The sequence below is a fragment of the Herbaspirillum sp. AP02 genome, from assembly GCF_015767275.1.
Classification (GTDB): Bacteria; Pseudomonadota; Gammaproteobacteria; order Burkholderiales; family Burkholderiaceae_D; genus Herbaspirillum.
This window is the reverse complement of sequence record NZ_JADWMY010000001.1, coordinates 230687-346029: the sequence shown is the minus strand read 5'-3', so window position 1 is coordinate 346029 and position 115343 is coordinate 230687. Positions and strand designations below refer to the sequence as shown.

Here is a 115343-nt window from a genome sequence, read left to right as displayed (position 1 = left end):
TATTCGGCCACGCCAAAGAGCACGGCGCCTGCGGAACGGAACTGCACGTTCGATTTCTTCAGCACACCGGCGTGTCGCCACGCATCACAAGACAGATACATGGCCTTTTGTGGGGCGCCGGCGCATTTGATGGGCATGGGTGGCTGGGTGAAAACCGCATCCCCTCCCTTGAAACGTTCCACCAGCTCCCAGGTGTAGGGCGCCAGATCATAACGATAATTGGACGTCACGCCATTGCGACCCAGGGTATCGGTGAGGCCTTCGATGCCGTCCCAGTTCAGTTTCAGGCCGGGACAGACCACCAGTTGCTCGTACTTCACCACGCGGCATCCTTCCAGCAGCACCGCATTGCGCTCGGGCTCGAAACCTGCCACGGCCGATTTGATCCAGCGTACCCCGCGCGGGATGAGCGATCCCATCACCCGGGCCGTCTGCGCCGACTTGAATACACCGCCGCCAACCAGGGTCCAGCCGGGCTGGTAATAGTGGACATCAGCCGGGTCGATGATGGCGATATCCAGTCCAGGCTGGCGCGCCAGCAGGCTCGACGCTACCGAGATCCCGGCAGCGCCGCCACCAACGATGACCACCTTGTGCGTCGAGTCGGCCACATCGAATGGAGTGGCATTGCTCTGGTTGATTCTGCGTACCAGCGCGCTCAGGTCGTAACCCGCCTGTTCGGCGCGGGTCAATATCTCGCCCGTGGACATGCGGCCGGCGCGCGAAAGCCCCCACAGCGTGGTACTGCGCATGCCACTGCGGCAATAGGCCAGCACGGGCTTGGGCAGATCTTCGAGGAGACGATCGAATTCGTCAGCCTGGGCATTGGCCACCTGACCAGGAATCACCGGCAGATAGCGGGCCTCGATGCCCGCAGCCTGTGCTTGTTGTTCGACCTCTCTGAAACTGGGCTGGTCGCCGGCTTCCCCGTCCGGACGATTGCAGATGATGGATTTGAAGCCGGCCGCAACGATCTCCGCCATATCGGTAGGCATGACCTGGGCCGAGACGGACAAATTGGCCGTCAGTTGCTTGATGTTCATGGAATGTCTCCTTGATTGATGTACCCCTGGCGGCGACGCCCCGGCGTCGGCCAGCAAGGGGAGGGGATCAGCGATCCCGGGCAGCGCAGCTGCTGATACCCAGCAGCGGATACAGCGGACAGAAGCGGAACAAGCCGGTTCCTATCGGGATCAGGCCCAGCCAGCCCCACCATCCCACGGTGCCGGTCGCCGCAAGGATGACCAGGACGACGCCAATGACGATTCTCAAGATGCGGTCGATACCGCCTACATTGCATTTCATGATGACTCCTCAGGGTGGGTGATCAGACTGCGTCCAGCGGGATCTTCAGATAGCGCATGCCGTTGGCCTCGGCCGGTGGCAACTGACCCGCACGCATGTTGACTTGCACCGACGGCAGCAGCAGCACCGGCATGGCGAGGGTGGCGTCACGGGCACTGCGCATGGCCACGAATTCCTCTTCGCTGATGCCATCGCGGACGTGGATGTTATTGCTACGCTCTTCAGCCACGGTGGTGACGAACTGAACCTGCCGGCCGTTGGGCTGGTAGTCGTGACACAGGTAGATACGGGTATGCGGCGGCAGGCTCAGTACCTTGTTGATCGAATGGAAGAGGGTGCGGGCGTTCCCGCCGGGGAAATCGCAGCGTGCGGTCCCGTAGTCGGGCATGAACAGGGTGTCGCCGACGAAGGCTGCGATCTGGTCACCTTCCTCCACGACATAGGTGATACAGGCAGGTGTATGGCCGGGAGTGTGCATGACACGCGCTTGCAAAGCGCCGATCTGGAAGTGTTCGCCATCGGCGAAGAGATGATCGAACTGGCTGCCATCGTGGGTAAATTCACTGCCGGCATTGAAAAGCGTTCCAAAGACGTCTTGTACCTGGCGGATGTGCTCACCGATGGCGATGCGTCCACCCAGCTTGCGCTTGAGATAAGGAGCTGCCGACAGATGGTCGGCATGGGCATGGGTTTCCAGAATCCATTGCACTGAAGCATCAAGCTCCTGCACGCGCTGAATCAAGTGATCAGCGCTGCTGGTGGAGGTGCGGCCGGATTTGGGATCGTAGTCCAGTACACTGTCTAGCAGTGCGCATTGCCGGGTGGCGCGATCCAGTACGAGATAGCTCACGGTACTGGTGGCAGGATCGAAGTGGCCTTCAATATGCAAGTTGTCCATGGTGTCGTCCTCTGATTGTCAGTTGCTTTCTCTGTATCAAAACCTGTGCCAGCTCCACCAATTTATTCAAGTCATTGATTTATAAGAAAAACCCCCTGATCGCACTGATGATCTCCGCCAATCGACTGCCAGTGACACTGCCAATTGGCAGTGTCATACTGTCACTTGGCAGCACCCGCAGCCGATACGGATGGAGTGACATCTCCAGTTCAGCGTGCTCGGTGAAGGCCATTCAGTCCTTCCCGCAAGCAGGGGGCGCTACTTGCCTGAATTTGTCTTGAAGAAAGTGAGAGATTCCATGGAGTCGCTACCCGATGTTTTGCAGTCGTTCCAGGTACAGGCGCTGATTTCCTATCTGGACCATGAGCCCACGCCGATGATCGTGATGAATACGGATTACGAGATTCTGGCTGCCAATACAGCCTACAAGCGCCAGTTCGCCACGGCAGGCAGCGTGCCCATCGGCCGCAAGTGCTACGCCATGTCCCACCATTACGAGGTTCCCTGTGACCAGGCCGGAGAGCATTGTCCTTTGCAACGCGCACTGCTTACCAAGGGACCGGATCGGGTGCTGCACATTCATCACACGCCGCGTGGACCCGAGCATGTGGATGTAGAGCTGCGGCCCATCATCGATCATCAGCATCGTGTGGTGGGATTCGTCGAGCGCTTGCAGACTGTGCGCCATGCCTCGGTGCAGGCCAGTCGTCAGGGGCTGGTTGGCAAGTCACCAGCCTTCAATCGTGCGCTGGGCGAGTTGCAACGGGTGGCGATGTCGGATCTGCCGGTATTGCTGCTTGGTGAGTCAGGCAGTGGCAAGGAACTGTTTGCGCGCGCGGTGCATGAGGCCAGTCCTCGGGTGCATGGGCCGTTCGTGGTGGTTGACTGCTCCGGATTGACCGAAACCCTGTTCGAGAGCGAGTTATTTGGATACGAAAAAGGGGCATTTACTGGCGCCCATGTCCGTAAGGCGGGTCTGGTTGAAACCGCCAAGGGTGGCACCTTGTTCCTGGACGAAATCGGCGATGTACCACTGTCGATGCAAGTGAAGCTGCTAAGGCTGATTGAATCGGGCACTTTCCGCCGCGTTGGCGCAGTGGATACGCAGCAGGCCGAATTCCGCCTCGTGGCAGCCACCCATAAGCCGCTGCAGGAGATGGTGGCCAGGGGCGATTTCCGTCAGGATCTTTACTACCGTATCAGCGCCTTCCCGATCCATTTGCCGCCATTGCGCGAGAGGCGCGATGACATAGCATTGCTGGTCGAATCATTGCTTCAGCGGGGGGCAGGAGGAGGAGGTAAGTCGCTGCAAATCTCTACGGAAGCGTTGGCGCAGCTGATGCAACACGACTGGCCTGGAAATATCCGTGAACTTCGCAACGTGATCGAGCGCGCGCGCCTGTTTGCGGATGATGGAGTGATCAAGAAAGAGCATCTGGCGTTGGATCGTTTCTATCCGCCACGAACGCCTGGGTTGGATAAGCGTGCATCTGAAGCAATTGATCTTGTACAGATAGCACGCGAATTTAAGGGCAGCCGCAAGGAGCTGGCAGCAAGCTTGGGTATGAGCGAACGTACGTTGTATAGACGTATGAAAGAGGCAGGCCCTGGTGTTGGCCAAGGTGTTTCTCAGACTGTACACGGAACCGATCGGATTTCCACAGAAGTGCCCGGCAGCGTCTAACCGTTGCATCGTTCCCCGTTTTTACCGGCCGCCATGCGGCGATTCAACAGCCTCCTAAGGCTTGATCTTCCGCTTGCGCCCGGGCTGGCGAACGCTTCCGTTCGGTTCACGACTGCCAGCCGGTGAGATATCGGCCAGTTGTACCGCAATGAAGTCCACGAATGCCCGGATCCGGTTGGACATCTGATGACGTTGGGAGTAGACGGCATAGATATCGGCATTGGGTGACTGCCAGCCAGGCAGTACGCGAACCAGTCGCCCGTCCTCCAGATAGCCCCGCACATCCCATTCCGCGCGTAGCAGGATCCCATGCCCATCCAGGGCCCATTTCACCGCGATCTCACCATCGTTGGTGGTCAGGTTGCCGCGAATCTTCACCGCTTCCGTCTTGGAAGAGGCGCCGTTTCCCGCGGTGAGCCGCCACACCCCATAGGCTTCGTCCCCTTGTCGGATTCCCACGCAGTTGTGCTTGGTGAGGTCGTGGGGCGTGACGGGCATGCCTCGTCGCGCCAGGTATTGGGGCGCGGCACACAGCAGCCTTGCGTTCGGCGCCAGACGCCTGGCCACTACCCGTGTATCAGGCGGCTCGCCGAAGCGGATGCAGACATCGAAGCTGTCGTCGGTCAGCGGCGGGGGCATCACGGATAGCTGCAGCTGCACCGCCACCTGCGGATACTCGGCGACGAATGTCGAGATCACCGGTGCCACATGGCTACGACCGAAACCCAGGGTGGCATTGACACGCAGCAAGCCCTCCGGGCGCCGCTTGGAGCTCCCCAGCAGTTCGGACAGTTCGTCGATTTCATCCAGGATGCGACGGGCGTGTTCCAGATAAAGCTCCCCCTCCGGGGTGAGGGTCATGCGGCGGGTGGTCCGGTTGACCAGCGGCACACCGGCGCGGCTCTCCATCTGGCTCAGGTGCTTGCTCACTGCTGCCGTCGTCAGGCCCAGCTCGCGTGCCGCCGCCGAAAGGCTGCCAGCCATCGCCAGTACCGAGAAGAAGCGTAAATCCGAAGGAAGAACCACGTCTTGCATGGGCAATTATCAACTTGAAGTTAAGGATGCTTTGAGTTTAGCACCGGTTTTTGTAGAACGAACGCCGGTAGAGTGCCACTCACCAAAACATTTGATGAAAGGCTGGAGACATGAAGACTTATCGCATCGCAACCATTCCGGGTGACGGCATCGGCAAGGAAGTGGTGCCCGCGGGCCGCCAGGTCCTGGAAGCGCTGGCCGCCACCAGCAGCACTTTCAAGTTCGACTTCGAGGACTTCGACTGGGGCGGCGACTATTACCGCAAGACCGGCGCCATGATGCCGGCCGACGGGCTGGATGCGCTGCGTGACAAGGATGCCATCCTGTTCGGCTCGGCCGGCGACCCGCACATTGCCGACCACATCACCCTGTGGGGCCTGCGCCTGAAGATCTGCCAGGGCTTCGATCAATACGCCAATGTGCGCCCGACCCGCATCCTGCCGGGTATCGATGCGCCCCTGAAACGCTGCAAGGAAGAGGACCTGAACTGGGTCATCGTCCGCGAAAACTCCGAAGGCGAATATGCCGGCGTGGGCGGCCGTGTCCACCAGGGCCATCCGATCGAGGCGGCCACCGACGTGTCGATGATGACCCGTGCCGGCGTCGAGCGCATCATGCGTTTCGCTTTCAAGCTGGCGCAGTCGCGCCCCCGTAAGCTGCTGACCGTCATCACCAAGAGCAACGCGCAGCGCCATGCGATGGTGATGTGGGACGAGATCGCCGTGCAGATTTCCAAGGAGTTCCCGGATGTGAAGTGGGACAAGGAACTGGTCGATGCGGCCACCGCGCGCATGGTCAACCGTCCCGCCACGCTGGACACCATCGTGGCCACCAACCTGCACGCCGACATCCTGTCCGACCTGGCCGCCGCGCTGGCCGGCAGCCTGGGCATCGCCCCCACCGGCAACATCGATCCGGAGCGCCGCTATCCCTCGATGTTCGAACCCATCCACGGTTCGGCATTCGACATCATGGGCCGCGGCCTGGCCAACCCGGTAGGCACCTTCTGGTCGGTGGTGATGATGCTGGAACACCTGGGCGAGCATGAAGCGGCGGCTCAGGTCATGCAGGCAGTGGAAGCCGTGACCGCCGATCCGTCGCTGCATACCGGCGACCTGGGCGGCAAGGCAACCACGGCGCAGGTCACCGCGGCCGTCTGCGCCTTCGTCAGCAAGGCAGCCCACAACCGGAAGGCGGCGTAAGCCATTCTTCAGCGGTCCGAACGGACCGCCTCTGCCGACAAGAGTGCGCCCTCCCGGCCCCTGTTTCGGGTGCCGGTGGGGCCGCCACGCGCTAAAAAAACAATCGAAGACAGGCACATCAAGCCTGCCATTGCCGGAGACGCAATGCCCACTGCACAACCACTGTCCGAGCGGGCCCGGATCGACGCCTTGTTGAAAGGCATGTTCGAGGCGGCGATTGCCATCGCCCAGCCGGCCGTACGTATCCCCCAATTCCTGCCCGAGGCACCGCGTGGGCGCCTGATCGTCATCGGTGCAGGCAAAGCCTCCGCCGCCATGGCGCGCGCGTTCGAAGATCACTGGCCGGGCAAGCTCGAAGGGCTGGTGGTGACACGCTATGGTTATGCGGTGCCGTGCGAGCGTATCGAGATTGTGCAGGCAGCCCATCCGGTACCCGACGAAAATGGCCTGGCAGCCGCCACGCGCCTCATGGACATGGTCAGCAAGCTCACCGAAGACGATCTGGTGGTCTGCCTCATCTCGGGCGGCGGTTCCGCCTTGCTGCCCTTGCCGATGCCCGGATTGACACTGCTCGACAAGCAACGCATCAACCAGGCGCTGCTGGACTCGGGTGCCTCCATTTCCGAGATGAATTGCGTGCGCCGCCATCTTTCCGCGATCAAGGGCGGGCGGCTTGCCGCTGCCTGCCATCCCGCACGGGTGCTGAACCTGCTCATTTCCGACGTGCCTGCCGACGGCGTGCATGACATTGCCTCCGGCCCCACGGTGGCCGACCCGACGAGCTGTGCCGATGCACTGGCCATCGTTGAGCGCTACGACGTCGATCTGCCGCCGCAGGCACGCGCCGTCCTCTCCAACAGCAGCAATGAGACCCCGAAGCCCGGCGACCCGCGCCTGGCCAGGGTGGAAACGCACCTGATCGCCACCCCGCAGATGGCGCTGGAAGCCGCTGCCGAATTCGCGGCCCGGCATGCTGTGCCGGCCCACATCCTCTCCGACGCCATCGAAGGCGAGGCTCGCGACGTGGGCAAGGTGATGGCGGCCATCGCACGGCAGGTGGCTCGTGGTGACCAGCCGTTCAGCAGTCCCTGCGTCATTCTCTCCGGTGGCGAAACCACCGTGACCGTACGCGGTACCGGACGCGGCGGACGCAATGTCGAATTTCTCCTCTCTCTGGGTATCGCCTTGAACGGCGAGAAGCACGTCTATGCACTGGCCGGCGACACGGACGGTGTCGATGGCAGGGAGGAAATCGCCGGCGCGCTGCTGCGCCCGGACACCCTGGAGCGGGCCCGTCGCGAGGGACGTCCCCCGATGACCTGCCTGGAAAACAACGATGCCCACGGTTTCTTTCAGGTACTTGGAGATTCGGTCATCACCGGTCCGACGATGACCAACGTCAACGACTTCCGCGCCATCTACGTCGGCGCATCGGACAACCCGTCAGCGATGACGAATGACAAATGAAACATGGAGACGCCTATGCACCGTCTGCGCAATGCAAAGATCGTTGCCACGCTGGGACCGTCGCCTACACCACCTCTGGCTACTCGGCGCTGCGCATGGCGCGGGAGCGTCCGGGCATGTCGATTCTCGGCATGACACCCAGCCGCCCATCGCCCGCCGCCTTGCACAAATCGCCTGAGGCGGGCAGGGCACAGGCCCTGGCAGGGAAGAGGAGCAGAACCAGAACAGAAACTGCCTGCCGGTCGCGCTGGAGCGCCAGGCAGTCACACAACAAGGTGTAACAGGAATCACCCTCGAACAACGTAAAGAAGGAGACAAGCATGCAAACCGAAATCGAAAAACGCACCTTGCGGCGCACCACCTGGCGCATCGTGCCATTCATCATGTTGCTGTACTTCATCGCCTACATCGACCGGGTCAACATCGGCTTCGCGGCGCTCACGATGAAGCAGGACCTGGGCTTCAGCGCCTCGGTCCTGGGCTTTGGCGCCGGCATCTTCTTCTGGGGCTACTTCATGTTCGAAGTCCCCTCCAACATCATCCTGCACAAGGTCGGGGCGCGCCTCTGGATTGCCCGGGTGATGGTGACCTGGGGGATGATCTCCGGTGCCATGGCCTTTGTCGATGGCGCGACAAGCTTCTATGTCATGCGCTTCCTGCTTGGCGCGGCCGAGGCCGGTTTCTTCCCAGGCATCATTCTCTACCTGAGCTACTGGTTCCCGGCCCGCCACCGCGCGGGCGTCACGGCGTTCTTCATGGCAGCGGCACCGCTGTCCACGGCGATCGGTTCACCGATCTCGGCGGCGCTGCTGGAGATGGACGGCGTCATGAATCTCCATGGCTGGCAATGGATGTTCATCCTGGAAGCCATTCCGGCGCTACTGCTCGGTGTTGTGGTCCTGGGCTTCATGACCGACAAGCCGGAAAAGGCAAAGTGGCTCAAGGAAGACGAACGCGCCTGGCTCATCAAGACCATGGCCGACGAGCATGCGCAGAAAGACAAGTCGGGCAAGCACGGCATCATCCGTGGTCTGGCGGATCTCCGTGTGCTGGGGCTGGCACTGATCTACTTTGGCACCTCGGCAGGGCTGTACACGCTGGGTATCTGGGCGCCCCAGATCATCAAGGGACTGGGGGTCTCGTCCATGGCGGTGGGCTTCCTCAATGCGATCCCGCCTATCGTGTCGGTGGTGGCCATGGTGCTCTGGTCGCGCCATTCCGACCGGACTGGAGAACGTACCTGGCACGTCATCATCGCCTGCGTCGCCGCGGCGGTGGGCCTGGTGATCGCTGCCGGCGCCAATAGCGTGGTGGGACTGATTGCCGCCTTGACACTGGTGAACGTTGGCATCAGCTGCGCCAAGCCGCCTCTTTGGAGCATGCCGACCATGTTCCTGTCCGGTGCGGCGGCAGCCACCGGCATTGCTACCATCAATTCCATCGGTAACCTTGGCGGCTTCGTGGCGCCCAGCGTCATCGGCTGGATCAAGGACTCGACCGGCAGCTATGCCGGGGGCCTGTATTTCGTGGCGGGACTGCTGGTGTTTTCGGCGGTGCTGACACTGATCATGTCGCGCTTCCAGGGCAGGCCACGGGATACGCATATCTATCAAAAGGTATGAGAAAAAAGGTGCGAAGAAAAGGTGTGAAAAACAGCTGAGACGGGCAAGGTGCGTCAGGCATGCTCGCTGACCGGCACCTTGGCGAGAACTGGCATGCAGATCCGCAGGCTATTCGACGAAGTAGCGCAGCCTGGCTGCCACATCGTCGAATTTCTCCTGGGCGGGGAGAGGGGCGGTCCAATGGAAATGCTGGAATCCGGAAAATGCATTGCCGGCACAGCGGCCATCACTCTTGCTGAACGGCCACCATCACTGCATACGCCTTGAAGACAGCGGTAGCGGTCTGGCCCACGGCCAGCGATAGCGCATCGACAGCGTCATTGGTCAGGCTGGCGGTCATACAGGCGCCGCCAGGCAAGGTCAACACCACCAGCGACGATACCGCGCCACGCTCCACGCGCGAGACCGTGCCTTCGAACTGATTGCGTGCCGAGAGGGCAAAGCCGGAAAAATCGGTGACCAGTACCACTGCCGATGACTTGATCAGTGCAATCGCATTGCCGCCGATCTTGATCTTGAGCCGGTTGGCGGCGGTCGTCGTCATGGTGGCCACGATCTCTTGCGCGCCGGCGATGGTGACGGTGACTTGCGTAGTGACAGGGCCGGTATCGATCGCACTGATGACGCCGGCGAATTGATTACGTGCGCTGGTTTTCATTGCCATTCTCCTGAGCAGGCCAGCCAAGGCTGGCAGTTGATTAAGCCATGCCTCCTGCCGATGCAGGAATTCGAGATTGCGCCGTTGCAGCTCGCGCCACACGGCCAGCAGTTCCACCGCTGCCGGCGTGAGCCGGGTGCCACCGCCCCCTTTGCCGCCGGTAACGGTTTCAATCAATGCGCCATTGACCAGGTTGCCGGCTGACTCCAGCAGCATCCATGCGCCCTTGTAGCTGTAGCCCGCTGTACTGGCCGCGCGATTGATCGAGCCGGTTTGCGCGATGGCGTCGAGCAGGGCAAAGAAGCGCTGGTCCAGGCGATGCACCAGTTTCAGTTCGCTGCTCAACAAGATGGTATCGGTGGCAGGCAAGGGCTTCACGTCCTTGCCGCTGGCGTCAATTCCAGCGCGCTGGCCAGCAAGCTCAGGGCTGCGCGCGCTTGCTGGGGATCATGGCTGGCAGGCTTGAGCAGCAAACGATGCGGCCCTAGTTGTTCTTGCAGCTGGCCAATGCGCGCCGCGCATTGCGCCGGGTCGCCGATGATGGCGTTGGCCAGGATTACCTGATCGGAGGCATCGGCCTGGAACATGGGCGGGGCGCCGCCGGGCGCGAATTGCACCTGCATCATGCGCGGATACGCGCGTACACCTGCCAGGCCGTGGGCAAGCGCCTTGTTCACCTCAGGCTCGCAATGGAAAAAGCGGGCGATGGCAAACGGGAAGTGACCGCGCTGCGCGCGCTGTGCTGCCACCCGCGTACACACCTGCCCAAGATCGGCGGAGGGTGTGGCCATCAATCCGTAATTGTGGCGTGCGGCCAGATCAAGCGAATCTTCGCTCATGCTGGCCAGCCATACCGGAATGGGTCGTTGCAGCGGCTGCGGTTGCAACTGCACTCTGTCATAGTGAAAAAATCGGCCCTCGGTACTGAATGGCATGCCTTGCCATGCGCGCTGGATGACATCCAGCGCCTCAAGCATGCGTGCGCGCGCCTGATCGGCGCCACTCAAGCCGGCATGACGATACTGCTCGGGAAACGGGCCGCCACGTGCCACGCCGAATTCCATCCGGCCGTTGCTGAGCAGGTCCAGCGTGGCGACGTCCTCGGCAACCCGCAAGGGGTCATTGAGTGCGAGCAAAGAAGCCCCCGTACCGAGGCGGATGTGGGAAGTGCGTGCGGCGATCTGGGCTAGCAGCACCATCAAGGCGCTGCCGATGGCGAAGCTGCTGTAATGGTGCTCGGCGACCCAGACATCGTGATAGCCCAGGGCCTCTGCCACGACGGCATGATCGACGGTCTGCAGCAGCGCATCGCGCGCATTGCCGAGGGGATTTTCGACGTTGAGGAAGACACCGTATCGTTGCTGATATTCCGGCATGGCGGGTTCACAGGAAAAAGAGTTGGACATCACTCAGACCGGCCTCATCGAGATGCCAGTGCGGGCTATGCGATGTCCGATGGAGCAGTTCATGGTTCGGACCTTCCCGATGGCCGGATCAGGTCGGCTATCGGCGGCAGCATATCGGTGGCGGGCGAGTGGAACCAGCTACGTACCAGCTCATAGGGGTAGCGCCGTGGGGGGGCGATGCGCGCGTGACGCACCAGCAGATGTATCGACAAGGGTTCGGCCCAGGCCCAGAAGTCAGCGCGCAGCGCGGGAGGAAAACCGATATCGTCAAAGGTATGCCAAAGCTGTACCAGCCACAGTTCGCGCCCCGCTTCATCCAACAGCAACGGCAAGCCGGCGCCCGCTTGCAGATGGGCATGGCGTTGGCTGTAATAGAGCGGACCGCCGCATGACTCCACCACGAAGTCGGCGATCCGCGAGGTGACGCAATCAAAGCAATGGTGCGAACGTGCGAACAGGGGAGAATGACGCAGGCGTCGCATGTGATGGAGCACCAGCTTGCGCAAGCCGGATTCGTCACACAGTGCCAGCAGCCGGTGCGCCGGTTGCGGTAATACTGGCGGCTCGCATATCGCCTGCTGCGGGCCACGCGGCATGGCCGCGCCAGCCACCGGCCAGTTCAGGGTCAGATAGCAGGCCTGAGAGCAGGGCGCCCAGCACGCAAGTGGTGCACCAGGCTCGGGGGTTGAGGGCAGATTCATGATCAGCGATGGTGGATGACTGAGGTTTGTATAGCTCGCTACATAACGCTGGCTGGGCTGCCGGCTTGCGCTGCTCCATCCTTCATGCCAACCGGCGATGGCCATGACCTGCCTCGATAGCCAAAACCGTGCCACACCGGAATTCTCATTTAAATCAACGAGATGGCGAATATTCTCGGCAGTTGTGGCAGTTTCGATGCTTGTCGCAAAACCGACAAAGACGACACGATTGTCATCAACCCGCCAAAGCGACGTGAAGGTAAAACAGTCCTTGTGCGGCATGCTTGGCAAGCTTGATTCGCCCACACGCTTGGGCATGAAGTTTGCTTGCCTGGCACAGTAACTATTCGGTAACTACGCGGCGCTTTTTCTGTCGATTTTCTGGATCTCAACTTCACGGCAGAGGCCGCAGTCGGTTGCAGCGCTTTCAGGCAGCGCATTGGTTCCAGCATTCACCTATGGAGAGTCCGATGGCCACTATTCTTGACGACCGCAGTGTGAATTTGGAACTCGTCACGATTTACGAGATCAGCAAGATCTTGGGTTCGTCGCTGGATCTGTCAAAGACCTTGCGCGAAGTCCTCAACGTCCTCTCTGCCCACCTGGAAACGCGACGGGTCTTGCTGAGCCTGATGCAGGATTCCGGCGAGCTGCAACTGGTCAGCGCCATCGGCTTGAGCTACGAGGAATTCCAGAGCGGCCGATACCGGGTCGGCGAGGGCATTACCGGTACGATCTTCCAGACTGAAACTCCCATCGTCGTACGCGATCTGGCCCAGGAGCCCTTGTTCCTGGCCCGCACCAGCCCGCGTGAATCGCAAGACGGCGGCGTCGTTTCCTTCGTTGGCGTGCCGATCAAGGCCGCCCGCGAAATACTGGGCGTGCTGTGTGTGTTCCGGGAAGGCATGTCGCCCTCGCGCAGCGTTGATCATGAGGTGCGGCTGCTGACCATGGTGGCCAACCTGATCGGACAAACCGTCCGGCTGTATCGCAACGTGGCCGCCGAGCGCCAGCAATTGCAGGAAGAAAAGCGCCAGCTGTCCCGGCAACTCCAGGGCAAGTACAAGCTTGATAACGTGATCGGCATTTCCAAGGCGATGCAGGAAGTGTTCGCCCAGGTACACCAGTCTGCACCCTCGCGCTCGACCATGCTGCTGCGCGGCGAGAGCGGCACCGGCAAGGAAGTCATTGCGCGTGCCATCCACTATCTCAGTCCGCGCAAGGATGGGCCCTTCATCAAGGTCAACTGTGCGGCCTTGTCGGAAACCTTGCTGGAATCCGAATTGTTTGGCCACGAGAAGGGCGCCTTCACCGGGGCCCAGGGCGAACGCAAGGGGCGTTTCGAACTCGCCCATGGCGGCACCTTGTTCCTCGACGAGATCGGCGAGATCTCGCCGGCCTTCCAGGCCAAGCTGCTGCGGGTATTGCAGGAGCGTGAATTCGAACGGGTCGGCGGGTCGCGCTCCATCAAGGTGGACGTGCGTCTGGTCACCGCCACCAACCGCGACCTGGAGAAAGCCGTGGCCAAGGGCGAGTTCCGGGCCGACCTGTATTACCGCATCAATGTGGTCAGCATTTTCATTCCGCCGCTGCGCGAACGGCGTGAGGATATTCCCTACCTGGTGGAACACTTCCTGGAAAAATTCCGTATCGAGAACCAGCGTGCTATGGTGGCCATGTCGCCGCAGGCCATGAAGGTCATGATGAATTGCTACTGGCCGGGCAATGTGCGGGAACTGGAAAATTGTGTCGAGCGCACTGCCACCATGATGCGCGGCGATCTGATCAGCGAGGTTCATTTCTCCTGTCAGCAGAACAAATGCCTGACCAAGGTCTTGCATGAACCCGGTGGGCAGCAAGCAGTCGTGGTCGTGCCGCTGGAGCGTATCGCCACGCATACGGTGCCATCTTCGCCGAGCGGGATGGACAAGGACAAGTCACTGGCCGCTGCGCCCCCGACTTCCGAACGCGAACGCCTGATCTGGGCCATGGAGCAATGTGGCTGGGTGCAGGCCAAGGCAGCCCGTGCGCTCAACATCTCGCCGCGCCAGATGGGCTATGCGCTGCAGAAATTCAATATCGAGGTCAAGAAGTTCTGAAACTCGTCTGCGAGCGTGATGTAAGACGCTGCCAGATCAAAAGTCTTTTTCTCATTACCGTCCTCGTCCGGCGTGCGAGGTCTCTTCGGCGTCGCTCCAGCCGGTTGTTCTGATGGATTCCCCGGCTGGTACGTCCTCGCATTCTCCTTCTCCCCCCCACTGCGTCAGCCCCATTGCGGCTTGGCCGATCCCATGCGCCGGCCTGCGCTGCATTGTCGTGTTCATGACAAGCGCTACCCAAAATGTATCGCCGATTGTCGCTATCCTCACATCGCCACGTGATGAGATTTAACGCTATGCCGTTGAATTTATTGATTATTTTCTCTGGCACGGTTTTGGCTATGTCCTCAGGAGAAGGTCCAGGCATCACTTTCCTGAAAGGGACTATCCATGCAGCCCACACAGTACGTCGGTATCCAGGACATCAAAACGCTAGGCACCTTGCTGGACAAGGTAGCCGAACACAAAGGCTGTGGCACCAGCAGTGAAGGCGGCAAGGCCAGTTGCGGTTCATCCGTTGGTCCCGCCGACATGGCCCCCGAGGTTTGGGAAAAGGTCAAGAACCATCCGTGCTACAGCGAAGAGGCCCACCACCACTATGCCCGTATGCACGTGGCGGTGGCACCGGCCTGTAACATCCAGTGCAACTACTGCAACCGGAAATACGATTGCGCCAACGAGTCACGTCCGGGCGTGGTCAGCGAAAAGCTGACGCCCGAGCAGGCGGCCAAGAAGGTCTTTGCGGTGGCATCGACCATTCCCCAGATGACAGTGCTGGGCATTGCCGGTCCTGGCGACCCGTTGGCCAATCCGGCCAAGACCTTCAAGACCTTCGAACTGATCTCGCAGACTGCGCCCGATATCAAGCTGTGCCTGTCGACCAATGGCCTGGCCTTGCCCGACCACATCGACACCATCGCCGCCTTCAACGTCGACCACGTCACCATCACCATCAATATGGTCGATCCCGAGATCGGGCAGCACATCTATCCCTGGATCTATTACCAGAACAAGCGCTGGACCGGTATCGAGGCGGCCCGCATCCTGCACGAACGGCAGATGCTGGGATTGGAGATGCTCACTGCCCGCGGCATCCTGTGCAAGGTCAACTCGGTGATGATCCCGGGCATCAATGACCAGCATCTGGTGGAAGTCAATCGTGCGGTCAAGTCACGCGGTGCCTTCCTCCACAACATCATGCCGCTCATTTCGGCACCCGAGCATGGCACCGTGTTTGGCCTGAATGGCCAGCGCGGCCCCAGCGCCCAGGAGCTCAAGGCCTTGCAGGATGCCTGTGAAGGCGAGATGAACATGATGCGCCACTGCCGCCAGTGCCGCGCCGATGCGGTCGGCCTGTTGGGTGAAGACCGCAGCGCCGAATTCACCACCGAGAAGATCGAAGCGATGGAAGTGGCCTATGACGGCGCTACCCGCAAGGCCTACCAGGAGCTGGTGGAACAGGAGCGTCAAGCGAAATCGGCCGCCAAGGCCGCTGAGCAGCAGGAGCTGGCGCAGATGGCAGACCAGAGCGGTCTGACCTTGCTGGTGGCGGTGGCGACCAAGGGGCAGGGACGCGTCAACGAGCATTTCGGACACGTCAGCGAATTCCAGATCTATGAAGTCAGCAGCGCCGGCAGCAAGTTCGTCGGACACCGGCGCGTGGACCAGTACTGCCAGGGCGGCTATGGCGAGGAGGATGCGCTGGAGACTGTCATCCGTGCCATCAACGACTGCCATGCGGTGCTGGTGGCCAAGATCGGCGGCTGTCCCAAGGATGATCTGCAAAAGGTGGGCATTGAACCGGTGGACCGGTATGCCCACGAATTCATCGAGCAATCCGTCATCGCCTACTTCATGGATTACCTGGAGCGCGTGCGCAGCGGACAGATCGAGCATCGGCCACGGGGCGACGCCGATATCCGGCAGGGGGCTTACACCTCCGTGCAGTCCACGTCCGCCGCAGCGTAAGCAGCCAATCAGTTTCACGCAAGGAGAAAAAGCATGGCCTACAAGATCGTTGCCTCGCAGTGCACAGGGTGTTCCGCCTGCGAGCCCGAATGCCCGAACGTGGCGATTCGCGAAAAGAACGGGATCTTCGTGATCGATCCCAAGAAATGTACCGAATGTCTGGGACATTTCGATGAACCGCAATGCGTGGCCGTGTGCCCGGTCGATGGCACCTGTGTCATCGACAATGCCCAGCCGCGTTACCAGGCATAGGGAGGGGCGATGAACATCACCATCACCGCCGCCGCCGAAAAATTCATGCGCCGCATGGTGCGCTTCAATGGCGGTTCGGTCCAATCCGGCTTTCGGCTCAAGGTGAGTGCAGGCGGTTGTTCCGGGCTGAGTTCGGAGTTCTCGGTCCAGGCGCAGCCCACGCCAGGCGATGTCAGCCTCGACTGCAACGGTCTGGCCGTCTTCCTGCCTGCCGAAAGCCGGCTGCTGCTGGAGGGCGTGACCATCGATTTTGCCGACACCCTGAGTGAATCCGGGCTGACGTTCCGCAACCCGAATGCGCCGGCTGCCAGCTGCGGGACGCATGGCTCTGCGCCGTCGGCCACGGCTGCAGTGTCGATCTCCAGCATCCGGCGCAAGGCTTGAGCAATTGGATACAGAGCCCTTTGCGGCGACCGATTGGCAGGGACGGGCATTGTCGTGTGTCGACTGCGCGCAGATGGGCCGCCCCTCCACGCGGTGCGAACTGGCCAAGGCCTGCGTGCATGATCGTTATGCTCGGCGCATCGACCGGTTCTTTACGTGGAATCCGGCGCTGGCCAAGGAATTCCTGAGCCATCCCTATTTCGAGGTGAGGGCGGTGGCGGCCAAGCACGTGGAAGTGTTTTACCTGCCACGCATGATCGATGACCCGGATGCCACGGTGCGCTGGAGTGTGGCGCAGCGCTTGCCGCAGCGCCAGCTGCTGATGTTGCGGCAAGATCCGGATCGCGAGGTCCGTATCCAGGTGGCGCGGCGGCTGCACGTCGATCAGCTGCACCAGATGATGGGCGATGGCGATTATGGCGTGCGCCTAATCGTGGCGCAGCGTATCGAACCGCAATGGCTGGTGCGCATGCTGCACGATGAAGATCGCGAGGTGCGCCGCGTAGTGGCAGCAAGGGCGGGATCGGCGCTGCTGGGTGCGATGGCCAGGGATGAAGACGCTGCGGTACGCACGGTGGTGGCGCAACGCCTGGCACCGGCACAACTGGTGGCGTTGTGCCATGACCCGGACTGGCGTGTGCGCTACAGCGTGGCTGAACGCATCGATACGGCGCATCTTGGCTTGCTGTCGGACGATGAAGACGATGCGGTGCGCGCCTTGGCGCGTAATCGCAGCGGTTTGGCCTGAACTACGATGACATAGCAACTGGAGCTGGGACCATGAAGATCAACCGTGATGATGGCCGGGTCGAACTGGACGGGCCGCCGCAATTCAGCTATGGCGAAAAGGTCAGGAGCACCAAGACCATCCGCAACGATGGCACCTTCGCGGGCCGCGAGATCGGCGACATCCTGGTCAAGAAAGGCGATGTCGGCTATGTGACCAGTATCGGTACCTTCCTGCAGCAGTTCTACATCTACGGCATCGAATTCGTCGAACACGGTTACCGGGTCGGCATGAAAGGGCGCGAGCTGCAATCGCTCGACCAGCCCGTCACGTCCGGGCAGGCGGCCTGAATCCAGGGAGCGACAACATGATCGAACCACGCGTGGCCAGATATGCATGGGGACAGCGGGTGCAAGCCAGCATCGACCTGTTCAACGATGGCTCCTACCCGGACTGCGAGGCCGAGGCCCTGCTGGTGGCGCAGGGTACGCCAGGCGAAGTGGTGCAGGTGGGCATGCATGAAGAGTCCACCATCCCGGTGTATCTGGTGGAGTTTCCCGGCAACCGCGTAGTGGGTTGTCTGGAAGAAGAAATCGTCCTGCTGGAGCCGGCATGAACCAGACCATCGCCCAGGCCGATGGGTTGCCCACTGCAGGTGGCATCCGCAGGTGGCATCCCAATGAGCTGGATCTGCGGCGTATCGAACGCATGCTGCAGAAGCGCGCACGCTACCTGTATGTCGTGCCGCGCGTGGAGATGACCGCGAGCGGTTATCTGATCCAGAGTCCCTGTTGTTCGCGCAATATCGATGCCGAGGGCGGCATGGTCGATATCGCGCTGCTGGAATATCACGTCGAGCTGGGCGTATGGAAGCTCTTCCGCAAGGATCACCCGGAAGGCGGCTGGGAATTCTTCATGCTCGAACGCAGCCTGCAGGTCTTGATGGATTGCATCAACCGGGACACCGCAAGGTTGTTCTGGCAATGAGTGCGCCACCCATGGATACCACCATCTATCTCGACAACAACGCCACCACCCGGCCCACACCGGAAGTGCTGGCGGCCATGCAGGCCTGCCAGGATGAAGCCTGGGGCAATCCCTCCAGCAAGCACCGGGTCGGTGACGCTGCACGCCAGCGCATGAACAGTGCCCGCACGGAGGTGGCGGCCCTGCTCGCTGCCTCGGCGGCCGAACTGGTGTTCACCAGTGGCGCCACCGAAGCCAATCACATGGCCATCCTGGGCGCGCTGGCCGTGCAGCCGCAGCGGCGCCATATCGTGAGCAGCCTGGTGGAGCATCCTTCCACCTTGCTGCTGTTGCGGCATCTGCAGGCACAGGGCGTGCGCATCAGCTGGATCGCGGTGGATGAGCATGGCCAACTGCAGCTCGATGAACTGGCGGCGGCCATCACGCCAGATACCGCCCTGGTGAGCCTGATGTGGGCCAACAATGAGACCGGGGTGGTGTTTCCGATTGCCCGGGCGGCCGAACTGGCGCGCCAGCGCGGTGTGCTGTTCCATACCGACGCGGTGCAGGCAGTAAGCCGTGTTCCATGCGACGTGGCGGCCATGGGCGTGGATCTGCTGTCCTTGTCGGCGCACAAGCTGCACGGGCCCAAGGGTATCGGCGCCCTGTACGTGCGCAAGGGGATCAGGTTGCCGCCCTTGCTGTTCGGCCACCAGGAACGTGGCCGGCGCGGTGGTACCGAGGACGTGGCGGGCATCGTCGGGCTGGGCGTGGCAGCGGCCCAGGCGCGTGCGGCGCTGCCACGGATGCTGGCAGTGAGCGCATTGCGTCAGCGCTTCGAGCGCGGCCTGGCACGCCTGCCGCAGGTCAGGATCAATGGTGCGGGCGCAGCGCGTCTGCCCAATACGGTCAGCGTGCGTTTCGGCCAGGTCCATGCCGAACTGGTGCTGGAGCGCCTGGATCGCCTGGGAATTTGCGCCTCCAGCGGGTCGGCCTGTACCGCCAGCGGCGACATGCCCTCCCACGTGCTGATGGCCATGGGCTTGTCCAGCGAGCAGGCCGCGGCGACGCTACGCTTTTCGCTCTCCCGCGATACCCGCGACGACGAGATCGATGCGGTGCTGGCGGCCTTGTTGCAGATCGCGCAGATTGTCCAGCCCTTGCAGGCAAGAGTGGCCTAGGGAGCCTTACCGGACCAACCAATCAGGAGCCCAACATGAAGGTGATGATCCGCAAGAACTCGGCAGGCTTGCTGTCGGCCTATGTCCCCAAGAAAGATCTGGAAGAGCCCATCGTGGCGATGGAAAAGCCCGACATGTGGGGAGGCCACGTCACCCTGGCCAATGGCTGGCAATTGGCATTGCCAGCAATGGATGCGGCCACCGTATTGCCGGTGACCATCGATGCACGCCGTCTGGGCGAATGAGGAGCCGATGCGATGAGCCTGTCGGTCCAGCAATTGGCCGCTGTCCAGGAGGTGCTGCAGGATGCCGCCCATGCCAACGCCCTGGCGGCCCTGCGCAGCGCCTTGCCGCGCCTGGTGTGCAGCCGTTGCGACCAGGAGGACATGCGCGGCGAAACGCCTTACTGGCGCGGGCACAGATATGCCTTGTACCTGGTCGATACCGATGCCCATTGCTGGCGTGTGGTCGATGGCCCCGATGAGGCCAGCGGCGTGGTGATCGTCCGTTTGTCCTGAGTTGAGCCAATACCCGGAGGAGTGCATCACATGGAACAGGAATGGATCAAATTGTCGGACCCCGACGTCAGCACCCGCGAGCTGGAAGCCGTCACGCGGGTGCTGGTGTCGTCGGGCCTGTCCGCCGGCCCGGTGGTCGAGTCCTTCGAAAACGAATTTGCCTCCTACCTCGGCCGTACCTATGGCGTGGCCGCTGCCAGCGGTACGGTGGCGCTGATGCTGGCCTTGCGAGCCATGGGGATCCGTGCCGGTGATGAGGTGATTGCCTCCGCGTACTCCTGGCATCAGATCGTCCATGCCATCACGCTGGTCGGAGCGACGCCGGTGTTTGCCGACATCGACTACTGGAGCGGCAACCTGGCACCGCACAAGGTGGCCGACAAGATCAGCCAGCGCACGCGCGCTATCGTGGTGGGCAATTGCAACGGCCATCCGGCCGCCTGGGCCGAGTTCCGCCAGCTGGCACAGGCGCATGGCCTGCGCCTGATCGAGGATTCCACCGAAGCCATCGGTTCGCGTTACCAGGGTCGCGTGGTGGGCAACTTCGGTGACATTGCCATCTTCGATTTTTCGCAGCCCTCGGCGCTGTGCTGTGGCGAGGGCGCCATGCTGGTCACCGATGACCCGGAGCTGGCCAGTGAATTGCACTATATGCGCAACCGCAATCTGGGCGATCGCCAGTCCATTGCCGTGGCCAGCCGGGTCCCGATGCAGGCGTCGATGAGCGATCTGAGCGCAGCCATCGGCATCGCGCAGTTGGAGCGGCTTGATGAAATCCTGCTGCGGCGCAAGCAGGTCGAGGCCTACTACCTGAAGCACGTGCAGTTTTTCGAGGGCATCAAACCGCCCTATATCGGCCCTGACGTCGACGAGGTGTACTGGATGCTGTACCTGGTCCACCTGGGTACACGCTTCACCCGCACCATGCGCAACCAGATCATCGAAGACCTGGCCAGCCAGGAAGTGGAAGCCGCCGCCTGGTGCCAGCCGCTGCACCAGCAGTTCTACTACAGCTGCTTTGGCTGCAAGCGCGGAGATCTGTTGCTGACCGAGAAGATCGCCGACCGCTGCATTGCCTTGCCCTTGCACGGGCACCTCAATACCGACGAAGTGCACTTCATCGTGCAGGCGGCCAAGGATGCCTCCAGCAATGTCGGTGCCGGGGCGGCGATCTACTGAGCGGGGCGCATGGCTTTTTCCGATTTTTCATCTCCGGTCTCATTGACCTCATTCATTACAAAGGAGTCCTGACCATGCCCGTCGTTACCATCCAACCCTCCGGCAAGACCATCGAGGTGAGCATCGGCACCACGCTGCTGGCCGCCGTCATGAAGGCTGGCGAAGCCATTGCCAACAAGTGCCAGGGCAAGGCCGAGTGCGGCGCTTGCCACATCTTCGTGCTGGAAGGCCGCAAGGGCGTCTCGCGTACCACCCCGACGGAAAACGCCAAACTCGACAGCATCGTGGGTGTCGGTTCCAAGTCGCGCCTGGCCTGCCAGGTGATCGTGGGCGAGGACGACGTCACCCTCGAATTGCTCAATTTCGCCTCCGGGCGCTGAACCTGCCTGAACGCCTGCGCCGAGGAGCCATCGCCATGCCTACCACTGAGGACACCTTGCAAGACCTGTTCGATGCGCTCACCAAGGGGGAGCTCATTCCTTACCTGGGTCCGGGCTTGCTGAGGCAGGTGCCGGATGGCCCGCTGCCCGATTCGCAGGAAAAACTGGCGGCGCTGCTGGCCGCTCAGGTCACGGTGCCGCACAAGATCCGCAATCGGCTCACGGCTACTGCGCAATTCATCGAGAACTTCAAGCATCGCAAGAGCCTGGTGCAATTGATGCAGGGGGCATTCTCCGCCGCTCTGCCGCCGTTGCCACTACAGCAGGCGCTGGCCGGCATGCCGGAGATCCCGATGATCGTCGCGCTCTGGTATGACGATGCCATGCGCAACGCCATGCTCGCCAGCGGCCGCGATGACTGGGGGCAGGTGCAGGGGTTGTCGCAGTCCGAGCATTTCGGCACCTGGTACCAGTATTACGATGGCAGTGGGCAGGCGGTCCAGGAGAGCATCGTGTCGAGCTGGAACACCTTGCTGTATCAGCCCGTTGGCGCGCATGCACCGGCCGCCAACTATCTCGTGTCGGACTCCGATTTCGTCGAAGTGCTCACCGAGATCGACATCCAGACGCCGATTCCAGCGCACGTGCAGGCACTGCGGCAAGGCCGTCATTTCCTGTTCATCGGCTGCCGTTTCAACGATCAGCTGCAGCGCAGTTTTGCGCACCAGATCACCAAGCGCTCATCGGCGCGGCATTGGGCGGTGCTGGCGGAGCCGCCCTCGCGCAATGAACAGCGCTTCCTGGAGGAACATGGTATCGAGGTGCTCCCCATGGAAACGGCGGACTTCTCAGCGCTGCTGTGTGCGCAACTGGGGCTGCCGGTGTGATGGGTCACTTCAGTTTGTTGCGCAATTCCGATGGACGGTAATTGCTGAGGTGTCCCTCGCGGGCGGCTTGCGTCCGGGCGCGCTGCAGGATGCCGGCGCTCTTGCCCGGTGCCCGGGGTGCCGATACCTGCCGGAGTACCGCATGGCTGCCGCAGCCCGGGCAGGCTGGCGTGTCGCCGGTGCGGACCAGTTTCTCAAAATGCGTGTCGCAGGCGGTACAGAGAAAGTCGAAAAGGGGCATGGTCGGCTCGCTGGTGTTGAGGGGGCGTTCGCGCAGGGTGGGGCAGCATTCCTGATGGCTGGCAGCCACCCGACCCTGTGGCGTCATACCGGGCGGTTTTCCTTGATCTTGATCGGCCCCATCAACTCCAGGCCGCGCTGGAAGCTGATCTCTTCGAATTTTCCGTTGAAGCGCAGGGCACCGTCGGCCACCGCCAGGATCTTTTCAGCGGTGTCGAGTTTCTTGAGATCGCCACGCTCGATGTGGAACAATTCCAGCAGCTCGTTATAGACCGTCGATTCGTCCAGCGGCATCACGTAGAACGTGGCACCGCCATAAGGAATCCGGAAACGCAGCGAGATGTCCAGGTTGCAGGCGAAGAAGAAGTACTTGCCATCGGCGGCCAGCTTGTCCCCCAGCACTTCGCACAGCAGCTTGATGTGTTCCAGCGAAGGCGCCATGCCGGCCAGGAAAGGAATGGTGGCGCTGCCCACGTCGGCCACCGTCATCACCTGGTCCAGCTTGATTTCCGGGGGACGCTTTTCGTCGGCCAGGCTGGCCTGGTATTTGAGCGCGATTTCACCACGGAAGGCGACGCGTCCATTGCGTTTGGTCGGGCCCTTGAAGACCGGGCTCAGCAGACGGCCGTCATTGTCGAGATCGGCCAGCGGGGTATTTGCGAGAGTGCTCATGGAGTTTCCTTATTGGTTGCACAGAAAATCGGCAGTCTTGAAAAATGCGGCACCCAGTTGCTGCCGCAACACCTCGTCGGGTACCAGTTCTTGCAGCGCCTGGTTCATGCAGGCCATCCAGGCATCGCGTGCGGCAGGATCGATGGCAAATCCCGCGTGCGCCTGGCGCAGGCGGGGGTGGCCGAACGCCTCGGCATACAGGGGTGGGCCGCCCAGCCAACCGGAGAGGAACATGAACAGGCGCTGCCTGGCCGGCGCCAGGTCGGCCGGATGCATGGCGCGTACCACGGCCGCCTGGGGCAGCTGGTCCATCAGGGCGTAGAAGCGGTCGACCAGTTGCCGCACGACCGGCTCTCCGCCAATCTGCTGGTAATGCGGATTGGCCAGCGCCGGAGGGATCGATGGCCCCGCCATCGGTGCAGCCCGATGCGGCAGCTTCAAGGGGAGGCGGGTCGCGCACATGGTCTTACACCACCGTCACCGCGATGCCCAGGCCCAGGGGCGTGCGTCGGCCCAGTTGGGCATCGACCTTGCGGCGCACGCCCTCCAGCGTGAGCGGACGCAGCAGGGTGGAGTTGGCACCTTGCGCCAGCGCTTGCCGGACATGGCTGTCATCGGCGCTGTCGCAGACCACCACGATCTTCATGGCCGGATGCTGCTGGCGCAACTGCGCCAGTACTTCCATGCCCTCCTTGGCGAGATTGCCCTGACCCAGCAAGAGCAGATCGGGCGGCCAGTCCCGCCCCTTGCGCAAGGCACTCTCCACATCCGCCAGCAGATGCGCCTCGCACTCGTCGGCAAGCATGAACTGCAGCGCCAACCCGCTGACGTCATCACAGTCGACGATGAAGACCCGCTTGTTGTCGACCGCGCGCTGGCTGTCTACACCGATTTGCATGGTTTGCTCCTTGCGTGAGTGATCGCTGACCGGGCCGCCTGGCGCAGCCTTCTTTGCCCTGCAATTCATCCCGATAGCAAACATCGTTCCCGTTATCAGTCAGCAGCTCCTCCTTGCTTTCCACAGGCCGCAACCAGGCCTGTAGCTGCGGGTCGGCGGGCCGACAGGGGACCGCCGGCGTGGTTTGCTACACGTATGTGTTGGGTGCGCGGGCTTGTATCGTTCCCGACAGACTGGGTGCCGTTTGTGCGGTTTGCAACACCAGAAACAAGTGGATTAAGAGCTTGCGAAAAATACCGTTTTCATCAATTAAATCAATGACTTGAGATCATTTTCTGATGGTGGCACGGCATTTGCAGAGAGGGGTGTGCACCGACGATGACTTGCCGAATGCGTGACTTGAGACGAAGACCAATAAAAGTTTCGAAGCGGCGCCCCAACGGCTGCAAGTGTGATGACAAAACTGCTTTGAACGACATCGTAATTTCTTACACCAGAGCTACACCGCTTATTTCTAGGAGAATCAAATGGCCTCACTCAGACAAATCGCCTTCTACGGCAAAGGCGGCATCGGCAAGTCCACCACGTCGCAAAATACCCTGGCCGCGCTGGCCCAGATGGGGCAGCGCATCCTCATCGTCGGCTGCGATCCCAAGGCTGATTCGACCCGCCTGATCCTGCACGCCAAGGCCCAGGACACCATCCTGTCGCTGGCTGCCGATGCCGGTTCGGTGGAGGACCTGGAGCTGGAAGACGTCATGAAGATCGGCTACCAGAACATCCGTTGCGTCGAATCCGGCGGCCCGGAGCCGGGCGTGGGCTGCGCCGGCCGCGGTGTGATCACCTCGATCAACTTCCTCGAAGAGGAGGGCGCCTATGAAAACGCCGACTACGTTTCCTATGACGTGCTGGGCGACGTGGTGTGCGGTGGCTTTGCCATGCCGATCCGTGAAAACAAGGCGCAGGAAATCTACATCGTGATGTCCGGCGAGATGATGGCCATGTACGCCGCCAACAACATCTCCAAGGGCATTTTGAAGTACGCCAACTCCGGTGGCGTGCGTCTGGGCGGTCTGATCTGCAACGAGCGCCAGACCGACAAGGAACTGGAACTGGCCACCGCCCTGGCCGCCAAGCTCAACAGCAAGCTGATCCATTTCGTGCCGCGCGACAACATCGTGCAGCACGCCGAGCTGCGCCGCATGACCGTGCTGGAATACGCGCCCGATTCCAAGCAGGCTGGTGAATACCGCACCCTGGCCAACAAGATCCACGAAAACGCCGGCAACGGCACCATCCCCACCCCGATCACCATGGACGAGCTGGAAGACCTGCTGATGGAGCATGGCTTGATGCCTGTCGTTGATGAATCGATGGTGGGCAAGACGGTCGAAGTAGCGGCCTGAACATCATCTTCTGCCTGCTGTTGATGCTGCAAGGTCCTGGTCGCTCCAGCTTCTGTTTTTCGAAGCGAAGGCGGCCAGGACCGCAAGAAAAAGGGTAGCGCAGGTTTGTTGACCGGACTGGCATACGACCGGGTATGTCTCCCGCGACTAATTTTATCGGAGGGCCCATGAGCCTCACAGTTGAAGAAACCACGGCACGCAATACGGAATTGATCAATGAGGTCCTCAAGGCCTATCCGGACAAGACCGCCAAGCGTCGCGCCAAGCATCTGACCACCCAGGAAGAGGGCAAGTCGGATTGCAACGTCAAATCCAACATCAAGTCGATCCCCGGCGTGATGACCATTCGCGGCTGCGCCTATGCCGGTTCCAAGGGCGTGGTCTGGGGACCGATCAAGGACATGATCCACATCAGCCATGGTCCGGTCGGCTGTGGCCAGTACTCCTGGGGCTCGCGCCGCAACTATTACATCGGCAAGACCGGTATCGATAGTTTCGTGACCATGCAGTTCACGTCCGATTTCCAGGAAAAGGACATCGTCTTCGGCGGTGACAAGAAGCTGGAAAAGATCGTCGACGAGATCCAGGAACTGTTCCCGCTCAACAAGGGAATTTCGGTGCAGTCCGAATGCCCGATCGGCCTGATCGGTGACGACATCGAAGCGGTGTCCAAGAAGAAGTCCAAGCAATATGACGGCCATACCATCGTGCCGGTGCGCTGCGAAGGCTTCCGTGGGGTGTCGCAGTCACTGGGCCACCACGTGGCCAACGACGCCATCAAGGAATGGGTGCTGGACAAGATGGACCCGGAGAAGAACCAATTCGTGGCCACTCCGTATGACGTGGCCATCATCGGTGACTACAACATCGGCGGCGATGCCTGGTCCTCGCGCATCCTGCTGGAGGAAATCGGTCTGCGCGTGATCGCCCAGTGGTCCGGCGACGGCACCCTCGCTGAAATGGAAAACACGCCCAAGGCCAAGCTCAACGTGCTGCACTGCTATCGCTCGATGAACTACATCTCGCGCCATATGGAAGAGAAATTCGGCATTCCCTGGGTCGAGTACAACTTCTTCGGCCCCAGTCAGATCGAGACATCGCTGCGCCAGATTGCCAGTCACTTCGACGACAAGATCAAGGAAGGCGCCGAGCGCGTCATCGCCAAGTACAAGGCCCTCACCGATGCCGTGATCGCCAAGTACCGTCCGCGCCTGGAAGGCAAGACCGTGATGCTGTTCGTCGGTGGCCTGCGTCCGCGTCACGTGATCGATGCCTATGGCGACCTGGGCATGAAGGTGGTGGGCACCGGTTATGAATTCGGCCACAACGACGACTACCAGCGCACCACCCACTATGTGGAAGACGGCACGCTGATCTACGACGACGTGACCGGCTATGAATTCGAGAAGTTCGTCGAGAAGATCGAGCCCGATCTGGTCGGCTCCGGGATCAAGGAGAAATACGTCTTCCAGAAGATGGGCGTGCCGTTCCGCCAGATGCACTCCTGGGATTACTCGGGCCCGTATCACGGCTATGACGGCTTCGCCATCTTCGCCCGCGACATGGACATGGCCATCAATAGCCCGGTGTGGAGCATGGCCAAGGCGCCGTGGAAGGCTTGAGCCGAATCGATTCGGAGATGGATGGACGCAGCACTGTGTCCGCCGCCTGTCGTCCATCCGACCCGAGCCTGGATCATTTGATCAGTTGAATTGAAGGGGTATCATCATGCCGCAAAACGCCGATAGCGTTCTGGACCACGAGAATCTGTTCCGTCAGCCGGAATACCGCGAACTGCTCGCCCGCAAGAAAGACGAGTTCGAGTTCGCCGTTCCGCTGGACAAGGTTCAGGACGTGGCCGAATGGACCAAGACCAAGGAATATCAGCAAAAGAACTTCGCCCGCGAGGCGCTGACCATCAATCCGGCCAAGGCTTGCCAGCCGCTGGGTGCGGTGTATGCCGCCGTCGGCTTCCAGAACACGCTGCCGTTTGTGCATGGATCGCAGGGCTGCGTGGCGTATTACCGTTCGCACTTTTCGCGTCACTTCAAGGAACCGACTTCCTGCGTATCGTCGTCGATGACCGAAGACGCCGCCGTCTTCGGTGGTCTCAACAACATGATCGACGGCCTGGCCAATGCCCTGAGCCTGTACAAGCCGGAGATGATCGCCGTCTCCACCACCTGCATGGCCGAGGTGATCGGTGATGACCTCGACTCCTTCATCAAGAATGCCAAGGACAAAGGCAGCGTGCCGGCGGAATATGACGTGCCGTTCGCCCATACCCCGGCCTTCGTCGGCAGCCACGTGACCGGCTACGACAATGCCTTGAAAGGCATCCTGACCCACTTCTGGGATGGCAAGGCCGGCACCGTGCCGGCGCTGGAAAGAAAACCCAACGATCGCATCAACTTCATCGGCGGTTTCGATGGCTTCGTGGTCGGCAACCTGCCCGAGGTCAAGCGCATCTTCAAGCTGATGGGCGTGGATGGCACCATCGTGTGTGATCCCTCGGAAGTCTGGAATACCCCGACCGACGGCCAGTTCCGCATGTACAGTGGCGGTACCACCAAGCAGGAAGTGATCGAGGCCCTCGACGCCAAGGCCACCGTGGTGTTCCAGGAGTTCAGCACGCTCAAGACTGCCAAGTACATCGCGGAGAAGGGCCAGGAAGTGGTCGCCCTCAACCATCCGATGGGCGTGGCCGGTACGGACCGGTTCCTGATGGAGCTGTCACGCCTGAGCGGCCAGCCCATCCCGGCCGAACTGGAGCTGGAGCGCGGCCGCCTGGTCGATGCCATCGCCGATTCGCAGGCGCACTTGCATGGCAAGAAGTTTGCCTTGTATGGCGACCCCGACATGATGATCGGCATGACCCAGTTCCTGCTGGAGCTGGGCTGCGAGCCGACCCACATCCTGTCCACCAACGGCGACGCCGAATGGGCGGCCAAGGTGCAGGCGCTGCTGGACGGGTCTCCCTTCGGCAAGGACTGCAAGGTCTATCCCAAGCGCGACTTGTGGCACCTGCGCTCCCTGCTGTTCACGGAGCCGGTGGACTTCCTGATCGGCAATACCTACGGCAAGTACCTGGAACGCGATTGCGGCGTGCCGCTGATCCGCCTGGTGTTCCCGGTCTTCGACCGCCATCACTACCATCGCTTCCCCATCTGGGGTTATGCCGGTGCGATGCGCGTGCTGGTGATGATCCTCGACGAATACTTCGAAGCCCTGGATGCCAATACGGTGGTGGCCGGCGAGACCGATTATTCCTACGACATCATCCGCTGAGCGCGCTGGACGTCCCGCCAGTCAGAAGTGCTGCCTGGCGGGATGCGCGACTGGATGCGTAGTGCCCCGGCAGCAACCCAGCTAAGCATGGAGAGCGATCATGACGGCGTTGAAGCTGAAGATCCAGGAAGTCTTCGAAGAACCGGCCTGCGACAAGAACCAGGCCAAAACGGAGAAGCAACGCAAGGCCGGCTGCAGCAAGCAGCTGGCGCCGGGCGCGGCAGCCGGCGGCTGCGCCTTTGATGGCGCCAAGATCGCCTTGCAACCGATCGTGGACGTGGCCCACCTGGTGCATGGCCCCATCGCCTGCGAAGGCAATTCCTGGGATAACCGCCATGCGGCTTCGTCCGGTGTCCAGACCTATCGCACCGGCTTTACCACCGACATCAATGAGATCGACGTCATCTACGGTGGCGAAAAGCGGCTCTACAAGGCGGTCAAGGAAATCATCGAAAAATATGATCCGCCAGCGGTATTCGTCTACCAGACCTGCGTCACTGCGCTGACGGGCGACGATATCGAGGCCGTCTGCAAGGCCGCCAGCGCCAAGTTCGGCAAGCCGGTGATTCCGGTCAATTCGCCCGGCTTTGCCGGGGTCAAGAACCTGGGCAACAAGCTGGCCGGTGAAGCCTTGCTCGATTACGTGATCGGGACGGTCGAACCGGAATTCACCACGCCCTACGACATCAACATCATCGGCGAATACAACCTGTCCGGCGAGTTGTGGCAGATCACGCCCTTGCTCGATGCCATGGGCGTACGGGTGCTTTCCTGCATCAGCGGCGATGGCCGCTATCGCGAGATTGCCTCTTCGCACCGGGCCCGGGCATCAATGATGGTGTGTTCCAAGGCCATGATCAACGTGGCACGCAAGATGGAGGAACGTTACGGGATTCCCTTCTTTGAAGGGTCTTTCTATGGGATCGGCGACGTCTCCGATTCGTTGCGCCAGATCGCGCGCCTGCTGGTGCAGCAGGGTGCACCAGCCGAGTTGACGGACCGCACCGAAGCCTTGATCGCGGTGGAAGAAGCGCGCGCCTGGAGTCGTCTGGCGCATTACAAGACGCGCCTGGCGGGCAAGCGTGTGCTGTTGATTACCGGCGGTGTGAAGTCCTGGTCAGTGGTAGCGGCCTTGCAGGAGGTCGGCATCGAAATCGTCGGCACCAGCGTGAAGAAATCGACCCGCGAGGACAAGGAGCGCATCAAGGAAATCATGGGGGATGAAGCCCACATGATCGACGACATGACGCCGCGCGAAATGTATGCCATGTTGAAAGAGGCGCGCGCCGACATCATGCTCTCGGGCGGACGTTCGCAATTCATCGCGCTCAAGGCCAAGATGCCCTGGCTGGACATCAACCAGGAGCGCCATCATGCCTATGCCGGCTACGAGGGCATGATCACGCTGGTCTCGGAAATCGACCGCGCCCTGTACAACCCGGTGTGGGAGCAGGTGCGCGCACCGGCGCCCTGGGAGTAAGGACATGGCCACCGTCGAGACTTCCTCCAAGGCCGCAGCCGTCAACCCGCTCAAGATGAGCCAGCCGCTGGGGGCGACCTATGCCTTCCTGGGCATGAACCGCTGTATGCCGGTCATGCATGGTTCTCAGGGCTGCACCTCGTTCGGGCTGGTGTTGCTGGCGCGACATTTCCGCGAAGCGATTCCCTTGCAGACCACCGCCATGAACGAGGTATCAAGCATCCTGGGTGGAATGGAGAACATCGAAAAGGCGGTCTTGAACATCCGCCTGCGCGCCAAGCCGGACCTGATCGCCATCTGTTCCACCGGGCTGACCGAAACCAAGGGCGATGACGTCAATGCCTATCTCAAACTGATCCGCCAGAAGCATCCCGATCTCGCCGATACTGCGCTGGCCTATGTCTCCACGCCTGACTACACGGGCGCCTTCCAAGATGGCTGGGCCAAGGCCGTGGAGGCATTGATCCGCGCGCTGGGTGAGCCGGAGCCGGACATCCAGACGCGCGCCAACCAGATCAATCTGCTGGCAGGGTGCCATCTGACACCGGCCGATATCGAGGAATTGCGCGACATCGTGCAATCCTTCGGGCTGGACCCGATCGTGTTGCCGGATGTGTCCGGTTCGCTGGATGGCCATCTGCCAGACAATTTCAGTCCGACCTCGATGGGCGGTACTACCCTGGCCGACATGCGTGCGCTGGGCGCTTCCATCGTCACCATCGCCATCGGCGAACAGATGCGCGCCAGTGCCCAGGCCGTGCAGGCGTTGAGCGGAGTGCCTTATGTGGTGTTCGACCGGCTGACCGGTCTGCAGGCCAATGACCGCTTCCTGGCCTATCTGGAATATGTGTCGGGCCAGCCGATTCCGGCGCGCTATCGGCGTCAGCGAAGCCAGTTGCAGGATGCCATGCTGGATGGCCACTTCTTCTTCGGCGGGGTCAAGGTTGCCATCGGTGCCGAACCGGACCTGTTGCTGGCACTCTCGGCATGGCTGGCCGAGATGGGCTGCGAGATCGGCTGTGCCATGACCACCACGACCTCGCCGGTGCTCGATGGCGTACCGGCAGAACGCGTGGTGATCGGCGACCTGGAGGACCTGGAGCAGGGCGCGCGCCGGGTCAGCGCCGGTCTGCTGGTGACGCATTCGCACGGACGCCAGGCGGCCGAGCGCCTGCATATTCCCTTCCATCGTGCCGGCTTGCCCATGTTCGACCGTCTGGGGGCCGGGCACTGTCTTTCGGTCGGCTATCGCGGTACACGTGGATTGATTTTCGAGATCGGCAACCTGTTGCTGGCCGAAGGCCATGCACATACCCCGGATGACTGGCAGCTGCCGCAGAGCACGCGCGATGCCCTGGCGCTGGCCCCGTCCGTTCAAGGAGAAAGCTCATGAAAGTGGCATTTGCAACCCAAGATCTGCAGCGCGTGGATGCGCATTTCGGCTGGGCCAAGAACCTGGCGGTGTTCGAGGTCTGGCCCAATGGCTACAGTTTCGTGCAGACGCACAGCTTCGACGGCGATCTCAAGGAGGACGGCGACGAAGACAAGCTGGCCCCCAAGATCGAGGCCATCAAGGATTGCGCCATCCTGTACGTGGCCGCCATCGGCGGCTCGGGCGCCGCACGGGTGGTGGCCAACCGCATCCACCCGGTCAAGGTGGCGCAGGCCGAACCTATCCTGGACATCCTCGACAAGCTGCAGGAAGTGCTCAAGGGTACACCGGCACCATGGCTGCGCAAGGCCATGCAAAAGGGCCAGGAACGCGATATCAATTTTGAAGAGGAAGTGTGAACCATGACTGCCATCGCCACTCAAGAGGCCCCGGTCGCCATCGACAGCCCGTTCGTGCAGGAGCTCATCAAGCAATGGCGCGCGCAGGATACCCATGGCGCCTGGGACGGCAAGAGCAACGCAGACCTGCTGGCGCCCTACATCATCACGCGCGAGCAGCGCCGCGAGATTCCCATCATCGGCGACCCCGATCCTGAAACCCTGTGGCGCCTGGAATTGTTCTACAACGCCGTGGGTCTGGCCATCGAGCGCCAGACCGGCAGCATCGCCACGCCCATGATGAAGATGTCGCATGAGGGCTTTGGACGCATGGTGCTCATGGCCGGGCGCCTGGTGGTGGTCAACAAGCACTTGCGGGATATGCATCGCTTCGGCTTCGAGAGCGTGGACAAGCTGGCCGAGGAGGGCGGCAAGATCGTGGCGGCCGGGGTCGAGATGATCCGGCGGTTCCCCGAAGTGGTCAATTACGGCTGAGGGCACTGGCCACAAGGAGAACGGACATGCAGGACAGGGAAGCGCTCAAGGCGCAAGTCAAGAAGCTCAACCAGCAGGCCACGGCCTTGAAGATGGATTTGCACGATCTGTCCGAGGATTTGCCGACCGGCTGGGAAAAGATCCTGGAGGTCGCGCAGAAGGCCTATGACGCCCATGCCGCCCTGGCCGAGGCACGGCGCGCACTTGAGGATGAGAACGAAAGACAGCCATGACGACATTCACGGTCAAGCTTCCCGGCGGTGCCGACTGGACGCCACAGTTCGTCGGCCAGATCAATGAAGACAAATGCATCGGCTGCGGCCGTTGCTTCAAGGTATGCGGCCGCGACGTGCTGGCCCTGGTCGGTATCAATGACGAGGGCCAGCGCATCGCGGTCGATCCTGATGATGACGAGGATGAGGAGTACGAAAGAAAGATCATGACCATCGCCAACCGCGACAATTGCATCGGTTGCGAAGCCTGCTCACGGATTTGCCCCAAGAAGTGCTACACCCATGGGAGCGCGCAGGTCTGATCGTCCATTTTCAGTTGAAGCTTTGTTCATTCTCTGACATCGACCCAGGAGGCCCCAAAATGAGCTACAGCCAGGCAGGTTATGTGGAATTGATGGAAGCAGCGCGCGACCCGGACCATGTGGTGACGCTGGCCTTTGCCGGCTTGATCGCACTGGCTGGTCACCGTCCGGCCCCCTATGACGTGCCCATCGCCGCACTCGATGCCGACTCCCTGACGGCCTTGCGTGAACGCTATTTTCCGGAGTTGACGGCGCCTCTGTATGGCTCCCCCGGTGCATTGTCCGGTGAAGCCTGTGCGCCGCCGCCGATCGACGAATTCGATGACCTGCTGGCCATGCTGATGGATTGCCGCACCTGCGACGACCAGGAAAGTACCTGGCTGGCCCACGCCATCGCCACGGCCTGCATGGGTTCCAACCATCTCTGGCAAGACATGGGCTTGCCCAACCGGACGGCCTTGTCGCGGCTGATCGGGCATTACTTTTCCGTGCTGGCCGAGCGCAACGTCAGCGACATGAAATGGAAGAAGTTCTTCTATCGGCAATTGTGCGAACGCGAAGGGCTGGTGCTGTGCCAGGCCCCTAGCTGCGGCAATTGTTCCGATTACCTCAAGTGTTTCGGTCCGGAAGACGCCAATCCATTGCTCGGCTTGAACTGAGCTGGCGCTGTTGTCTTCATTCGCCTCCCTTTTTCAAGGAACAAGTCCATGTTACGCAAGCTGATGCTGGCATGTACCTGGCTGTGTCTGCTGATGCCAGGTGTCCATGCCGAGGAAGTCCATGTGGCCGTGGCGGCCAATTTCACCCAGCCGTTCAAGCAGATTGCCGCCGCGTTCGAGCAGGCCACCGGTAACACGGTGGTGGCAGCGTTCGGCTCCACCGGCCAGTTCTATGCCCAGATCAACAATGGCGCGCCATTCGAGATCTTGCTGGCGGCGGATGCCAACACCCCGGCCTTGCTGGAAAAGCAGAATACCGCCGTGGCCGGCAGCCGCTTCACTTACGCACGCGGCAAGCTGGTGCTCTGGAGCGCCAGGTCGGGCGTAGTGGACGCGCAGGGCGAGATCTTGAAGAAGGGTGCCTTCGAGCATCTGTCGCTGGCCAATCCCAAGCTGGCGCCGTATGGCCTGGCGGGCGTGCAGACGATGCAGAAGCTCGGGCTTGACGAGACCTTGCGGCCCAAGATCGTGCAGGCGGAAAACATCAACCAGGCCTACCAGTTCATCGCCAGCGGCAATGCCTTGCTCGGCTTCGTGGCCTTATCGCAAGTGGTCAGGAACGGGCAGATCGTCGACGGTTCGGCCTGGATCGTGCCGGCCGAGCTGTATGCACCGATCCTGCAGGACGCGGTTCTTCTGGAAAAAGGCCGTGACCATCCGGCGGCCCTGGCGCTGATGACTTACCTCAAGAGCGAACCGGCGCGCCAGATCATCCGCGCCTACGGCTACGAGCTGGATCGCTAGGCCGGCCATGGGATTGACGGCCGAAGACTGGAGCGCGGTGCGCCTGACGCTGAGCCTGGCCAGCATCGTCACGGTGCTGCTGCTGTTGCTGGGTACTCCGCTGGCCTGGTGGCTGGCGCGCACGCGCTCGGGCTGGCGCCATTGGGTGGCCGCGGTAGTGGCCTTGCCCCTGGTATTGCCGCCGGCCGTGCTGGGCTTCTATCTGTTGGTGCTCATGGGGCCGCAAGGGCCGGTGGGCCAGCTCACCCAGGCATGGGGGCTGGGCTTGCTGCCCTTCAGTTTTGGCGGACTGGTGCTGGCCTCGTTGCTGTATTCGATGCCCTTCGTGGTCCAGCCCTTGCAAAACGCCTTCGAGGCCATCGGTGAACGGCCCATGGAAGTGGCGGCGACCTTGCGTGCCTCGCCGCTGGATGCCTTCTTTACCGTGGCCGTGCCCTTGGCCGGGCCGGGCTTCCTGACGGCGGCGGTGCTTGGTTTTGCCCATACCGTAGGGGAGTTCGGCGTGGTGCTGATGATCGGCGGCAATATCCCCGGCAAGACACGGGTCTTGTCGATGCAGATCTATGACCACGTGGAAGCCTTCGAATACGCCCAGGCGCACCGGCTGGCAGGCGCCATGCTGGTGTTTTCCTTCCTCGTGCTATTGGTGATGATGCGTCTGGGGCGTGCGGGTAAGACCACGCTCAAGGCAGGGAAGAGCGGCCGCGCACCGCAGGAAGCTACGGTGCAATCTGGCGATGCCATTAGGAGGACCACATGAAGCCAGCCAAGGTTGAGCCCAGCATCGCGCAGCCCGGGATCATCGCGAAGATGGCCTATGGCTATGGTGGCGCGGGCGAGTTCCAGCTTGACCTGGATCTGAAATTGCCGGGGCAGGGTGTGAGCGCCTTGAGCGGGCCCTCCGGCTGCGGCAAGACTACCTTCCTGCGCTGCATGGCCGGTCTGCTGCGCCCGAGCCGGGGCTACCTGGAGGTCAACGGCGAGGTCTGGCAGGACTCGCAGCGCCGGTATTTCTTGCCGACTCATCGACGCGCGCTGGGATACGTATTCCAGGAGGCCAGCCTGTTGCCGCATCTGTCGGTGAGCCGCAATCTGGACTATGGTGCGCGCCGCAGCAAGGCCGCTCCCGGCACAACGCCACGCCAGAAGATCATTGAGCTGCTGGGCATCGGTTCGCTGCTGCAGGCCATGCCATCGGCCTTGTCAGGTGGGGAGCGCCAGCGCGTGGCCATCGCTCGCGCCCTGTTCACGGCACCGCGCCTGTTGCTCATGGACGAACCAATGGCCGCCCTGGACAATGACCGCAAGCGCGACATCCTGCCTTACCTGGAACGCCTGCGTGACGAGCTGGCCATTCCCATTCTCTACATCAGCCACCATCCTGAAGAAATCGCGCGTCTGGCCGATACGCTGGTACTGATGCGGCAAGGCCGCTGCCTGGCCAGCGGTCCTCTGACGACGCTGCTGTCACGACTCGATCTGCCCCTGGCCCATGCAGAGGATGCCGGAGCCGTGATCGAGGCCAAGGTTGCTGCCCATGACGAGACGTATCACCTCACCCAGCTGGTGCTGGCCGGTGGTGACATCTTCGTACCGCGACGGGAGTTGCCGGTCGGTCAGCCGGTGCGTTTGCAGATCCATGCGCGCGACGTCAGCCTGGCCTTGAGCCCCGGTCATGACAGCAGCATCCTCAATCGGCTGTCGGCCACGGTGCTCAAGCTGGCACCGGCGCAGCATCCGGCCCACGTGCTGGTCGTGCTGGATGCCGGCGGAGAACAACTGTTGGCGCGTATCACGCGGCGTTCCTGCGATCAACTCGCCCTGGTACCGGGCCAGCCAGTGTGGGCGCAGATCAAGTCGGTGGCCTTGTTGTAGATGTGATGCAGCCGCTTGATGCTTGATCTCAAGGGAAGGGCCGCAGCCGTGTTGGCGATGCGGCCTTCGCATGGGCGCCCTCAGCCGAACTTGAACAGGATGCCATAGCCGCCACGTGGATATTCCCACGCCACGTTGCGGTGTTCGGTGCAGATCACGCGGCAGGTGCCGCATTCCAGGCAGCCATCGGTGGTCAGCAGGATCTGGCCACCGCCTTCGGCCGTGTAGCAACCGGCCGGGCAGCAGGTCAGGCATTGCTGGGTCTTGCATTGATCGGCGCACACCGACTGGTTCTTGATGGCGATATGCGGACGGCCGCTGTCGATCTTGTAGCGGTTCTGGAACAGTTTTTCTTCGACCTTGGACGTGCTCATTCGAAAGCCCTCCACATTTTGTAGGCATCACCCACCAATCCGAACAGGGAGCGCCGCTGGGTGAAGCTGCGCCGGATGTCTCGTTCCTTGGATTTCTTGTCGGTCCCGTCGACCTTGAGCATGTGATGCGCTGCCTGGTTGAGCAGTTCGGGGTAGGTATTCAACAGGTGCGGATTGCGATGGAAGATGCCGGGCAAGGCGCGGTATTTCTTCAGGTCCTTGATGACAAAGCTCTCGTTGAGTGCGGTGCGGTAGCGTGCCAGGTTGCGCTCGGTCAGGGGCAGCCCTTCGGCACGCAGCGCAATCACGGTTTCAGCAGCCAGGCGGCCGCTGGTCATGGCCAGGTTGGAACCTTCACGATGTACCGCATTGACGAACATGCCGGAGTCGCCGACGACCATCCAGCCACTGCCATAGAGGCAGGGAATGGCGTGGTAGCCGCCCTCGGGAATGAGGTGGGCTGCATACTCCTTCATTTCTCCGCCTTCGAGCAAGGGGGCAATGGCCGGATGGGCCTTCATGTCTTCCAGCAGTTGGTAGGGCGAGCATTTCTGCCGTTTGAGGTCGGACAACATGCAGCCCACGCCGATAGTCACCGAGTCGCGGTTGGTATAGAGAAAGCCGGTACCCATCATGCCCTTGGTGATCTTGCCGACCATCTCGATGACCACGCCGGCGTCGCCGCTGACGTTGAAGCGGCTGGCGATGGTTTCCTCCGGCATGAAATGGATTTCCTTGACCGCCAGCGCCACCTCGGCCGGATCGAGTTCGGGGCGAAAGCCGGCTTTGCGGGCCAGCACCGAATTGACGCCATCGGCCAGCACCACGATGTCGGCATAGATCGAGCCACCCACGCGATCGGTCTGCACGCCCACGACGTGCTGGCCATCCATGAGCAGATCGGTCACAGTGGTCTCACAGATCAGCAGGGCACCGGCCTCTTGCACTTTCTGCGAAAACCATTTGTCGAACTGGGCGCGGATGATGGTGTAGCGGTTGTAGGGCGGCTTGTTGAAGTCTTCCGAGCGGTAGTGGCCGCCGATGAAGGATTGATCATCGAGCACCCACATGCGCTGCTCAATGATGTGGCGTTCCAGCGGTGCGTCCTCACGAAAGTCGGGAATGATGCGTTCCAGTGCATCCGCGTAGAGGATGGCGCCTTGCACGTTCTTGGAACCGGGATATTCCCCCCGTTCGATCTGCAACACCTTCAGTCCGGCCTTGGCCATGGTGTAGGCACAGGCATTGCCGGAGGGCCCGGCGCCGACCACGATGGCATCGAATTTCTCAGTCATGCTGTTCTCCCTGTTGTGGTTCAGCTCGCCATGCGCATCGTGGCCAGTTGTTGACGGAAGGCCTCGGTCAAGGCCGGCAGGATGGTCATGGCGTTGCCGACGATACCGTAGCTGGCGAAGTCGAAGATGGGGGCGTTGGGATCACTGTTGATGGCAATGATCACGTCCGAATCGGCCATGCCGACGCGGTGCTGGATGGCACCCGAGATGCCGGCCGCGATATAGAGTTTGGGCCGCACGGTCTTGCCGGATTGCCCGACCTGGCGCTCGGCCTGGATCCAGTTGGCTTGCACCACCGGACGCGTGGCACCCACCTCGGCTCCCAGCACCATGGCCAGATCCCAGATCAGCTGGAAGTTCTCGGCCCGCTTCATGCCGCGTCCACCCGCCACGATGATGTCGGCAAACGGTAGTTGCGGCTTGTCTTGCTGATTGTCGGGGATGTATTCCAGTACCTTGGTGATGATGTCGCTCTCGACCAGGCCCAGCGGGTGCTCGATGATCTGGCCGCTGCGGCTACGGTCGGGCTCCGGCATGGCCATCACGCGCGGCCGCACGGTGGCCATCTGCGGCCGGTAGTTCAGTGTCAGGATGGTACAGAGCAGGCTGCCGCCAAAGGTCGGGCGCGATGCCGCCATGCTGCGGTTTTCCATGTCGATGGTCAGCCCGGTGCAGTCGGCAGTCAGGCCGGTCCTGAGCGTGGTGGCGACACTGCCGGCCAGGTCGCGCCCTTGCGCGGTGGCTCCCAGCAGCAGGATCTCCGGCTGATAGCGGTTGACCAGATCGGTGAGGCCCTTGGTGAACGGCTGGTTGCGGTAGGCCGACAGGGTAGGGTCGGTCATCAGGTAGCAGCTGTCGGCACCATGGTGGAATGCCTGTTCGCAGAACTGCCGGGTCGCCAGGTCGGGCGCGCCCAATACCACGCCCGAGAGCGACACGCCGAGCTGGTCGGCCAGCTTGCGGCCCTCGCCCAGCAGCTCCCAGGAGACCGGGTGGACTTCGCCACGCTCGTGTTCGATGAATACCCACACCCCCTGGTAGGCCTTGAGGCGTTCGTCCAGTTCGTATTTTCCCTTGCCGCCTTTGCGCTCTGGCGCATGCTTGTCGTCGTTCATGCTGTGCCTCATGGAATCGATGTTGGGAAGATCAGGCCACTTTCCTGGCGATGGCGTCGCCCAGTTTGGGGTGTTGCGTGAAGAGCTTGCCGACCAGGGTGACCGCTAGGTCGCGCGCTTCGTCGCCTTCGGCCGTGATGATCTCGGCGCGACGGGCGTTGGCCTTGGGCGCAAACACCTTGCTCACCACCGTGGGCGAGCCCTTCAAGCCGATCTTGCTGACGTCTTCGATGCCGGCGGCCGCACGGTCCCAGGTACGGATCGGATGGCGGGCGGCGCGAAACATGTTTTCCATGGTGGCAAAGCGCATTTCGTTGCTGCCTTCGAGCATGGTGATGAGGCAGGGCAGCCGCGTCTGGAGCACCTGCACCCCGCCTTCGGCACGGCGCTGGATGACGATTTCGCGCGCAATCGGGTCCAGCGACACGATCTTGGAGACATAGGTCAGCAATTGCAGATCAAGCCGCTTGGCGATACCCGGGCCGACCTGGGCCGTGTCGCCGTCGATGGTCTGCTTGCCGGCCAGGACCAGATCGACCGCCTGGTCTTGCGAGATGCGCTGGATGGCAGCCGCCAGCGCATAGGAGGTGGCCAGCGTATCGGCACCGGCAAAGGCGCGGTCGGTCACCAGGATGGCCTCGTCGGCGCCGAAGGAAATGCATTTGCGCAGCGCTGCCTCCGCCTGCGGCGGGCCCATGGTCAGGACCGTCACCCGTCCGCCGACCTGATCCTTGATGCGCAGGGCTTCTTCCAGCGAAAACAGGTCATAAGGGTTGATGATGGCCGGCACGCCCTGGCGCATGATGGTGTTGGTGACCGGATGCACGCGGATCTGCGCGCTGTCGGGCACTTGCTTGATACAGACGACGATATGCATGGTGTTCTCCAAAAGGACAGGCTCAGGCCTTGGCCGGCAAGGACATGCGCAGCATCTCCAGCGATACCGACTTGCCGTGGGCATCCTGGAATACCTTGAAAACCTTTTCCTGTGCCGGTGTGGAATGCACGAAGTCGTCATAGGCGCTGGCCAGCAGGGCACGCAGCTTCTTGAACATCTCCACTTCGTCCAGCGCATCCAGGCCACGTTCCTGGCGCATGTACTGGTAGAAGCGCTTCAAGATGTGCAGGCGATTGACGTTCACGACCGCTTGCTGGTAAGGCACTCCAAAGAAATCGAGGAACTCTTCGGCGGCGGACAGTTGTTTCAGTTTTTCGGCCAGGGTCGGCATGACGGCTCTCTTTCCGGGGTGAGAGGAACACAGGTGCAGCGCGCGGGAACGGGAGAATTCAAGTGCTTACATCTGGCTGGCCGCGCAGGCACCGCTTTCCAGGAAGAATCGTGTAAGTTCATCTTCGCTGGGCGCGGTCTTGGCCACCATGGTGTGGTCACGGATGCGCATGAGCATGGCTTGTGCCTGGCTGTCCGAGAGCAGTATTCCCATCTTGGCGAAGGCATCCTTGACGCCGCGTGAGCCCGAATGCTTGCCCAGCACGATGTGATGGCTGCGACCCAGTTCGGCCGGGCTGAAGTGTTCATAGTTGGCAGGGTTCTTGAGCAGGCCGTCCACGTGGATGCCCGATTCATGCGTAAACACCGCTTCGCCCACGATACTTTTGTTGGGGGCCACCGCCTTGCCGGAGGCCTTGGCCACCAGCCTGGAGATGGCCGGCAGCGAACGGGTATCGACCTGGGTTTCGATGCCATGGAGATGGCGCAAGCCCATGACCACTTCTTCCAGGGGGGCATTGCCGGCCCGCTCACCCAGGCCGTTGACGGTGGTGTTGACGTGGCTGGCACCGGCATTGATGGCAGCCAGAGTGTTGGCAGTGGCCAGCCCCAGATCGTTGTGGGCGTGCATTTCCAGCTCGATGTCGACTTCGTGGCGCAACTGGCGGATCACATCGTATGTCGCAAAGGGATCAAGCAGTCCTAGCGTATCGGCAAAACGGAAGCGCCGGGCGCCAGCAGCCTGGGCCGTCTCAATCACCCGCAACAGGAAGTCCAGGTCGGCCCGGGAGGAATCCTCGCCCCCCAGGCAAACCTCCATGCCCAGGTCCAGTGCCTTGGGAAGGAAATAACGGATCTGCGCCAGCACCCAGTCGCGGTCGCGTTGCAGCTTGTGCTGGATATGGATGTCCGACACCGGCATGGACAGGTTGACGATATCGGCGTTGCAGCGGGCCGCGGCGGCCAGGTCGGCTTCGCACATGCGACCCCATACCATGGTCTTGCTGCGCAGGGGCAGGGCGGCGATGGCCTGGATGACCTCGATTTCGGCCTCGCCCATGATGGGAATGCCGATTTCCATTTCCGGCACGCCGATCTCATCGAGGGCGCGCGCGATGTCGATTTTTTCTTCCGCTGTGAAGGCAACACCGGCAGTCTGTTCGCCGTCGCGCAGGGTAGTGTCATTGATTGTGACCATCTTGGATTCTCCGGCAATGCGATACGAAAAATGTCTTCTGATCCTGGTTTAGCAATTCATGTGCCAATCAGAATGCGAAAATAAATTCCTTAAAAATCAATGTGATAAGCGACTTGCCTGGTGTTTTTTGGTAGCCCTCGACCCTTGTCGCTTTTGTCGTGTTTGTCGTGTCTTGTCAGGCCTTGCCAGGCCTTGCCGACCCGGCGCACTGCGCGGCCCTCAGTCCCGTTCGCGTGCCAGATTGACGGTGTAGCGCGGCAGCTCGATCACCAGGTCCTGCTGCCGGAGCACGACCTGGCAAGCCAGGCGCGACTGCGTGCTCAAGCCCCAGGCGCGGCCCAGTTGGTCTTCCTCATCATCACTGGCCGGCGCTAGAGAGTCGAAGCCTTCATGGACGATCACATGGCAGGTGGAACAGGCACAGGATTTTTCGCAGGCGTGCTCCAGCGCGATCCCGTTCTTGAGCAAGGCATCACACAGGAACTGGCCGCTACGCGCATCGAAGCTGCTGCCTTCGGCGCACAGTACGGGATGGGGACGAACGGTGATGTGCGGCATGGCAGCTCCCGATGAGGCCGGGATGGCCCCGGTCAGGGTTGGAACATCAAGTCATGAGCCCAGGTCGATGGTCTCAAGGCGCTGGCCCGAGAGGGCCAGCGAGACACTGGCATTCATGCGCCGGGCGGCGAATTCCTGGGTGGCCTGGTTCAGGGCATCGCACGCGCGGCCGAGCGCAGCGATGTTGTCGTCATTGGCCTCCCGTGCGGTTTCGATCAGTTCCGTCAGGGCATAGAGCTGCTTGCGGATCTGCGCTTGTTCGGTGGCGCTGAGCAGACTGTGGCCGTCGCGCTTGAGGGCGGCATCGGTGGCATCGGCCACCTGGCGGGCGTTGACCTGGGCTTCACGCAACATGCGCATCTTCATGTCATCGGTGGCGTGCCCAGCGGCTTCGGAGAGCATGCGGGCGATGTTGGCGTCATCCAGTCCATAGGAGGGCTTGACGGTGACGGCCGCTTCCACGCCGGTGCTTTGTTCGCGTGCCGAGACCGACAGCAGTCCGTCGGCATCGATCTGGAAGGTTACGCGGATACGGGCCGCACCCGCCACCATGGGTGGAATGCCACGCAACTCCAGGCGCGCCAGCGAGCGGCAGTCGGCCACCAGTTCCCGTTCGCCTTGCAGCACGTGCACGCTCATGGCGGTCTGACCATCCTTGAAGGTGGTGAACTCCTGCGCCCGTGCCACCGGAATGGTGGAGTTGCGCGGGATGATCTTTTCCACCAGGCCGCCCATGGTTTCCAGCCCCAGCGAGAGCGGACAGACGTCCAGCAGCAGCCAGTCACTTTGCTGCCGATTGCCGGCCAGGACATTGGCCTGCATGGCCGCGCCCAGCGCTACGACCTGATCCGGATCAAGATCAGTCAAGGGCGTCTGGCCGAAGTAATCGGCTACGGCGGCGCGCACCTGCGGCATCCGGGTCGATCCTCCGACCAGGACCACGCCGTCGATCTCGGCCGTGCCCAGTCCCGCGTCTCGCAGTGCCTTGCGAGTGGGCAGCAGGGTACGGGCCAGCAAGTCCTGGCTGATGGCCGCAAATACCTCGCGCGTCAACGACAGCTGCACGGCCTGCCCTGAGGACAGGTTCAGTTCGATGGTCGCGCTGGTCTCCCGGCTCAGGGTTTCCTTGGCCTGCCGCGCAGCAGAGAGCAGGCGGCGGGTATCTTGCGCGCCGAGCTCTGCGGTTGCCAGCCGGCTCTGATCGAGGATCCAGTCATGGATGCAACGATCGAAGTCATCGCCGCCCAGGGCGCCGTCACCATTGGTGGCCAGCACTTCAAAGACCCCGTGCGAGAGCTTGAGGATGGAAATATCAAAGGTGCCGCCCCCCAGGTCATAGATGGCGAACACCCCTTCGGCAGCCTGGTCGAGGCCATAGGCGATGGCCGCCGCCGTCGGTTCATTGAGCAGCCGCAGCACATTCAGGCCCGCCAGGCGTGCGGCATCCTTGGTGGCCTGGCGCTGGGCGTCATCGAAGTAGGCCGGCACCGTGATGACCGCACCGCTGAGCTCACCGCCAAGCGAGGCTTCGGCGCGCTGGCGCAATACCCGCAGGATGTCGGCCGATACGTCGATGGGTGTCTTGATGCCTGCAGCGGTATCGATCTGGACCAGGCCGGGCTTGTCGATGAAGGCATAGGGCATGTCGGCGCTGTTGCCGGCGTTCATGTCGGCGCGGTCGCGTCCCATCAGGCGCTTGATGGATGACAAGGTATTACATGGATCATCGCTCTGCGCGGCCTTGGCGGCATGGCCGACGACGGACGAGGGCCTGTCTGCCGACTGCAGGGAATAGGTCGGCAGATAGCGCACCACCGAGGGCAACAGCGCCTGGCCGGCCTCATCGGGCAGGATGCGGGCCTGGCCGGACTGGACCGTGGCCACCAGGGAATTGGTGGTCCCCAGGTCGATGCCCACTGCCAGCCGGTGCTGATGCGGCGCCGTGCTGAGGCCAGGTTCGGCGATCTGGAGCAGGGACATGGCCTAGACCGCGAAGCTTTCGCCGCAGCCGCACTGATTCTTGGCGTTGGGATTGTTGAATTTGAAGCCCTCGTTGAGCCCTTCTCGCACGAAGTCCAGCTCGGTGCCATCCAGGTAGGGCAGGCTCTTGGGGTCGATCAGCACGGTCACGCCATGGCTTTCGAAGCGCAGGTCCTGCGGCTCGGCGACATCGGCATATTCGAGTGCATACGCCATGCCGGAGCAGCCGCTGGTCTTGACTGCCAGGCGCAAGCCGACAGCGCTGCGCTTGGCCAGGAAGGCGTGCACGCGGCGCGCGGCGTTTTCAGTGAGGGTGATGCTCATGGCCGTACCTCGTCAGACCGAGAATGAACTACCGCAGCCACAGGTAGTGGTGGCATTGGGGTTCTTGATGATGAAGCGGGACCCTTCCAGGCCTTCTTCGTAGCCGATCTCGGCGCCGTTGAGGTATTGCATGCTCATGGCATCAACCAGCAGCGAGACGCCGTTGCGCTCGATGCAGAAATCGTCTTCATTGACGGCATCGTCGAAGGCGAAGCCATATTCGAAGCCGGAGCAGCCGCCGCCGCTGACGTAGATGCGCAGCTTGAGTTCGGCATTGCCTTCTTCGCTGATCAACTCGCTGACCTTGGCTACGGCCGAATCGGTAAAGATGAGGGGGGCGTCGGCGGTGATGCTGTCGGTATCGGGCATGATGGACCTCCAGGAAATGGGGATGGGAACCGGCCGTGACGTCTCAGTCGGCGACGGGCGCGCAGATCGGGTATTGCTTGAGGGCAGGGGCCGCCTGCTGGGCCTCGGGCGCGGCATCATGCCGGCTGCGGTAATCCGCTACGGCGGCCTTGATGGCATCTTCGGCCAGGATGGAGCAGTGAATCTTCACCGGCGGCAAGGCCAGTTCGTCGGCGATGGCGGTGTTCTTGATGTCCAGCGCCTGGTCGAGGGTGCGCCCCTTGAGCCATTCGGTCACCAGGGAGGAAGAGGCGATGGCCGAACCGCAGCCGTAGGTCTTGAACCTGGCGTCTTCGATGATGCCGTTGTGATCGACCTTGATCTGCAGCTTCATCACGTCGCCACAGGCAGGCGCGCCCACCATGCCGGTGGCCACGCTGGTGTCGTCCTTGTCGAAGCTGCCGACGTTGCGCGGGTTTTCGTAGTGGTCCATCAATTTGTCGCTGTAAGCCATGATGTGCTCCTTGTCAGTGTGCAGCCCATTGCACCGTGGAGAGGTCAATGCCGTCCTTGTACATATCCCACAGCGGCGAGAGTGCCCGCAGTTTGCCGACCTTTTCACGGATCACGTTCACGGTGAAGTCGATCTCCTCGACGGTGGTGAAGCGGCCGATGGAAAAACGGATCGAACTGTGCGCCAGTTCGTCCGACAGGCCCAGTGCGCGCAGGACATAGGAGGGTTCCAGGCTGGCCGAGGTACAGGCCGACCCGGAAGACACCGCCACATCCTTGATGGCCATAAGCAGCGATTCGCCTTCGACATAGTTGAAACTGACATTGAGGTTGTGCGGCACGCGACGCTCCAGGTCGCCATTGACGAAACATTCCTCGATATCGGCAAAGCCGGCGTGCAGGCGGTCGCGCAGCATGCGGATGCGCTCGTTCTCAGTGCCCATGGCCAGGCGTGCCAGTTCGAAGGCTTCGCCCATGCCAACGATTTGGTGGGTGGCCAGGGTGCCCGAGCGCAGGCCGCGTTCATGCCCGCCGCCATGCATCTGCGCTTCCAGCCGAACGCGCGGCTTGCGTCCCACGTACAAGGCGCCGATTCCCTTGGGGCCATAGGTCTTGTGGGCCGAGAACGACATCAGATCAACCTTGAGGCTGGCCAGGTCGATGGTCACCTTGCCGGTGGCCTGGGCGGCGTCCACGTGCAGGAGCACGCCTCGTGCACGGCAGATGTCGCCCAATGCAGCGATGTCCTGGATCACGCCGATCTCGTTATTGACGTACATCACCGAGGCCAGGATGGTATCGGGCCGCAAGGCTGCTTCGAAGGCAGTCAGGTCAAGCATGCCGTCGCTGCCGACCTCCAGATAGGTCACTTCAAAACCGCCGCGCTCCAGCTCGCGCATGGTGTCGAGCACGGCCTTGTGTTCGGTCTTGACGGTGATCAGGTGGCGACCCTTGCTACGCAGGAATTCAGCCGCACCCTTGATGGCCAAGTTATTGGATTCGGTGGCGCCGGAGGTCCAGATGATTTCGCGCACGTCGGCGTTGACCAGCGCGGCGACTTGCGCGCGCGCATGTTCGACCGCCGCTTCGGCGGCCCAGCCGAAGCTGTGCGAGCGGCTGGCCGGGTTGCCCGGAATCTCGGTCAGATAGGGAATCATCTTTTGCGCAACGCGCGGATCGACCGGGGTGGTCGCCGAATAATCCAGGTAGATGGGTAGCGATAAGGAAGAGGAGGGCATGGTGGCTCCGGCAAACTGTGTGGGAGAACGGGTCTGTGCCTGGCTGCGCTATGAGCTTCAGCAAAGAGCGTGCCATCCATGGGTATGCTGCTAAGCCATTGAATAAAAAGGAATAAATTATTTTCTGGCGCGGAGGATTTCGCACGCTGGATTGTCGTTTTTGTTGGGTTTATGACGACAGGGCGAATTCGATGTGTGCTTTGATGCCAGCTGAATCGCCACGGCGAACCCTGTTCTTGAGGGAGTCAGTCTATAGACCGCGTGGTTGCCTTTGAGAGCTGGGGAGTGGGTCAGATGGGAGGAACAATGCTTCGAGCAAAATCAATAACGGTATTGGAAGCACTGCCAGAAATGCATGCTCATTATTTAACTTATGTCCCAAGTTTGTAGTTCATAGAAAATTTAAGTCATTAATCCTAAAAGGAAATCAAAATGAGCAAGGTCATGGACGAAGAATTCAAGCGTTGGACAGCCAAGCGCAAAGCGGCGCTGGTGATGGAAATCATCCAGGGTAAGACGACGGTAGCGGAGGCTAGCCGGTCGTTTGATATCCCGCCTTCAGAGATCGAGGAATGGGTCGATGAAGGCCGCAAAGGGATGGAGAACGCCCTGCGTGCCAAGCCGCTGGATGTGAGAGAACAGTACGAGCGGCAACTCAAGGAGCTGCAGGAAGCTTATGGAGAAGCCATGCTGGAGCTGCGCGCCAGAAAAAAATTGGCGTCCCTGTTGGGCGAGGAAGACAAGTAATCGAGACCATCCGCCAGGGACTCAAACAAGATGGTTTCGATGTGGCTGTCAGCAAGATCTGCGCGTGGTTTGGGATTGCCAGGCGCAGCGCTTACTACAAGCCTGTGAAGGCCGAGCCCAAGGTGCAGGAGCGCTTTGCCGAACCGATTCGCAAGATGATCCTGGAAGAGCCGTCCTTCGGCTATCGCACGGTGGCTGGCCTGCTCGGATTCAACAAGAACACGGTGCAGCGGATCTTCCAGCTCAAAGGCTGGCAGGTCAAGAAGCGGCCCATTGGTTTCCGCCCCAGGGTGAAGGCCTTGCCGTCGGTAGCCACAGGACCAGACCAGCGCTGGGCCACCGATTTGTGCCGGATCTGGACGGGGCGTGATGGTTGGGCCGTGCTGGCCTTGGTGATCGATTGCCACACGCGGGAATTACTGGGCTGGCATCTGTCGCGTTCGGGCAAGTCGAAGACGGCAGAGTCGGCCTTGGAGCAAGCGCTGATCGCGCGTTATGGCTCACTGGGTCGCGTGACGGCGCCGTTCTTGCTGCGCTCCGATAACGGCCTGGTGTTCACCAGCCGTAGTTACACCGCGTTGGTCCGCAGTTACGGGCTTCAGCAAGAGTTCATCACGCCGCATTGCCCACAGCAGAACGGCATGGTCGAACGCGTCATCAGAACCCTAAAGGAGCAATGCGCTCATCGACATCGCTTCGAAACATTGCAGCACGCCAGTCGCATCATTGGTGACTGGATCGGCTTCTATAACCACCGCCGGCCGCATCAGGCGCTGGGGATGAAGACACCGGCTGAGGCGTTTGCTTTAGCTGCTTGAGGTGAGCAGGTTTCGCTGGGTCATTACAGCTGGGACTTCGCATCGATGAGTTCACCCGTGGCTGCCTCGCGCTGCACGTGGCCAGGCAAATTCGGAGTAATGACGTTATTGATATCCTGACTGAGGCCATGGTGGCCTACGGTGTTCCAGCATATCTACGCTCTGAAAATGGGGCCGGAGATGATCGCCAAGAACCTTCGGCGCTGGCTTGCATCGGTCGGTTCAAAAATGCTGGACATTGAGCCAGGAAGCCCCTGGGAGAACGGATACTGCGAGTCCTTCAACGGTAAATTCCGCGATGAACTTCTCAACGGAGAAATCTTCTACACCCTTCGAGAAGCTCAGGTCATCATCGAGCGATGGCGTCATCAGTACAATACCGTTCGGCCGCATAGCTCACTGAAATACCGGCCGCCGGCAGCGCAGGCTACGCTGCCGACAACAACCCCAGCACCATTGCGGCTTGCCGCTTAGACTAACTTTAAGTCTGGACCAGTTGTTTCAGGCCGGTCACCCGCCGTGCAGGCTTCTTGACGTTCCACCGTGTACACGTTAAATGAGCTTCTAAATTGGAATAGGGGGCTTAACTTTCCTGCTCATCTGGATATTCTGCTTGTGGAATTGCTGTCCAGCCTTCGCGGGTAATTCCCGCCCCGATGCGCATATCCTTTCCCTCTGTGGCAGCCCAGTGGCCACCGCGATGCATCACCGCGCGAATCACGGACTTTCTTGGGTGGTCCTCGTCAGCCTTAGCTGAGCTACATAGGGCATTCCATGTATGCTCGGCTGGTTGTGCATCCAGGCGGGGGCCTAGCAATTGATCTAAGATTTCAGTAGAAACATTGTGTCTGCCGCCATGATGCGGAACTTGGAAATAGCGAATTCCAGGTAACGCAAACGCGATAGAAGGAGCGTAGTCGATGACTTCCTGCAATGCCTCACGCCCCGCATCGCCGGTCAACAAAACGCGATGACCGTTTAAGACTGCAGTTTGCACAACGCTCATTTCGTTTTCGCGGCTGGTGGGGCCGGGCGGGAAGAACTCGTTTCCCCAAATTGCTTTTAAGTATGCAGTGGCAGCTTTGACCGCACGGGCGACACTTCCTAGTGCGCTGTCAAAAGCGCTCTCTTCGACAGCTTCAGGCGTTCTTTCTGAATCTACAATTAAGTCTAGATACCGATTTAGTGTTGGCGCCATCACCAAGAAAGGACCAATTTTCTGGCCCTGCATCGGCGCATGAATCGGGATTCCTTTCTCGTTCGCGATATCTTCAAGCATCGCGGTAGCATCATAGATAGAGAGTAACTTGCGCCTTAATGCGTCGACCGACTCATAGTTTTCAAATCGGTCAATCAATTGATCAGCGTAGATCCAAGGTCGGTTAATCCAGAGATTGCGGACTGTGCATTGCTCTAGAACCTTTCGTAATCCGTTCGCGTGATCACGATCTGGGTGAGTTAGAACGACGTGATCAATGGTAGTGGTGCCATAGTATTTTTTCAGATGCTCAACGATCTGGTCTCCAGTATCTAGATAGCCCCCATCTACTACATGAACACCTGTTTCATTGTTTACGGAATAACGCATCGTAATCGCGTCACCACTCTTGGAGGTCTCAACCCCAAGGAAGTCGATTTCAAAATAGTCAGCCATATATTCCTTTCGCTTTTTATTAATGGAATGAAGATGGTCTTGTAATACTTAGCTTGCTAGATGCTTCTTCTATATGTGCTTTTTTCCCATATTGACTCATGCCTGTCTTGTGGAAATAGCAATGATCGATGATACTCCGAAGTCTTATCAGGGGCTGAGACTGCGATATGGAAAAACCTGATCTAGATCTAGTTTTTCAGTTTTCGTCGCGACAATTTGGAGGTCTGATTTCATTAAGATCATATGGCCCCTACACGTTTGTCTAGAAATAGCTACAGCCCTACAGCTGCACACTTACAGAACAGTTGGACTTGCTCATGACAACAATATTTGAACTAGTCAAAGATCCTTACGAGCGTAAGGCCCGAGTAATTCCAGGTCTTCTCGTCGCCTTGCCGGTGCTGGTGCCCTTAGTTTGCGTCTACGGTGCTAAGCACCCGCTACTAACAGGTGTAATCGGACTTCTGGGTGGTTGCGGTGCTATTTACGCATTGTCAAGCGTGGCAAGAGGGCGAGGCAAAATGTTGGAGGAAACCCTTGTTGAAAAATGGGGGGGGATGCCAACAACTATTGCTCTTCGTCATCGGGACAAGTTTTTAGATACTATTAGCACGCAACGCTACCACACAGCGATTACCGCAAAATTGGGCATCGCGATGCCGACCGCGGATGAAGAACTTGCGGATATCGGTAGAGCGGATGACATATACATTGGCGCAACGAAGCGCCTTCGCGAATTGACCCGTACAAATAAGCGGCTTTTGCTCAAAGAGAACATTGCCTACGGATTTCATCGCAACATGTTAGCTATGAAACCCGTTGGCATTATTTCTTGTTTGATGGGCACGATCTATGGCTTACTAATTGGGAAAATTCTCCAAATAACACCCCCGTACTTTTTCCCGATCAATCTTGTTGACCCAGGACTTGCGTCAGGAATAACTCTATTAATTTCACTCGCATTACTCGCAGCGTGGTTGTTTTATTTTAATCAGCATGCTGTAAGACGTATGGGATTTGTCTACGCAGAACGGCTTTTCGAATGTTTACCATCATTGCCCGTGTCGAAACCGAAGAAACGAGATGATTTGGGAGCCCCATAGCGCGGGCATTTTGATTGCAGACGTTAGATTTACTATGGCCTCAGACGGTCTGGATGCCATCAGTAAGGGCAGGGGGCCGACGAAGACTCATGCTCTAATAGAATTAGATTTTTTGGGCGCCATCTCAATGTTTATGAGCGCGGTACCTAATTGCATTCCCCAATCATCCCTTTTCTAGAATCGATACCACCGCAAAATATGTATAACAAACAAGGGACCCTGCAAACGTGCCAGCCCCTAAAAACTGTTTTGCGAAGTCCATCGAGTCACTATTCATTATTCTCTGCATTCTGGTTTTGGAAGGTCCTGCCAAGCGTCGAATATGTCCTTCGGCGGCCGCCATTGCGCTCACAGCACTGACAACTGCCAAGCCTATTGCAAAGCATCCCCATATAATCTTTGATGAGGACTTGAATACTGTTCCTAGCAATGTGACCTTGGCTGCTAGCACCATAATGTCTTAACGTTGGCGATATTGGATGATGCGTTGGCCAACAAGAGGCTTTGGGTCTGGAGGCAATCGGCGTGACCGACGACTTGGTCATATCTAATTCGAAGGAAAAGAAATCAGTTGGGCAAGACGCATATCGCTAGACAAGGCTAGGGCTGGCTACAAAATTCTGCAAAAAAAACGGCTACAACTTTTTGCAAACCAACGGGCTGCCTCATGAACGGTTTTAACTTGGGTCGTGGTTTTACATAATACAAATTATGCGAAGCCATGGTGGTTTTAGAAGTGTTGCGTTGTTCTTATAAGCTACTGAGAATTTACTGCTCAAATGGTACTTTCTTGCGTTGCTAACTCACTGACGCAATAACGCAATAATCCATCGCAACAATTCTCCCCAACATTTCAATGATGTCTTTTCGCGGTAGTGGCATGGATGCTGCTTGCCGGAGAAGGACGGCTTTTGTCTGGCCATTTCCACTGTTTTGCACTGTTATGAGGCGTAATCACGGGCGCAACCCCACGCAAAACGATTGAAATAGCGAGACCAGCGCCGTCAGCCGCATTGATTTCGTCTGGGAGGACACATGAACACCATTGCAGCAGCAACAGCACCACTACCAGTCGCCGGCAGCGTTGAAGAGCGCGACGTCACATTTCGTCGCATAGTCTGGCGCATCATTCCTTTCGTCACGCTGATCTGGTTTTTGGCCTGGGTCGACCGCGTCAACGTCGGTTTTGCCAAGCTGACCATGATGAGCGATCTGGCCTGGTCGGACGCCGTCTATGGTGCCGGCGCAGGGATCTTCTTCATCGGTTATTTCATTTTTGAGGTGCCAAGCAATCTGGCGCTGCAAAAGTTCGGCGCGCGCAAAACCATTATGCGCATCACCATCGGCTGGGGCATTACCTGCGTGCTGATGGCCTGGGTGCAGACATCCATGCAGTTTTATATCCTGCGCTTTCTGATGGGCGCTTTCGAAGCCGGATTGCAACCGGGCGTGATCCTGTATCTGACCTATTGGCTGCCGACGCATCGGCGTGGCAAGGCCCTGGGTGTGTTCGTCTCCGCTTCTGCCGTGTCGCTGGTGCTGGGTAGCCCGCTGGCGGCGTACATCATGGAGTTGTCGCAAGGCCTGGGTGGTTTCAAAGGCTGGCAATGGCTCTTTATCATCGAAGGCATTCCATCGATCGTGGCCGGGCTGGCTGCGTATTTTCTACTGACCGACCGGCCGCGCGACGCCAAGTGGCTTAGCGACCGTGAAAAGGCCCACGTCGAGACCGAATTGTCGGCAGAAGATCAGGCTTTGGGGCCGCGTGAACACAGCTTCTTTGCTTCGCTGCGCAGTGCGCGCATGTGGGCCTTGATTGCCGTCTTTTTCTGCATCATCGCCGGTAACGCGACGCTGGTGTATTACGGCCCGAGTCTGGTAAAAGAAGTCGGTTTCACCGATATCAAGACCCTGGGGTGGGTCATGGGCGGCATCTATTGCTGCGGATGGTTCGGCATGCTGCTCAATGGTTATCTGTCGGATCGCAACAAGGAAGTACGCATCCATACCGCCGTGGCTGCCGCCATTGGCGCAATCGGGCTGTTGCTGGCGGCTTATTTTCTGGGGCAGAAGAGTGCTGCGGGTGTGGTGTTTGCGCTGGCGTTGTCGTCGGCCGGCACGATGGGCGCAATCCCTGTGTTCTGGCAATTGCCGGGGCGCTTCCTGTCGGGTACGGCAATTGTCGTAGGGCTGGCCGTGATCAATTCGGTGGCGAATCTGTCGGGCTATTTTTCCCCGCAATTGCTGGGTTATCTGAAGACCACAACCGGACAATATGGCAAGGGCCTTACCACCATCGCCATTGTTGAGTTCATGGCGACGGTGATGATCTTTGCGTTTATCAGCAAGACATCTAAAGCGGAAAAATAAGACTGTCCGAGCGTTTTGCTGTCGTCCCAGCGAACGCTGGGACTCAGTGAAACACCGAACAGCTTTGTCGTTTATGCATCCACGGAATCCCGCAGAACAGATTTTTCAGAAACAGCACCACATCAAAACTGCTCCCAGTTATCTCCGTCCTTCTCGGGAGTCTTGCCGATCAACTCGGGACGCTTGACCGGTTTGGCTTTTTCGGCAATACGCGGCTCGTCCGTAGCACGCGGTTTGACGGAGACAGGCTCATGAGGCTTGACAGCGCGCTTGGTCGGCGTCAACGGTGACACCGCCTTTGCACCGAGTCGGAATACGCTCATCGCCTGCGCCAGGATACGCGCCTGGTCTTTCAGGGATTCCGCAGCCGCGGCGGCCTCTTCCACGAGCGCCGCGTTCTGCTGTGTAGTCTGATCCATCTGGGCGATGGCGCGATTGATTTCATCCAGGCCGGCGCTTTGCTCCTGCGTGGCCGAACTGATCTCGCCTACGATATCGGTCACCTTTCTGACGCTATCGACCACCTGACCGATGGTCGTCCCCGCCTGGCTCACCAGTTGGCTACCGGCATCGACCTTGGTCACCGAATCGTTGATCAAGACCTTGATTTCCTTGGCCGCAGCCGCTGAACGTTGCGCCAGACCGCGTACTTCCGAGGCGACCACGGCAAAGCCTCGCCCCTGCTCTCCAGCACGGGCCGCTTCCACTGCCGCGTTTAGGGCCAGGATATTGGTTTGGAAGGCGATGCCGTCGATGACGCTGATGATATCGACGATCCGCTTGGAGGATTCGTTGATGGAATTCATCGTCTCCACCACCTTGCCGACGACTTGCCCGCCTTCGACGGCGATACCCGATGCCGATTCGGCTAGCTTGTTGGCCTGACGCGCATTATCGGCATTCTGCTTCACCGTTGAAGTCAATTGCTCCATTGCCGAAGCGGTCTCTTCCAGGGAGCCCGCCTGCTCTTCCGTGCGTGCCGATAAGTCGGAGTTTCCCCGGGCAATTTCAGTGGAACCGTTGGTGATGCTGTCGGTTGCCGTGCGAATCTTGCCGACGATCACAGCAAGTTGCTCACGCATCTGCGCCACCGAATAGAGCAGGCTCGAGCGGTCACCATTCTTCAGTGCCACCTCAATGTCCAGTTCTCCTGCGGCCACCCGAGACGCAATGGAAGCGACTTCGCCAGGCTCGCCGCCAAGCTGGCGCTGGATACTGCGTGCGATCAGCGTGGCCAGCATAAGCGAGACGAGCAGGCCAAAGCCTGCGACGATCAACAAGAGCCTGCGAGCAGCAAAGTAATCTGCATGAGCCTGTTTGGCCGCCGCGATATTTTTACTCACGATGACATCGCGCAACTTGCCCAACTCGTCCGTCCATGGTTGCAAGGACAAGCCGGCCTCAATCATCGCCTGCTTGGTCGCTGCCGCATCGCCTTCGATCCCGAGCCGCGCCACTTTCTCTACCTTGGGAATTGCATCATTGGCAAATTCACCTATACGCTTGAGCATCTGGCGTTCCTGATCGCTCACGTTCGGATCGGACTCGTAGAGCGTGCGCAGCGTCTTTATCTGGCTTTTGTAGACATCGAGTTTTTCCTCGATGCCCTTCTTTTCAGCCGCCTTGCGTGCCGGATCATCATTGGTAATCAGCCGCTGAAGACTGATGACCGACCCTTGTGCCTTCCCGATTCCCGTGGCAATCGCGCTGATTTCTTGCGTGCCGTAGTCGCCATTCTGGGTCAGCACGTCATTGAGCCCGCTTAGCTTGAGCACGGCCACGCAAACGACGATGGACAAGGTCGCCAGGACAATTCCGAAACCGATATAAAGCCGCGTCTGGACTTTGAAATGTGTGAAATCCATGAACCCCTCTCCCTCTGATGGTCCTCGTATAACGGCGCAATGTCGCCAACACTTTAGGACCAGTTCTTGCTTGTTTTCACGAATGGCCCGAAGGCGCTGGCCAGCGAAGAGAACGACTAGTAGTGAACGCTTTTTGTCCGACGCGCACTTTTTCCCCTTAAACGTACAACGGATGCGTGACGTCCTCATTGATGCGTTTCGTGAACCTACTTGGCCAAAAAGACGTATCTGGGAAAGTAAGAGAAAAGTGGCTGGCATCTTCCTAGCTGGACAATACTGAGTTCATCTTCTCAGCACGATTCCACACGATTGCGGCCAGCCTCTTTGGCCCTGTAAAGCGCCATGTCCGCCCGGCCAATCATCGATTGCATGCTATCCCCGGGCTGATAGGTGCTTACGCCAAAGCTGCCTGTCTTCGGGCCGGTCACGGCGATTTCATATGCAGCCATTGCTTGCCGCAGCCTGTTGGCGATGGTGAGCGCCTCATTGCTATTGGCCCCGATACAAATCACTAAAAACTCTTCTCCACCCCATCGCCCGACCACATCCAGCGCGCGCATATGTCGTTCGAACAGACGGCTCAATTGAATCAGCACTGCATCACCAGTCTGGTGGCCGTAGGTGTCGTTGACACATTTAAATTTATCAATGTCGATCAGGATCACCGAAAAGCAGGTCTGTTGGGACTCGCAACTTGTCATCTGCAATTGCAGCAACGCATCCAGTCGCATCCGGTTTGCGAGTCCCGTCAGCGAATCCGTCATGGACAGGGTTTCCAGTTCGCGATTCTTTTCCTGCAACTCGGCCGTGCGTTCAGCCACTTGCCGAAGCAAGTCATCCGTATAGGTTTCGATGCGGTTTGACATTGCTAGAAAAGTCTTAGTCACCCGTCCAATTTCATCCTCGGAGCGATCTTCCAGCTGTACGGCGAAATTGCCTTTCGCGACGTCTTGCGCCGCTTTGTCCAGGCGTACGAGGCGGCGTAGAAGTTCCCTTTCAAACCAGACGGCGGCCGCTACCAGGGCCACAATAAAAATGCCCACGACCAACAATGCGCCGGAAGGAAAATGGGCTGACGACATCGCCGCCGAAGGCGCGATAATCGATACGACAAACCATTGAATTTCCGGTACCCAGGCCAACGCTACCATCTGCGTTTTGCGACCAATGTGTGCGCTCCAGGAAGCCGTGGTCCGCTTACCGAGCTTCAGCTCCGCCATGAGCTTGTGCAAGTTGTTCCGATCGGCTGAATTGGTAAACAGATCAAAGACCGTACTTTGCGCCTCGCCGGTCTGGGATTTACGGATAGAGGCAAAATCAATCAGGCGTAAGTTCGGATGCAACTGAATTGCCCCGGCCGCATCGATGAAAATATTCTCTCCCTCGGTGTCGGTCGTAGCGGTCTCCATGCTGCGCAACACTTCTGACAATTCAAGACCGGTTCCTACCACGGCAATAGGACGTTGCTGTTCGTCGTGTACTACAGCGTTGATCCAGATTAGCGTCTTCTGAATGTGATAATCGGTTTCCACATTCAATTGCACATCTTTCACTTTTGCCAGGACCGCATAAAACCAGCCATCCTTCACTACGTCCTTGTGCAAGGTGTAGCGCGGTTGTTGCGCCGGCTCGGTACTACCGTTCTCTTTAAAGTAATAGTTACCGGATTGTTCGATAGCAAAGAAATAGCGACGACCATGGAAAAAATTGCGATAGTCATCCAGTTCGGCCAGCGCCGCGCTGCGGGCGACCGGATCATATTCCGCCGCAATCCATTGCTTGAGAACGGGCGAACTGGCCATTTTTTGGGTCAGAGCTATTTCCTTGGAGATCAGCGTCAACAGCCTGCTCTTCTCATACAGAACATTGCGTTCAACCAGGCGCAACCCCAGAGTCTGCGTCACATCCTCCTGATACCAGCTAAAGAACTGATAGCTGACGACAGCACTGAGCAACAGAATTGCCGCAAGTGCCATCAGAAATTGCTGCCGTAATGTAGGTTTGCGTATTCCGAGCATGAACGACGTTGCCGCTCCCAACGGCGTAATATTTATCAGATTGAAAACATCATCTGACAAATAATATCTTCTAGACGTCATCTTGCCGAGGGAAAGCTGCATTCATATCGGAATGACACTTTTTCACGATGTAAGAGGCCCCTGAAAAACGGTTAGCCTTTAAGAGGCCTGACAGGGTCCGATTCAGCATGAATAGCGCCGCCCCGACTAGCGGGGTGAGGCTTCTGTCTTAATGTCCCCTGCCCTGTTCTTCGGTCAGCTGGCCAACGAATGCTCCCGGCAGCTCCTGCGGCGCATGCCTGAATGCGTCCCAGGACGAAGCTGCCGCCGGCGAGGTTTGCATCATCATCCTGACCCACTGAGAACCGTCCCGACGCACCCGAGCGCACATGCAGCGAGGGTGCGGAAATGGTCTTGAATCTGCTGTCACTGGACAGTGCCGAGAAAACAGCATCAATGGACGCGTTTTTGATGCGCACGAACCCGTCCAGCGTAGAAGGTGTAGAGAGGCCCGGATGTCGAGCTATTGACGGGCATATGGCGGAAGGATTCTTGGCATGTGACAGACCAGGCAAAGTTCGTAGCTCTTCTTAAAACCGGGAGTTGTCAAGCATTGAATTTATACTTAGCCGAAGTGCTCGGTAGCACGCAAGACTCCACGCCTAGGGTAATGCCGCTGGAAGAAGTTGAGTAAATACAGCAGCAACGACAGTCTGTTGAATTGCATTGAAATCTGACCCACTTTTGGAGTGGAGCTCGATGTGCGAAAGTTCACGCGAGGATCTTTACATGACAGATCGCGGCAGATTCCAGCACGACCGCACGAGGCCTATTCGAGGATGATCTGCACGCACAGCTGATAACCCCAGCCCCGGACAGCCTGGATCGGTGTCACGTGTGCCGGTATCTCGCTGACCAGGCTGAGTTTCTTGCGCAGGCGCACGATATGGATTTCCAGTGCGGCCTTGGTATAGGCCTCTAGCGATTTCCCCAGCAGTTCGATCAGTTGCCAGTTTTCCAGCCGTTTGCCGGGAGCCAGAATCAGGGCTGATAGCGTGCGCGACTCTTGCGGCGATAACGCGATGTCGTTGCCATTGGTGTCGGTAAGCACCATACGTTGCATATTCAGAACCGCAACGCTTGCGGGTTCCTGGTTTTTGACGCGGCGGCCGACGGCCAGGGTCGCCGCACACAATTCTTCTAGTTGTACCGGTTTGGTCAGATAGAGATCGGCGCCGCTGGTATAGCCGGCAATCTTGTCCTTGGTAAGTCCGCGCGCCGTCATCATGATGATGCCGATATTCGGTTTGGTCTGGCGCAGGCGCTGGGCCAGACTGAGGCCATCTTCGCCCGGCAATTGCAGGTCCAGCACGACAAGGTCGTAGTCGTCGGTGGCCGCCAGCGATTCGACCGCTTCCGCGCTGTCGACGCCGGTCACCTGATGGCCTTGGTTGACGAGCGTCTCCAGCACTACTTCACGCAAAGTGTCGTGGTCTTCAATGACAAGAATTTTCAGACTGGAATCCATACTTCAAAAACCACGTTGGGTTGATCGGAGAGATAGCATGCCGTACCGCCCAGCATGCTGCTTAAGCCGCGCACCAGATACAGGCCGAGGCCGGAGCCGCTGCTATGTTGTGCATAAGGTGCGCGATAGTACTTCGTAAACACTTGCTCCGGGAGCGGCCGCATGGCATCGCCGGCAACCTGGTTCTCCATCCGCATGGCGATGCCAGCTTGGCCCGCTTGTGTATGACGGGATACCAACACCTTGATCTCGCTCTGTCCGGGCGAGTATTTCAGGGCATTGCTGATCAGATTATCCAATATGGTTTTCAACAAGACCGGATCGGTTTGCAGCACGAGTGGTTCCGGGTGCGGCAGTTCCAGCCGGATTCGTTCGCTGTCGTTGCGCTGCATAACCAGTTCGACGACCAGTTCATGCAGGCTACAGGGGACTCTGGTGATCTCCAGACGGCCGTCGTCAAAGCGGCTGGCTAGGTCACTGCGCTCAATGACCGAATCGATCTGTTCGATCGCGTTTTCCGCATGGTCACGCAAACGTCCGGTCTGAGTAATCTGGCCCAGACACAAGCGCAGCGCAGCCAGCGGAGTTTTCAATTCGTGCGTGAGCATGGCCAAAAAGCGCCGCTGGACCTCGCGAGACGCCCTCTCCATTTCCGCCGTGGCAGCGGTGCGGGCAGCTTCCATCCTGGCATCCTGCAAATTCTTTTCGGCCTGGCGTGCACGCAGCATGAAATAGGCTTGCAGCGCCGCCAAGGTGCCCAAGGTGCTGGTGGTATAGCTGTTGATAAACCAGAACTGTCCCGGCAGCACGCCCAGCAAAGTCAGCGTGGCCGCCGATGCGCCCAGCAGGCTGCACGCCAGCGCCAGCACAATCAGCAGGCTGCCCAAGGATTGCTGACGATACAACTGCATGGCGCGCCACATCCCCATAAGCACGACCAGCAAAGCGCCGAAAATCAGGACGCGTTGCGTTTCCGGATAAAAGTCGATGAAGGGAGCCGGCAGGATGGCGATGCCCAGCCACATTACCATGCGATAGATGGCGCGCATCCAGAACGCCGCCCGCGCCATGTCGAGCACTTTGCTATAAAAGTAGGTGGCCGATGTCACCACCAGGATGGCGCCGATCGAGGTGCCGCGATCGGCCCAAAAGGCGGAGTCCTGAAAGACATATTCGGCCAGCAAACCATTGATGGCGAACAGCATGTAGAAGGTGACGGCCAGATGGATCAGGAAAGCGCGTTGCAGCGGATCGGCGCGCAGCGGATTGCGCAGATTGGCCAGCATGCCGGCCGCAAGCAAGCCGAAGAACAGGCCAAGCGCCGCATATTCGCGCGCGGTGTCTTCGACAAACCGATCCGGTGTAAGCGCATTGATGCCGACCACCGAGCTGCTGGTGGTCTGGAGCCGGACGTAGAGCTGCATCGGTTGCGCATCGGGGAAATCCACGCTTTGCACGAAAGCGCGATGGTGGATCGAACGGGCGGAGAAAGGAACCAGGTCGCCATGCAAATAGGGATCGAAACCTATTCCGTCGGCGCGCGGTATGAATACCTCCAGCTTGTCCAGATATGGCGGGTAAAACTCGACCAGCAAACGCCGGCTGCCATCATGCGCCGGCGGCGGCGCCATGAGTGTGAAGCGAAGCCAGTGTACCTGGCGCGTATAGCCGGCCGAAAAACCGTGGGGAGCGGCAATGAAATCGCTTGCGCGCGAGGGCCGGGTGACAGTCTGTATGGTTTCTGTCCCATACGGATCGAGCAGCACAGCCAGTTCGCGCACGGCCGGGGCTTCCTCGTTTTTTGCATATGCATTCCCGCTCAACTGCATGCCGACGCATAACAGAAGAACGTAGGCGAGGCGGACAAGGAAGGAATGAGCCATGGCGGCGATTATGTCAGATTCAATCCGGCCGATGCACGGTGCACTGCGACTGTTGCAAAAAGATACGAAGCGATACGCGATGAAGGGTTTTGAAGGGTTTGAAAAAAGGCATTTGCTACCCTGCTCGCCACAGACCAATGACAAGTCAAAATGTGGGAGAGGGATCGATGAATCGCAGCAAAGCAAACGCTTTAAACCCGGCCGTCTTCAAACGTACAGATACGCCGGCATTGAAAACGCGGCCGCTGGCGCAGGCGATCAGCGCGGCGATCCTGCTGTTGGGTACCGCATCGGCGGCGCAGGTTTATGCTGACACCATCGTCGGTTCCGGCACCACGAGCAGCCCGATCAACGTCGGCACGGGCGCTTCCGTCAATCTGATCCAGGTCGATAGTGGCGGTACGATCACTGGCGGCACCGGTGTTCAAGTTTTCCAAGGCTCCATCGGCACGTTGAATAATAGTGGCACAATTTCCTCGCTCACCGGCGCGAGCGCCATCAACAATTCCCAAGGCACAATCGGCTCCCTGAACAATTTCAACTTCATCGAGAGCCAAACCGGGATCCAGAACCGCAACAACGGACAAATCGGCACGCTGACCAACCAAGGCACCATTATTGGGAGCACCTACGGCATTGAAAATACGAGCGGCGGTACGATAGGCACGTTCGACAACAGCGGCACGATAACGGGGACCTCTTTTGCCGGCGTACGCAACGACAATGTGATCAATACGTTCATCAACAGCGGCACCATCACGGGCGGCACCAACGGCGTCTACAACTGGGGCGCGGGCGGGACGATCGGCTCGCTTAACAACAGCGGCAGCATCAGCGGCGGCCAGCATGGCATCTACAACAATTCCATCGCTGGTACGGCCTCATCGATCGGCACGCTTTCCAACAGCGGCCGAATCACGTCTAGTACCGGCATCGGTATCACCAATAACGGCGCCCTGGCCACCATTACCCTAATCAACAATACCAGCGACGGTACCATCAGCGGCGCGTCTCTGGCGATCCAGAACAACAACGGCCTGATTGGCACGATTGCCAACGCCGGCCTGGTTGCTGGGGACATCGCCAATAATTCCACCAACGCGCTGACCATCACCGGCGCCACCGTTGCAGGCAGCTTCGGCACATTGACCGGCTACGACACCAGCACCAACGCCGTCGGCACTATCACCAACACACAGTCCAATCTGGTGCTCGCCGGCGGCAATATCTTCCTCAATGACAATGTCAATGTCGGCAGCAACAGCATGATCAACTCCGGCAACCTGGCCGTTGCCAATCTCATGACGATTACCGGCAACTATGTGCAGACGGGGTCCGGCACGCTGACCAGCAATGTCGGCAGCGGCGCCAGCGTCAACGGTAATTTCCTGGCCGATACCGGCTACGGCCGTCTCTCAGTGACGGGTACCGCCACATTGCAAAGCGGCGCTGCGGTGGTGCTGACAAGCACCGGCTATGCCTTTGCCAACGGCCAGCGGTTTGTGGTGATTGAAGGCAATTCATCTTCCTCTTACGACACCGTCAACGGCAGATTCAGCGCAAGCGGCTATCGCGGCACGGTAACCGCCGCGCAGCAAGCCGATGGAGCTAACCAGGCACTGGTGTTGTCTCTGTCCGGCCCCAGCGCGACAAACGCACCCACCACACCAACCGCCATCGCCGTTCTCGGTGGCCTGCAACGCTACACCGGCATACAGGCCGGCCTGCTCGATCTCTATAACGCCTCGCTTGCCATAGGCAGCAGCGCCGAAGCCAATCGCGTCGGCGCTCAACTGGCGCCGACGCAGAATTTCAGTGCCGGCGACGCCACCTCGACTGCGACTTTCGATGCGCTCAATGTGGTCGGCTCGCATGTGGATGCGATGCGCTTTGCCGCCGCCAGCAGCGGCGTGGCTACCGGCGAAAGCAGCGCCGATCCGGCTGCATGGGGGCAGTTCTATGGCGGCCATGCACATCAGGGCATGCGCGACTCGGTCAGTGGCTATGCCTCGTCCTATGGCGGCCTGGTGCTGGGGGTAGATCGCAGTCTGAACCAGAGCTGGCGTGCCGGTGGCGCATTCTCCTATAGCAATACCGCAGTCGATGGCGCGGACGATCTGCGCGGCGACTCATCCCATGTCAATTCCTACGGCCTGATCGCTTATGCCGGCTACACCGGTAATCCCTGGTACGTGAATCTGTCGGCCAGCGCCAACTTGCAAAAGTACACGACATCACGCATGGTTTCGTTTACCGGTTTCTCCGGCAAGGCGGACGGGCGCTTCAACGGGCAGCAATACGTCGCCCGCGCCGAATTTGGTTATCCGCTGACGCTGGCAAACAATTACACGGCCACGCCGATTGCGGCGCTCAGCTACAGCTATCAAAAGCAGGATGGCTACACGGAGTCGGGCGGCAACGGCGCCGCGCTGTCGATAGACGGCACTCACGTCAACGCCCTGCGCAGCAGCCTGGGCGGCAAGCTGGAGCGGGTGTTGAAGACCGAATACGGTGATCTGCTGCCGTTCGCGCAATTGATGTGGACACATCAATATAATGGAGGCCGCGCTGCCACCAGCGCCAACTTTGCGGCCGATACCTTGGGGGAAACCCGTTTCATGATCGTCGGCGCTTCTCCTGTCCAGGATACGGCCGAACTACGCCTCGGCGCCAATCTGATCCGCAGCGACAGCCTGAGCATTTCCTTGCGCTATGACCTGCAGGCGGCATCACGTTATTTGTCGCAGGCATTGAGTCTGCGTCTGCGCAAACAATTCTGACGCGTGCAGCGGCCTTTCGCATGGCCGCGGCCGCAAGTCATGGCATTGCTGTTGAATCGCATTGAAAGCTGACCCACTTTTGGAGTGAACCCCTCGGGCTGGACCAGGGGCTGGCGATGAAGTGATACGCTTGTCGTGCCTTCTCAGGAGGAGCGACATCAACACTTGAAAAACATATAGAGGAGTTAAAACCCTTATACAACGGGGCTAAGAACAGAAAATAGGTTCGCAACAACTCCCTGAACTACCAAGATTAGGAAGTTATCGACATTCCAGCTCAAGCTGAAATGAAGCTTTCTCCCGGCCGCAACGTCAACACCTGCACGCCTTTCCTGGTCACCGCCACCGTATGTTCAAACTGCGCAGACAGCTGGCCGTCGGCCGTCACCACGGTCCATCCATCTTCTTCGGTGCGGCAGGCATGGTGGCCCTGGTTCAGCATCGGCTCGATGGTGAATACCATTCCTTCCTGCAGGACGATACCTGTCTTCGGTCGCCCCCAATGCAGTACCTCCGGCGGCTCGTGCATTTCCCGACCGATGCCATGGCCGCAGAACTCGCGGACCACCGAAAAACCGTGACGATGAGCGTGGCGTTGAATGGCATAGCCAACATCGCCAAGCTGCGCGCCTGGCCGCACGGCATGGATGCCTTTCCACATGGCTTCATAGGTGATCTGCACCAGATGCCGGGCTTCCGGCGTGACCGCTCCGATCAGGTAGGTCTTGCTGGAGTCGGCAATGTAGCCGTTCTTCTCCAGCGTAATGTCGAAGTTGACGATGTCGCCGTCCCTCAGGATCTCCGTTTCCGACGGCACACCATGACAGATCACCTTGTTGCGCGATGAATTGAGGGCGAATGCGTAGCCATACTGGCCTTTGCTGGCCGGCCGCGCCCGTAGCTCGTCGACGATAAAACGGTCAACCCAGTCGTTGACCTGCATGGTGGACATGCCGGCAAGCTCTAGCTGATCCAGCCCGCTGAATACGCTGGCCAGCAGCCTGCCCGATTCGGCCAACAGGGCGATTTCTTCGGGGCGCTTCTTCATGTCGGCGTCACTCTGACACTGGGCGTGACCACGCCTGCCTCCTGCAATTCGCGGGCGATGATCTGGTTGAAGGAAAGTGTGGGATTGGTCTCGGCCAGAACGCCGATCTTGATCCAGAAAGCCGCCTGCGCATTGATGGAGCGGCACGATACCGCTGTGGCCTTGCGGATCTGGTCGTGCAAGTCGTCGTCGATGTTCACAATACCCATGGTTGACCTGTATATATATGATTTATATACGAAGTATATATTCATATGAAAAAGCAGGTCAACCACTTGGGTACGCCTTCCTGGCGTCGGCGTTCAGGCGTCCATGGGTTCTGCGATGCCCCGATACTGCCCGCGAAAATACAGCAATGGCTGTGCGCCTGCCGGCTTTTGCTGCTCCATGGCAAGCACCTCGCCGATGACGATGAGATGATCGCCAGCGACATGTTCGGCATGAAGCCGACAATCCAGCCAGTGCAGACTGCGGGCAATGATCGGGTTGCCCAGGGGCGAGGCCTGCCAATCCACCCCCTGCCACTTGTCGTCGCCGCGGCGGGCGAACTGCCTGGAAATATCCGACTGATCGGCGGCCAGGATATTGACCGCAAAGCGCCCTGCCCGCCGGATTGCCGGATAACTGGCCGAACTGGACATGACGCTGAAGGACACCAGCGGCGGGTTCATCGACACGCTGTAGAACGACTGGCAAGTGAAGCCGATCGGTCCGGTTTCTACCAGCGAGGTAATCACCGTGATGCCGGAGGCGTAATACCCGAGCGCCTCGCGAAAACGCAATGGGTCGATGCTTGTGCTGGTCAATGACATGATGGAACGGGAATGCAGCTTGGGAACACCGTTACCCAAACGGATGTAAAAAGTCAGCATCAGCCTGGACGGCCACCGCGCACCGCTGCGGCCACCGTCCGGGCAGGTAGGCTTACCTCGCCAGTTCCCGGCGAATGATCTCCGCACCAGCAGTAAGTGCATTGAGCTTGCCTTGGGCGACGTCACGCGCCAGGGGCGCCATGCCGCAGTTGGTGCAAGGATAGAGCTTGTCGGCATCAACGAACTGCAGTGCCTTGCGCAGGGTGTCGGCGACCTCCTCCGGGGTCTCGATGGTATTGCTGGCGACATCGATGGCGCCGACCATCACCTTCTTGCCACGGATCAGTTCGATCAGGTCCATGGGAACGCGCGAATTGTGGCACTCCAGCGAGACGATATCGATGCCGGACTGTTGCAGCTTCGGGAATGCTTCCTCGTATTGCCGCCACTCCGATCCCAGGGTCTTCTTCCAGTCGGTGTTGGCCTTGATGCCATAGCCGTAGCAGATATGGACGGCGGTCTCACACTTCAGTCCTTCGATAGCGCGTTCCAGCGTGGCCACGCCCCAGTCGTTGACTTCGTCGAAGAAGACATTGAAGGCCGGCTCATCGAACTGGATGATGTCTACGCCGGCCGCTTCCAGCTCCCGGGCTTCCTGATTGAGGATCTTGGCGAATTCCCAGGCCAGTTTTTCGCGGCTCTTGTAGTGGGCGTCATAGAGCGTGTCGATCATGGTCATGGGGCCAGGCAGCGCCCATTTGATGGTTTGCCCGGTCTGCTGGCGCAGGAACCTGGCGTCTTCCACGAAGACCGGCTTCTGGCGCGAGACGGCGCCGACGACGGTGGGCACGCTGGCATCGTAGCGGTCACGGATACGCACGGTCTCGCGCTTCTCGAAATCAACCCCATCCAGGTGTTCGATGAAGGTGGTCACGAAATGCTGGCGCGTCTGTTCGCCGTCACTGACGATATCGATGCCGGCATGAACCTGCTCCTGCAGCGACAGGCGCAAGGCATCGCGCTTGCCGTCACGCAGTTCTTCGCCTTGCAGTTTCCAAGGTGACCAGAGCTTCTCGGGTTCGGCGAGCCAGGAAGGTTTGGGCAGACTGCCGGCGGTGGAGGTAGGTAAGAGTTTTTTCACGTTGGATGACCTGTTCTGTTGTATGAATCCGTGCGGGCAATCAATGGGCGTAATGGGCAGACCACTGCGCCAGGACTGCCTGGTAAGGCTTGATGAAGTGTTCTTCGGCAAACCTGCCCTGCTCCACCGCCAGCCGGCTGCGTTCTTCGCGGTCGTAGACGATGCGGGTCAGCGAATAATCCTGGTGCTTCAGGCTGGGCCGATAGGACTTGCCGGCAACCGAATTGGCGTTGTAGATCTCGGGCCGGTAGATCTTCTGGAAGGTCTCCATCGTGCTGATGGTGCTGATCAGTTCCAGGTTGGTGTAGTCCCCGAGCAGATCGCCGGAGAAATAGAATGCCAGCGGCGCGGCGCTGTCGGGCGGCATGAAATAGCGCACCTGCATGCCCATCTTGCCGAAGTATTCATCGGTCAGCGAATACTCGTCCTGCAAATATTCCACACCCAATACCGGGTGCCGGTTCTCGGTGCGCCGATAGGTCCTGCTGCTGGAGACGCTCAGGCAGATGACCGGCGGTTTGTCGTAATGCGCCCGATATACGTCCGACTCGACGAAGGACTTGAACAGCTGTCCATGCAGGTCACCAAAATCCTCGGGAGCGCTGAAGACAGGCTGGTTGCGGTTGCGCTCCAGCAGGACCACGCTGAAATCGTAATCGCGCACATAGGAGGAGAAGTTGTTGCCGACGATCCCGGCGATACGTTCGCCGGTCTTCTGATCGATGATCGTCGTCTTCAGTATCTCGATCAGGGGGAGCCCCTGGGCAGCAGCCTGGCCGGCGACCATCATTTCGACCGAGACGATCTCCAGCGCGACGTGATAACGGTCGCCTGCCGGATTGTCCCAATGCGCCAGGGCATTGAAACGGTTGTCGATCATGCAGAAGGTGTTGCGCAGGTTCTCCTGGCGGCTTTCCCCCCTGGCCAGATTGGCGAAGTTGGTGGTGATGCGCGTGTTTTCGGAAGGACGATAGTCCTCATCGAAGTGGATGCTCTTGATGGCAAATGCAAATTCTTTGGTCATGATGATTCAGCCCCTGGCCGTCCTGGTGGTGACGATGTTCGAAGCGAATCTTATGCCCAGTCATCCATGAAAAAAAGTGAAATGATCTCATTGATCCATTAGATCTGCTCATAAGCAGGCGCAAGGCCCTCCGCCGCTGCAGACCCGCCGCATGCCGGGCATGCATTTTCCAAGGAAGCACATGCGGAATGCTTCGTTCAGGCCGGCACGGCGCTTTGGTCTAATAGCGCAACGTTGCGGCAACTGCACTTCTTGACCCTTCATTCACCACGCCCGCATGGCCGCCACGGCCAGGGCGAGCCGTCGCAGGGCGCATGTCAAAGAAGCCCGGCCCGACCGCAACACCACACCGACAACAGGGGAAACCATGCTACACACCAGACTCCTGCGCTCCCTGCTGGGCGCAGCCACACTGCTCATCGCCGGCGCTGCTGCAACCGCACCTGCTACGGCAGCTGCCCCCACACCGGGCGGGACTCTCACCACCATCATCCAGCCCGAACCGGTGATCCTGACCTCGGCCCTGAACACAGCCGCACCGACCGGCTTCTTCAGTGCCAACGTCTTCGATGGCCTGGTCGAATACGACAACGATTTCAAGTTGAAACCGGCCCTGGCCGAGCGCTGGGAGTTCTCCAAGGACGGCAAGACCCTGACCTTCTACCTGCGCCGTGGCGTCAAATGGCACGACGGCAAGCCCTTTACTTCGGCCGACGTGAAATGGACCCTGGAAAACGTCTGGAGGAAGATCCACCCGCGCAACCAGATCCTCTACGGCAAGGTCACCTCCACCGACACGCCGGACGACCACACCGTCGTGATCCACTTCAGCGAACCCTCGCTGGCCGTGCTCAGTTCGCTCAACAGCAATGGCGCCCAGGTGCTGCCCAAGCACTTGTACGAAGGCACCGACATCCTCAACAACCCCTACAACAACAAGCCCATCGGCACCGGTCCCTTCGTCTTCAAGGAATGGAGCCGTGGCAACTACATCACCCTCGAACGCAACCCTGAATACTGGGACAAGGGCAAGCCCTATCTGGACAAGATCGTCTTCAAGGTCGTACCTGATGCCGGTGCCCGCGCTGCCGCGCTGGAAAAGGGCGAGGCCCAGTACGCTCCGTTCTCGCCAGTGCCGCTCAAGGACGCCGAGCGCCTGGCCAAGCTGCCCAGCCTGAAGCTGGAGACACGCGGCTATGAATGGCTCTCGCCCTGGCTGTTCGTGGACATCAACCTCGACCGTCCCTACTTCAAGGACCTGCGCGTGCGCCAGGCCCTGACCTATGCGATCGACCGCAATGCCTTCAACAAGGTGGTGTGGTACGGCTTCGGCAAGCCGGCCGACAGCCCGGTGGTCTCCACCCTCAAGCAATTCCACACCAGCGACGTGCCGCAATACGGCTTCGACCCCAAGAAGGCCGAAGCCCTGCTGGATGAAGCCGGCCTCAAGCGCGGTGCCGACGGCACCCGCCTGAAGATCAACCTGGATTACCTGCCCTACGGCGACGACTTCAAGCGCAGCGGCGAATTCATCCGCAATTCCCTGAAGCGCGTGGGCATCGAGGTCAACGTGCGGGCGCAGGACACGCCGACCTACACCAAGCGTGTCTATGGCGATCGCGACTACGACCTGTCGGTGGTCTGGTTCGCCGGCTTTGCCGATCCGCTGGTCGGTGTCACCCGCGCCTACTGGAGCGATTCGGTGGGCAAGAACATCCCCTGGAGCAATGGTTCCGGCTACCGCAGCGCCGAGGCCGACAAGCTGATCTCGCAGGCCCAGGGTTCGGCCAGCCAGAGCGAGCGCATCGCCCTGTTCAAGAAGCTGCAGCAGCAGGTGCAGACCGACCTGCCCTCGCTGCCACTGCTGGAACTGCACTTCTTCACGGTGCAATCCTCCAGCCTGAAGGATGCCGTGGCCGGCGTCGATCAGGTCTATGGATCGCTGAAGAATGCCTGGTTCGACAGCGGCGCCAAGGTGGCGGCCAATCCCGCCGCGCCGCAACGCTAAGGACCGCGAATGAGCCTGAGCCTGGAGACCACGGCCTCCTCTGAGCCTCCCCAGCCCGCCAAGCCGCCCCTGTCACGCCGGGGCAGGCTATGGCAGGCCACCGTGCGCCGTCTGCTGCAATTGCTGGCGGTGGTGCTGGGCGTGGCGGTGATCAATTTCTTCCTGCTGCGGCTGGCGCCGGGTGATGCCGCCCAGGTGCTGGCCGGGGAAGCCGGTGCGGCCACTCCCGAATACCTGGCGACCCTGCGCGCCCAATTCGGGCTGGACCAGCCATTGTTGGTCCAGTTTGGCAAATACCTGCTGCATCTGCTGCAGTTCGACCTCGGCTATTCCTTCCGTCACGGCATGCCGGTGGCGCAACTGATTGGCGAGCGCGTGCCGGCCACCCTGCTGCTGATGGGCGCCAGCATCCTGCTGGCGGCAGTGGGCGGCGTGGTGCTGGGCAGCCTGGCAGCCTACCGCGCCGGCAAGCTGGTCGATCTGCTGGTGTCCTTGCTGGCGCTGGTGTTCTTCGCCACGCCGCTGTTCTGGATCGGCCTGATGCTGGTGGTGGTCTTCTCTGTCTGGCTGGACTGGCTGCCGGTGGGCGGCATGATCACGGTCGAAGCCGGCTATACCGGTTTCGCCCACGTCCTGGACGTGGCGCGCCATTTGGTGTTGCCTGCCCTGACGCTGGGCCTGTTCTACATGGCGGTCTATACGCGTCTCATGCGCGCCACCATGATCGAGGTGCGGCGCCAGGATTTCGTGCGCACCGCCGTGGCCAAGGGGGCGCCCGCGCATCGGGTACTGGTGGTGCATGTGCTGCGCAATGCCTTGCTGCCGCTGGTCACCATGCTGGGCGTGCAGGCCAGCGCCATCGTTGGCGGCGCGGTGCTGGTGGAGACCGTGTTCTCCTGGCCCGGCCTGGGCCGACTGGCCTTCGAGGCGCTGTTCCAGCGCGACTTCAACCTGCTGCTGGGCATCCTGCTGTGCAGTTCGACCGTGGTGGTGGTGGTCAACTGGATCGTCGATGCCCTCTATGTGCGGCTGGATCCACGCATCCGCCTGCAATGAAAAGACCGACATGAGCACCCTCACCCTCCCCCATCCTTATCCCTCGGCCGCGGGCGGCGTTCTTGCGCGCCTGCGGCGCTCGCCCTCGGCGCTGGCCGGCAGCCTGCTGTTGCTGCTGGTGTTGTTCATGGCGGCCTCGGCCGGCTGGCTGTTTCCCGGCGATCCACTGGACATGGTGGCCGAACCCTTCCTGCGGCCCGGCGTGGACCTCGCCTATCCGCTGGGCAGCGACATGCTGGGGCGCAACCTGCTGGCCGGCATCTTCCATGGCGCGCGCGTGTCGCTGCTGATCGCCGCCGTCTCCACCGCCATCGCGTTGCTGCTGGGCGTGAGCGGCGGCCTGCTGGCCGGCTATTACGGTGGCTGGCTGGATGCGGCATTGATGCGGGTGACCGAGTTCTTCCAGACCATTCCCTCCTTCCTGTTTTCACTGGCCATCGTGGCGGTGATCCAGCCTACCGTGTGGACCATCGCCCTGGCCATCGGCGTGACCGCCTGGCCCAGCCTGGCGCGGCTGGTACGGGCCGAGGCCCTGAAACTGCGGCACGGCGAGATGGTGCGCGCCAGCATCGCCCTGGGTGCCAGCGATGCCCGCATCCTGCTGCGCGACATCCTGCCCAATGCCGCCACCCCGATCCTGGTATCGGCCTCGCTGATGGTGGCCAGCGCCATCCTCACCGAATCCAGCCTGGCCTTCCTCGGCCTGGGCGACCCCAATGCCGCCAGCTGGGGCAACATGGTCGGCGCCGGCCGCGAAGTGCTGCGCACCGACTGGTACATCACCACCATCCCGGGCCTGGCCATCGTCTTCACGGTGCTGGCCCTCAATCTCCTGGGCGACGGACTGGCCGATGTGCTCGATCCGCGCGAACGCAAATAGGACTTTTCCATGGCACGTGTCTCCACCCTGCTCTCCCATCAACTGCCGGCCGGCGAAGCCCGCCGCATCTTCGAAAAGGTCGAGAACGAATACGGCGCCTTCGGCAACATGCTGGGCGTGATGGCGCACAAGCCGGCCTCCATCGAACATCTCTATGGCCTGCTGCTGGGTTTCGCCGCCGAGGGCAATCTCTCGCGCCTGCACCTGGAAATCGTGCTGGTGACTGCATCGCGGGCCAACGAATGTACCTACTGCGTCTCGCACCATGCCCCCAAGCTGCAGGCCGAACAGGTCAGCGCCGAGACAGTGGAGCGCATCCTGGAGCCGGACGTCCCCGGCCTGGGCCCGGTGGAACTGCTGGTGCGCGACTATGCCCTGGCCGTCACCCGGCAGCGCGTCGGCGATTCGCTGGTAGCGCGCCTGCGCGAGCATTTCAATGAATCCCAGATCGTCGAACTGACGCTGCGGGCAGCGCTGTGCGCCTTCTTTGCGCGCTTCAACGAAGCGCTGGACGTGCAACTGGAACCGCAATACCAGAGCGCCGTACTGGCTGCCTGAACCAAGGAAACCATGATGTCTTCCCTGCTGGAACTGCGCGGTCTGAAGGTGAGCTTCGGCGCGCACCAGGCCGTACGTGGGCTGGACCTGTCGATTGCCGCCGGCCAGACGGTGGCCCTGGTCGGCGAATCCGGCTGTGGCAAGTCCACCACGGCCCTGTCGATATTGCGCCTGCTGGATGGCTCGGCCCAGGTCAGCGGCCAGGTGCTGTTCGAAGAGCGTGACCTGCTGCGCCTGCCGGAACCCGAACTGGTCGCCCTGCGCGGCCAGGGCATCGCCATGATCTTCCAGGAGCCGATGACCTCGCTCAATCCGGTGCTCTCCATCGGCCAGCAACTGGTGGAGGCGATCCGCCTGCACCAGCCGCTGGACGGCGCGGCCGCGCGGGCGCGGGCACTGGAATTGCTGGCCCAGGTCCGCATTCCCGAACCGGCCAGGCGCATCGATGATTACCCGCACCAGCTCTCCGGTGGCCAGCGCCAGCGCGTCATGATCGCCATGGCCATCGCCAACCGTCCGCGCCTGCTGATCGCCGACGAGCCGACCACCGCGCTGGATGTGACGGTGCAGGCGCAGATCCTGGAACTGCTGGGCCAGCTGCGGCGCGAGCTGGGCATGGCCGTACTGCTCATCACCCATGACCTGGGCGTGGTGGAGCAATGGGCCGACCGCGTGGCCGTCATGTTCGCCGGCGAGAAGGTGGAAGAAGCCACGACCGCACAACTCTTTGCCGCGCCCCGCCACGCCTATACGCGGGGCTTGCTGGGCGCGTCCTTGCGACTGGAGCAGGAACTGCACTACCGCCGGCAGCGTCTCCCCGAAATCCGCAATGACATCGATGCAGACGGCCAATGGCGTTTCAGCCTGACCGATACCGCACTGAGGCAAGTCATCCAGCCGCTGACAGCCGGCGCTGCGCCCCTGCTGTCGGTACAGGACCTGCATGTGGATTACCCGACGCCCAAGGGCAGCGTGCACGCGGTGCGCGGCGTCAGCCTGGACATCGCCGCTGGCGAGACCGTGGGCCTGGTGGGCGAATCGGGGTGCGGCAAGTCCACCCTCTCGCGCAGCATCATCGGCCTGGAAGACAGCCGCAGCGGCCGTATCCTGCTGGACGGCCAGGACATCGCCAGGCTGGACCGCAAGGCCCTGCGCCCCTTGCGCAGGCGGGTACAGATGGTGTTCCAGGACCCGTATGCCTCACTCAATCCACGCCATAGCGTGCGCGACATCCTGGATACGGCCCTGCAGATCCATGAAGTCCGGGACCGCAACGAGCGCCAGCGGCGCGTCAGCCAGATCATCGATCTGGTCGGCCTGCCGCAGGCCGCCCTGGGCCGCTACGCCCACCAGTTCTCGGGCGGCCAGCGCCAGCGTATCGGGATCGCCCGGGCGCTGGTGCTCAAGCCTGCGCTGGTGATCTGCGACGAACCGGTCTCGGCGCTGGACGTCTCGGTGCAGGCACAGATCCTGAACCTGCTGGTCGATCTGAAGCAGGAGTTCGGCCTGGCCTACCTGTTCATCTCGCACGATCTGTCGGTGGTACGCTACATCGCCGACCGCGTACTGGTGATGCAGGGTGGGCGCATCGTCGAGGAAGGCGATCATCGTTCCATCTGGCAGGCGCCGCAGCATCCCTATACCCGCACCCTGCTGGCGGCGGCTCCCGGCGCGGCCAGCACGCGTGCTGCCGAGGCGCAGCCGGAATTGCTCATTGCCTGAGCTCCGCTCCTGCTTCCATCATTACAACCACAACGGGGAACCCCTCCATGTCTCTACCGCTTCGCTCCTTGCTGGCGACCGCCGTCTCGGCCGCCGCCTTGTTGCTGACCACCCCGGCCCAGGCCGAAGGCCAGTTGCGCATTGCCTATCAGTTTGACGTCGGCGACATCCTGCTGCACGTGGTGCGCGACCAGAAGCTCATCGAGAAATATGCCGCCCAGGAAGGCGTGCAGGCCAACGTCGAATGGAAGCAGCTCTCCGGCGGCGCCGCCATCAATGACGCAATCCTCTCCAATACACTGGACGTGGCCTCGACCGGGCTGCCACCGCTCCTGACCGTATGGGACCGCACCCGTGGCAAGCAGAACATCAAGGCCATCGCCGCCCTGGGTTCGCTGCCGACCTATCTGCTCTCGCGCAATCCGGCGGTCAAGAGCATCGACGACTTCAGCAAGGCCGATCGCATCGCCCTGCCGGCCACCACCATCTCCCTGCATGCGCGGCTGTTGCAGATCGCCGCCGCCAAGCGCTATGGTCGCGACAAGTTCAATCACTTCGATGAATGGACGGTGAGCCTGCCGCACAGCGAAGCGGCGGCTGCCCTGCTCTCGGGCAAGACCGAGGTCAACGCCCACTTCGCCAGTCCGCCCTTCCAGTTCCAGGAACTGAAAGACCCTGCCATCCACAAGATCACCAGCTCCTACGAGATCCTGGGCGGCCCGGCCACCCTGAACATCCTGTGGGCCCCGGAGCGCTGGCAGAAGGAAAATCCCAAGACCTTCACCGCCCTGCGCCGCGCACTGGCAGAGGCCTTGAGCTACGTCCAGTCGCACAAGGCGGATGCGGCCGCTACCTACGTGCGACTGGAAAACTCCAAGCTGCCGGTGGCCTTCGTGCAGGAAATCATTTCCCTGCCCGATGTGCAGTACACGCTGCAACCGCAGAACACCTACAAGCTGGCTTCCTTCCTGGCCGATGTCGGCGCCATCAAGCAACGCCCGGCCTCCTGGAAGGATTACTTCTTCGAGGAAGCCCACGCAGCCGGCGGCAGCTGAGCCGGCCAAGGCAGTGAGGGCGGCCACCTGGTGGCCGCCTGTCCTCAATCGGCGCTGAAGCCGAGAATCACCCCATGCGTCTGCGAGGGCGGCACCACCAGCTTGCCGGCGTTTTCCTGCAGGCCCTCAATTGCCTGCCCTGCCAGATAGGTCTTGGTCGCCTGCAGCGAAGGCACCCGCAAGGTCAGGCCCACGGCCCGTTCGATGCCGTGCGGCACCAGTCCCACATCGACCCCGTAATGCTGTGCCACACCTTCGCGGGTGAGATACCAGATCGCCGTGGGACCGGCCTGGAAGCGCACGCCATGCGGATGACGGGTCAGGGTCTGCGCGCCGAAGGCCTGGGTCAGGATGCTTTGCGCCGCGCTCGGGTCCAGCGCCAGATAGACGTATTCGGCCAGCCCCGTAGCCCCGTTGGGGTGCTGCTGCCACTCCTTGCGCCAGACCAGTTCGGGCGTGCCATGTTCGCAGAAGAACACGCGGCCGTTGGGAATGCGGCTGGCGGCGATGCGCAGGGTACGGAAACGGGCATCCCCCAGGTGCTGGCCATCGACCACCACCGGTCGGTGGAAAGACTGTGGCCCGCCTTCTTCCAGCGGGATGCTGCGCTCGGCCAGGTGACGCCAGGTGTGATCGGCGTCGCTGGTCTTGAAGACCAGCCCGGCCAGTCCGCCCGGATGGCCCCAGCGGAAGGAGGACCGCTGGGGTTCCACACCCAGCAATTCGAGGTAGTCATCACCGAAGATGGCCAGGTGGTTGCTGCTGCCCTTGGAATGGTGGCCGCGTGGCGTGAGCGCGAAACCCAGGCGGGTATAGGCCTGCTGGGCCTGGTCGAGGGCTTCCTCGACGTGGATGACGACGTGGTCGATGCGTTGGGTCATGGCTGTCTCCGTTGAGGGTGGCCGCCCTCGCGGGCGAGCTCGTGATGCCACTGCCGTCCCGGTACCGAGTCCAGCAGTTGGCGGGTGTAGGGATGAACGGGCGCACCAAAGACGTCGGCGCTGCTGCCGCTTTCGACCACCTGGCCGTCTTTCATGACGGCGATGCGGTCACAGATCTGCGCGGCCACGCGCAGGTCATGCGTGATGAAGAGAATTGACAGTCCCAGCTGTTCGCGCAGGCGTGCCAGCAGGGCCAGCACCTGGGCCTGTACCGACACATCCAGGGCCGATACCGGCTCGTCGGCCAGCAGCACCCGTGGCTGCAGTGCCAGTGCGCGTGCCAGTCCGATGCGCTGGCGCTGTCCACCCGAGAATTCATGGGGATAGCGCTGCAGGGCGTTGGGGTCCAGCCCGACCAGTTCGAACAGCTCGCGCACACGCGCCCGCGCCTGGCTGCGCGGCACACCCTGTTCCAACGGCCCCTGCGCCACGATGTCGCCGACCCGGTGACGCGGATTGAGCGAACCATACGGATCCTGGAACACCATCTGGATCTTGCCGGCCCGCTCGCGCCGAAGGCGCGCTCCTTGCGGCAAGGGCGCACCGGCCACTTGGATGTCCCCGGCATCGGGCTGCAACAGACCGAGGATCAGCCGCGCCAGTGTGGACTTGCCCGAACCGCTCTCGCCGACGATGCCCAGCGTCGCGCCGGCCGGCAGGAGCAGGCTGACCTGGTCGACGGCGGGACGGGTGACCGCCTTGCGCTGGAACCAGCCGCGTGGACGATAGGTCTTGGACAGCCCCTCCACTGCCAGCGCCGGCGGTGCCTCGCTCGCCGTCTGCGGACGCGGCGCTGGCGGCGTCAGCGCCGGTACCGCCGCGATCAAGGTGCGGGTATAGCTGTGCTGCGGGGCGTTCAGCACCTGCTCTGCACTGCCCTGCTCGACCAGCTTGCCCCGCTGCATGACGGCCACGCGGTCGGCGATCTCCGCCACCACGCCGAAATCATGGGTGATGAACAGCACCGCCGTACCGCGCCGGCGCTGCAGGTCATGGATCAGGTGCAGGATCTGGGCCTGGGTGGTCACATCCAGCGCGGTGGTCGGTTCGTCGGCGATGAGCAGCGCCGGTTCCAGCGCCAGCGCCATGGCGATCATCACGCGCTGGCGCTGCCCACCCGACAACTCATGCGGATACGCCTTGAGCACGCGCGCCGGATCGGGCAGTTGCACCGCCACCAGCAACTCATGTACCCGGGCGGCGATCTCGTGCCGTCGCAGGTCGGTATGGACCTGGAACACTTCGGCCAGCTGGCGGCCGATGGTATGCAGGGGGTTCAGCGCGGTCATCGGCTCCTGGAAGATCATGCCGATGCCCTGTCCGCGCAGACGGCGCAGCTCCGCCGGTGCCAGTCGCAACAGATCCTGGTGGCCTTGCCAGATGGCCTGGCCCGCGGAGACGGTCACGCCTTCCGGCAACAGGCCCAGCAAGGCATTGGCGGTGAGCGACTTGCCCGAGCCGCTCTCGCCGACCACGCACAGGATTTCTCCGGCATGCAATTCCAGCGAGACCTCCTGCAAGGCCAGTGCGCGGTCGGCGCCCTTGGGCAAGGCGATGGACAGCTGCCGGATCGACAGCAGGGACGCCGCCTGTGGCGTGGTGACCAGCCCGGCGGGGGCAAAGGGATGGGGAGCGTTCATGAGCGGTGCAGCCTCGGGTTCAATGCATCGTTGAGGCCCTGTCCGACCAGCGAGATGCCCAGTACGGTCAACAGGATGGCCACGCCGGGAATGGCCGAGACATACCATTGCACCCGGATCACGCCACGACCGGCGCCGATCAGGTTGCCCCACGACGGGACGTTGGGATCGGAAAGGTTGAGGAAGGCCAGCGCGCTTTCCAGCAGGATGGCCACGGCCATGATGACGCTGGCGTAGACGATCACCGGTGGCAAGGCATTGGGCAGGATTTCGCGGAAGATCAGCTTGAAGTCGCCCACGCCCAGGCTGCGCGCGGCCTGCACGAACTCGCCGTGGCGCAGCGCCAGGAATTGCGAACGCGTCAGGCGCGCCACCGGCGGCCAGGAGACGATGCCGATGGACAACACCACGGTACGGATGTCGGAACCGAACACCGCCACCAGCACCAGCAGCAGCAGGAAATTGGGCAGGATCTGGAAGGCCTCGGTCACGCGCATCAGCAGGTCGTCGATCCAGCCGCCATAGAAGCCCGCCACCGCGCCCAGTACCAGGCCGATGCCGGCGGCGATGGCGGTGGCGACCACCCCGATGCCCAGCGAAATACGGGCGCCATGCAGGATCTGGGCGGCAATATCGCGTCCCACCTGGTCGGTCCCCAGCAGGAAGCGGGTGCTGTCACCCGGCCACTGCAACGGCCGTCCGGCCAGCGACAGCGGATTGCGCGGGTAGGCCCAGCCCGCCCCCAGGGCGCAGGCCACCACGGCCAGCAGGAGCAGCAGCCCGACCACGGCGGCCGGGTTGCGCAGGTAGCGTATCAGGAGATTCATGTGGTTTCAGGAAATCGGTGGATCAGTGGATCAGTGCGTGCCATGGATACGCGGATCCAGCCGCGCATACAGCAGATCGACCACAAAATTGATGGCGATGACCAGCAAGGCCGAGACGAAGACGATGCCCAGCAGGGTATTGAGGTCGCGCTGGACCACCGCTTCATAGGCCAGCCGTCCCAGCCCGGGCAGCGCGAACACGGTTTCCACCACCACCGAACCGCCCAGCATGGTGCCGGCCTGCAGGCCGATCAGGGTGACCATGGGCAGCAGTGCATTGCGCAGCATGTGCCGCACCACCACCGCCGTCTCGCCCACTCCCTTGGCACGTGCGGTGCGGATGAAGTCCTGGGTCGAGACCTCCAGCATCGAGGCGCGCATGATGCGCAGGTACACCGCCAGGAAGATCAGGGACAGCGTCACCGTCGGCAGCGTCAGGTGCCAGGCGATATCAAGCACGCGCGCCCGGCCATGCAGGGCGATGTCGATGGATTCGAAGCCGCCCGAGGGCAGCCAGTCCAGCCAGATGGCAAACACGAAAATGCCCATCAGCCCGAACCAGAATGAAGGCGTGGCATAGAACACCAGGCCCAGGGTCGAAATGAGGGTATCCGGCCAGCGATTGACGCGCCGCGCCGCCAGCACGCCCAGCGCCATGCCCACCGCAAAGGCAATGGCCAGCGCCGAGCCCATCAGTAGCAAGGTCGCCGGCAGGCGCTCGACGATCACCTGCGCCACCGGCTTGCCATAGATGGCCGAGTGGCCCAGATCGAGATGCACCAGTCGCCACAGGTAATCCCCCAGCCGCACCGACACCGAATCATTGAGCCGGTAATACTCGCGCAGGCTGGCGATCATGGTGGCGTCGCCGCCGCCCATCTGGGCCACCAGCGCATCGACCGTATCGCCCGGTGCCAGTTGCAGCAGCAGGAACAGTCCCGCCAGGATGATCAGCAAGGCCGGTACCGCCGCCAGCAGGCGGTGTGCGGCCAGGGCAAACAGACGCATGGCGTGATCCCTTATGCCTTGAGCCAGGTATCGTGCCAGCTGCTGGAGGGCCAGCGGGCATTGTTGTGGCCGTTCTGCACGTTGCGGCTGACCACCGAATAGAACTCGCGCTCGGTGGCCATCCAGATCGGCAATTCCTCGTTGACGGCCTGCACCCACTGCGCATACAGCGCGCGCCGCTTGGCCGGATCGATCTCGCTGGCGGCGTCGTCGATGAGCTTGTCGACCTTCTCGGATTTCCAGCCGTACTGGTTGGTCCAGGGTGCACCGGCCGGGCTGCCGGAGCGATACCACACCGTGGTGGAGACCGCCGGATCGCCGCGGAACTGGTGCCAGCCGGTGGCGATGTCGAAATTGCTGTCCTTGTAGACGGCGGTGAGCGCGCCGGCAATGTCGTACTGCACGATCTCGACCTTGATGCCCACGGTTTCCAGCGACTGCTGGATGAAGGTGGCCAGCAGGGGCACGTCTTCGCCGTTCTGGATTGGCACCAGTTTCAGTGCGAAGCGCACGCCATCCTTGCCGCGCTTGTAACCGGCCTCTTCCAGCAGCGCGTCGGCGCGCTTGGGGTCGAAGGGGTAAGGCGGCTTGGCGCCCTTGGGCGAGAACGAGGAACTCGAGGGAATCGGCCCGTTGGCCGGCTTGCCCAGACCGTACAGGAAGTTGTCGATGAAGTAGCCGATGTCGATGGCATGGACGATGGCGCGACGCACCCGCACATCGGCCAGTTCCTTGCGGCGGAAGTTGAATTCCAGCGTGTTGTTGAACAGATTGGCTTCCAGCCCCTTGCTGCGTACCTCGAACTTGGGGTTCTTGCGCAGGCGGTCCAGGTCGGCCAGGGCCAGTTGCGAATAGGCCGACAGTTGCAGCGAACCGGTCTCCAGCGCTGCGGTGGCGGCCGACTTGTCGGTGATGATGCGCCAGACGATGCGGTCCAGATAAGGCAGGCCTCGGCGCCAGTAGTTGGGATTGCGTTCGGCAATGATGTACTGGCCGCGCTGGTATTGCACGAACCGGAACGGGCCGGTGCCGATGGGCGCGGTATTGGCCGGGTTTTCCAGCACATTGGATTTTTCGTACACATGACGCGGCACCACGTAGCCGAGGTCGGCCAGCGCACGCAACAGCAGATCCAGTGGCATCGGGCGCTCGTAGCGGAAGACCACGGTATGGGCGTCAGGCGTATCCACCGTGCGCAGATACAGGTGCAAGGCGGTGGCGTAGTTGAGCTGCTTCTTCCACAGTTCCAGTGCGTTGTACTGCACGTCGGCGGCCGTGAAAGGCTTGCCGTCATGCCAGTTCACCCCCTCGCGCAGCTTGAAGGTGATGGTCTTGCCATCGGCCGAACTGGTCCAGGAGGTCGCCAGTTGCGGCACTGGCTTGCCCTCGGCATCCAGGTCCACCAGTGACTCGATGATCTTGCTGGTGACGATGTAGACGCCGGTGGAGGCCCGCAGCGCGGGATTGAGGATACGTTGCTCGGAACCGAGATGGACGTTGAGCACACCACCGCGGCGCGGCTCGGTCTGCGAAAAGGAAATCGAGGGCCAGGCCGACGAGACCAGCAAGGCACCTGAAGAGAGCAGAAATTGACGGCGGGTTGCGCGCATTGTTGTTGTTCCTTGAGGGTTATTCGAAACATCGCGCAGCGTAAGTCAGGGCCATCCGCGCACGGAACGACCGATTTCGCATTTATTAATACGTTTGTCGTTGCCGGTGCGCATCCATACGCCGCGACATGCCGTCCTTGAGCAGCCCTCCCCCAATCGGATGACAAGTCCTTATGCGCTTTGCTTCTTTCAAGCCTCTTTTTTATTCGTTCACCAAAGCCACCGGCGGTTTTACAGTGAGCCCATCGATTGCCGTCTATAGCCACCAAATGGCCAGACCCACCGAACCCCGATCACCTGTCCATGGAGAACCCGAGATGTCTTCCCTGTCGTCCGTTGCCACCCTGAACGCCGAAGCCACCCCCGCCACCCAGCGCGAGCTGCCCCCCGAACTGGCAGAAATCCGCGCGCAGGCCCTTGCCGCCGGCCTGCCCTATGCCGGCGGCATTGCGCCCGAGCAGGCCTGGGCCCTGGTCGCGGCCGGCAAGGTGCTGCTGGTGGATGTGCGCACGGCAGAAGAACGCAAGTTCGTCGGCCACGTTCCCAACAGTCTGCACGTGGCCTGGGCTACCGGCACGTCGCTCTCGCGCAACCCGCGCTTCGTGCGTGAACTGGAGAACAAGCTGGGCGGCAAGGCCGTACCGGCACTGCTGCTGTGCCGCAGCGGCAAGCGTTCGGTGGCCGCCGCGGAGGCCGCGACCAAGGCCGGCCTGACCTGTATCTTCAATGTGCTGGAGGGCTTCGAAGGCGAGCTCGATGAGAGCCAGCAGCGCGGCAAGGCCGACGGTTGGCGCTTCCACGGTCTGCCCTGGCTGCAAGACTGAGCACCGAGGCCAGCCACATCGGCCACCGCCTGCGACCCCCATCAACAACAATCAAGAGAGTCCCATGGCCAATTTCGATATCCACCAGATCGTCCAGTCCCTGCATGAAGCCCGCGTGGGCTGGCGCGTCGCACAGCGACGCAACAATGATTCCAATGGCCGCGAGTTTCCCTCGCGGGATGCGCTCGATGGCATCATCACCACCCTGAAAGGGGTGCTCTTCCCGATGCGCCTGGGTCCGCCGGACCTGCGCCAGGAGAGCGAGAACTTCCACGTCGCCCACGCCCTGGATGCCGCGCTGCATGCGCTGCTGGGGCAGGTGCGGCTGGAACTGAAGTACAGCGCCGGACTGACCGGCCAACCTACGCCCAACCTGGAACAGGACGCCATCTCCATCACCCGGGCCTTCGGTGCGTCGCTGCCGCAGATCCGCAGCCAGCTCGATACCGACGTGCTGGCCGCCTATCAGGGCGACCCTGCCGCACGCAGCGTGGATGAAGTGCTGCTGTGCTATCCCGGCACGCTGGCCATGATCCACTACCGTCTGGCACATCGCCTGTACCAGCTCGGCTTGCCCCTGCTGGCGCGCATCATCGCCGAACTGGCGCATGCCGCCACCGGCATCGACATCCATCCCGGTGCGCAGATCGGCACCGGCTTTTTCATCGACCACGGCACCGGCGTGGTGATCGGCGAGACCGCCATCATCGGCAACAACGTGCGCATCTACCAGGCCGTGACGCTGGGGGCCAAGCGCTTCCCCACCGACGCCGAAGGCAAGCTCGAAAAAGGCCGGGCACGCCATCCCATCGTCGAGGATGATGTCGTGATCTATGCCGGTGCCACCATCCTGGGACGCATCCGTCTGGGACGGGGTGCGGTCATCGGCGGTAACGTCTGGCTGACCCATGACGTGCCGGCCGGGGCCTACATCTCGCAGGCGGCGTCGCGCGAAGACGCATTGGCGCAGACCAGCGCCGCTGCGGCATGAGCGAGGCAGTCATGAGCACGCAGGCAAGTACCGCCCGGCAAGGGGACGAAGAGGCCCTGACCAGTGCACTGGTGCAAAGCTTTGGCATCGGTGTGCGCCAGCTGCGGCGCGAGCGTGGCTGGTCGCAGGAAAGGCTGGCCGAAAACTCCAACCTGAACCGCTCCTATATCGGCGAGATCGAGCGCGGTACCGCGATTGCCTCGCTGGTGACGGTGGAGAAGCTGGCGACCGCCCTCACCCTCTCGCCCTCGGCCCTGGTCACCCATGGCGAACGGATCAACCAGCAGAACCTGGTGCGCGGCTTGCAGTTGATGGCTATAGCATGTTGAGCCGCAGCGTCTGAGCCCCGACACTTCGCCTGTTCATTCACCCCATTCCCCGCAACCTCTCTCTTACGGAGTCCAGATGTCCGCAACTGTCGGCGGTACCACCGCACTCGGCGATAATGCAGCACGGCAACTCGCCAATGCCACCAAGACCGCACCCCAGCTGGAAACCATCAGCCCACGCTGGCTCACGCATCTGCTGCAATGGGTCCCGGTCGAAGCCGGTATCTATCGCCTCAACAAGGTCAAGAACCCCGAATCGATCAAGGTCACCTGCACCGCCCGCGAGGAAGAGAACCAGTTGCCGCGCACCTTCGTGGATTACGAAGAACAGCCGCGCGAATTCTTCCTCAATGCCGTCTCCACCGTGCTGGATGTGCATACCCGCGTGTCCGATCTGTACAGCAGCCCGCATGACCAGATCAAGGAACAACTGCGCCTGACCATCGAGACCATCAAGGAAAACCAGGAAAGCGAACTCATCAACAACCCCGACTACGGCCTGCTGGCCCAGGTCACCGAAGAGCAGCGCATCTTCCCGCTGACCGGCGCGCCGACTCCGGACGACCTGGACGAACTGCTGACCAAGGTCTGGAAAGAGCCCGCCTTCTTCCTGGCGCACCCGCTGGCCATTGCCGCCTTCGGCCGCGAAGCCACCCGTCGTGGCACCCCGCCGCCGACCATCAGCCTGTTCGGTTCGCAATTCATCACCTGGCGCGGCGTGCCACTGATCCCTTCCGACAAGGTGCCGGTGGCCGACGGCAAGAGCAAGATCCTGCTGCTGCGCGTGGGCGACAAGCGCCAGGGCGTGGTCGGTCTGTACCAGCCGGGCCTGCCGGGTGAACAGAGCCCGGGCCTGTCGGTGCGCTTCATGGGCATCAACAATCACGCCATCGCCTCTTACCTGATCTCGCTGTATTGCTCGCTGGCCGTGCTGACCACCGATGCCCTGGCGGTGCTGGACGATGTCGAGATCAACAAGTACCACGACTATCCCGACACCTACAAATAAGAGGCCGCCAACGTGAGCATCCTCACTCCCGCATCCCAGGACGCCGGCTTGCCGGGCCAGGACGCCTCGGCCGCGCCGTTCGATCCGGCGCTGCTGGCGCGGCTGGCCAACGAGCTGTTCGCCGCACCGAGCGCACCGGCGTGGTCTCCCGGCCTGGTGCCGGGGGCCCAGCCGCCGGCCAACTTCGCGCCGCCGGCTTCGCCCCTGTCCAGTCCTGCCGGTACCAGCCAGGGCGTGCCGGGTACGGCCATTCCGCAAGGACTGGCGCCGGGCCTGAACCTGATCCCTTCTTCGCCGCACCAGGTGCTCACGCTGGGCAACCGCGCGCCCGCCCTGGCACCAGCGGCACCGGCCGGCAACGGCACGCCTGACAAGGTGTTTTCCAGCCTGCCGGCCTACGAGCCACGCCTGGGCGGTGCCGCGATCGGCGCGCCGCAGGCGGCCGCACCGGTGGCAGCAGCCCCCGGCCCGGCAGCACCGTCCAGCGCAGGCTACTATTTCCTCGATGGTGGCCACGGTCACCCGCGTGGCGCCGTGCCTGACGCTGCTCCGGCCCCGGCTTCGGCCACGGCCGGACCGGGTAGCGCACCGCAGTATTACTTCCTACACGCGGTGGAACTGCCCAGCGGCTACGTCACTCCGGCCAAGCCGGCACCGCATGCCGTGCACCAGCCCGCCGGCGCACAGCAAGGCGCGGCATTCGATGTACATGCCGTGCGTCGCGACTTCCCGATCCTGCAGGAGCGGGTCAATGGCCGGCCACTGATCTGGTTCGACAACGCCGCCACTACGCACAAGCCGCAATCGGTAATCGACCGCATCAGCGAGTTCTATCGCCGCGAGAATTCCAATATCCACCGCGCCGCACATGAACTGGCTGCGCGCGCCACCGATGCCTATGAAGGTGCGCGTGAACGGGTGCGCGCTTTCCTCAACGCACCGGATGTGAACGAAGTCATCTTCGTGCGCGGCACCACCGAAGCCATCAACCTGGTGGCCAAGTCCTGGGGCGGCAAGCATGTGGGTGCGGGCGACGAAATCATCGTCTCGCACCTGGAGCACCACGCCAACATCGTCCCCTGGCAGCAACTGGCAGCCGAAAAAGGCGCCAGGCTGCGAGTGATCCCGGTCGACGATTCGGGGCAGGTATTGCTGGATGAATACGCCAAGCTCCTGAACGAGCGCACCAGGATCGTGGCGGTCACCCAGGTCTCCAACGCCCTGGGGACCGTCACGCCGACCAAGCAGATCGTCGAACTGGCGCGGCTGGCCGGTGCCCGTACGCTGGTGGACGGAGCGCAATCGGTGTCGCACATGCTCACCGACGTGCAGGCCTTGGGTGCGGATTTCTTCGTCTTCTCGGGTCACAAGGTGTTCGGACCGACCGGCATCGGTGCGCTGTGGGGCCGGCGCGAGGTGCTGGAGGACATGCCGCCCTGGCAAGGCGGCGGCAACATGATTGCCGATGTCACCTTCGAGAAAACCGTGTTCCAGCCGTTGCCCAACACCTTCGAAGCCGGCACCGGCAATATCGCCGATGCCGTCGGCCTGGGTGCGGCCATCGATTACGTCAACCGCATCGGCATCGACAACATCGCTGCCTACGAACACGCCCTGCTGGAATACGGCATGCACAAGCTGGGCGAGATTGAGGGCTTGCGCCTGATCGGCACGGCCACCCACAAGGCCAGCGTGATGTCTTTCGTCCTCGATGGCTACAGCACCGAGGAAGTCGGCAAGGCGCTCAACCAGGAGGGCATCGCTGTACGTACCGGCCACCACTGCGCCCAGCCCATCCTGCGCCGCTTCGGTGTGGAAACCACGGTGCGGCCTTCGCTGGCCTTCTATAACACCTTCGATGAGATCGACTGCCTGCTGACGGTGGTACGACGTCTGTCGGCCCAGCGCCATCGTCGTTGATTCCTAGGGCCTGTTTTCGTGTGAACAGGCCCTGGCTGATGTCCTTGCAACGGCCGCTCGCGCGGCCGTTTTTTCGTCTGCGGGCCTGGCTGCGAAAAAACGCATAAGCACATGAAAAATGGGCGCAACGGGATCCTTGCCGCTGTCTTAGTATCGGTTTCGTTCTTTCTCGCACCGGAACCCTCATGCCCCCGGATATTGCCGACATCGCCACCCAGCCTGCCACGCTTGCCCCCGGCAAGATCGCTTGAGCCCACCTTCAATGATGAACACGCCATGAGCAGCACCTCCCTCCCCCAGCGCCACCACAACCGCCAACTTGCCCTGGGCGCCTTCCTGATGCAGACCGGCCACCACATCGCCGGCTGGCGCCATCCCGCCGCCCAGGCCGATGCCGGCAGCAACTTCGCGCACTACGTCGAACTGGCGCGCCAGGCCGAGGCCGCCAAGTTCGATGCCATCTTCATTTCCGACTCGGTGGGCGTACGCAACCGCGATCTGGCCTCGCTGTCACGCACGGCGCGGGCCGACCAGTTCGAGCCGCTCACCCTGCTCTCGGCGCTGGCGGCGGTGACCGAACGCATCGGCCTCATTGGCACCGCCTCCACCTCCTTCAACGAGCCCTACAACATCGCCCGCAAGTTCGCCTCGCTGGACCAGATCAGTGGCGGACGTGCCGGCTGGAACCTGGTCACCTCCAGTGGTGACGGTGAAGCGGAAAACTTCAATCTCGTCAAACACCTGGACCACGCCCTGCGCTATGAGCGTGCCGCCGAATTCCATCAGGTCGTCACGGGGCTCTGGGACAGCTGGGAAGATGATGCCTTCCTGCGCGACAAGGAGAGCGGCCGCTATCTCGATCCGGCCAGGCTGCACGTGCTGAACCACCAGGGCAAGCATTTCTCGGTGCGCGGTCCCTTGAACGTGGCCCGCTCACCGCAAGGGCGTCCGGTGGTGGTGCAGGCCGGCGCTTCGGAGGCCGGGCGCGATCTGGCGGCGCGGACCGCCGAAGTGATCTTCGTGGCGCACCAGACCTTCGACGAAGCGCGCAGCTTCTATGCCGACATCAAGCAGCGTGCCGCCGCCTATGGCCGCTCCCCGGACGAGATCAGGATCATGCCGGGCATCTTCCCGGTGGTGGCGCCCACCCGGGCCGAGGCGCAGGACAAGTTCCAGGCTCTGCAGGAACTGATTCCGGTCGAGGTCGGCGTGCAGTTGCTGTCGCAGATGGTCAGCTTCGATCTCTCCCCCTATCCGGTGGACGGTCCCTTGCCCGAGCTGCCGCCCACCAATGGCGCCAAGAGCCGCCAGCAACTGATGGTGGACCTGGCCCGGCGCGATGGCCTGTCGATCCGCCAGACCTACCTGCGCATCGCCGGCGCGCGTGGTCACCAGCAGGTGGTGGGCTCGCCGGGCGACATTGCCGACCTGCTCGAATCCTGGTTCCGCGACGGTGGCGCCGATGGCTTCAACATCATGTCGCCGGCGCACCCGGCGGGGCTGGACGATTTCATTGCGCTGGTGTTGCCGGAACTGCGCCGGCGCGGCCTGTTCCGGACCGAGTACGAGGGGCGGACCTTGCGCGAGAACCTGGGGCTGGCCAGGCCAGCGCATCAGAAGCCCGCCCTTCAGGAGAACGCGGGCGCCAAGGTCGCCTAGCCCCGGGGATCAGGAAGGGCAGCTGCCGGAGCTGCCCTTCCCATCGTGAGCGCGTTTGCGGCAGGCGCTACACCACGACGATGTTGTCGATCACCCGCTCCACGCCGGGCGTATGTTGCGCCGCCCGGCAAGCCTCCTGCCGTTCGGCAAGCGAGCCGACCATGCCGGTAAGGGTGACGACCTTGTCGTTCACGCCCACATAGAGGGCCGTGGTCTGGATGTGCGCCCGCCGTTGCAAGGCTGTTTCGATGCTGTTCCTGATGTCGCGCGGTGCGGCGCTGGCCTGCACCGTGATCAGGTTGCTGATGCCGATCAGGCCGAAGAGAGTGCGGAGCGACTGTTCGGCCGCTTCGCGCTGGTGGTCGAACCGGACCTGGCCCGACAGGGTGATCCAGCCGTGCTCCACCTTGATCTGGAGGCCCTCCTTCGGCAACAGCACATTCCATTCGATGGCGTGGCGGGCCGCGGCGGCAATCTCGCTGTCCGTCCTCTGGCTGGCGCCGGGCAGGTGTACGTCGATCTCCACGGCCAGCCCCTTGACGCCACCCACGCGCAAGGCGGCACGTTCGGCCGCATACTTTTGGGCGTAGCTGTCGAGATGCCCGGTCAGCGTTACGATCCCGCTGACCACCTCCACGCCGATGCGGTTGTCGTCGAAGGCACTATCCCAGGCCAGTTCGTCCATGACTTCCTGCCGCAATTGATGGTCGCTTTTCATCGCCCTGCTCCCTTGAGAAGTTGCGCTTCAGCCGGCCTTGCTCCTGGCGACCTTGTTCGTGGTCTTGTCTGCTGGCTTGCCGTCAGCCGGTACGCTGTTGGCGCCGGAGCTGGCACTGTTCAGATAGCCCGCATATTGGCCGTTCAACCCCGCCATCCGCTGTTGCGTGGCGTGATTCAGCCTGGCACTGAGTTCGGCCAGCCACTCGACCAGCTGTCCGGCAAAGACGGCGCTTTCCTGCATCTCACTGCGCCAGCGTTCGGCCATCATCGAGGCCGCTTCCACCGGGGTTCTTGCTTCCACGCATTGCTTGGCCAGCAGGATTGCATTGCCGCTTTCGCGGCGCAGGAAACTGGTATCCAGGTCATAGAGCTTGCTCATGCTTGCGAGGGTGGTGGCGCCGAGTTCGACGCCGGCCTCGATCTGATGGCTGGCGTAGCCCAGCCAGAAGTCGGCGTAGTTGTCCATGTTGGGGAGGCGCATGGGATTTCCTTTCCAGAATCTGGCAATGCCCGATCGAGAACGCCAGAGGTCATTGCCTGCCTTTCCAGCGTCGCTTGCCGGGGCCCGGGCTGGATCATCCAGCACCGGCGCCCACAATGTTCAGCAAGTCTGATCCTTATATGAAGATTCTGCGCCAGGCATCGGATGCAAAACTGATGCAAGTCAAGTTCCTGCACTGACCCGACAGGGCCTCGCTGGCTGGCCTTGACTTACATCAGTAGGCCGGGCCAGGCCATGGCGCACAGTTGCCCCATGCAATCCCGGTCAATGGGCATCGGGTGCAGTTCATGGAGTGAGCCATGCGACAGATTTCCCCCACCCAATGGGTCCGGCTTGGCAGCCAGCTGGACGACGCCGAACATTCACTGCGCCAGCGCATGCAGGCAGCCGACTTCATCGACGAAGAAGGTCCGGAGCGGGCCGCCATCGTGCAAGTGATGTCGGACCAGGAGTTGCATGAATTGCAGGACATCAGCCAGGCACGATCGCGCATGCAGGACGGTAGCTATGGACTATGCGCAGATTGCGAGGCCGATATCGCGGTCGAGCGTCTGCTGGCCTATCCCACGGCCAAACGCTGTCTGGCCTGCCAGCAGCTGCATGAACGTCGCCACCCCAGGGCCGCCTGATGAACACGCACGGACAAACCTGGCCACTGCCCCTGCAGACGGCTGTCATTCCTACGCCGACCGAGCGCCTGGACATGCAGGTGCACGCAGCCCTGGCGCGTTCCAGCGGCTCGCTGTCGCTGGCGTCGGGATTGCTGGCCGCTATCGACTGGGCTGCGCACCTGGCCGTCTCCCCCGGAAAGCGCCTTGAATTACTGTGCCTGGCCCTGCAGCAGGGCAACCGCCTGTTGCATTACATGGGCAGTGCCCACGCCCAGGCTTCCGACCTGCCGGTCGCCGACCGCCGCTTTGCCGCGCCGGACTGGCAACGCTGGCCCTACAACCTGTGGCACCAGGGTTTCCTGCTGACCGAACAATGGTGGAATGCCGCCACGCGGGACGTCTGGGGTGTCGAAAAGCATCATGCCGATCTGGTCAATTTCGCTGCGCGCCAGATACTGGACATATTCTCTCCCGGCAACTATCTGTTGACCAATCCGGAAGTGCTGCGTGTGAGCGTGGAACAAGGCGGCGACAATCTCCTGACTGGTCTGCAGAACTGCATGAACGACATGGTCGGTCTGCTGCTGGAACAGCCGGCGAACCCTGATCGCAGCTTCCTGCCCGGCAAGGACGTGGCGATCACGCCCGGCAAGGTGGTCCTGCGCAACGACATCATGGAATTGATCCAGTACGCCCCGGCCGGCAAGGCGGTGTATCCGGAGCCGCTGCTGATCATTCCGGCCTGGATCATGAAGTACTACATCCTCGACCTGTCACCGGCGAACTCGCTGATCCGCTATCTGGTCGAGCGCGGTCACACGGTGTTCTGCGTCTCCTGGAAGAACCCCGGTCCCGAAGACCGCGACCTGGGCATGGACGACTATCTGAACGCCGGCCTGCATGCCGCCCTCGACGCGGTCAACCGCATCGTCCCCGGTCAGAAAGTGCATGGCGCCGGTTACTGCCTGGGTGGCAGCCTGTTGGCCATTGCTGCGGCCGCGATGGCACGCGACGGCGATCCGCGTCTGGCATCGCTGACCTTGCTGGCGGCGCAGACCGACTTCAGCGAGCCGGGTGAACTGGGCCTGTTCATCGACGAAAGCCAGATCAGCCTGCTGGAGGCCCAGATGCAGGAGGCCGGCACGCTCAGCCAGACACAGATGGCGGCCGCCTTCCAGATGCTGCGCTCCTACGACCTGCTCTGGTCACGCGTGATCGGCCAATACCTGATGGGTACGCCGGCCCGCAACAGCGACCTGATGGAATGGAATGCGGACGCCACCCGCATGCCGGCTCGCATGCATTCGCAATACCTGCGCCGGTTGTTCCTGGATGACGATCTGAGCGAAGGCCGCTATCCCGTGGAGGGCAAGCCGGTCGCGCTCAGTGACATCAACACCCCGGTATTCCTGGTGGGAACGGTCCGCGACCATGTCGCGCCCTGGCACTCGGTCTTCAAGCTGCATTATCTGTGCCCGGCGGAAATCACCTTCGTGTTGGTCAGCGGCGGCCACAATGCCGGCATCGTCAGCCCGCCGGGGCATCCGCGCAGCCAGTTCCAGATGCGTACCCGGCCAGCCGGTGGCGCCTACTGCCCGCCCGATCAATGGGCCGCAGAGACGCCCGTCACCGAAGGCTCCTGGTGGCCTGCCTGGCAAACCTGGCTGGCGCAGCATTCGGGCGAGCCCACCACCCCGCCCCGTCTGGGCGGCGCAAAAGCCGGGCGGATGGACGATGCGCCCGGAGCCTACATCATGGAGAAATAGGATGGTGCTTTCGCTGGAAGGAAAAAAAGGCCTGGTGGTGGGCATCGCCGACAAGCACAGCATCGCCTGGGGCTGTGCGCGTGCACTGCACGCGGCCGGCGCCGAACTGGCCGTGACATGGCTCAACGACAAGGCGCGCCATTGTGTGGAACCCCTGGCGGATCAGGTGCAGGCCACCATCATGAGCCCGCTGGATGTCAGTCAGCCCGGCCAGATGGAGCATCTCTTCGAACTGATCACGACGCACTGGGGCAGGCTCGACTTCGTGCTGCATTCGATCGCCTTCGCACCGGCGGCGGATCTGCACGACCGCGTCGTGAATTGCTCGCCCGAGGGATTTGCCAAGGCAATGGACGTGTCCTGCCATTCCTTCATCCGCATGGCGCGCCTGGCGGAACCCCTGATGAAGAATGGCGGTAGCCTGATCACCATGAGTTATGTCGGTGCCGACGAGGTCGTCAGCAACTACGGCATGATGGGACCGGTCAAGGCGGCGCTGGAAGCCAGCGTGCGCTATCTGGCCAGCGACCTGGGCCCGGCTGGCATCCGGGTCAATGCCGTGTCGCCGGGGCCGCTGGCCACGCGGGCGGCCTCCGGGCTGAATTGCTTCGAGGAGTTCCTGACCGACGCGGCGCGCCGTTCGCCCTTGCGCCGGCTGGCCAATATCGACGACGTCGGTGACCTGTGCAGTTTTCTGGCCAGCGATGCGTCCAGCGTGATCACCGGAAACACCCTGTATGTCGATGCGGGCTATCACATCGTCGCATGAGCCACCCCGGGCAAGCGTGAGCGCCGCATCGCTGACTCCGCTCCGGCCCATTCCAAGCCGAGGACACCATGACCGAAGCATCATCAGGCAGCCCCGCCAACATGACAGAAACGCACGCCAGCGACGATCTGCTCGGCCTGATCCGCAACCGGGTCTTCGCGGAAATCGCCATCGGTGACACTGCCACCATCACCCGCACGCTCACCTCGGCCGACATCCAGCTCTTCGCCGTCATCTCCGGTGACGCCAATCCCCAGCACCTGGATGCCGCCTTCGCCAAGGAAAGTCGGTTCCATGGACTGATCGCGCATGGCATGTTCGGCGGCGCATTGATCTCGGCCGTGCTTGGGACCCGGCTGCCGGGGCCAGGCACGATCTATCTCGGCCAGACCCTGCGGTTCCTGCATCCGGTACGCATCGGCGATACGCTGCAGACCAGCGTCACCGTGGTCGCACGTGACGAGGCCCGGCACCGGCTGACGCTCAAATGCGCCTGCGTCAATCAGGACAACGTCATCGTGATCGAAGGCGAGGCCGACGTCATCGCGCCCACCGAATCCATCGTGCGACGCCGGACCACCTTGCCGGAAGTCAGCATGAAGATGGGTAATGGCGAGCTGCAACAGTTGCTCGACCATACGCGCCAGCTGGGGCCGGTCAAGGTCGCCATCGTCCATCCCTGCGATGCGGCCAGCCTGTCGGCGGTACTGGACGCCCATGCCGCCGGTATCATCCTGCCGGTGCTGGTGGCGCCCCGGGCCAAGCTGCTGGCCCTGGCCGCGCAGCAGAAGCTGGATATCTCCGCGTTCCCCATTGAGGACGTTCCCCATAGCCACGCGGCAGCGGCACGTGCAGTCGAGCTGGCCAGCCAGGGACAGGTGGAGATGCTGATGAAAGGCAGCCTGCATACCGACGAATTCATGAGCGCCGTCGTGGCCAGCCCGGCGCTGCGCACCAAGCGCCGCATGAGCCATTGCTACCTGATGCAGACGCCCTCCTACCCGCGCCCCTTCATCATCACCGATGCGGCCGTGAACATCGAACCGACGCTGGAAGAAAAGGCCGACATCATCCGCAACGCCATCGACCTGGCCCAGGCCATTGGCGTCAAGCTGCCCAGGGTTGCCATCCTGGCGGCGGTGGAGACGGTCAATCCGAGGATGCCGGCCACGCTGGACGCTGCCGCGCTATGCAAGATGGCCGATCGCGGGCAGATCACCGGCGGTGTACTGGATGGCCCGCTGGCCTTCGACAACGCGGTCTCGCCGGTATCGGCACGGGTCAAGGGCATCGTCTCGGAAGTGGCGGGACAAGCGGACATCCTGATGGTCCCCGATCTGGAAAGCGGCAATCTGCTGGCCAAGCAACTGGAATATCTGGGTGGCGCCGTCAGTGCCGGCCTGGTGCTCGGCGCGCGCCTGCCGCTGGTGCTGACCAGCCGCGCCGATTCACGCGAAACACGGCTGGCCTCCTGCGCCGTGGCGCGCCTGGTTGCGCAGCACTACCGGGCCATCCCGCCTTGATGGGAGAGGCAAGTATCCTCTGCCTTGACGTTCAGTCCTGAACGACGTACTGAACGACGAAGTAGAAAACGACATAGATGATCAAGAGTGCCATGCTCGCCAATAGTGAAATAGCCAACATTCGCATTGTCTGTCCTGACGTCGGTGACCCAGGGCAGGAACCGCGCCCGAGCCGAAATAGCTGCCGTCCATGATGGGCGGCATGCGCGACGAAGAACTGATGCAGATCAGATAAATCGGCCGAAGCAGTATCGCTATGCACATCGAGGGAGGTTCGGATGCGAGAGTCGAAGGATGATTACCAAGGCCTGTTTCCTTCCGAAGTAGCGCGCATGCTTGCCGAGGACGGGCCGAACGTGTTGACATCCGAACGGCGCCGGATGGGACGGGCTCTGATCAATGTTCTGAAGGAGCCGATGTTCGTGCTCCTGCTGTCGGCCGCTACCATCTATCTGGTCCTGGGCGATCTCCGCGAAGGCTTGTTGTTATTGTTTATGGTTGCGCTCACCGTGGGGCTGACGCTCTATCAGGAGGGAAAGACCGAGCATGCGCTGTCCGCCCTGCGCGTGCTCAACAGCCCCACCGCACTGGTAATCCGCGCGGGTCGGACGGTGCGCGTCCCCAGCCAGGATCTGGTGCGGGGCGACCTGATCCTTCTGGAGGAAGGCGCCCGGGTGCCAGCAGACGCGGACGTTCTTGAGGCTACCAATCTGCAGATCGATGAATCATTGCTGACCGGAGAGGCTTGCCCGGTGGAAAAGCGCGGCCCACCAACGACACCCGAATGGCATCAGCCCTCCCCTGCGCAAACCGACAGCGCGATGCTGGTGCGATCAGGCACACTGGTCGTACGAGGCAGTGGTATCGCCCGGGTGAGCGCTACAGGCGCCCGCAGTGAACTGGGAAAGATCAGCAGTCTGCTCCATGAGCTGGTCGAGGAACCGAGCCCGATGCAGCGGCACGTGGCTCGTGCAGTCAAGGTGTTTGCCGTAGCCGGCCTGGCACTGAGCGCCCTTCTCGTGGTTCTCGAAGGCTATGCCCATGGCCGCTGGACCGAGGCCCTGTTGATGGGAATCGCCTTGTCGATGTCGCTGCTGCCGGAAGAGCTTCCCATCATCCTCACGGTCTTTCCTGCCATCGGGGCATGGCGCATGGCGCGGGCCAATGTGCTGACGCGGCGCCTGTCGGCGGTCGAGGCCCTGGGTTCGATCACGGTCCTGTGCACCGACAAGACCGGAACGCTGACAGAGAACCGGATGCGTGTCGTACAGGCGATGAGCGCCGGGCACCATCTTTACTTCGATGAGAGCGACGTCGGCATCACCTCGCCGCAGTGGCGCACGCTGCTGGAAACCGCAGCCCTGGCGAGCAGCCAGCGTCCCACCGACCCCATGGAGAAGGCCTTTCATCAGCTGGCCGGGGAAAGCGCCAAACGCTTCGCACCGCCAGCGGCCACGCAGCTGCTGCAGGAATACCCGCTCAGTCCCGAGTTGCGGGCGATGACGCTGGTCTGGAAAGGCGATGCAGACACCCCCTTGCTGGTAGCGACCAAGGGGGCGCCGGAGGCGATTGCATCCTTGTGTGGGTTGGCGCCGGCAGAAGTGCAACAGATGCAGCACGATGTCCTGCACCTGGCCAGCCACGGCTTGCGCGTGATCGCCGTGGCCAGCTGCAACTGGAGCGGTCCGCTACCGGCCTCGCAGACCGGCTTCGCACTGCGCTACCTCGGCCTGCTGGCACTGGCCGATCCACTGCGAGAGGCCGTACCGGCTGCGATCCAGGCCTGCCATCAGGCCGGGATCAGGGTCATCATGATCACCGGCGACCATCCTGGCACGGCCCAGAACATTGCGAGAGAGGCCGGCATCAGTGCCGACCGGATTTTGCTGGGCGATGAGGTCCAGGCCATGGATGAGCACGAACTCTCCTGCCGGCTACGCAGCACCAGTGTCTGTGCGCGCATCACGCCCCAGCAGAAGTTGCGCATCGTGGCGGCACTGAAGGCCGACGGCCAGATCGTCGCCATGACCGGCGACGGCGTCAACGATGCGCCTGCGCTCAAGGCCGCGCATGTTGGTATCGCCATGGGAGGGCGCGGTACCGATGTCGCCAGGGAAGCCGGCTCGCTGATCCTGCTGGACGACAACTTTTCCTCCATCGTGGAGGGCATCCTGACGGGGCGGCGGATCTTTTCCAGAATGCGCAGTGCGATGACCTACGTCCTGTCCATGCATGTGCCTATCGCCGGCATGGCATTGCTGCCTGTCATCTGCGGCTGGCCCTTGATCCTCTATCCGATGCAGATTGCATTCCTGGAGCTGATCGTCGACCCTGCCTGTACGCTGGCCTTTGAGAATGCGGCAACGGACGGCAGCGAGCGCAGTGCGCCGGGTCGCGACGGCAACGCGCCGCTGCTGGAAGCGCGCACCCTCCTGCTGGCAGTGATGCAGGGCGGTCTGGCCCTGGCGTTCGCAGTCTGCGGCTATGCCTGGTTTCTGGAACGACTCGCGCCGGGTCAGGCCCGTGCTGCCGGGTTCATCGTGCTGGTCGTGCTCAATCTCAGTCTGATGTTTTCGGCGCTGGCCCCTGGACGCCACTTCCTGCAGGCGCTCTATCCGAGCAATGGTGCGGCACTGATTATTTCGGCGCTCGCCGTGACCATGCTGCTGGCGGCCTTGTACGTTCCGGCACTGACCGAGGCCTTCCATTTCTCGTCATTGCCGTTGCCTGAGCTTGTCATGGCATTTGCTTGGGGCGTCCTTGCCTTCCCTGCTTATGAATGCGCAAAGTTCCTGATCGCCCGGTTCAGACGTTCTCCACCCACCGTAAGCGAAAACTGAGCGCTGGTGTCCGCCGCATCTGTCGCATCGGCCACATCGGTCGCATATGACTGGCCCAAGCAAGCTAATGCGAAATGCGCAGTTTGGCTTGCCTGCCCGGGGCTCTATGATGTGCTCATCCCGGCCATCCGGCCTGCGGCATCCATTCTCCCGGACACCATCGACCTCATGAGCACACTTCCCTCCGACCTCCTGCAGCGCATTGCCGACGGCGCCGCCCAGCGCGATGCACAGCGTGAACAACCCTTTGCCCTGATCGAAGAAATCAAGGCCACCGGCTTCGGTGCAAGGCGACTCGACGCCGAGTACGGTGGCGGTGGCGCCACTTTCGTGCAGACCCTGGAGACCGCCATCGAACTGGGTGCGGCCGACCCCAACATCGCTCACATCTGGCGCAATCACCATGTGGCCCTGGAACGCGTGCTCAACGCACCGCTGCAACATCCGAGCGTGGCCGCACTGCGCGAGCGCGTGCGTGCCGGCGACCTGATCGGCGCCTCCCATACCGAACTGGGACAGGCGCAGATCGGCGGCACCGGAGTGCTCTCCACGCGTCTGGTCCGCCAGGGTGAGCACTATGTGCTCAACGGCCAGAAGTTCTATTCGACCGGTTCGCTCTTCGCCGACTGGCTGCACGTGACGGTGTCGGTGGAAGACGGCCGCCGCGCGGTGGTCCTGCTGCCCCGCCAGCGCGAAGGCGTGCAGACCGTGGACGACTGGTACGGCATGGGCCAGCGCCTGACCGGCAGCGGCACCACCAACTTCGAGAATGTCCTGGTGGCCCCGCACGAAGTGCTGTTGCCGGATCAGGTACCAGCGCGCCAGGCGGTGCTGGGCTCGACCATTGCGCAACTGTTCCTCACGGCGGTCATAGCCGGCGTGGTCAGCGCAGTGGCACGCGACGCCAGCGCGCTGCTGTCCAAACGCAAGCGCAACTACTACTACGCACCCACGCCGGCGGCGGCCGATGACCCTATCCTGCTGAGCGCCCTGGGCGAACGCGATGCCGATGCCTTCGCCACCCGCGCCATCGTGCTGGCCGCCGCCAGCGAGGCCGACCGCGCCTATGCCGCCCTGAAGAGCAATGCGGCCGATGCCGATGACCGCCTGCAGGATGCCGCCGCTGCCGCCGCACGCGCCAAGGTGGTGGTGGATCGCATCGCCCATCACGCCGCCACGGCCCTGTTCGACATCGCCGGAGCCTCGGCCACCCTCACCTCGGCCAATCTGGATCGTCACTGGCGCAACATCCGCACCATCTCCACCCACAACCCGACCTCGCACAAGGCCTTTGCACTGGGCAACCTGAGCGCGAACCAGGTCCGCCTGCCGACCCAGGGATTCTTCTGAACGCGCGGGGGCTCACGCTACGCCCCGCGTTTTCCCCTTGCCCCGGCTGATGCCGACAAACCGACGTAACTGGCAATGGCGGTAAACGTTCCAATTTGGTTTGATGTTCTATAAAGTAGACAAAAAACCAAATAAGGAACACATCGCTGTGGCAAACATGTCGGCCAGCAATCCGCCTGCGACAGAGGCAAGGCAGCCGGGCCAGAGTGTGGCAGTGCGCGTGCGGCGCAGAGTTTGGCCTCTGTGGCGTCGTTGGCATCCATGGCACCTCCTGCTCCTGTTGTGCTGCCTGCTGACGCTTTCCGCGAGCCAGGCCAAGGTACTCTCCGTCGGCGTCTACCAGAATCCACCCAAGATCTTCTTCGACAGTGCCGGCACCGCCTCGGGCCTGCATATCGACCTGTTGCGCCAGATCGCCACCCATGAAGGCTGGCAACTGCGTTTCCAGCCCTGCGAATGGCAGACCTGCCTGCAATGGGTGGAAAACGGCCAGATCGACCTTCTCCCCGATGTCGCATGGACCGAGCAGCGCGAAAAAGTGCTGCAGTATTCGGCCGTGCCGGCGCTCTATAGCTGGTCCATCCTGTACCGCAACCGGGCAGTGGTGATTGACTCGGTATTCGACCTCAAGGGCAAGAAGATCGGTCTGCTCGACAGCTCGGTGCAGTCCGGTTATTTCCGCACCCTGATGGACAATTCCGGGATCAGGCTCACCCTGGTGCCGTTGAAGAGTGTGGAAGAAGGTTTCCGCATGACCGCTGCTGGCCAGATCGATGGCATCATCGCCAGCCAGCAGGCCGGCGACATGCTGGCCGACCGTTATGGCCTGGCCGACACCAGCATCGTGTTCCAGCCGGTCAAGCTGTTCTTCGCGAGCAGCAAGCAACAGCCGCCCGAGACCCTGGCGGCCATTGACCGTGCCCTATCACAGTGGCAGGCCGATCCGCGCTCCATCTACTTCGATATCCTGCGCAAGTGGGGCCGCGGCGCGACCTCGCTACCGATGTATATGTGGTGGTTGCTGGGAGGCGCCCTGGCCCTGCTGGTCTGCGCCTTGTTCATCGCCGTCTATCTGCGCCGGGAAGTCGCCCGGCGCACCGCCAGTCTCAGGCAAAGCGAAGCCTCGCTGCGCATCGCCGCGGCGGCCTTCCATTCCTCGGAAGCGATCTGGGTCATGGGCGCCAATCGCAGCGTGCTCGATGTCAACGCCGCCTTCACCGAACTGACCGGCTATCGGCAGGCCGACCTTGATGTTGATGCACAGGGGATGCCTCCTTGCCGTCAAGAACAGGAAGACCAGGATTTCCGGACCAGCCTGTGGCGCCTGATCCAAAGTCAGGGGAAATGGCAGGGCGAGCTGTGTGTCCAGCGTCGGGGTGGCGACGAGTTCCACGCCGTGCTCACCCTGACCGCAGTGAACGATCCGGCCGGTGGCGTGAGTCATTATGTGGGCACGCTGCTGGATATCAGCAGCCAGAAGCGCCTGCAGGAGGAAACCCGTCAACTGGCCTTCTACGACCCGCTCACCGGTCTGCCCAACCGCCGCCTGTTGCTGGAGAAGATCCAGCTTGCCAGCTACCGTGGCCAGCCGGCAGACGGCGGTCAAACCGTGGGGGCACTGTTCTTTGTCGATGTCGACAACTTCAAGGACCTCAATGATGCCCTGGGTCACACCGTTGGCGACCAGCTTTTGCAGCAGGTGGCGCAGCGTCTGCAGAATCTGATCGGCCGCACCGGCATGGTGGCGCGCCTGGGCGGGGACGAATTCGTGGTGCTGCTCGATGCACTGCCGCCGCAACATGCCGAACTGCTGGCCAGCCGGTTCGCCCAGCGCATCATCGATTCCATGGAAGCACGCTTCGACTTCAATGGCGTCGGGCATTTTGCCACCTGCTCGGTCGGCGTGGCATTGATGCGCGACCCGCATGCCAGCGTGCAGGACCTGCTGCGCCAGGGTGATCTGGCGATGTATGCGGCCAAGAAAGCGGGACGCAACACCTTCTGCTTGTTCAACCAGGAAATGGAATCAGCCCTGCACTTTCGCACCGGCCTGGAGAACGACCTGCGCCGCGCCATCGAGAATGGGGAGTTCAGCCTGCACTACCAGCCGCAGCGCGACCAGGCTGGTCGCCTGATCGGCGTGGAAGCGCTGGCGCGCTGGCACAATCCGTTCCGGGGCCAGGTCTCGCCTGGCCTTTTCATTCCCGTGGCGGAGGCCTCGGGCTTGATCCTGCCACTGGGCCATTGGGTATTCGAGCAGGCCTGCCGCCAATCCGTGCGCTGGAACGGCAGTGACAACGGCAATCGTCCGCCGGTGGTCATCGCGGTCAATGTGAGCGCGCTCCAGCTGCGCCAGCCGGATTTCGTGCAGGACATCCTGCGCACCATCGAGAAGACCGGCGCACAGGCCGCCCACCTCAAGCTGGAATTGACGGAGTCGGCCATGGTGGAGGACATACAATCCACCATCGACAAGATGCTGGAGTTGAAGCGCCATGGGCTGACGTTGGCGCTGGACGATTTCGGTACCGGCTATTCCTCGCTGTCGCTGCTCAAGCGACTGCCACTGGACCAGCTCAAGATCGACCAGTCATTCGTGCGTGAGCTGCTGGCGACGCCCAGCGATGTGGCCATCGCCAGGAGCATCATCACCCTGGCCGATGCCCTGGGCCTGGAAGTCATTGCCGAGGGCGTGGAGACCCGCGAGCAGCAGCAATTCCTGGCGGCACTGGGCTGCACCCGCTACCAGGGCTATCTGTTTGGCAAGCCGGTACCGGCCGAGCAGTTCGACGGAAGCTATTGATCACACGGGATTGGCCATGATGGCCGGCGACCGGCAGCGGCGGTGCTCAGTGGGCGGCGCTGCGATCGGCCAGCATCAGGTATTCGGCATGCAGGTGGGCGGCTTCCAGCACCTTGCGGTATTTGTCCCGGTCGGCCGGGACGCTGGCGAGTTCATGCTGCAGCAGCTGTCCGATGATCTCGCTGGCCTCGGCCGGTTCGGTGCCGGCCGTCTGCATCGCCAGCAGGCAGTTCCTGACGGTGGCGCGCACCAGTTCGGCGACCGGTTCATCCTGTTCGGACATGTCGCACAGCCGGACGATGATGCCCAGATGGCGGCGCGCGATGCTCATGGCGTTGGTACACATGGTCTCCTCCTTATCATGGGTTCACGATAGAACGGCGACCAAGTGCGCGCCATCAGGCGTTTCCTGATTGCAAGCCCGGCAACAGCAGCGGGGATTCAGATTGCCTGCAGCAGGACCTCGCCCAGCGCCAGGATCACCACCACCGCCAATGGCGGCAGACGCCAGGCCATCAGCAGCACCATGCCGGTCACGGCCAGCGCAAAATCGCGGGCATTGAACACCGCACTGGTCCACACCGGGTTGTAGAGCGCCCCCGCCAGCAGGCCGACCACGGCGGCGTTGGCCCCGCGCATGGCGGCCTGGGCCAGCGGTCGTTGCCGGAAATCGTCCCAGAAGGGCAACGCGCCCAACAGCAGCAGGAAACCCGGCAGGAAGATCGCCAACAGGCACAACACGGCCCCTGCCACGCCATTGGGGAAGGCTTGCATCACCGTGCCAAGATAGGCGGCGAAGGTAAAGAGCGGACCCGGTACCGCCTGCGCGGCACCATAGCCGGCCAGGAAGACATCGTTGGACACCCAGCCGGGGCCGACCACTTCGGCCTGCAGCAAGGGCAGGACCACATGTCCGCCGCCGAAGACCAGTGAGGCCGAACGATAGAAGGCATCAAACACGGACACGGCGTGCAGCCCGGACCACGTCGCCACCATCGGCAAGCCGACCAGCAACAGCAGGAAGGCAGCCAGGCAGGCCAGGCCGACACCACGCGACACCCCGAATCCCAATTGCCCCCGGCTGGCCACGGGAAGGTCACGACAGAACAGCAAGCCGGCCACGGTGCCGAACAGGATGGCGGCGATCTGGCCCACGGCACTGCCGGCGCCGACCACGATCATCACCGCACCCAGCGCGATGCTGATGCGCTGTCGATCAGGTGTGATGGTGCGCGCCATGCCCCAGACGGCCTGCGCCACCACCGCCACGGCCACGATCTTCAGACCGTGCAGCAAGCCCGCCCCGACGGGGCCCGACATGGTCCCTGCCGCCAGGCCAAAGAGCAGCAGCAACAACGCCGATGGCAAGGTGAACGCTGCCCAGGCGGCCAGGGCAGCCCATGGGCCGCCACGCAACAGACCCAGGGCGAAACCAACCTGGCTGGACGCCGGGCCGGGAAGGAACTGGCACAGCGCGACCAGATCGGCATAACTGCTTTCGGCAATCCAGCGTCGGCGCACCACGAGCTCTTCGCGGAAATAGGCCAGGTGCGCCACCGGTCCACCGAAAGAAGTCAGCCCCAGCTTGAGGAAAACGCGCAGTACCTCGCCCGCGCTGCCGCGCGCTGCGCGGTCATCCTGCGATATTGGATTTTCGTTGTGCGTCATTGCGCAAGAACTCACTTTCTGCATCTCGATGGCGTCTACGCCGCAGGGCGCGCTGCCGGCTGGCCGGTCGGATCGCCGGCAAGCTGGCTATCATAATGCAGCCGTTCGAACATACCAACGCCATGTACAGGCAGCGAAGATCCGGCGCCGCGTTTCGCCGCCCGGACTCGCTCTTCTAAACAATAACACTTCTCATTCGTCTACCAGAGAGCGCGCCATCCGGCTCGTGCCAGCCAGGCTGGCAATCCCTCCATGCGTACTTCGCTCTCGACCATGACCAACAGATACAGCAACAAGCTCCCTTGCCACCCCCTGCGCCCACACCTGATGGTGCAGTCCCTGCGACTGGCCCTGCTCGGTTTATCGGCAACCTCCTCCGCCTGGGCGCAGAACGACCCGGCCAGTACGGTCCTGCCGCAGGTCACGGTCACCGCCAATGAAGAAGAGAAAGCCACCGGCCCGGTACACGGCTTCGTCGCCCGGCGCAGCGCCACCGCGACCAAGACCGACACCGCCATCACCGAAACCCCGCAATCGATCTCGGTGGTCACAGCCGACCAGATTGCCACCCAGCAGGCGCGTACCGTGGCCGAAGCTCTGGGTTACACCAGCGGCGTGCAGGTATCCACCGGGGCCTTCGCCATCGTCGACACCGCCTCGCTGCTGCGTGGCTTTGCGCTCAACAATGGCGGTTCCTTCTACCGCGATGGCATGCTCACTTCCTCCAACGCCAGCTACAGCCGCTATGCGCCGGAGCCCTACGGCCTGGAGCGCATCGAACTGCTGCACGGTCCGGCCTCGGTGATGTTCGGCCAGAATTCGCCGGGCGGACTGATCAACGTGGTCTCCAAGAAGCCGACCACCACCGCGCTGCACGAACTGCAGGTGCAAGTGGGCAGCTTCGACCGCAAGCAGGTGGCCGGCGATTTCGGGGGCGCCCTGGATGCCGCCGGCGTCTGGTCCTATCGCCTGACCGGCCTGGCGCGTGACGCCGGCACCCAGGTCGACGGTACCGTGGACCGCCGCCTGTTCCTGGCCCCGGCCATCACCTGGCGCCCGGACGAGCATACCGAATGGACCGGGCGCTTCGAATACCAGCGCAGCGAAGGCCTGTCCAACAACCTGTTCCCGGCCAGCGGCACGGTCAGCCCCAATCCGAACGGCCAGATTCCCACCAGTACCGCGCTCGGACGCGCCGGCGACAACAACGAGCGCTACGAGAACTGGTCGCTCAGTTCGCTGTTCTCGCACCAGTTCAACGAAGTCTGGAGCTTCCGCCAGAACCTGCGCTATACCGACTACAACGGTACCCGCAACAACCTGCGTTTCGCCGCCTTCTTCCCCGCCACGCAGTCGGCCGTGGCGGCGCTGCAGCGCTGGCGCCTGGGGACCGATTCCAATACCTTCACCGCCGACCACCAGTTGCAGGCCGACTTCGGCACCGGTCCGCTCAAGCACAAGGTATTGATGGGCCTGGACCTGCACCATACTGCCGGTACCGTGCGCGGCTACGTCAGCCCCAATACCGCGGCCGGCTATGTGTTCTCCAACATCTACACCACCAGCTACGGCAACCTGCCGGCGGTGGCCGAGAACTACAACCTGCGCACCCAGGATGATCAGATGGGCCTCTACCTGCAGGACCAGATCAAGCTCGGCGAGCGCTGGATCCTCTCGGCCGGGCTGCGCCATGATCGTTCCGACCAGAAGGTGAGCAATGCCATCGCCCGTACCGTCACCGACCGCAGTGACCGCGCCAATACCCGCAACCTTGGTCTGGTCCACGAAATGGCCGGCGGCTTCTCGCCCTACCTGAGCTACACCGAGTCCTTTACGCCCACGACGGGCCTTAGCTATGGCGGTGACATGCTCAAGCCGGAGCGCGCCAAGCAGTACGAGACCGGCATCAAGTACGTACCACCAGGGACCAATGCCCTGATCACCCTGGCGGTGTTCGACCTGCGCCGGCAGAACGTGGCTACCGCCGACCTGGCCCACGCCGGATACTCGATCCAGACCGGGGAGGCGCGCTCGCGGGGCGTGGAACTGGAAGGCAAGATGTCGCTCGCCGATGGTTTGAACCTGACCTCCAGCTACAGCTATACCGATGCCAAGGTCACCAGCAATACCTCCAGCAGCAGCGCCACCAGCACCGTGGGCAAGGCGCTGCCGGGCGCGGCACGCCACAATGCCGGCGTGCTGCTGGACTATGGATTCCAGCGTGGCGCCATGGCCGGCACCCATCTATCGGCCGGGGTCCGCTACATCGGTCGCTCCTACGGCAATGCGCTCAACACCTTCGAAACCCCGGCCGTCACCTTGCTGGACTTCGGGGCGAGGATGGACCTGGGTCGCTTCAATAGTGAGTGGCGCAACATCGAACTGGCGCTCAAGCTCAACAACGTGACCGACCGGGTCTATGCGTATTGCTCGGAACTGTGTGAATACGGCGCCCGTCGCACCGGACTGCTCCAGTTGACCACCCGATGGTAATGCGCGCCAGCCTGGCAGGTCGGGCCAGCGCCTGGCTATGCCGCCATGCGCCCAGCCGCCACGCGCTGGTCCTGCTGCATCGCTGGAACGGGCTGGCGCTGGCCTTGTTCCTGCTGGTGGCCAGCCTGACCGGCAGCCTGCTGGCCTTCGAGGATGAACTCGATCTGTGGCTGGCGCCCGAACTGCATCTGGCGCATCCCGCGCCGGGGCAATCGGCATCAACCATGCTGGACCCCTACCAGTTACGCGAACGGGTGGCGCTGGCGCTGGGGCCACAGGCTGATGTCAGCCAGTTGGTCCTGCATCCGCAAGCGGGCCGTACGGTACGCTTCCTGGTCGGCCCGGCCATCGACCGCGCCACGGGCAAGCCCTTCCGGCTGGGGTATGACGAAGTTCTGGTCAATCCCCATACCGGGGCGATCCAGGGCCTGCGGGACCGCCAGAAGATCAGCCTGGAACCCTCCGCGCTGATGCCGCTGGTGTTCAACCTGCATCACTCGCTGACCTTGCCGCGCGTGGCCGGGGCACTGGTGATGGGTGTGGTTGCCACGTTGTGGACGCTGGACTGCCTGGTCGGCATGATCCTGACCTGGCCGCGTGGACGGCCTTTCCTGGTGAAGTGGAAGCCGGCCTGGCTGGTCAAGTGGCGGGCCGGTTTCTATCGCGTCAATCTGGACCTGCACCGCGCCTTCGGCCTCTGGTGTTGGGTGCTGCTGCTGGTGCTGGCCTGGTCCAGCGTGATGTTCAACCTGCGTGACCAGATCTACCTGCCGGTGATGTCACGCCTGCTGCCCTTCGATTACAGCTGGCGCGCCGCGCCGGCCCAGGCCAATGCAGCGGCGCAAAGCGATGCTCTACCGATGTCCTGGCCACAGGCACACGCCATGGCGCGCCATGCCATGGCCGGCTTCGCCGCCCAGCGCGGATTGCAGATCGACTTCGAGGAAAGGCTGAGCTACGACCGCCGGCGCGGGGTGTATGCCTACATGGTCCACAGCAATGCCGACCTGCGCAGCGACGTCGGCAATACCGGCCTGCTGATCGACGCCGCCAGCGGCCAGATCCGTGGTCATTGGCTACCGACGGGGGACCGTAGCGGCAATACCTTCAGCAACTGGATCGGTGCACTGCACATGGGGCATGTGTTCGGGCTGCCCTGGCGCATCGCGCTGGCCGTACTGGGATTGGCGGTGAGCCTGTTGACGGTCACTGGCGTGGTGATCTGGTGGAAGAAGCGTGGCGCCCGCCAGCTGCAGCGCCGCGTGCTCAGCCGCGCTCCCCGGGGGCAGGAATGAAACCCAGCGCCAGCCACAGGCTGCACGCTTCGCGATAGGCGGCCAGATGGGCGGGGTCGGCTTGCAGCCATTGCTGCAGGGCCTGTCGCTGAGTGTCGTCGAGGTCTTCCAGCTCGTGCTCGCGCATCACCCACGAGACGGCGGTCTGCCACGCGGTCGATGTAGAGGAAACGGAAGGCTGGGACATGGATGATGGATCGATGGAACGATGCGCAAATGCCGGGAAGATCCATGCCACCCCTCCGGGCAGCACGAGTGCGCATCATAGCCTATCGCCCGGCCCCGGTGCCGCCGCAGGTTGCATCGGCCTGCAGATGTGCGCGGCAGGCGTCGAGGGCATCGCGGATCAGGAAATTGACCAGCGTCGCCGAGACGCCGAGTTCGGCGGCGATCTCGCGCTGGCTCATGCCGCTCAGTCGATACAGTTCGAAGGCTCGGCGCGTGCGCGGTGGCAGGCTGGCCAACGCCTGGCCGATCAGCGCCAGCGTCTGGCGGCTGATGGCGATGGCTTCCGGTCCGTGCGTTTCGTCGTGTACGGTCTGGCCCTCTTCCTCGACGGCAAAGACATCACTCTCGAAGGCGCTGCGGCGATGACGATCGATGGCCAGGTTGCGCACGATGCGCAGCAGGTAGGCCGAGGGCTCGCGGATATCGAACTGGGCCGGGACTTCGCTGATCTTGAGATAGGCGTCCTGCACCACGTCTTCAGCACGGTGCGGGCAACCCAGGATGCGCAGCGCCGCATCCCGCAGACGCCGCCGCTGGCCGATGAAATGCTCGCGCAGGTCCGCTGCCGCTGCGTCCTGGTGAGGTGTTGCCTGCCGGTCATGCATGATGAATGGTCCCCTTCCCTCTGGCTACCAGCGATAGCGGGCGCTCAACAGCGCCATCCGTTCTTCGGCCCAGAAGCAGGTCAGGGTCGGCTCGGCCAGGCAGGAGGTGCTCTGGCGATTGCTCAGGTTGCTGATGTTGAGCGCATAGCGCCAATGTCCCTGGTCCAGCCGCAGCATGGCGTCCAGCAGCACCACGGCGGCATTGCGTACGCTGTTGTCGGCATTGGCATAGTTGATACCGACATAGCGGGCGCCGCCGCCCACGCCCCAGCCTGCCCAGCCTTGGCCCGGGGTGTAGTCCAGCCACAGGCTGGCCGCATGGCGTGGCACCAGCACCGGCGACTTGCCTTGCAGGGTGGGATCGACATGGCGCGTGTTGATGGCCTGGGTGTAGGTGTAGGCAGCCGCGAGGTTGAGACCCGGCAGCAGCCTTCCCTTGGCTTCCAGCTCCACTCCGCGCGAGCGGACCTGGCTCTGGGCGAGGTAGGCATTGGCATGCTGCGGGTCGGCGGTCAGCACGTTGTCCTTGCTGACCTGATAGAGGGCGGCGGTATAAAGCAGGCGGTGCGCCTGCGGCTGGAACTTGAGGCCGACCTCGAACTGCCGGCCGTAGGACGGTGCAAAGGGCTGGCCGGCAGCATCCTGCCCGGTCTGCGGGAGGAAGGAAGTGCTGTAGTTCAGATAAGGCACCAGACCGGGGGAATGGGTCCACGCCAGCCCGAGACGATGACTCCACGCCTGGGCGCGGCTGTCCAGGCGCGAGGGCCCGATATCGTTGCGGGTGGTATCGGTGACGCGGTCACGGCGACTGCCCAGGGTCCATACCCAGGCGCCATCGCGGATCTGGTCCTGGACATAGACGCCGGTCTGGCGCATGTCCTCATGCAGTTGCGCATACAGGGTGGAGGCCAGGGCAATGGGCATGCCGTAGACCGGTTGTGCCAGGTCCAGCGCGGGCGCCGTTCCCCGATAGCGCTGCTCGTCCTGGTGCATCTGCATCAGGTCCAGCCCCACCAGCAGCGTATGGTCGACCTCACCCTGCTGCCATCGACCTTGCAGACGGGTATCGAGCTGGGTGCTGGTCAGTTGCGTCTGGTAGCGGGCGCTGCTGCGCGCGAGCACGCTGCCGCTCACGCTGACCGGGTTGAGGACCGAGTAGTCGGAACGCAGTGCCGCGTGACGAAAGTCTTGCTGCAGGCGCCAGGTGGCATCCAGCCGCTGGTCCAGCATCCAGCCCAGCGACCATTGCTCGCCGCGCTGGCGGTCCGTACCCGGATCACCCACCAGGGTATGGGTAAGACCGCCGTCGGCCCGCACCGCCGTCCAGCGACTGCTGCCACTGCGGTCGCGCAGGTAGTCGGCCAGCAGTATCAGATGACTGTCGCCGTCCAGTTGCAGCTTCAGTGAGGGGGCCAGGTACAGCCGGTCGTTGGGCACGGCAGTACCGTTGTCGTAGCTGAACTGGGTATTACTGTCCAGCGCCAGGCCCACCAGGCGGCCCTGCACCCGGCCTGCATCGTCGAGCGTGCCGCTCAGGTCGGTCGCCAGTTGGCGCCGCTGGAAGCTGCCGATCCCGGCTTGTATCTCGTTGGGGGCATCGGATCCGGCCACCTTGCTGATGCGATTGACGACCCCGCCCGGATCGGCCTGTCCGAAGCTGGCCGAGGCGGCGCCGCGCAAGACCTCGACCCGTTCCAGCCCATACGCCTCGGTGCGGAACATACCGAAGCCGGCCACCGGCTGGCGCAGGCCGTTGAGGTAGTTGCTGGTGTTCTGGGCGTTGATGAAACCGCGCAGGTTGAAATAGTCATAGCCGCGCGGATCGACGCCATGGGTTTCGGTATTGGCACCGGGCATGTAGCGCAGCACGTCGAGGATACTGTCGGCACCGCGTGCTTCCATTTCAGCACGGGTGACGACCGACAGCGACTGGGCAATGTCCAGCAAGGGCGTGGAGGTACGGGTGGCGCTCTGGCCGGCGCGGACGGCATAGTCGTCCGCGCTGTCGGAGAACTCGACCGGATCGCGACGGCCATCGATGATGACGTCCTTGAGCCGCTGCGCCTGCTGGCGTAGCGGCTTGCCGTCATCACTCGCACTGCTGCGCCATTGCAGGCCGTAGCTCCCATTGGCAGCGCGTACCGCGTGCAGGCCGCTGCCGGCCAGCAACTGCGCCAGTCCCTCCTCTACCGTCAACGTACCGGCCAGCGCCGCCGCATGGCGGCCCTGCACCATGTCCGGCGCATACGAGAGCGTGATGCCGGCCTGACGGGCGAAGTGATTCAACGCCTGTTCCAGCGGGCTGGTCGCGATATCGTAATGGCGCCGTCCCTGTGCCATGGCCTCGGCCGGCCCCAGGCACAGGCTGCCAAGGACCAGCAGCAGCGCCATCAGCGCCGGCAAAGCTTTGCCGGCGCTGATGGCGGCGCGGGAGTTCAGGGACAGGAATGGGTTGGGTGGCATGCGCAAGCGGTTCGATTCGTCGGGCTTCACTGGGATGCCGAACGAACCCGCCAGAACCCGTAATCGGAACCGAAAAAAATCTGCCGGCCTGCTCAGTCCCGCCCGGCCGCCGCCAGCCGCACCCAGAATCGGGTGCGCCGTTGCACGACCACCGGCAGTGCCTGTGCCAGCGAGTCCAGGGCCGCATCGTTGTCCTGTAGCTGGAACACCCCGGATATCCGCAAGTCGGCCACGGCCGGATCGCACTGGAGCCAGCCATGGCGATAACGGGCCATCTCGGCAACCAGATCGCCCAACCGCATCTGGCGCGCCACCAACGTCTGTTCCAGCCAGGCAGTGGGGTCCATGGATGCGCTCAGGATGGCCTGGCGCTGCAGTTGCCCCTGGGCATCGATCTCGACCATTTCGCCGGGCACGATGACCTCGCGCAGGCCCGTGACCGTCTCTACCGCCACCTGCCCTTCGATCACCGTGAGTCGGGTCGCCTGCGCCTGCTGGCGCACATCGAAACGCGTGCCCAGCGCCTGCAACATGGCATGTGCGGTACGTACCCGCAATGGGCGATACTGCGCGGATTGCGTATCCTTGCCGCTATCGACGAAGATTTCGCCCTGGCGCAGTACCAGCAAGCGTTGCGCCAGGTCAAAGCGGACCTGGACCTGGGAATCGGTATTGAGTGCCAGCGCGGTTCCGTCGCTCAGTCTCAGCCTGCGCTGCGCGCCGGTGGCCGTCGTGTAGCCACTGCCTTCGAGCAAGTCGAACCAGCCGGCCTGGCGTGCCGCCAGTGACGCCATGGCCAGGCCACCCAGGCCCAGGGCCACGCCTCCCAGCCAGCGGCGCCGCGCCTGGCGCCGCTGACGGCTGCGGGTCAATTGGTTCAAGGGAGCCTGCCACTGGCCTGCGGGGACGGGCAGCGCCACCAGTTGCTGGAATTGCTCCTCGGCCGCCATCAGTTCCCGCCATACCTGCGCATGGGCGGGATTGGCCCCACACCACTGCTCGATCTGGCCCTGCAAGCCAGTGTCACCGCCGGGGTGCCCGGGGTCGGCACGCAAACGGACCAGCCAGGCGATCGCCTGGTCGAGGACCGGGTCGTCGACACCGGAATCGGTGGAGCTGGCTGGCGGCGTGGCAGGCATGGCTGTGGCGCAAGGCAGTGCGCTAATCCCGCAGGGACTGTCGCATCAGGTAACAATGGCGGATCGCGGCCGCCATGTATTTCTCCACGCTGCTCAGGGAGACGCCCATGCGGGCGGCAATCTCGGAATAGCTCATCTGCTCCAGGCGCGACAGCAGGAACGCCTCGCGTGCCCTGGCGCCCAGGCCTTCCAGCACGGCGTCGATGGCGGCCAGCAGTTCGATGAGCAACATCCTTGCTTCTGGTGAAATGGCCTCCGGCTGGGGCAGTGCAGCGATGGCCTGCAGGCAGGCGCGCTCGACCTCGTCGCGACGCACCTTGTCCACCACCAACCCATGCGCGATGCGGCTCAACCAGGCCCGCGGCTCGCGCACCTCGTCCAGCGCACGCGGCTTGCCAAGCACGCGCAGGAAGGTGTCCTGGGCCAGATCGGCGGCGTCGACACTGCTGCCGATGCGGCCACGCAGCCATTGCTGCAACCAGCCATGGTGCTCGCGGTACAGCATCTGGAAACGCTCGGCATCGGCGAGAGACGGGACGGGCATGGGGGCGGGGGAAACAGACTTAGATAATAATAATTCTCATTTTAATCGGCCATATGAAGTTTTACAACGGTCAGGGTGAGGGTCACCGTCTCCCCCCGCTCGCCCTGCTGCCGGGACAACAGTCCGCCAGTGGGTCGCCCGGGCCTGTCCAGTCCAGTCCTGCCGGAATGATGTTCCGGGATTGAGCCATCGCTGAAAGCGTGTCGGGCCTACCGCCTGCCATGGCATGCCGTCGCGGCACTGCACAAAAAAATTCTATGCGGTTTGCCTGCCCTACTTTGGAAGAAAAGATCGGCCATGGCGCCGTATCCTCAATGCGGTAGCGAACATGTCGTCATCTCTCGCACACCCTCCCCTCCCATCGCCACCTACTTTCTGGAGCAGCACATGTCTCTGCAGGACTTCAAGGTACTCACGTTTGACGTCGTCGGCACCCTCATCGATTTCGAAGGAGGCATGCTAGCCTACTTGCGCCAGGCGGTTCCCGACAGCACGATCCCGGACGACGATTTTCTGGCAGCCTATCGCGCCGCGCGCAGCGACGGCAACACCGGTTGGTATCCAGATGACCTGGAGCGTTGCTGGCATGTCATTGCTCCCGGCCTGGGGCTGCCCGACAGCGCCGAACTGGCCCGCGGACTTCGTGATTCGGTAGCGCATTGGCCCGCCTTCCCCGACTCGGTTGAGGCGCTGCAGCGGCTGCGCAAGCACTTCAAGCTGGTCACCATGACCAATGCACAGCATTGGGCGCTTCAACATTTCGCGCGTACCCTGGGCGAACCCTTCGACCTGCTGCTCAGCTGTGACGATGCCCTGTGCGAGAAGCCCGATCCGCAGTACTTCGCCTATGCACGCGGCCGCTTCGAAAGCCAATGGGGCTATCGCCAGGCCGACAACCTGCATGTGGCGCAAAGCCAGTACCACGATATCGGTGTTTCCATGCGTCTGGGCATCACCACCTGCTGGATCGAGCGCCGGCACGACCAATCCGGCCCGGGCGGCACGATTGCCTCCCAGCACACCGTGCCCGACTACCACTTCCACACATTGGCCCAACTGGCCGATGCGGTCGACGCCGGCCGTTAAGTCGTGTGAACCGGCGCCGCACGGCGACGCCGGCCTGCATCAGCGCATCCGGGACCAGGTAGGCCGCAGCTTGCAGCCGGCCGCTGTCCTCACGTCTCAACCACCAGGGAGCTGCATCATGGACGACAACAGCAAGAACAGAAACGACCTTCTCCTCAGCGCCGCCGACAGCGCCGGCCTGATGGAATGCATGAAACGCGGTGCCAGCCGGCGCGACATCCTCAAGATGCTGCTGGCAGGGGGCATGCAGGCCAGCCTGGCAGGCGGCCTGGCCAGTAGCGCCGTCAGCGCCTACGCCCAGACGCCGCGCCGCGGCGGCCGGCTGCGCGTCGGCGGCGATACCGCCTCGGTCAGCGATACACTGGACCCGGCCAAGCAGTCGAACAAGACCGATTATTCGCGCGGCACCATGCTCTATAACGGTCTGACCGTACTGGATGCCACGTTGACGCCGCAACCGGCGCTGGCCGAGTCCTTCAGCAGCAAGGATGCCAAGGTGTGGGTATTCAAGCTGCGCCACGGTGTCACCTTCCATGACGGCAAGCCGCTGGTGCCGGCCGACGTCGTGTTCTCGCTGATGCGCCACAAAGACCCGGCGACCGCCTCCAAGGCCAAGACCCTGGCCGACCAGATCGACAGCGTCAAGGAGACCGGCCCCAATGAAGTGACCGTCACCCTGGTGGCGCCCAATGCAGACCTGCCGGTGATCGTAGGCACCTTCCACTTCCATATCGTCAAGGCCGGAACCACGGATTTCAGCACCGGCATCGGTACCGGCCCCTACAAACTCAAGGAATTCCTCCCCGGTATCCGTTCGCTGGTGGTACGCAACGACAATTACTGGAAGCCAGGCAAGCCCTATCTGGACGAGATCGAGTATGTCGGTATCGGCGATGAGAGCGCGCGCGTCAATGCACTCCTCTCGGGCGGCCTGGATCTGGTAGCGAACCTCAACCCGCGCTCCATCGAGCGGGTCAAGGGCAGCCCCGGCTTTGCCGTGCTGGAAACCCAGTCCGGCGCCTACACCGATCTGATCCTGCGCAAGGATGTCGGGCCCGGCAGCAATCCGGATTTCGTGCTGGCCATGAAATACCTGATGGACCGTGAACTGATGCGCAAGAACATCGCCCGTGGCCATGCCGTCCTTGGCAACGACCAGCCCATCGACCCCACCAACCCCTTTTTCCTCGCCGGCCTGCCGCAACGTCCGATGGATCTCGATAAGGCCAAATATCACCTGCAGAAGTCCGGCGTGACCGGCAAGGTACCGATGGTCTGCTCAGTGGCGGCGGTATATTCGGTCGACATCGCCACGGTCATGCAGCAAACCGCACAACGCATCGGCCTGGAACTGGAACTCAAACGCATGCCACCAGAGGGTTACTGGTCCAATCAATGGCTCAACAATCCGGTCGGGTTCGGCAATGTCAACCCGCGGCCAAGCGCCGACGTGCTGCTGACGCAGTTCTTCCAGTCCCAGGCGGCCTGGAATGAATCGCGCTTCAAGAGTGAAAAGTTCGACCAGTTGCTGACCAGTGCCCGCGCCGAGATCGATCCAGGCAAGCGCAAGCAGATGTATGGTGACATGCAGACCATCATCCACGAGCAAGCCGGCATCGGCATCCCGATGTTCCTGGCCAGCCTGGACGGCTACAGCAGCAAGCTCAGGGGCCTGTCGCCGATTCCGTTGGGCGGCATGATGGGGTACTCCTTTGCCGAGCATGTCTGGCTGGAAGCCTGACTCGGTCCCTGATCCGGATCTGCAGTCTCGCAGGACGCGCCGCCACTGACGGCCGGTGCGTCCTGTGGCGTCCAGTCGCTTCCTCCAGCGCTCAGGCCGCCGCTTGCTCGCGCAGCTGGCCGATCACGAAACCCAGCAACTGCGGCTCGGCCAACGGGCGGCTGTAGAAGTAGCCCTGGATCTCATCGCATCCCAGACGCTTGAGCCATTCGCGCTGCTGTACCGTTTCCACGCCCTCGGCAATGACCTTGATGTCCAGCGTATGTCCCAGCCCGATGACCGCCTGCACGATAGCGGCATCCTGCGAATTGGGGCGCAGCTGACTGACGAAGGAACGGTCGACCTTGAGCTTGTCGATGGGAAAACGCTTCAGGTAGGCCAGGCTGGAATAGCCGGTGCCGAAATCGTCGATCGACAGCTTCAGCCCCAGCGCGCGCAGTTCGTGCAGCAGCTGCACGGCGGCCTCGGTGTGTTCCATGACCGCGCCTTCCGTGATCTCCAGCTCCAGGCTGCCCGGATGGATGCCGGTGCGGGCCAGCAGTGCCTGTATGCGGGCCAGGAAATCAGGATGACCGAAATGGCGCGGCGAGATGTTCACCGCCACCACCATGTCGCGCCCGGTCAGGTTACGCAGCGCGTGGATCTGGGCACAGGCGCGTTCCAGCACCCATTCGCCGACGGCGATCACCAGTCCCGACTCCTCGGCCACCGGGATGAAGTCGCCCGGCGGTATCAGTTGCCCTTGACGACGCCAGCGCACCAGCGCCTCGAAACCGACCAGGCTGCCATCCTGCAGCGATTGCTGGGGCTGCAGGTGCAGTTCCAGTTCGTTGCGTTCCAGTGCATGGACCAGTTGGGCCTCCAGCTCGACCCGGGCCGCCGCTTCGGCATTGAGCGCTTCCGAATACGCCACCAGCATGTTGCCGCCCTGTGCACGTGCAGATTGCAGCGCGGCGTCGGCATTGCGCAGCAATTGCACGGCCTCGCTGCCATGGCGCGGATACTCGGCCGCACCCAGGCTCAGGTTGGAAAACACTTCGTGGGTACGGCAGCTGAAAGGCCGCTGCATGCCCGCCTGCAGGGCCACCAGGGCGCGCGCGAGGTCCTCGGATTGCACATGGTGGCGATACAGGATCACGAAGTTGGCCCCATCCAGGCGAAACACCTCGCCCTGATAGACGCCCGCCACGGTGCGCAGGCGGGTGGCGATATCGGTGATCATGGCGTCGGCGAATTCATGGCCATAGGCGCCGATGACACGCTCGAAGCGATCGACACTGCCCAGCACCAGCGTGTGACTACGGCCACGCAGATGCAGCAGGCGGTGCTCCAGCGAGCGCCGGTGCGCCAGGCCGGTCAGGGGATCGTGCGCGGCCTGGTGCGCCAACGCATCTTCGGAACGGAAGCGGGCGCGGATGTGATACATCATGAACAGCGCCGTGGCCAATGCCAGCAGGTTGAACCAGTGCACCAGACGGGCGATGCGGTTCAGGTTCAAGTCCACCATGCCGCCCTCGCGCAGCAGTTCGGTCACGTCATGCATGCCCATGCCGTTGA

The 115343-nt window shown here is 62.0% G+C and carries 107 protein-coding genes and 2 pseudogenes (2 of these 109 running past the window's edge); 61 read left to right on the top strand and 48 right to left on the bottom strand.

From position 1 onward, the window contains the following. The 3 genes from I5R65_RS01525 to I5R65_RS01515 form a co-directional block, all read right to left on the bottom strand. A protein-coding gene (locus tag I5R65_RS01525) for a bifunctional protein tyrosine phosphatase family protein/NAD(P)/FAD-dependent oxidoreductase (protein ID WP_196871964.1) crosses the window boundary here: on the bottom strand, positions 1–1043 show its 5' portion. It extends 625 nt beyond the left edge of the window; 1043 of the gene's 1668 nt are visible here — the first part of the coding sequence; the start codon lies at positions 1041–1043; its stop codon lies off the left edge, out of view. Between the two features lie 67 nt (positions 1044–1110). Beyond that, positions 1111–1305: a DUF2892 domain-containing protein gene (locus I5R65_RS01520; protein ID WP_196871963.1), complete on the bottom strand. Its 195-nt coding sequence runs from the start codon at positions 1303–1305 to the stop codon at positions 1111–1113. A gap of 22 nt (positions 1306–1327) precedes the next feature. Next, positions 1328–2203 (bottom strand): MBL fold metallo-hydrolase, encoded by an 876-nt coding sequence (locus I5R65_RS01515; protein WP_196871962.1) that lies wholly within the window; start codon positions 2201–2203, stop codon positions 1328–1330. A 298-nt stretch (positions 2204–2501) separates the two neighbouring features. On the opposite strand from I5R65_RS01515, the gene I5R65_RS01510 reads away from it, so the two are divergent. Next, positions 2502–3887: a sigma-54-dependent Fis family transcriptional regulator gene (locus I5R65_RS01510; protein WP_231395074.1), complete on the top strand. Its 1386-nt coding sequence runs from the start codon at positions 2502–2504 to the stop codon at positions 3885–3887. Positions 3888–3941: 54 nt separating this feature from the next. Here the strand turns inward: I5R65_RS01510 and I5R65_RS01505 are convergent, their stop codons facing one another. Beyond that, positions 3942–4922, bottom strand: a complete 981-nt coding sequence (locus tag I5R65_RS01505; protein ID WP_196871961.1) for a LysR family transcriptional regulator — start codon at positions 4920–4922, stop codon at positions 3942–3944. Positions 4923–5032: 110 nt separating this feature from the next. Here I5R65_RS01505 and I5R65_RS01500 point away from each other — a divergent pair, with 110 nt between their 5' ends. From I5R65_RS01500 to I5R65_RS01485, 4 genes and pseudogenes are all read left to right on the top strand, one after another. Further along, positions 5033–6124 carry a tartrate dehydrogenase gene (locus I5R65_RS01500; RefSeq protein WP_196871960.1) on the top strand — a complete coding sequence of 364 codons (1092 nt, stop codon included), beginning with the start codon at positions 5033–5035 and terminating at the stop codon, positions 6122–6124. Between the two features lie 144 nt (positions 6125–6268). After that, a complete protein-coding gene (locus I5R65_RS01495; protein WP_196871959.1) occupies positions 6269–7591 on the top strand; it encodes a glycerate kinase in 1323 nt (440 codons plus the stop codon). Positions 7592–7647: 56 nt separating this feature from the next. Then, positions 7648–7731, top strand: a pseudogene (locus I5R65_RS24460) (pyruvate kinase alpha/beta domain-containing protein); the annotation flags it as partial. A 180-nt stretch (positions 7732–7911) separates the two neighbouring features. Further along, positions 7912–9213, top strand: a complete 1302-nt coding sequence (locus I5R65_RS01485; RefSeq protein ID WP_196871958.1) for an MFS transporter — start codon at positions 7912–7914, stop codon at positions 9211–9213. A 226-nt stretch (positions 9214–9439) separates the two neighbouring features. Here the strand turns inward: I5R65_RS01485 and I5R65_RS01480 are convergent, their stop codons facing one another. From I5R65_RS01480 to I5R65_RS01470, 3 genes are all read right to left on the bottom strand, one after another. Next, a complete protein-coding gene (locus I5R65_RS01480; RefSeq protein WP_196871957.1) occupies positions 9440–10249 on the bottom strand; it encodes a TOBE domain-containing protein in 810 nt (269 codons plus the stop codon). After that, positions 10246–11247 carry an LLM class flavin-dependent oxidoreductase gene (locus I5R65_RS01475; RefSeq protein ID WP_196872145.1) on the bottom strand — a complete coding sequence of 334 codons (1002 nt, stop codon included), beginning with the start codon at positions 11245–11247 and terminating at the stop codon, positions 10246–10248. The genes I5R65_RS01480 and I5R65_RS01475 overlap by 4 nt, the downstream gene beginning before the upstream one ends. Positions 11248–11336: 89 nt before the next feature. Continuing rightward, entirely contained in the window at positions 11337–12296 is a 960-nt protein-coding gene (locus I5R65_RS01470; protein ID WP_370545776.1) for a hypothetical protein, read from the bottom strand. Positions 12297–12448: 152 nt separating this feature from the next. On the opposite strand from I5R65_RS01470, the gene nifA reads away from it, so the two are divergent. The 14 genes from nifA (at position 12449) to I5R65_RS01400 (ending at position 22519) form a co-directional block, all read left to right on the top strand. Further along, entirely contained in the window at positions 12449–14077 is a 1629-nt protein-coding gene (gene nifA, locus I5R65_RS01465; RefSeq protein ID WP_196871956.1) for a nif-specific transcriptional activator NifA, read from the top strand. A 390-nt stretch (positions 14078–14467) separates the two neighbouring features. Then, positions 14468–16045, top strand: coding sequence for a nitrogenase cofactor biosynthesis protein NifB (nifB, locus tag I5R65_RS01460; protein ID WP_196871955.1), 1578 nt, complete (start codon positions 14468–14470; stop codon positions 16043–16045). Positions 16046–16078: 33 nt separating this feature from the next. Next, positions 16079–16297, top strand: coding sequence for a 4Fe-4S dicluster domain-containing protein (locus I5R65_RS01455; RefSeq protein ID WP_006463073.1), 219 nt, complete (start codon positions 16079–16081; stop codon positions 16295–16297). 9 nt (positions 16298–16306) lie between these two features. Next, positions 16307–16681 carry an iron-sulfur cluster assembly accessory protein gene (locus tag I5R65_RS01450; RefSeq protein ID WP_196871954.1) on the top strand — a complete coding sequence of 125 codons (375 nt, stop codon included), beginning with the start codon at positions 16307–16309 and terminating at the stop codon, positions 16679–16681. A gap of 4 nt (positions 16682–16685) precedes the next feature. Beyond that, positions 16686–17429 (top strand): 4Fe4S-binding leucine-rich repeat protein, encoded by a 744-nt coding sequence (locus tag I5R65_RS01445; protein WP_196871953.1) that lies wholly within the window; start codon positions 16686–16688, stop codon positions 17427–17429. Positions 17430–17461: 32 nt separating this feature from the next. Further along, the gene (locus I5R65_RS01440) at positions 17462–17758 is read left to right on the top strand and encodes a nitrogen fixation protein NifZ (protein WP_006463077.1); all 297 of its coding nucleotides are present in this window, start codon (positions 17462–17464) and stop codon (positions 17756–17758) included. Positions 17759–17775: 17 nt separating this feature from the next. Continuing rightward, positions 17776–18024, top strand: coding sequence for a nitrogen fixation protein NifZ (locus I5R65_RS01435; protein WP_006463078.1), 249 nt, complete (start codon positions 17776–17778; stop codon positions 18022–18024). Next, positions 18021–18395 carry a hypothetical protein gene (locus I5R65_RS01430; RefSeq protein WP_196871952.1) on the top strand — a complete coding sequence of 125 codons (375 nt, stop codon included), beginning with the start codon at positions 18021–18023 and terminating at the stop codon, positions 18393–18395. The genes I5R65_RS01435 and I5R65_RS01430 overlap by 4 nt, the downstream gene beginning before the upstream one ends. An 11-nt stretch (positions 18396–18406) precedes the next feature. After that, the gene (locus tag I5R65_RS01425) at positions 18407–19555 is read left to right on the top strand and encodes a cysteine desulfurase family protein (protein WP_196871951.1); all 1149 of its coding nucleotides are present in this window, start codon (positions 18407–18409) and stop codon (positions 19553–19555) included. Between the two features lie 35 nt (positions 19556–19590). Further along, positions 19591–19800, top strand: coding sequence for a putative nitrogen fixation protein NifT (nifT, locus tag I5R65_RS01420; RefSeq protein WP_006463081.1), 210 nt, complete (start codon positions 19591–19593; stop codon positions 19798–19800). Between the two features lie 12 nt (positions 19801–19812). Further along, entirely contained in the window at positions 19813–20073 is a 261-nt protein-coding gene (locus I5R65_RS01415) for an HCV capsid domain containing protein (protein ID WP_196871950.1), read from the top strand. A gap of 30 nt (positions 20074–20103) precedes the next feature. Next, complete coding sequence (locus I5R65_RS01410; RefSeq protein ID WP_196871949.1) at positions 20104–21252, top strand: DegT/DnrJ/EryC1/StrS aminotransferase family protein; 1149 nt, start codon at positions 20104–20106, stop codon at positions 21250–21252. Between the two features lie 74 nt (positions 21253–21326). After that, positions 21327–21632: a 2Fe-2S iron-sulfur cluster-binding protein gene (locus I5R65_RS01405; RefSeq protein WP_196871948.1), complete on the top strand. Its 306-nt coding sequence runs from the start codon at positions 21327–21329 to the stop codon at positions 21630–21632. A 35-nt stretch (positions 21633–21667) separates the two neighbouring features. Next, the gene (locus tag I5R65_RS01400) at positions 21668–22519 is read left to right on the top strand and encodes an SIR2 family protein (RefSeq protein WP_196871947.1); all 852 of its coding nucleotides are present in this window, start codon (positions 21668–21670) and stop codon (positions 22517–22519) included. 4 nt (positions 22520–22523) lie between these two features. On the opposite strand, the gene I5R65_RS01395 is transcribed toward I5R65_RS01400, so the two are convergent. The 4 genes from I5R65_RS01395 to I5R65_RS01380 are packed head-to-tail and all read right to left on the bottom strand — an operon-like array spanning position 22524 to position 24329. Then, positions 22524–22847 (bottom strand): FmdB family zinc ribbon protein, encoded by a 324-nt coding sequence (locus tag I5R65_RS01395; RefSeq protein WP_370545774.1) that lies wholly within the window; start codon positions 22845–22847, stop codon positions 22524–22526. Continuing rightward, positions 22844–23431 (bottom strand): hypothetical protein, encoded by a 588-nt coding sequence (locus I5R65_RS01390; protein ID WP_196871946.1) that lies wholly within the window; start codon positions 23429–23431, stop codon positions 22844–22846. Before I5R65_RS01390 ends, I5R65_RS01395 begins: the two co-directional genes overlap by 4 nt. Positions 23432–23440: 9 nt before the next feature. Next, positions 23441–23845 carry a group II truncated hemoglobin gene (locus I5R65_RS01385; RefSeq protein WP_196872142.1) on the bottom strand — a complete coding sequence of 135 codons (405 nt, stop codon included), beginning with the start codon at positions 23843–23845 and terminating at the stop codon, positions 23441–23443. 52 nt (positions 23846–23897) lie between these two features. Continuing rightward, on the bottom strand, positions 23898–24329 hold the full coding sequence (locus I5R65_RS01380; protein WP_196871945.1) for a response regulator: 432 nt from the start codon (positions 24327–24329) through the stop codon (positions 23898–23900). 527 nt (positions 24330–24856) lie between these two features. On the opposite strand from I5R65_RS01380, the gene nifH reads away from it, so the two are divergent. The 13 genes from nifH (at position 24857) to modC (ending at position 36641) form a co-directional block, all read left to right on the top strand. Beyond that, positions 24857–25735, top strand: a complete 879-nt coding sequence (gene nifH, locus I5R65_RS01375; protein WP_196871944.1) for a nitrogenase iron protein — start codon at positions 24857–24859, stop codon at positions 25733–25735. 167 nt (positions 25736–25902) lie between these two features. After that, positions 25903–27357 (top strand): nitrogenase molybdenum-iron protein alpha chain, encoded by a 1455-nt coding sequence (nifD, locus tag I5R65_RS01370; RefSeq protein WP_196871943.1) that lies wholly within the window; start codon positions 25903–25905, stop codon positions 27355–27357. Positions 27358–27463: 106 nt separating this feature from the next. Further along, positions 27464–29023, top strand: coding sequence for a nitrogenase molybdenum-iron protein subunit beta (gene nifK / locus I5R65_RS01365; protein WP_196871942.1), 1560 nt, complete (start codon positions 27464–27466; stop codon positions 29021–29023). A gap of 100 nt (positions 29024–29123) precedes the next feature. After that, positions 29124–30503 carry a nitrogenase iron-molybdenum cofactor biosynthesis protein NifE gene (gene nifE / locus I5R65_RS01360; protein WP_196871941.1) on the top strand — a complete coding sequence of 460 codons (1380 nt, stop codon included), beginning with the start codon at positions 29124–29126 and terminating at the stop codon, positions 30501–30503. A gap of 4 nt (positions 30504–30507) precedes the next feature. Then, positions 30508–31896, top strand: coding sequence for a nitrogenase iron-molybdenum cofactor biosynthesis protein NifN (gene nifN, locus I5R65_RS01355; RefSeq protein WP_196871940.1), 1389 nt, complete (start codon positions 30508–30510; stop codon positions 31894–31896). Beyond that, complete coding sequence (nifX, locus tag I5R65_RS01350) at positions 31893–32294, top strand: nitrogen fixation protein NifX (RefSeq protein WP_006463095.1); 402 nt, start codon at positions 31893–31895, stop codon at positions 32292–32294. The genes nifN and nifX overlap by 4 nt, the downstream gene beginning before the upstream one ends. A 3-nt stretch (positions 32295–32297) precedes the next feature. After that, entirely contained in the window at positions 32298–32768 is a 471-nt protein-coding gene (locus tag I5R65_RS01345; protein WP_196871939.1) for a NifX-associated nitrogen fixation protein, read from the top strand. A 26-nt stretch (positions 32769–32794) separates the two neighbouring features. Continuing rightward, positions 32795–33001, top strand: a complete 207-nt coding sequence (locus I5R65_RS01340; protein WP_006463097.1) for a CCE_0567 family metalloprotein — start codon at positions 32795–32797, stop codon at positions 32999–33001. Beyond that, positions 32998–33303, top strand: a complete 306-nt coding sequence (fdxB, locus tag I5R65_RS01335; RefSeq protein WP_006463098.1) for a ferredoxin III, nif-specific — start codon at positions 32998–33000, stop codon at positions 33301–33303. Before I5R65_RS01340 ends, fdxB begins: the two co-directional genes overlap by 4 nt. A gap of 59 nt (positions 33304–33362) precedes the next feature. Then, complete coding sequence (locus tag I5R65_RS01330; protein WP_196871938.1) at positions 33363–33962, top strand: nitrogen fixation protein NifQ; 600 nt, start codon at positions 33363–33365, stop codon at positions 33960–33962. Positions 33963–34010: 48 nt separating this feature from the next. Further along, entirely contained in the window at positions 34011–34766 is a 756-nt protein-coding gene (gene modA / locus I5R65_RS01325; protein ID WP_196871937.1) for a molybdate ABC transporter substrate-binding protein, read from the top strand. 7 nt (positions 34767–34773) lie between these two features. Then, entirely contained in the window at positions 34774–35526 is a 753-nt protein-coding gene (modB, locus tag I5R65_RS01320; protein ID WP_196871936.1) for a molybdate ABC transporter permease subunit, read from the top strand. Next, on the top strand, positions 35523–36641 hold the full coding sequence (modC, locus tag I5R65_RS01315; protein ID WP_196871935.1) for a molybdenum ABC transporter ATP-binding protein: 1119 nt from the start codon (positions 35523–35525) through the stop codon (positions 36639–36641). Before modB ends, modC begins: the two co-directional genes overlap by 4 nt. 80 nt (positions 36642–36721) lie before the next feature. Here modC and I5R65_RS01310 read toward each other — a convergent pair whose 3' ends face one another. From I5R65_RS01310 to I5R65_RS01255, 12 genes are all read right to left on the bottom strand, one after another. After that, the gene (locus I5R65_RS01310) at positions 36722–37015 is read right to left on the bottom strand and encodes a ferredoxin family protein (RefSeq protein ID WP_006463103.1); all 294 of its coding nucleotides are present in this window, start codon (positions 37013–37015) and stop codon (positions 36722–36724) included. Further along, complete coding sequence (locus I5R65_RS01305) at positions 37012–38310, bottom strand: FAD-dependent oxidoreductase (RefSeq protein WP_196871934.1); 1299 nt, start codon at positions 38308–38310, stop codon at positions 37012–37014. Before I5R65_RS01305 ends, I5R65_RS01310 begins: the two co-directional genes overlap by 4 nt. A 20-nt stretch (positions 38311–38330) precedes the next feature. Further along, positions 38331–39425 (bottom strand): electron transfer flavoprotein subunit alpha/FixB family protein, encoded by a 1095-nt coding sequence (locus tag I5R65_RS01300; RefSeq protein ID WP_196871933.1) that lies wholly within the window; start codon positions 39423–39425, stop codon positions 38331–38333. Positions 39426–39456: 31 nt separating this feature from the next. Beyond that, positions 39457–40302, bottom strand: a complete 846-nt coding sequence (locus tag I5R65_RS01295) for an electron transfer flavoprotein subunit beta/FixA family protein (RefSeq protein ID WP_196871932.1) — start codon at positions 40300–40302, stop codon at positions 39457–39459. A 22-nt stretch (positions 40303–40324) separates the two neighbouring features. After that, positions 40325–40654 carry a nitrogenase stabilizing/protective protein NifW gene (nifW, locus tag I5R65_RS01290; protein WP_196871931.1) on the bottom strand — a complete coding sequence of 110 codons (330 nt, stop codon included), beginning with the start codon at positions 40652–40654 and terminating at the stop codon, positions 40325–40327. 66 nt (positions 40655–40720) lie between these two features. Continuing rightward, entirely contained in the window at positions 40721–41851 is a 1131-nt protein-coding gene (nifV, locus tag I5R65_RS01285; protein WP_196871930.1) for a homocitrate synthase, read from the bottom strand. A gap of 219 nt (positions 41852–42070) precedes the next feature. After that, positions 42071–42409, bottom strand: coding sequence for an ISC system 2Fe-2S type ferredoxin (gene fdx / locus I5R65_RS01280; RefSeq protein ID WP_196871929.1), 339 nt, complete (start codon positions 42407–42409; stop codon positions 42071–42073). Positions 42410–42460: 51 nt separating this feature from the next. Continuing rightward, on the bottom strand, positions 42461–44389 hold the full coding sequence (gene hscA, locus I5R65_RS01275) for a Fe-S protein assembly chaperone HscA (protein WP_196871928.1): 1929 nt from the start codon (positions 44387–44389) through the stop codon (positions 42461–42463). 3 nt (positions 44390–44392) lie between these two features. Beyond that, positions 44393–44713 (bottom strand): iron-sulfur cluster assembly protein IscA, encoded by a 321-nt coding sequence (gene iscA / locus I5R65_RS01270; protein ID WP_006463111.1) that lies wholly within the window; start codon positions 44711–44713, stop codon positions 44393–44395. Between the two features lie 12 nt (positions 44714–44725). Continuing rightward, the gene (gene erpA, locus I5R65_RS01265) at positions 44726–45082 is read right to left on the bottom strand and encodes an iron-sulfur cluster insertion protein ErpA (RefSeq protein WP_006463112.1); all 357 of its coding nucleotides are present in this window, start codon (positions 45080–45082) and stop codon (positions 44726–44728) included. Positions 45083–45125: 43 nt separating this feature from the next. Continuing rightward, positions 45126–45575, bottom strand: a complete 450-nt coding sequence (gene iscU / locus I5R65_RS01260; RefSeq protein WP_196871927.1) for a Fe-S cluster assembly scaffold IscU — start codon at positions 45573–45575, stop codon at positions 45126–45128. Between the two features lie 13 nt (positions 45576–45588). Beyond that, complete coding sequence (locus I5R65_RS01255; protein ID WP_196871926.1) at positions 45589–46812, bottom strand: IscS subfamily cysteine desulfurase; 1224 nt, start codon at positions 46810–46812, stop codon at positions 45589–45591. A gap of 432 nt (positions 46813–47244) precedes the next feature. Here I5R65_RS01255 and I5R65_RS01250 point away from each other — a divergent pair, with 432 nt between their 5' ends. The 3 genes and pseudogenes from I5R65_RS01250 to I5R65_RS01240 all read left to right on the top strand — a co-directional run. Beyond that, on the top strand, positions 47245–47559 hold the full coding sequence (locus I5R65_RS01250) for a transposase (protein ID WP_196871925.1): 315 nt from the start codon (positions 47245–47247) through the stop codon (positions 47557–47559). A 41-nt stretch (positions 47560–47600) separates the two neighbouring features. Then, on the top strand, positions 47601–48377 hold the full coding sequence (locus tag I5R65_RS01245; protein WP_310837629.1) for an IS3 family transposase: 777 nt from the start codon (positions 47601–47603) through the stop codon (positions 48375–48377). 41 nt (positions 48378–48418) lie between these two features. Continuing rightward, a pseudogene (locus tag I5R65_RS01240) lies at positions 48419–48851 on the top strand (integrase core domain-containing protein); the annotation flags it as partial. A 109-nt stretch (positions 48852–48960) separates the two neighbouring features. Here the strand turns inward: I5R65_RS01240 and I5R65_RS01235 are convergent. Beyond that, the gene (locus I5R65_RS01235) at positions 48961–50031 is read right to left on the bottom strand and encodes a ComEC/Rec2 family competence protein (RefSeq protein ID WP_196871923.1); all 1071 of its coding nucleotides are present in this window, start codon (positions 50029–50031) and stop codon (positions 48961–48963) included. A gap of 317 nt (positions 50032–50348) precedes the next feature. Between I5R65_RS01235 and I5R65_RS01230 the strand changes: the two genes are divergently transcribed. Together I5R65_RS01230 and I5R65_RS01225 are read left to right on the top strand one after the other, a co-directional pair. After that, positions 50349–51134, top strand: a complete 786-nt coding sequence (locus tag I5R65_RS01230) for a hypothetical protein (RefSeq protein ID WP_196871922.1) — start codon at positions 50349–50351, stop codon at positions 51132–51134. A 1035-nt stretch (positions 51135–52169) separates the two neighbouring features. Next, a complete protein-coding gene (locus tag I5R65_RS01225) occupies positions 52170–53504 on the top strand; it encodes an MFS transporter (RefSeq protein WP_196871921.1) in 1335 nt (444 codons plus the stop codon). A 122-nt stretch (positions 53505–53626) separates the two neighbouring features. Here the strand turns inward: I5R65_RS01225 and I5R65_RS24405 are convergent, their stop codons facing one another. From I5R65_RS24405 to I5R65_RS01205, 4 genes are all read right to left on the bottom strand, one after another. Further along, positions 53627–55369, bottom strand: a complete 1743-nt coding sequence (locus tag I5R65_RS24405; RefSeq protein WP_196871920.1) for a methyl-accepting chemotaxis protein — start codon at positions 55367–55369, stop codon at positions 53627–53629. A 290-nt stretch (positions 55370–55659) separates the two neighbouring features. Beyond that, positions 55660–57489, bottom strand: a complete 1830-nt coding sequence (locus tag I5R65_RS01215; RefSeq protein ID WP_196871919.1) for a diguanylate cyclase — start codon at positions 57487–57489, stop codon at positions 55660–55662. A gap of 727 nt (positions 57490–58216) precedes the next feature. Next, positions 58217–58915: a response regulator transcription factor gene (locus tag I5R65_RS01210; RefSeq protein WP_196871918.1), complete on the bottom strand. Its 699-nt coding sequence runs from the start codon at positions 58913–58915 to the stop codon at positions 58217–58219. Continuing rightward, positions 58900–60798: a sensor histidine kinase gene (locus I5R65_RS01205; protein ID WP_196871917.1), complete on the bottom strand. Its 1899-nt coding sequence runs from the start codon at positions 60796–60798 to the stop codon at positions 58900–58902. Before I5R65_RS01205 ends, I5R65_RS01210 begins: the two co-directional genes overlap by 16 nt. A 167-nt stretch (positions 60799–60965) precedes the next feature. Between I5R65_RS01205 and I5R65_RS01200 the strand changes: the two genes are divergently transcribed. After that, complete coding sequence (locus I5R65_RS01200; protein WP_196871916.1) at positions 60966–63578, top strand: autotransporter domain-containing protein; 2613 nt, start codon at positions 60966–60968, stop codon at positions 63576–63578. 277 nt (positions 63579–63855) lie between these two features. Here I5R65_RS01200 and map read toward each other — a convergent pair whose 3' ends face one another. The 5 genes from map to I5R65_RS01175 all read right to left on the bottom strand — a co-directional run bounded on the left by map (position 63856) and on the right by I5R65_RS01175 (position 67603). Further along, positions 63856–64626, bottom strand: a complete 771-nt coding sequence (gene map, locus I5R65_RS01195) for a type I methionyl aminopeptidase (RefSeq protein WP_196871915.1) — start codon at positions 64624–64626, stop codon at positions 63856–63858. Further along, positions 64623–64835 carry a ParD-like family protein gene (locus I5R65_RS01190; protein ID WP_196871914.1) on the bottom strand — a complete coding sequence of 71 codons (213 nt, stop codon included), beginning with the start codon at positions 64833–64835 and terminating at the stop codon, positions 64623–64625. Before I5R65_RS01190 ends, map begins: the two co-directional genes overlap by 4 nt. A gap of 93 nt (positions 64836–64928) precedes the next feature. Continuing rightward, complete coding sequence (locus tag I5R65_RS01185) at positions 64929–65498, bottom strand: flavin reductase family protein (RefSeq protein ID WP_231395029.1); 570 nt, start codon at positions 65496–65498, stop codon at positions 64929–64931. A 52-nt stretch (positions 65499–65550) separates the two neighbouring features. Next, entirely contained in the window at positions 65551–66579 is a 1029-nt protein-coding gene (locus I5R65_RS01180; RefSeq protein ID WP_196871913.1) for a methionine synthase, read from the bottom strand. 40 nt (positions 66580–66619) lie between these two features. Next, complete coding sequence (locus I5R65_RS01175; protein ID WP_196871912.1) at positions 66620–67603, bottom strand: DUF1852 domain-containing protein; 984 nt, start codon at positions 67601–67603, stop codon at positions 66620–66622. Between the two features lie 367 nt (positions 67604–67970). On the opposite strand from I5R65_RS01175, the gene I5R65_RS01170 reads away from it, so the two are divergent. From I5R65_RS01170 to I5R65_RS01145, 6 genes are read left to right on the top strand one after another with little or no spacing between them, the layout of a single operon-like run. After that, on the top strand, positions 67971–69611 hold the full coding sequence (locus I5R65_RS01170; protein ID WP_196871911.1) for an ABC transporter substrate-binding protein: 1641 nt from the start codon (positions 67971–67973) through the stop codon (positions 69609–69611). Between the two features lie 9 nt (positions 69612–69620). Beyond that, positions 69621–70667 (top strand): ABC transporter permease, encoded by a 1047-nt coding sequence (locus I5R65_RS01165; protein WP_231395028.1) that lies wholly within the window; start codon positions 69621–69623, stop codon positions 70665–70667. Positions 70668–70677: 10 nt separating this feature from the next. After that, positions 70678–71547, top strand: coding sequence for an ABC transporter permease (locus I5R65_RS01160; RefSeq protein ID WP_231395027.1), 870 nt, complete (start codon positions 70678–70680; stop codon positions 71545–71547). 9 nt (positions 71548–71556) lie between these two features. Beyond that, positions 71557–72105 (top strand): carboxymuconolactone decarboxylase family protein, encoded by a 549-nt coding sequence (locus I5R65_RS01155; protein ID WP_196871910.1) that lies wholly within the window; start codon positions 71557–71559, stop codon positions 72103–72105. Positions 72106–72120: 15 nt separating this feature from the next. Next, positions 72121–73827 carry an ABC transporter ATP-binding protein gene (locus I5R65_RS01150; RefSeq protein WP_196872137.1) on the top strand — a complete coding sequence of 569 codons (1707 nt, stop codon included), beginning with the start codon at positions 72121–72123 and terminating at the stop codon, positions 73825–73827. 47 nt (positions 73828–73874) lie between these two features. Continuing rightward, positions 73875–74882: an ABC transporter substrate-binding protein gene (locus I5R65_RS01145; protein WP_196871909.1), complete on the top strand. Its 1008-nt coding sequence runs from the start codon at positions 73875–73877 to the stop codon at positions 74880–74882. A 44-nt stretch (positions 74883–74926) separates the two neighbouring features. On the opposite strand, the gene I5R65_RS01140 is transcribed toward I5R65_RS01145, so the two are convergent. The 5 genes from I5R65_RS01140 to I5R65_RS01120 are packed head-to-tail and all read right to left on the bottom strand — an operon-like array spanning position 74927 to position 80908. Next, the gene (locus I5R65_RS01140; RefSeq protein ID WP_196871908.1) at positions 74927–75763 is read right to left on the bottom strand and encodes a VOC family protein; all 837 of its coding nucleotides are present in this window, start codon (positions 75761–75763) and stop codon (positions 74927–74929) included. Beyond that, positions 75760–77463, bottom strand: coding sequence for an ABC transporter ATP-binding protein (locus tag I5R65_RS01135; protein WP_196871907.1), 1704 nt, complete (start codon positions 77461–77463; stop codon positions 75760–75762). Before I5R65_RS01135 ends, I5R65_RS01140 begins: the two co-directional genes overlap by 4 nt. Next, positions 77460–78290 carry an ABC transporter permease gene (locus I5R65_RS01130; protein ID WP_196871906.1) on the bottom strand — a complete coding sequence of 277 codons (831 nt, stop codon included), beginning with the start codon at positions 78288–78290 and terminating at the stop codon, positions 77460–77462. Before I5R65_RS01130 ends, I5R65_RS01135 begins: the two co-directional genes overlap by 4 nt. Before the next feature lie 30 nt (positions 78291–78320). Next, entirely contained in the window at positions 78321–79298 is a 978-nt protein-coding gene (locus I5R65_RS01125) for an ABC transporter permease (RefSeq protein ID WP_196871905.1), read from the bottom strand. Between the two features lie 11 nt (positions 79299–79309). Next, positions 79310–80908, bottom strand: coding sequence for an ABC transporter substrate-binding protein (locus tag I5R65_RS01120; RefSeq protein ID WP_196871904.1), 1599 nt, complete (start codon positions 80906–80908; stop codon positions 79310–79312). A 317-nt stretch (positions 80909–81225) separates the two neighbouring features. On the opposite strand from I5R65_RS01120, the gene I5R65_RS01115 reads away from it, so the two are divergent. From I5R65_RS01115 to I5R65_RS01090, 6 genes are all read left to right on the top strand, one after another. Then, positions 81226–81732: a rhodanese-like domain-containing protein gene (locus I5R65_RS01115; RefSeq protein WP_196871903.1), complete on the top strand. Its 507-nt coding sequence runs from the start codon at positions 81226–81228 to the stop codon at positions 81730–81732. 64 nt (positions 81733–81796) lie between these two features. Then, the gene (epsC, locus tag I5R65_RS01110; protein ID WP_196871902.1) at positions 81797–82723 is read left to right on the top strand and encodes a serine O-acetyltransferase EpsC; all 927 of its coding nucleotides are present in this window, start codon (positions 81797–81799) and stop codon (positions 82721–82723) included. Positions 82724–82734: 11 nt separating this feature from the next. Next, positions 82735–83052, top strand: coding sequence for a helix-turn-helix domain-containing protein (locus I5R65_RS01105; protein WP_196871901.1), 318 nt, complete (start codon positions 82735–82737; stop codon positions 83050–83052). 76 nt (positions 83053–83128) lie between these two features. After that, on the top strand, positions 83129–84061 hold the full coding sequence (locus I5R65_RS01100) for a family 2A encapsulin nanocompartment shell protein (RefSeq protein WP_196871900.1): 933 nt from the start codon (positions 83129–83131) through the stop codon (positions 84059–84061). Between the two features lie 12 nt (positions 84062–84073). Beyond that, positions 84074–85981: a family 2A encapsulin nanocompartment cargo protein cysteine desulfurase gene (locus tag I5R65_RS01095; protein WP_196871899.1), complete on the top strand. Its 1908-nt coding sequence runs from the start codon at positions 84074–84076 to the stop codon at positions 85979–85981. Positions 85982–86257: 276 nt separating this feature from the next. Then, positions 86258–87640 carry an LLM class flavin-dependent oxidoreductase gene (locus I5R65_RS01090; RefSeq protein WP_196871898.1) on the top strand — a complete coding sequence of 461 codons (1383 nt, stop codon included), beginning with the start codon at positions 86258–86260 and terminating at the stop codon, positions 87638–87640. Positions 87641–87707: 67 nt separating this feature from the next. Here the strand turns inward: I5R65_RS01090 and I5R65_RS01085 are convergent, their stop codons facing one another. Together I5R65_RS01085 and I5R65_RS01080 are read right to left on the bottom strand one after the other, a co-directional pair. After that, positions 87708–88358 (bottom strand): BON domain-containing protein, encoded by a 651-nt coding sequence (locus I5R65_RS01085; RefSeq protein WP_196871897.1) that lies wholly within the window; start codon positions 88356–88358, stop codon positions 87708–87710. 27 nt (positions 88359–88385) lie between these two features. Further along, positions 88386–88841 (bottom strand): hypothetical protein, encoded by a 456-nt coding sequence (locus tag I5R65_RS01080; RefSeq protein WP_196871896.1) that lies wholly within the window; start codon positions 88839–88841, stop codon positions 88386–88388. Positions 88842–89161: 320 nt separating this feature from the next. Here I5R65_RS01080 and I5R65_RS01075 point away from each other — a divergent pair, with 320 nt between their 5' ends. From I5R65_RS01075 to I5R65_RS01045, 7 genes are all read left to right on the top strand, one after another. Then, positions 89162–89491 (top strand): TraR/DksA C4-type zinc finger protein, encoded by a 330-nt coding sequence (locus I5R65_RS01075; protein WP_196871895.1) that lies wholly within the window; start codon positions 89162–89164, stop codon positions 89489–89491. A 74-nt stretch (positions 89492–89565) separates the two neighbouring features. Beyond that, positions 89566–91239: an alpha/beta fold hydrolase gene (locus I5R65_RS01070; RefSeq protein ID WP_231395071.1), complete on the top strand. Its 1674-nt coding sequence runs from the start codon at positions 89566–89568 to the stop codon at positions 91237–91239. Between the two features lies 1 nt (position 91240). Further along, positions 91241–92008, top strand: a complete 768-nt coding sequence (gene fabI, locus I5R65_RS01065) for an enoyl-ACP reductase FabI (protein ID WP_196871893.1) — start codon at positions 91241–91243, stop codon at positions 92006–92008. 101 nt (positions 92009–92109) lie between these two features. Next, positions 92110–93531, top strand: coding sequence for a bifunctional enoyl-CoA hydratase/phosphate acetyltransferase (locus I5R65_RS01060; RefSeq protein WP_196871892.1), 1422 nt, complete (start codon positions 92110–92112; stop codon positions 93529–93531). A gap of 278 nt (positions 93532–93809) precedes the next feature. After that, positions 93810–96371 (top strand): cation-translocating P-type ATPase, encoded by a 2562-nt coding sequence (locus I5R65_RS01055; RefSeq protein WP_196871891.1) that lies wholly within the window; start codon positions 93810–93812, stop codon positions 96369–96371. 168 nt (positions 96372–96539) lie between these two features. Then, positions 96540–97721 (top strand): acyl-CoA dehydrogenase family protein, encoded by a 1182-nt coding sequence (locus I5R65_RS01050; RefSeq protein WP_196871890.1) that lies wholly within the window; start codon positions 96540–96542, stop codon positions 97719–97721. A gap of 280 nt (positions 97722–98001) precedes the next feature. Next, positions 98002–100524, top strand: a complete 2523-nt coding sequence (locus I5R65_RS01045; protein ID WP_231395025.1) for an EAL domain-containing protein — start codon at positions 98002–98004, stop codon at positions 100522–100524. A 46-nt stretch (positions 100525–100570) separates the two neighbouring features. On the opposite strand, the gene I5R65_RS01040 is transcribed toward I5R65_RS01045, so the two are convergent. Both I5R65_RS01040 and chrA read right to left on the bottom strand, forming a co-directional pair. Next, positions 100571–100870 (bottom strand): hypothetical protein, encoded by a 300-nt coding sequence (locus I5R65_RS01040; protein ID WP_196871889.1) that lies wholly within the window; start codon positions 100868–100870, stop codon positions 100571–100573. Between the two features lie 95 nt (positions 100871–100965). Next, positions 100966–102192, bottom strand: a complete 1227-nt coding sequence (gene chrA, locus I5R65_RS01035) for a chromate efflux transporter (protein WP_196871888.1) — start codon at positions 102190–102192, stop codon at positions 100966–100968. A gap of 252 nt (positions 102193–102444) precedes the next feature. Here chrA and I5R65_RS01030 point away from each other — a divergent pair, with 252 nt between their 5' ends. Further along, complete coding sequence (locus tag I5R65_RS01030) at positions 102445–104685, top strand: TonB-dependent siderophore receptor (RefSeq protein WP_231395024.1); 2241 nt, start codon at positions 102445–102447, stop codon at positions 104683–104685. Continuing rightward, positions 104685–105980: a PepSY domain-containing protein gene (locus I5R65_RS01025; protein WP_196871887.1), complete on the top strand. Its 1296-nt coding sequence runs from the start codon at positions 104685–104687 to the stop codon at positions 105978–105980. Before I5R65_RS01030 ends, I5R65_RS01025 begins: the two co-directional genes overlap by 1 nt. On the opposite strand, the gene I5R65_RS01020 is transcribed toward I5R65_RS01025, so the two are convergent. From I5R65_RS01020 to I5R65_RS01000, 5 genes are all read right to left on the bottom strand, one after another. Continuing rightward, the gene (locus tag I5R65_RS01020) at positions 105952–106167 is read right to left on the bottom strand and encodes a DUF4880 domain-containing protein (protein WP_196871886.1); all 216 of its coding nucleotides are present in this window, start codon (positions 106165–106167) and stop codon (positions 105952–105954) included. The two genes, I5R65_RS01025 and I5R65_RS01020, sit on opposite strands and share 29 nt — an antisense overlap. Positions 106168–106249: 82 nt before the next feature. After that, the gene (locus I5R65_RS01015) at positions 106250–106813 is read right to left on the bottom strand and encodes an RNA polymerase factor sigma-70 (protein WP_196871885.1); all 564 of its coding nucleotides are present in this window, start codon (positions 106811–106813) and stop codon (positions 106250–106252) included. A gap of 24 nt (positions 106814–106837) precedes the next feature. Then, entirely contained in the window at positions 106838–109276 is a 2439-nt protein-coding gene (locus I5R65_RS01010; RefSeq protein WP_196871884.1) for a TonB-dependent siderophore receptor, read from the bottom strand. Positions 109277–109368: 92 nt separating this feature from the next. After that, positions 109369–110415: a FecR domain-containing protein gene (locus tag I5R65_RS01005; RefSeq protein WP_196871883.1), complete on the bottom strand. Its 1047-nt coding sequence runs from the start codon at positions 110413–110415 to the stop codon at positions 109369–109371. Positions 110416–110437: 22 nt separating this feature from the next. Next, on the bottom strand, positions 110438–110959 hold the full coding sequence (locus tag I5R65_RS01000) for a sigma-70 family RNA polymerase sigma factor (protein ID WP_196871882.1): 522 nt from the start codon (positions 110957–110959) through the stop codon (positions 110438–110440). Positions 110960–111346: 387 nt separating this feature from the next. Between I5R65_RS01000 and I5R65_RS00995 the strand changes: the two genes are divergently transcribed. Together I5R65_RS00995 and I5R65_RS00990 are read left to right on the top strand one after the other, a co-directional pair. Beyond that, positions 111347–112045, top strand: coding sequence for an HAD-IA family hydrolase (locus tag I5R65_RS00995; protein ID WP_196871881.1), 699 nt, complete (start codon positions 111347–111349; stop codon positions 112043–112045). A gap of 118 nt (positions 112046–112163) precedes the next feature. After that, positions 112164–113786, top strand: coding sequence for an ABC transporter substrate-binding protein (locus I5R65_RS00990; RefSeq protein WP_196871880.1), 1623 nt, complete (start codon positions 112164–112166; stop codon positions 113784–113786). Between the two features lie 91 nt (positions 113787–113877). Here the strand turns inward: I5R65_RS00990 and I5R65_RS00985 are convergent, their stop codons facing one another. After that, a protein-coding gene (locus I5R65_RS00985; RefSeq protein ID WP_196871879.1) for a bifunctional diguanylate cyclase/phosphodiesterase crosses the window boundary here: on the bottom strand, positions 113878–115343 show its 3' portion. 250 nt of this gene lie beyond the right edge of the window; 1466 of the gene's 1716 nt are visible here — the last part of the coding sequence; the start codon falls outside the window, past its right edge; it ends in the stop codon at positions 113878–113880.

Coding starts and splice junctions, on each gene's coding strand:
- I5R65_RS01115 (WP_196871903.1), top strand. CDS start 81,226: ATGTCTTCCCTGTCGTCCGTTGCCACCCTGAACGCCGAAGCCACCCCC.
- I5R65_RS01380 (WP_196871945.1), bottom strand. CDS start 24,329: ATGCAAATCGGTGTAGACAGCCAGCGCGCGGTCGACAACAAGCGGGTC.
- I5R65_RS01495 (WP_196871959.1), top strand. CDS start 6,269: ATGCCCACTGCACAACCACTGTCCGAGCGGGCCCGGATCGACGCCTTG.
- I5R65_RS01185 (WP_231395029.1), bottom strand. CDS start 65,498: ATGCTGACTTTTTACATCCGTTTGGGTAACGGTGTTCCCAAGCTGCAT.
- modC (WP_196871935.1), top strand. CDS start 35,523: ATGAAGCCAGCCAAGGTTGAGCCCAGCATCGCGCAGCCCGGGATCATC.
- chrA (WP_196871888.1), bottom strand. CDS start 102,192: ATGACGCACAACGAAAATCCAATATCGCAGGATGACCGCGCAGCGCGC.
- I5R65_RS01340 (WP_006463097.1), top strand. CDS start 32,795: ATGCAGGACAGGGAAGCGCTCAAGGCGCAAGTCAAGAAGCTCAACCAG.
- I5R65_RS01510 (WP_231395074.1), top strand. CDS start 2,502: ATGGAGTCGCTACCCGATGTTTTGCAGTCGTTCCAGGTACAGGCGCTG.
- nifK (WP_196871942.1), top strand. CDS start 27,464: ATGCCGCAAAACGCCGATAGCGTTCTGGACCACGAGAATCTGTTCCGT.
- epsC (WP_196871902.1), top strand. CDS start 81,797: ATGGCCAATTTCGATATCCACCAGATCGTCCAGTCCCTGCATGAAGCC.
- I5R65_RS01200 (WP_196871916.1), top strand. CDS start 60,966: ATGAATCGCAGCAAAGCAAACGCTTTAAACCCGGCCGTCTTCAAACGT.
- I5R65_RS01060 (WP_196871892.1), top strand. CDS start 92,110: ATGACAGAAACGCACGCCAGCGACGATCTGCTCGGCCTGATCCGCAAC.
- I5R65_RS24405 (WP_196871920.1), bottom strand. CDS start 55,369: ATGGATTTCACACATTTCAAAGTCCAGACGCGGCTTTATATCGGTTTC.
- I5R65_RS01385 (WP_196872142.1), bottom strand. CDS start 23,845: ATGGCGGGGCCATCGATCCCTCCGGCGCTGGCCAATCCGCATTACCAG.
- nifV (WP_196871930.1), bottom strand. CDS start 41,851: ATGGTCACAATCAATGACACTACCCTGCGCGACGGCGAACAGACTGCC.
- I5R65_RS01025 (WP_196871887.1), top strand. CDS start 104,685: ATGCGCGCCAGCCTGGCAGGTCGGGCCAGCGCCTGGCTATGCCGCCAT.
- I5R65_RS01250 (WP_196871925.1), top strand. CDS start 47,245: ATGAGCAAGGTCATGGACGAAGAATTCAAGCGTTGGACAGCCAAGCGC.
- iscA (WP_006463111.1), bottom strand. CDS start 44,713: ATGAGCATCACCCTCACTGAAAACGCCGCGCGCCGCGTGCACGCCTTC.
- nifX (WP_006463095.1), top strand. CDS start 31,893: ATGAAAGTGGCATTTGCAACCCAAGATCTGCAGCGCGTGGATGCGCAT.
- I5R65_RS01030 (WP_231395024.1), top strand. CDS start 102,445: ATGCGTACTTCGCTCTCGACCATGACCAACAGATACAGCAACAAGCTC.
- I5R65_RS01515 (WP_196871962.1), bottom strand. CDS start 2,203: ATGGACAACTTGCATATTGAAGGCCACTTCGATCCTGCCACCAGTACC.
- I5R65_RS01300 (WP_196871933.1), bottom strand. CDS start 39,425: ATGAACGACGACAAGCATGCGCCAGAGCGCAAAGGCGGCAAGGGAAAA.
- modA (WP_196871937.1), top strand. CDS start 34,011: ATGTTACGCAAGCTGATGCTGGCATGTACCTGGCTGTGTCTGCTGATG.
- I5R65_RS01210 (WP_196871918.1), bottom strand. CDS start 58,915: ATGGATTCCAGTCTGAAAATTCTTGTCATTGAAGACCACGACACTTTG.
- I5R65_RS01075 (WP_196871895.1), top strand. CDS start 89,162: ATGCGACAGATTTCCCCCACCCAATGGGTCCGGCTTGGCAGCCAGCTG.
- hscA (WP_196871928.1), bottom strand. CDS start 44,389: ATGTCCCTGCTCCAGATCGCCGAACCTGGCCTCAGCACGGCGCCGCAT.
- nifE (WP_196871941.1), top strand. CDS start 29,124: ATGACGGCGTTGAAGCTGAAGATCCAGGAAGTCTTCGAAGAACCGGCC.
- I5R65_RS01020 (WP_196871886.1), bottom strand. CDS start 106,167: ATGTCCCAGCCTTCCGTTTCCTCTACATCGACCGCGTGGCAGACCGCC.
- I5R65_RS01080 (WP_196871896.1), bottom strand. CDS start 88,841: ATGCGCCTCCCCAACATGGACAACTACGCCGACTTCTGGCTGGGCTAC.
- I5R65_RS01225 (WP_196871921.1), top strand. CDS start 52,170: ATGAACACCATTGCAGCAGCAACAGCACCACTACCAGTCGCCGGCAGC.
- I5R65_RS01055 (WP_196871891.1), top strand. CDS start 93,810: ATGCGAGAGTCGAAGGATGATTACCAAGGCCTGTTTCCTTCCGAAGTA.
- fabI (WP_196871893.1), top strand. CDS start 91,241: ATGGTGCTTTCGCTGGAAGGAAAAAAAGGCCTGGTGGTGGGCATCGCC.
- I5R65_RS01435 (WP_006463078.1), top strand. CDS start 17,776: ATGATCGAACCACGCGTGGCCAGATATGCATGGGGACAGCGGGTGCAA.
- I5R65_RS01330 (WP_196871938.1), top strand. CDS start 33,363: ATGAGCTACAGCCAGGCAGGTTATGTGGAATTGATGGAAGCAGCGCGC.
- I5R65_RS01015 (WP_196871885.1), bottom strand. CDS start 106,813: ATGCATGACCGGCAGGCAACACCTCACCAGGACGCAGCGGCAGCGGAC.
- I5R65_RS01190 (WP_196871914.1), bottom strand. CDS start 64,835: ATGGGTATTGTGAACATCGACGACGACTTGCACGACCAGATCCGCAAG.
- fdx (WP_196871929.1), bottom strand. CDS start 42,409: ATGCCGCACATCACCGTTCGTCCCCATCCCGTACTGTGCGCCGAAGGC.
- nifW (WP_196871931.1), bottom strand. CDS start 40,654: ATGCCGACCCTGGCCGAAAAACTGAAACAACTGTCCGCCGCCGAAGAG.
- I5R65_RS01215 (WP_196871919.1), bottom strand. CDS start 57,489: ATGCAGCTTTCCCTCGGCAAGATGACGTCTAGAAGATATTATTTGTCA.
- I5R65_RS01170 (WP_196871911.1), top strand. CDS start 67,971: ATGCTACACACCAGACTCCTGCGCTCCCTGCTGGGCGCAGCCACACTG.
- I5R65_RS01520 (WP_196871963.1), bottom strand. CDS start 1,305: ATGAAATGCAATGTAGGCGGTATCGACCGCATCTTGAGAATCGTCATT.
- I5R65_RS00995 (WP_196871881.1), top strand. CDS start 111,347: ATGTCTCTGCAGGACTTCAAGGTACTCACGTTTGACGTCGTCGGCACC.
- I5R65_RS00990 (WP_196871880.1), top strand. CDS start 112,164: ATGGACGACAACAGCAAGAACAGAAACGACCTTCTCCTCAGCGCCGCC.
- I5R65_RS01040 (WP_196871889.1), bottom strand. CDS start 100,870: ATGTGTACCAACGCCATGAGCATCGCGCGCCGCCATCTGGGCATCATC.
- I5R65_RS01165 (WP_231395028.1), top strand. CDS start 69,621: ATGAGCCTGAGCCTGGAGACCACGGCCTCCTCTGAGCCTCCCCAGCCC.
- I5R65_RS01120 (WP_196871904.1), bottom strand. CDS start 80,908: ATGCGCGCAACCCGCCGTCAATTTCTGCTCTCTTCAGGTGCCTTGCTG.
- I5R65_RS01050 (WP_196871890.1), top strand. CDS start 96,540: ATGAGCACACTTCCCTCCGACCTCCTGCAGCGCATTGCCGACGGCGCC.
- I5R65_RS01470 (WP_370545776.1), bottom strand. CDS start 12,296: ATGCCCAAGCGTGTGGGCGAATCAAGCTTGCCAAGCATGCCGCACAAG.
- I5R65_RS01230 (WP_196871922.1), top strand. CDS start 50,349: ATGACAACAATATTTGAACTAGTCAAAGATCCTTACGAGCGTAAGGCC.
- I5R65_RS01010 (WP_196871884.1), bottom strand. CDS start 109,276: ATGCCACCCAACCCATTCCTGTCCCTGAACTCCCGCGCCGCCATCAGC.
- I5R65_RS01485 (WP_196871958.1), top strand. CDS start 7,912: ATGCAAACCGAAATCGAAAAACGCACCTTGCGGCGCACCACCTGGCGC.
- I5R65_RS01070 (WP_231395071.1), top strand. CDS start 89,566: ATGCAGGTGCACGCAGCCCTGGCGCGTTCCAGCGGCTCGCTGTCGCTG.
- nifH (WP_196871944.1), top strand. CDS start 24,857: ATGGCCTCACTCAGACAAATCGCCTTCTACGGCAAAGGCGGCATCGGC.
- I5R65_RS01135 (WP_196871907.1), bottom strand. CDS start 77,463: ATGAACGCTCCCCATCCCTTTGCCCCCGCCGGGCTGGTCACCACGCCA.
- I5R65_RS01450 (WP_196871954.1), top strand. CDS start 16,307: ATGAACATCACCATCACCGCCGCCGCCGAAAAATTCATGCGCCGCATG.
- I5R65_RS01400 (WP_196871947.1), top strand. CDS start 21,668: ATGCCTACCACTGAGGACACCTTGCAAGACCTGTTCGATGCGCTCACC.
- I5R65_RS01125 (WP_196871905.1), bottom strand. CDS start 79,298: ATGCGTCTGTTTGCCCTGGCCGCACACCGCCTGCTGGCGGCGGTACCG.
- I5R65_RS01505 (WP_196871961.1), bottom strand. CDS start 4,922: ATGCAAGACGTGGTTCTTCCTTCGGATTTACGCTTCTTCTCGGTACTG.
- I5R65_RS01395 (WP_370545774.1), bottom strand. CDS start 22,847: ATGACGCCACAGGGTCGGGTGGCTGCCAGCCATCAGGAATGCTGCCCC.
- I5R65_RS01235 (WP_196871923.1), bottom strand. CDS start 50,031: ATGGCTGACTATTTTGAAATCGACTTCCTTGGGGTTGAGACCTCCAAG.
- I5R65_RS01175 (WP_196871912.1), bottom strand. CDS start 67,603: ATGACCAAAGAATTTGCATTTGCCATCAAGAGCATCCACTTCGATGAG.
- I5R65_RS01425 (WP_196871951.1), top strand. CDS start 18,407: ATGGATACCACCATCTATCTCGACAACAACGCCACCACCCGGCCCACA.
- iscU (WP_196871927.1), bottom strand. CDS start 45,575: ATGGCTTACAGCGACAAATTGATGGACCACTACGAAAACCCGCGCAAC.
- I5R65_RS01295 (WP_196871932.1), bottom strand. CDS start 40,302: ATGCATATCGTCGTCTGTATCAAGCAAGTGCCCGACAGCGCGCAGATC.
- I5R65_RS01500 (WP_196871960.1), top strand. CDS start 5,033: ATGAAGACTTATCGCATCGCAACCATTCCGGGTGACGGCATCGGCAAG.
- I5R65_RS01145 (WP_196871909.1), top strand. CDS start 73,875: ATGTCTCTACCGCTTCGCTCCTTGCTGGCGACCGCCGTCTCGGCCGCC.
- I5R65_RS01090 (WP_196871898.1), top strand. CDS start 86,258: ATGAGCAGCACCTCCCTCCCCCAGCGCCACCACAACCGCCAACTTGCC.
- I5R65_RS01085 (WP_196871897.1), bottom strand. CDS start 88,358: ATGAAAAGCGACCATCAATTGCGGCAGGAAGTCATGGACGAACTGGCC.
- map (WP_196871915.1), bottom strand. CDS start 64,626: ATGAAGAAGCGCCCCGAAGAAATCGCCCTGTTGGCCGAATCGGGCAGG.
- I5R65_RS01345 (WP_196871939.1), top strand. CDS start 32,298: ATGACTGCCATCGCCACTCAAGAGGCCCCGGTCGCCATCGACAGCCCG.
- I5R65_RS01130 (WP_196871906.1), bottom strand. CDS start 78,290: ATGAATCTCCTGATACGCTACCTGCGCAACCCGGCCGCCGTGGTCGGG.
- I5R65_RS01150 (WP_196872137.1), top strand. CDS start 72,121: ATGTCTTCCCTGCTGGAACTGCGCGGTCTGAAGGTGAGCTTCGGCGCG.
- I5R65_RS01390 (WP_196871946.1), bottom strand. CDS start 23,431: ATGAGCACTCTCGCAAATACCCCGCTGGCCGATCTCGACAATGACGGC.
- I5R65_RS01415 (WP_196871950.1), top strand. CDS start 19,813: ATGAGCCTGTCGGTCCAGCAATTGGCCGCTGTCCAGGAGGTGCTGCAG.
- I5R65_RS01100 (WP_196871900.1), top strand. CDS start 83,129: ATGTCCGCAACTGTCGGCGGTACCACCGCACTCGGCGATAATGCAGCA.
- I5R65_RS01205 (WP_196871917.1), bottom strand. CDS start 60,798: ATGGCTCATTCCTTCCTTGTCCGCCTCGCCTACGTTCTTCTGTTATGC.
- I5R65_RS01430 (WP_196871952.1), top strand. CDS start 18,021: ATGAACCAGACCATCGCCCAGGCCGATGGGTTGCCCACTGCAGGTGGC.
- modB (WP_196871936.1), top strand. CDS start 34,774: ATGGGATTGACGGCCGAAGACTGGAGCGCGGTGCGCCTGACGCTGAGC.
- I5R65_RS01000 (WP_196871882.1), bottom strand. CDS start 110,959: ATGCCCGTCCCGTCTCTCGCCGATGCCGAGCGTTTCCAGATGCTGTAC.
- nifD (WP_196871943.1), top strand. CDS start 25,903: ATGAGCCTCACAGTTGAAGAAACCACGGCACGCAATACGGAATTGATC.
- fdxB (WP_006463098.1), top strand. CDS start 32,998: ATGACGACATTCACGGTCAAGCTTCCCGGCGGTGCCGACTGGACGCCA.
- I5R65_RS01305 (WP_196871934.1), bottom strand. CDS start 38,310: ATGACTGAGAAATTCGATGCCATCGTGGTCGGCGCCGGGCCCTCCGGC.
- nifN (WP_196871940.1), top strand. CDS start 30,508: ATGGCCACCGTCGAGACTTCCTCCAAGGCCGCAGCCGTCAACCCGCTC.
- I5R65_RS01255 (WP_196871926.1), bottom strand. CDS start 46,812: ATGCCCTCCTCTTCCTTATCGCTACCCATCTACCTGGATTATTCGGCG.
- nifT (WP_006463081.1), top strand. CDS start 19,591: ATGAAGGTGATGATCCGCAAGAACTCGGCAGGCTTGCTGTCGGCCTAT.
- nifA (WP_196871956.1), top strand. CDS start 12,449: ATGGCCACTATTCTTGACGACCGCAGTGTGAATTTGGAACTCGTCACG.
- I5R65_RS01105 (WP_196871901.1), top strand. CDS start 82,735: ATGAGCACGCAGGCAAGTACCGCCCGGCAAGGGGACGAAGAGGCCCTG.
- I5R65_RS01410 (WP_196871949.1), top strand. CDS start 20,104: ATGGAACAGGAATGGATCAAATTGTCGGACCCCGACGTCAGCACCCGC.
- I5R65_RS01310 (WP_006463103.1), bottom strand. CDS start 37,015: ATGAGCACGTCCAAGGTCGAAGAAAAACTGTTCCAGAACCGCTACAAG.
- I5R65_RS01405 (WP_196871948.1), top strand. CDS start 21,327: ATGCCCGTCGTTACCATCCAACCCTCCGGCAAGACCATCGAGGTGAGC.
- I5R65_RS01005 (WP_196871883.1), bottom strand. CDS start 110,415: ATGCCTGCCACGCCGCCAGCCAGCTCCACCGATTCCGGTGTCGACGAC.
- I5R65_RS01155 (WP_196871910.1), top strand. CDS start 71,557: ATGGCACGTGTCTCCACCCTGCTCTCCCATCAACTGCCGGCCGGCGAA.
- erpA (WP_006463112.1), bottom strand. CDS start 45,082: ATGCCCGATACCGACAGCATCACCGCCGACGCCCCCCTCATCTTTACC.
- I5R65_RS01140 (WP_196871908.1), bottom strand. CDS start 75,763: ATGACCCAACGCATCGACCACGTCGTCATCCACGTCGAGGAAGCCCTC.
- I5R65_RS01160 (WP_231395027.1), top strand. CDS start 70,678: ATGAGCACCCTCACCCTCCCCCATCCTTATCCCTCGGCCGCGGGCGGC.
- nifB (WP_196871955.1), top strand. CDS start 14,468: ATGCAGCCCACACAGTACGTCGGTATCCAGGACATCAAAACGCTAGGC.
- I5R65_RS01440 (WP_006463077.1), top strand. CDS start 17,462: ATGAAGATCAACCGTGATGATGGCCGGGTCGAACTGGACGGGCCGCCG.
- I5R65_RS01475 (WP_196872145.1), bottom strand. CDS start 11,247: ATGCCGGAATATCAGCAACGATACGGTGTCTTCCTCAACGTCGAAAAT.
- I5R65_RS01455 (WP_006463073.1), top strand. CDS start 16,079: ATGGCCTACAAGATCGTTGCCTCGCAGTGCACAGGGTGTTCCGCCTGC.